The following is a 115343-nucleotide window of genomic DNA, read 5'->3' as shown; positions in this document are numbered from 1 at the left end:
AATTTCAACCACGGCACTACAGATTCTTTTTTCTTGATAAATTTCTTCTATTCATCACTTATGTAATGCCCCCCATAAGTGTATTGAATAAGCTCCTCTATTTCATTCAACTTTCTTCTATACTGAGTTAGAGAAAAAGAAAATTGACAATAAACAGAGAAAACACTGTATTTTAATATGGATGAATGAATGTACCTTTTATTACCATTTTTGATGGAAATATTTTTACAATTTAAATAACGAGTTAAAGTTTTTAACGCATTGATTTATCGTTATAAGTAATCGTTTTTCATATTAAGTAATAATTCTGAATAACGTGAAGTTTCTCAACACCTTCTTATATTGAATAAATCAAGATTATTTTCTTGTACATCATAAGCAGGGTTAGTATGCAAATAGAATAAAAGCTATTTAAGAAAAAAATAAAAATGCTTCTTATGAACGCCATAAATAATAAGAACTGCATAACATTGAGAGCTGGTAAATGGTATGATGAATCCAGCTTATCTGCCATACGGATAAGCATTATCATGACATAAGATTATAGTATAGCAAATTTTATAAAATGGATTATCACGAAAAACTGTCCTGTTAAAATCAGCCCTTCATATATCAATCTACTCCATAATTTTGCTCATATTTTTAAGCTTAAATGTTTTATTCATCGTATTATTTTGTCCATTCAAAACTTCTTTTCAAGCCACATGATAACCCCTTTACTGAACAGCTCTTTGTTCATAATATGCATACATGTACTTTTACTTCGAGAAACAAACTCAGAAAAGAGATGCAATACTTTAGCCCTAATTTCCTGTACAAAAAATGCTATGCTCCCAGTATACTTTACTGTTTTATCACGCGTACAGCTACATAAAAGTCCAGTGTTTATTTATATTTATCCCCTCATAAACAAGATAAGCACTAAAAAATACAAACTTTTGTTTTCCTTATTTTGCTATTCTCGTAACAATTTTTTCATTGTTTAGATCTCTTTAACGAGCGATATGTCATAATTTTTATCAGTTTCTAGTCTTATCTTTCAGATTTTAAATTTCCAATATATGACGAAATAAAGGAGTTCAGTGTGCAAAATTCTCGTTGGTTTCGCGTTTCAATACTCGCATCATGTATCTTAATAGCAACAGTCATTGTATTGGGTTCACCTCATTTGTTGCACGCACAAACATTTAATCAAAATTTAGGGCCCAGCGGTTTACCACTTCCGCGATTTGCTTCGATTAAACCCACCAGCGTTAATGTACGCGTCGGACCAGGAAGCAACTATTCTATCATTTTTACCTACAAAAAGAAGGGCTTGCCTATTGAAATCATTCAAGAATATGATCAATGGCGCAAAATTCGTGATGCAGAAGGCGATGAGGGGTGGGTGTATCAATCGCTTTTATCGGGAAAGCGAACTGCTATAACTATTCCATGGCAAAAAGATAAAACAAAAAGGCTGATGCTACGAAAAAAACCCACCGACAACGCAGAACTTGTGGCGGAAGTAGAACCTAATGTCATTGGTAATATCCGCCAATGTGATGGACAATGGTGCGAACTAAACATTAATAATACGCGCGGATGGCTTCAGCAACCCCAGTTATGGGGAATCTATCCTGATGAAAAAGTAAAAGGTTGGTGAATACTCAAACTTATCAAGTTTAACTTTTATTCCTCATTGAATATCCTCACTGCCTATCACAAGATTGATTTTTGGGTTTCAATCGTACGATCAAATCAACATGTGAAACTTCCATACCTTCTGGTGGCTTAGGCAAATTTCTAATAATGGGAGCTTCTTCCAAATTGTAAGGAATATCAAGAATACGATTTTCGCCTTCTATATAAAAATGGTAGTGATCAGAGGTATTGGTATCAAACCAAGTTTTTGAGCCTTCTACGGCAATAATCCGTAACAATCCCGCTTCCGTAAATTGATGAAGCGTATTATAAACCGTTGCTAAAGATACAGGTACACCTGCCCTCCCCGCTTCCTCATAGAGCTCTTCAGCAGTAATATGACGATTTCCTTGAGAAAAAATCATATGTGCAAGCTCCAACCGCTGACGTGTTGGACGCAGACCATTTTGACGCAAACGTTTTTCTAACATAGAAATGGAATAATATTGCACAATTTTTCCACACTCTTTTGTGAACTGTTGTTCTTCATTCATATCTAAGTCGTCTGCACTTACTGACATATTACAAACCCAAATATATTCCTGCTAAATAAGATCAAAATACAAAAAAATGGGAATAGTATGGTGTAATCTTGTATTCCATTTTTAAATAATTACCTGTGTAGAATACATAAAAAAGGGCTTTTGTCATTAAAAATGATATAAAATCATTTCCCTCTCTTTGAAATTTGCTCTAAAAGTAGGTTGGGAAAAGCGCAGAAATAAAGATATATGCAAATAAATGGAGTAACAATGGCTGAACAAAAGTCTCGCTACACTTATGAAGAGCTTCTAAGCTGCGCTCGCGGCGAAATGTTTGGTAGAGGTAATGCGCAATTGCCAGCACCGCCAATGTTGATGATTCATCGAATCACTCAAATTAGTGAAACTGATGGTAAATACGATAAAGGAATGGTTCGCGCCGAATTTGACATTACACCAGACCTGTGGTTCTTTAATTGTCACTTTATAGGCGATCCCGTCATGCCGGGATGTCTCGGACTAGACGGTATGTGGCAATTAACAGGCTTTTTTCTTGGTTGGCTAGGCGAACCAGGAAAAGGAAGAGCGATATCAACAGGTGAAGTAAAGTTATCAGGGATGGTAACTCCACAAACCAAAATTCTTGAATATGAAATAGATTTTAAGCGTATTCGACGTGGAAATTTAGTCTTAGGAATAGCTGATGGGTGGCTAAAAGCAGATGGAGAGACTATTTATAAGGCGAATGATTTACGCGTTGCTTTATTCAAAGAAGATTGAACGTTATTTCCGTCAGAAAGAACTTTTCACTATTCTGTATGGAACGAGGAGGTATGAATGCGTCGAGTTGTTGTAACCGGAATGGGAATTGTCTCCGCGATTGGAAATGGACCTGAAGCTGTTTTAACCAGTTTACGTGAAGCAAAATCCGGAATTTCTTACGCGCCTCAATATGCCGAATTAGGCTTTCGTAGCAGAGTTTACGGCAAACCCGATATTAATATAGAAGAACTCGTAGATCGACGTGCTCTACGTTTTCATGGGCGTGGAACAGCATGGAATCACATCGCTATGGATCAGGCAATTGCTGATGCGGGTCTAGAACCGCATGAAGTATCGAATGAACACACGGGTATTATTATGGGTTCTGGAGGTGCTTCAACTCAGTCAATCGTTGAGGCTGCTGATATTACACGCCAAAAAGGTCCAAAACGCATCGGTCCTTTTGTTGTGCCTAAAGTGATGAGTTCTACGGCATCCGCAACACTTGCAACTTTTTTTAAAATTAAAGGCGTAAACTATTCAATCTCTTCCGCGTGTGCTACATCCAATCATTGTATCGGCAATGCTTATGAAACAATACAATATGGAAAACAAGATCGCATTTTTGCTGGTGGTTGTGAAGATCTGGATTGGACATTATCTGTTTTATTCGATGCTATGGGTGCTATGTCCAGCAAATATAATGATGTACCAGAAAAAGCTTCGCGTGCTTATGACACTAATCGTGATGGATTTGTTATTGCTGGTGGCGCTGGCGTTTTGGTTCTTGAAGAACTAGAAGTCGCTAAAGCACGTGGTGCAAAAATCTATGGAGAAATTGTTGGTTATGGCGCTACATCCGATGGACACGATATGGTCTCTCCATCAGGTGAGGGAGCAGAGCGGTGCATGCGCATGGCACTTGCGACCGTCAAAAATAAGATTGATTATATCAATCCCCATGCAACAGCAACACCTGTTGGTGATCCCCCTGAAATAGAAGCGATCCGCCGTATCTTCGGAGCAGGTGATCAATGCCCACCAATTTCCGCCACAAAATCTCTGACTGGTCATTCCTTGGGTGCAGCTGGTGTTCAGGAAGCAATCTACACACTGTTAATGATGAAGCATAATTTTATTTGTGAAAGTGCTCATATTGAAGAACTTGATCCAGCTTTTGCCGATATGCCAATTGTTCGTAAACGACGCGATCATCAACAACTTAATACCGTATTGTCAAATACTTTTGGCTTTGGCGGTACCAATGCAACGCTTGTTTTCCAACGCTATGAATAAACAAAAGTTCTTAGTAATTGAAAAAAGTACGGTCTTACGGAGAATAATATGAAAGGTTTGATGGAGGGCAAACGTGGCCTTATTATGGGAATTGCAAATGACCATTCAATTGCTTGGGGCATTGCCTGTCAGCTCGCACAAGCAGGAGCTGAATTAGCATTGACTTATCAAGGAAATGCTTTTGGAAAACGTGTTCAACCTCTAGCAGATAAACTTGGCTGCAAATTAGTGCTAGAGTGTGATGTTGAAAATATTGAAAATATTGACTACGTCTTTGGGCAACTTGAAAAAGAATGGAAAACAATTGATTTTATTGTCCATGCCATTGGTTTTTCAGATAAAACTCAGCTAAAAGGGCGTTACGTTGATGTTACAACACGTGAAAACTTTCAACGCACGATGGTTATTTCAGCGTATTCCTTTACTGAAATTGCCCAACGCGCGGGTAAGCTTATGCCCAATGGAGGAACACTTTTAACTCTTACCTATGGTGCTTCACAGCAAGTTGTGCCTAATTATAACATCATGGGTGTTGCTAAAGCAGCTTTAGAAGCTATGGTACGTTATTTAGCAGCAGACTTTGGTCCTCAAAATATCCGTGTCAATGCGATTTCCGCTGGTCCTGTTAGAACTTTAGCAGGTAATGGCATTGCAGCTGCACGTGCAATATTTTCACATCAACGCCGTAATGCCCCATTACGTCGTACCGTAAATATTCATGAAATTGGAAAATCTGCTCTTTATCTACTCTCTGACTTATCATCAGGTGTTACAGGTGAAATCCATTATGTTGATTCAGGCTATAACATCATGTCTATGCCAATACTTGAAGAACTGAAAAAAAGTGACGATACTCAAGAAGAATAAAAATTATCGCACTTAGAAAATATGACGTAAGGCACGTGTGCAGGTCTTTATAAGAATAAGTATAATACAAAACAAGATGCCTTGTTTTGCGAAGTATTTTATAAAAATCCGAATATTTTTTCAATCCATGGTTGAAAAATTTTGTATTTTATGACGTTATTTACCTTACTAAAGCATACCCTTTTGCTGTTGCTTACAAATCAATCCTCAGCCCTCATGCCATCGCAGTTTGAAACAGAGATTAGAGGATTATTAAAATCCTTAGCTTCAGCTTTTGTATACCAGATTGAAAAAAATATTGCCTACCTTTTTATTTATTCTTGAAACGCAAAGACAATCTAATTTAGGAAGAATATGAAGGCGTAAAGAAATCAATCATTAATCTTACTATTATTCTTTAATGAGGCTTTACAGTTTTAAAAGCATCCACATCAATATTTTTTTAATAATGGAGATTACGCTTTACCTCACACCTTTATTTTTCTCGTTCTTTAATGAAAGCATTTCTCTGATATATCAGGTAAAACAGAACGCTCAAAAACACTACGGCTGTTGCTCCTTCATGCATTTTTTTAAAAGATATCCCTCAATACACGCAATTCCATTTCACAATGGTATCTGTAGAACAGATAAAATCCCCGTGAAGTACATAAATCCTTTTTTCTCCACCATTTTAATGTTTATACAAATGACAAATCGACACTATCATTTTACTTGCCATGTTCTAATGTTGAAACACCCCTTGATACTTGAGATGATTCATTAGAAGTATTTTTAATAATTTTTATCCACATACTAACCCGCTTGTGACAAGCAAACACATGTTTTTAATTAATTCAATACAAAAATAAAATGAATTATTCATATAAATAAATTTTTTATCTTTATAATCACATTATTTTTTCAGTTTAAATGACAGCCACAAACAAGTACAATAACATTTTTTCAATTTTAGATTTTCAAATTTATAATTCCAAAAGTCATTTCTTGCATATAAAAAAAGAATTGTCATGTGAGAAAATAAAGGCGTAAACATCTCTACTGAACAGCCTCAAGTGCCAAGAGCTGTCTCAACATTGGGGGCTGGTAGGATGTGTGATGATGCTCGGCTTCCTCCTTCATAAACGTAAAGATGAGGATGTGCACAATGGCTTTATCGTTACACTATTCACGGTCACCGTCGCGAATTGAGCTTGGGAGTTTTAAGAGAGGTCTCTTTAAAACAAGCGCGTGAATATACAACAGCAATAGTGTTTTGTTTTGGGCGTTCTATTTTACCTGACACATCAAGGTATGAGGTAATCTCCATTATTTAAAAGATATGCTTTAGATAGCGTAAAACTGAATTTAAAAATGATGGTAGAGATGGGAACTGGTTTTTATCTTTAAAATTTCATCTTCTTCCCAAATTAGATTGTCTTCTTGTTTTAACGAATTACACAAACAGAAACACACAATATCCCTGCCTCTATCGAGATATAAACGCTGTTACACGCAGCAAATAATATTGAAAATTGGATAATAGCAATGATATTTTTAGCTTATACGTTACATAAAAAAAAATGCTTCCACCTAATGAGTCTTGTATTATTCTGTTTGCAAATATCATTGTGAGATGAATTTAAGAGAAAATCAAAATATCTTGTTCATTACATTACATAAACATGTGTAAGTGGAAACGATAATTTATTTTCAAAGAGATAGCTCTTAGACAAAAGCCAAAACTTTTATATTTCAGCCATGTTTCATAAATAATCGAATGATATGAATCTATAATTTGCTAGAATATGACTGTCTTATACAACCATCAATACAATCTATTTTATATGTCTTCATAGCATGTTTCTATTTTTTTACGATTGGAATTATTAAAAAACAGGATATCATTGTATTTCATCCTTGAGAGTACGGCTTAGTAATGTGTGCGCCGCTTCAGTTATGTTTTTACCACAATAGAGAATTTGATAAATTTGTTCTACAATGGGCATTTCTACCCCAATACGTTGCGCCAACGTATGTACTTCCTTGGTATTTAAGTACCCTTCCACAACCTGACCAATTTGTTTTTCCGCTTCTTTTATATCTATTCCTTTACCAAGAAGTATTCCAAAACGACGATTACGCGACTGATTATCAGTACATGTCAAAACCAGATCACCTAAGCCTGTCATTCCCATAAATGTGGAAAGCTCAGCACCCATAGCCCCCCCTAAACGACTGATTTCAGCTAGTCCTCGTGTGATGAGAGCTATTCGTGCATTTGCCCCAAACCCCATACCGTCTGATATTCCTGCACCAATAGCAATAACATTTTTGACTGCTCCCCCTAATTGAACACCAATCATGTCTGAACTTTTATAAACTCTAAAACTTTTGTCACAATGAAAAAATTGCTGTAATTCTTTACCAAACTCAACATCAGAAGCTGCTATCGTCATTGCAGTAGGCCAACCAATAGCTAGTTCTTGAGCAAAAGTTGGTCCAGAAAAAACTGCTAAAGGAATTTTTTCACCTAAAATCTCACGAGCAACCTCTTGTAAGAAACGTCCGGTACCATGTTCTAAACCTTTTGTTGCCCAAATAACGCGTGAATGCTGATCTAAATAAGGCTGAATATTATACAAAACTTGATGAAATACATGGCTTGGAACAGCGATTAATATATTGTGACTTGCTGCTATTGCAGTTTCAAGCGAAGCTTCAAGTAATAAATTTTCAGGAAATTGAATATCGGGTAAATATACTTGATTACAACGTTGTTCCTGTAATTCTTTGATATGTTGAGGATTATATCCCCAAAGTAAAACATTATGACCATTACGGGCAAGAGCAATCGCTAATGCAGTACCAAAAGAACCAGCACCAATAATTGTCATTGCAGCGGTTTTCATTAAGTTTTCTGATTATTCTCTAAACTTTTGATTTCAAGTGCATATTATTATCACAAATAACTTTAATGCTATCTTTAATATAAATTCTGTAAATTATAAAAACGTTACCGCTTCGTAGCTCTTATCTCACACAGCATAAAAACTTGTTTCTCACATTCTCTTTCTTTGTAGTAAATTGCATAGACATCACTTTTTGTATATTCTACAAATAGCTATTTGTCTCAAAAATTAAAGCTTGACTCAATACTCCATGGACTTTCTCTTTTAAAATAAAAGTACATTCAAAATCATGATACTCATTCCACTGATATCTTGTACTTAACCCCTCTTTAATATCCTACGAATTTTTTGTAAGAGCTGATACACGCCGCATCAGCTCCACAGGTATTTCTAACAATTACTCCACAGGAGACTGCGTACTTAACCCCTGCTCCATAGGCATTTCTGAACTAGGAACTTGATCTACAGGAGTTTGCGTACTTAGCCCCTGCCCCATGGGCATTTCTGAACTAGGAACTTGATCTACAGGAGTTTGCGTACTTAGCCCCTGCCCCATGGGCATTTCTGAACCAGGAACTTGATCTACAGGAGTTTGCGTACTTAGCCCCTGCTCCATGGGCATTTCTGAACCAGGAACTTGATCTACAGGAGTTTGCGTACTTAGCCCCTGCCCCATGGGCATTTCTGAACCAGGAACTTGATCTACAGGAGTTTGCGTACTTAGCCCCTGCTCCATGGGCATTTCTGAACCAAGAACTTGATCTACAGGAGTTTGCGTACTTAACCCCTGCTCCATGGGCATTTCTGAGCCCTGTATCTTTTCTGGCTGTTTTCTTACGGATATATCTTTGTTTGATAACTGCTCAGATACTGAAGAATCATCTCTACTTGATATTTCCGGTTCAATAACACGTCCTGAGCCACCCATCATATTATAATTCAAATGAGAAATAGCCCACCAAGTTCCCCCAATAATAACAAAAACGCAAATAGCAGCAAACCACAACGCGCTTAAATTCCACTTGGCATCTGGACCAGAATTCAAGTGCAAAAAGAAAACAATTTGTACTATAATCTGAATAATCGCCATCCCAATAAGATACGCAACCTTTGTACTAACTGCCCAACTTTCCATCATTCCATACATCACAGGAACAAAAGAACCCAAAGTGAAAAATACAGCCAGAATAAAACCGACTAAATATGAACCAGTACTGGGACCATGTGTTTCATTTTGCATGCTCATCACAACGCTCCTAATAGATAAACCATGGTGAAAACACCAACCCATACAATATCAAGTAAATGCCAAAAAATGGAAAGGCATGCTAAACGTGTCTTATTGTTCTGATCCAAGCCATTACGACGAAGATGAAAAAACATCACAACCATCCAAAGAAGACCAACACTTACGTGAAGTCCATGGGTGCCAACCAAAGCAAAAAATGCTGACCAATAAGCAGAGAGAATCTCCCGACCAAAAAGCTGTAAACCTGTTGCAGAATCAATACCAGCATAAGCATTTGGATCGTAATAAAAGACCTCACCCAAAAGTTCATGAAATTCGTAAAGTTCCATACCAATGAAGCAACAGCCAAATACAAAGGTAATAGCCATCCATAAACGCACACCACTGATGTTATTTTTATGTGCTTGTACCATTGTAAAACCATAAGTGACGGATGAAAACAACAAGAAAGCAGTCTCAACCAAAACAAATTTTAAATCAATAAACTCATTGCCCGCCTTACCACCACCATAAGAAGCAGAAAAAACAGCAAAACTTGAAAAAAGTGTCGAAAACAGGATCAAATCTGAAAGAATATAGACCCAAAAACCAAACGTCATTACCGAACTATTATCGTGGTGATGTTCATCCACAGCACTCACATTATTTATTGTTACTGCACTCATACTGTCACTCCTTGTTCTTTAAGAACAGCTGTAAAGGCATCTTCAGTTTTTTGTACTTCTTCAGCCGGAATATAATAACCATGATGGTCACCTGTTAATGAATGACACACAAGCGTTGCAATAAAACCAATCAAGCCGACCGCAACAAGCCACCAAATATGCCAGACAAGCGCAAAACCAACAACTAACGAGAAGAATCCCGCAATAATTCCAGCCGATGTATTGGACGGCATATGAATTTTTGTAAATCCACTGGTAGGACGTTGATAACCACTTTTCTTCATATTCCAATAAGCGTCATCAGACTGTATTTTCGGAACTATTGCAAAATTGTAAGAAGGAGGCGGTGAAGAGATAGACCATTCAAGAGTCCGTGCATCACCCCAAGAATCATTTAATGTTACAGGTAAACGTCCCTTATGTTTGATACCGTACCAAATCGCCAAAACAACTTGCAGCACAAAACAAAGGATACCAAGCAAAATAATAAAAGCGCCCAATGCAGCAATCATAAACATCGGTTGCCAACTAGGTTCCATATAATGCTGGAGACGACGTGTCCCACCCATTAAACCAAGTGCATAGACTGGGAAAAAGGCAAGGTAAAAACCAATGAACCAACACCAGAAAGATGCAATACCCAATGCCCGATTTGGTTTATAACCAAAAACTTTTGGAAACCAAAATGCAATCCCCGCTAAGTACGCAAAAACGACACCCCCAATAATTGTATGATGGAAATGCGCTACCAAAAACAACGAATTATGAAACTGCCAATCAGCTGGCACAATAGATAACAAAACACCAGTTAATCCACCACCAACAAATGTAAAGATCATTCCCATGCACCAAAGCATTGGAGGCTCAAAGCGAATCCGCCCCTTATACATAGTTAGCAGCCAATTAAAGACTTTTACACCTGTTGGAACGGCAATAATCATTGTCGCAATACCAAAGAAAGTATTCACAGCTTCACCGCCACCCATTGTGAAGAAATGATGTCCCCAAACAAGAAGCGAAAGAATCAAAATAACCAACATGGCCCATATCATCGAAGTATAACCAAAGAGGCGTTTTGAAGAAAAAGTTGATACAACCTCAGAAACAATTCCAAAAGCAGGAACAACCAAAACATAAACCTCAGGATGACCAAAAACCCAAACATAGTTAATCCATACCATCGGATTTCCGCCACCAACATTGGAAAAGAAATTCATGCCCAAATAACGATCGCATGCCAAGAGTGCAAATGCTACAGTTAAGACAGGGTAAATAACTAAAATAAGGACATTGCTAACAAAAGCGCTCCAACAAAAAACAGGCATTCTCATCATCGTCATCCCAGGAGCACGCATCTTAATCAAAGTCGCAACAAAATTGACCGCCCCCATTGTTGTCGCTATACCAGAAAGTTGAAGTGACCATAAATAATAGTCTACCCCTGTATCTGGACTCGTTTGCAATTCTGTAAAAGGTGGATACATCAACCAGCCACCACGACCAAAATTCCCAACACCTAGGGATATGTTAATCAATATTGCCCCTGCAGCCGTAATCCAAAAACCTAGATTATTTGCAAAGGGAAAAGCAACATCACGCGCACCAATTTGAAGCGGTATAAGATAATTAAAAAGGCCAAATAAAATAGGCGTAGCCATGAAAAAAATCATGATAGTGCCATGCGCCGAAAAAATTTGATCAAAATGGTCAGGGGGCAAATAACCTGCACTTTCACTCCCAAGAGCTAAAGCTTGATGTGTTCGCATCATGAGTGCGTCCGCAAAACCGCGAACAAGCATAATAATTCCAAGAACTATGTACATAATGCCTATGCGTTTATGGTCAACAGTTGTAATCCAATTTCGCCATAGAATCCCCCACCACCCAAGTGCTGTTAGAGCAACAACAGCAATTAAACCAACCACAACAATCGCAATACACGTGTATAAAACGATCGGCTCATGTGCAAGTGCATGAAAAGCACCTGCCGTAGGATCTGTAAGTCTTCCAAACATTTCTCAACCCATTTCAAATGAAATTCAAGTTTAAAAGAAACCTTATGTTAAAAGGGCTCTTTCTTTACTGACCCTTTAAATAACATCAGGATCAAATACTGAACATAGTGCACCCCATAGAGTCTGAGCAGCAGCACGTTTCATTAAATCCTCATTACATACCGTATTTTCATCGACACATCGATTAACAACACGATAGTAAAGGCGCTTCTCAACAGGTGCAAAATAACGAACTTCAGCATCTTTTTTCTTCGCAGCAATATCACCCATACGAGGCGCAATAGAAAGTTGACGATAAGATGCACGATCAAGTACTCGACCATTAGCCCGAGCTTTTACAATCCAATCCTCAAAGTCCTGCAAAGACACAGAATGCCACTTAAACCGCATACTCGAAAAACCATCACCACTGTAATTTGCTGAGGTTCCTTTGAATACTCCTTGCTCTTCAGCGACCAAATGCAACTTAGCATTCATCTGCGGCATAGCGTAAAGAACTGTACCCAGTTTGGGGACCCAAAAAGCATTGACAGAATTCTCTGACGTCAATTGCAATAAAACCTGACGTCCTTCAGGCGCATAAATCTCATTAATCGATGCAACACCATATTCAGGATAAATAAAAAGCCATTTCCAATCAAGAGAAACGGCATCAATCTGTAATGGCTTTCCTTCACCTACAACTTCCACTGGGAGAGGATTTGTAGGTTCCAGCTTATAAGTATAATAAGCTGTTAATGAACCTAAAACCATTACAATTACAATTGGAATACCCCACATCAACGCTTCAATTTTATTTGAATGCGCCCAATCAGGAGAATAGTCCGCTTTCATATTCGATGCGCGATATTTTATAGCTAAAAACACCACACTCACCATAACTGGGATGACAACACAAAGCATCACCACCACACAAACAACTATCAAAATGAGCTGTTGACGTGCAACATAACCTGATGGCTGTATAACATCAATTTTACAACCAGATAAAAGCAGTGCTCCCCCTAAAATCACAAGCATTTCTAATTGTCGAACAAAGCTTTTCATCTCTATTTACCCCCGTCATATGCACCAAAAATTGTCATAAAATATATATACCTCATATTGTACAGATTTGAAAATAATTATCAAGTGAATTCAATGCCTATATTACTCTTATCAAACGCTTATTCTTTACCTATCACAATTTAATTGTTTTGCTTAATTGTTTTGCAATATATTCAAGTGCAAACCAATATCCATCACCTCCACACCCAGTTATGATAGCGTCTACACCTGCAGATGTATAAGAGTGGTGACGAAAAGCTTCACGCTGGTAAATATGAGATAAATGAACTTCTACTTTCGGCCCTGAAAACATTTTTAGGGCATCAAGAAGTGCAACAGATGTATGACTGTAAGCCGCTGGGTTAATGATCAATCCAGAACTTGCCTCTATTGCTTCTTGTATCCATGCTACCAACTGCCCTTCACAGTTACTTTGATAAAAATTTATTACGATATCATTTTTTTTTGCCCATTCTCTGCATCTTTTTTCAATATCTTCCAGAGTCTCAGTTCCATAAATTTCTGGCTCACGTTGACCTAGAAAATTTAAATTAGGACCATTTAAAATCGTTATCACCTCAGACATAGCATGCCTTTTCCTTTAGACCTATCACTTATTAAAAAAATATTTAGCATGTTTTTACGACAATAAAGCCCCATCCTTAATCTCAAAGAATTCTGCGCGTCCTTTTAAGTCATCAAATAAAAGACGATCTGTTCCTGTCATAAATGTTTGTACAGCTAAATCATCAAGAATATCAAATAAAGCAGCACGTCGATGCGAATCAAGATGAGCAGCCATTTCATCAAGAAGAAGAATAGGAGCTTTTTCCGACATCATACCTGTTAGACGTGCATGACACAAAACTAAACCTGTCAGCAGCGCTTTTTGTTCACCTGTTGAACACGATGCGGCTCCCATATTTTTATCAGCATAAAAAACCTGCAAATCTGCGCGATGTGGTCCTTCTAACGTCCGCCCAGCAGCACGGTCCATTGCGCGATTATGCCGCAATCGATCACAAAATTGCTCTTCAACTTCAATTGCTGATATTTCACTAAGAGCTGTTTCCAAAAAACCATCAATTTGCAAAAAAGCTCGTGGAAAAGGTATCTGTGATGGCATTTGTGTAAACATATCATTTAAAAGACGAATAACATCAACACGCGCCGCAGAAATAGCTGTCGCCAGTTCTGCCATCTGCTTTTCTAAAGCATCAAACCAAGCATAATCTTCATTTCCATCTAAAAACAAACGATTACGTGCGCGCATAGCTCTATCATAATCGGCTATGCGGCGCCTATGCAAGGGATCAATCGCCAAAACCATACGATCCAAAAAACTACGGCGCTCAAGCGAAGGACCTGTAAAAAGACCATCCATGGATGGTGTTAGGACACTAATATGACAATAATCTGTTAGGCAATCACCCGACTCATTTACACCATTAATATGGACTTTTCGACTGTTATCGCTAACCTCCAAAGCTGTACCAATCTTTACTTCACCATAAAGAGCGCATTCAAGACGCGCAAATACAACAAATCCTCCACCGTCACCATCTACAAAGCTAACGTCAGAATAAGCAGCACGCCGCAAACCACGACCAGGAGAAAGAAAAGATAACGCCTCCAAAAGATTCGTCTTACCAGCACCGTTATGGCCGGTAAAAACCACATGCTGACCAGAAAAATGAATATTGAAAAAAGGATAATTGCGATAACGTAAAAGCTTCAGCTGCCTCACTGCCACTTTGTGCACATGACTGGCCATGCATTGCAAAACAATTGCCCCTAAACGCGAATAGGCATCAGTACATAGAGCACATCCACATCATCATTATCACGAATCAGAGCTGGTGCTCCAGCCTCAGCCAACATAAAAACCATCTCGTCACTTGAAAGCTGCCCAGCAATATCCAAAAGATAACGTGAATTAAATCCTATCTCAAGCGGTTCAGATGCATAAGTTACTGATAATTGATCTTCTGCACTGCCCGAATCTGGGCTATTAACAACAAGCCTTAACTGTCCGTGCTCAATCGTTAATTTAACTGCACGCCCCCGATCACTTGAAATCGTTGAAACACGATCAACTGCAGAAGAAAAGTCCTGCCTATTAACAATTAATTCTTTATCATTTCCAAGAGGGATAACACGTTGATAATCCGGAAATGTTCCATCAATTAATTTTGATGTAAAAATCACAGAACCTACAGAAAAACGAATCTTTGTCTCTGAAAGCTCTATACATACATCGCTATCATTTTCTTCTGAAAGAAGTTTTTGCAATTCTCCTACAGCTTTACGGGGGACAATAACACCGGGCATTCCCTCAACTCCTGAAGGAGCTTCCATCTCAACTTGTGCCAAACGATGACCATCAGTTGCAACCAAACGCAATTTCAAAACACCGTCATTAATAACATGTAAATAAATACCATTAAGATAATAACGGGTTTCTTCAGTAGAAATAGCAAACTGCGTACAATCAAGTAAATGTTTTAAGCTTGATGCCGATAGAGAAAAACGATAACCAAACTGCCCAGGAAGCGACTCTGGAAAATCTGCCTTCGGAAGACATTGAAGCTGAAAATGTGCACAACCCGAAACAACGGACATTGTAGCTGCCTGATTCTCATCGACGGATAATACAACTTCATTGCTATCAGGAAGTTTTCGAATGATATCATAGAGCAAATGTGCTGGAACAGTTGTTGCTCCAGCTTGTTTAACATTAACTGCAAAAGATTCCGTAACCTCTAAATCAAGATCTGTTGCTTTTAACTGCACAGAACCATTTTCTGCATCAATCAGTACATTCGATAAAATAGGAACAGTATTACGGCGCTCTACCACACGGTGAACCCGACCAAGAGACTTGAGAAATTGACTGCGATCAACTGTAATACGCATAAAAGCCCCGTATGATTTACTAAAAACTATAAGAATTCCTTAGCATTAAAAATAGATCCTCTTCAAAGAATCGCCTGCTAGACTTTATTAAACCTCTCTTAAAATGGCAAGCCACTCCTGCATAAGAAAAAATAAATCTTTTCATTAAATTCTTTAAAGTTTCTCCAAAGAAAGAAACAATAAACACTATACAGCCTGTTCTCCAATCAACCGCTTAAGCAATTCAAGTTCCTTAGCCAAGGTCTGATCACCACAAACCAAATCTTCAATTTTACGCACAGCGTGTAAAACTGTTGTATGATCACGCCCACCAAAACGACGCCCAATTTCTGGCAACGAGCGAGGAGTTAATACTTTTGCTAAATACATTGCAACTTGCCGTGGCTTCACAACCGTACGTGTTCGACGATTAGATAACAAGTCCTGTTTAGAAACATTATAATGACGTGCTACCGTACGCTGAATTTCTTCAATCCGAATGCGCTTAGGTTCACCAGGACGTGTCAAGTGACCTAATAACTCATCAATCCGCTCTAAAGATAAATCAGACTCAAAAGATTGACGAAACAAGAGCTGATTAAATGCACCTTCAATATCACGCCCCGACCCTAAAACCGTTTTCGCAATATATTCCAAGATATCATCAGAAATTGATACCATGCCATCATCTTGTTGTGCCACCTTCAACCGCTGGCGCAACATTTGCAAACGCATTTCATAATCTGGTGCTTCAATTTCAAGAGCTACCCCTCCCTGAAGACGAGAACGAACGCGAAGATCAAGCGATTCTAATTCTGCTGGCGGACGATCTGCAGCGACAACAACTTGTTTTGCACTATCAAGCAACATATTAAGCAAATGGCAAAACTCATGTTGTATCGACTTACCCTGCAAAAACTGCATATCATCAATAATCAAAAGGTCGATATCACGAAGCTGTTCTTTAAAAGAAAGAGCATCATTATCACGAATAGCTGTTGCAAAACGCCACATAAAATATTCAGCAGTTAAATAAATAACGCGCGCAGACGTTAAACGCTTCAATGCAGAAGCAGCAATCGCCTGAAGCAAATGTGTTTTTCCTAAACCAACAGATGCGTGAATAAAAAGAGGATTAAAACGCAAAGCACTTTTATGCCCCTCCGCAATTGAACGCGCAGCTGCTAAAGCAACACGATTAGAAGCCCCCTCAACAAAACTTTCAAAAGTATAGCGCGAATCAAGCGGAGATCCAAAAACTCCCGTTTGAGAACTCTTAACTGAATGCTCTGCACAACTTTCAACAAAAGATGAAGTCGCCTGCTCCTCTAGCACAACAGAAGGAACACTTCTTTTACAAACGACGTCTCTTGAAACGCGTTCCATACCACGAACAATAACTTCAACACGAAGAATTGCTGAATTCTCTTGTTTCCATAAATGAGTCAAAAGAGAACCATAGTGATTATTAATCCATGAACGTAAAAAAGCAGTAGGAACAGAAAGCTTTACAAGAGTATGGCTATATTCAGCAAGCTTCACACGTCCAAACCAACTGGTATAAGCCTCAACACCAACCTGCACCTTTAATTGCGCCATAACACGTATAAAAGCCGCCGCACTTTCCTCCTCTGAAACAATAGAATGCCCTATAGAAGCATTTCTACGAACATCCTCATCACTCTCCGTCATCCTATTCTTTATTATGTTCTCTGCTGACAGGATATTCACCGAAACCCTTTTAAAGGAACTAGCTTTAGAGTTCAATTTATCCACCATCTTCCATCCTGATAAAAATAAAATTTTGTCCTGCCAAACAGCTAAAATAAATCTAGCGAAGGCAAAACGCCCTACCCCAAATAAGATTACTCACCCTCCCCTAGGATAGCCTCATCACAACCCCACTAACAAAGATGACCAATAAGATTTACTTGCACTCATGATATGACCCACCCTTCTAAAATGGTAAACATATCTATTCAGAAAACTAAAAAATCGTCAGAAAACCTTTCCAGTACAAAAGCTTCGAAAAGCCTAAGTCAAAACATCTTGTACTCAACAAAATATAGAACAATGTGCTGGTGTGACCCCTTCATGCTTTTTAGTCTTCATAAGAACCATACAAAACAGCAGAGGTAAAATGCAAGAGGTCAAAATAAAATCAAAAAACCCGAAAAAAATGCTTGTATCAATGAGGAATGAAAAAAATATTGATTCAATTCATTTTTTTTCTCTAAATTTACCAATAATTAAAGAATCTCCTCAGATTTAAAAAAAAAAATAAAATGCTTGACAAAAAAGACTCTGTAAAAATCCACAAAGCTTGTGGATAACCATACTCCCCCTATAAACTTTCTCTCCTTTTTCAAGAGGAGAATCATTATCGATTCTTATTTTCAATAGAAACTTTTTGAAATAATAAACAAAAAGCCAGCATCCTCATGGATACTGGCTTGATTCTCAATAAAGGAGAAAAAGCTTAAACGCTGAGAGCCTTCAAACGTTTAGCTAAACGCGATACCTTCCTCGCAGCAGCATTTTTATGAAAAACCCCTTTAGAAACCGCACGCATAATTTCAGGCTCAAAATTCTTAAATGCAATCTCTGCAGATGCCTTATCGCCACCCGCTAAAGCATCATCAAACTTACGTATAAAGGTACGAACGCGCGAACGGCGGGCCTTATTAACCTGTGTGCGCGTTGCAACCTTGCGCACCGCTTTTCGAGCAGAAGGTGTATTCGCCATAAATATAATCTCTCTTTCAACACCTTGGTAAAATGAGTCTAAATGACAACTCTACCAATATAAATAAATTCAACCCAAGCAAAACTATAAAGCTGCCTATAACTGTGTGGCTTATAGCGCAATCCCAAAGCTAACGTCAATTAGATTTTCAAAGATAGTCATAAAAAAACGAAGCCAAACTCTTTGATCCGCAACTTTATAGCTTAATAATAGATATTCCTTAACAAACAAAAGAATTTAAACAGCTAACTTACGCAAGACATATTGCAAAATTCCCCCATGATGCAAATAATCTAGCTCATCTTCAGTATCGATACGGCATAATAACGGAGCGGTTTTTATCGTACCATCAGAAAAAGTAATTTTCGCTACTGTCTTTTGACGAGGTTTCAAGTTATGAATTCCTTCAATTGTCACCTTTTCATCTCCCTTTAAGCCTAAAGATTTCCAACTTACACCCTCCTCAAAGACAAAGGGAACAATGCCCATACCAACAAGATTAGAGCGATGAATCCTTTCAAAAGACTGTACAATCACTGCTTTTATACCAAGAAGATTGGTACCTTTGGCTGCCCAATCGCGCGATGATCCATTGCCATATTCAATACCAGCAAAAACAACAAGTGGAGTACCTTCTTGTTTATACGCCATTGCTGCATCGTAAATGGCCTGTTCTACCGCTGACGGATAATGAACCGTATAACCTCCTTCCCGACCATTTTCCCCCAACATGAAATTACGAATGCGAATATTGGCAAAGGTCCCACGCACCATAACTTCATGATTCCCACGACGCGTTCCATACTGATTAAAATCAGCCACTTTAACACCATGATCCATTAAATATTTTCCGGCAGGAGAAGCTGCTTTAATAGAACCAGCAGGAGAAATATGATCCGTCGTGATTTTATCACCAAATAAACCTAAAATCCGTGCATCTTTAATATCTGGTAAGATATCAGGTATTTTCTGCATATCATCGAAATAAGGTGGATTGCGTACATAAGTGGATTGCTCATCCCAAGAATAGGTAGAACCCGTAGGAATCTGAACTTTTTGCCAATTTTCATCTCCCTTAAAAACATCTGCATACTTTTCAGCAAAAACCTTACGCGTGACATTTTTTTCGATGAATTCCTGTATTTCTTGAGAGGTTGGCCAAATATCTCTCAAATAAATGGGTTGGCCATTTGAATCTTCACCAAGAGGTTCCTTGGTTAAATCTTTACACACCGTCCCGATGAGCGCATGTGCAACAACTAACGGTGGTGAAGCTAAATAATTCGCTTGCACATCAGGGGAAACACGCCCTTCAAAATTACGATTTCCCGAAAGAACCGCAGATGCAATTATACCATTGTCATTAATCGTTTTGGAAATAGCTGGATGCAAAGGACCAGAATTCCCAATACATGTTGTGCACCCAAATCCTACTAAGTTAAATCCTAATGCATCTAAATCTTTTTGCAGACCCGAGTTTTGCAGGTAAGCTTCAACGACTTGTGAACCTGGTGCAAGAGAAGTTTTTACCCATGGTTTGCTCTTGAGACCTTTTGCCACTGCATTTCTTGCCAAAAGACCCGCTGCAATAAGAACACTTGGATTCGATGTATTCGTACACGACGTAATCGCAGCGATCACCACATCACCGTGACCAAGCGTATATTCTTCACCCTCGACCCGATAACGCTTATTTTGTTCAGAAGTCTTCTTATAGTCTTCGACCAATGCCTTCTCAAAACCCTGCCCAACGTTTTCCAATGCAATACGTCCTTCAGGACGTTTAGGACCAGCCATAGAAGGAACAACAGTTCCCATATCCAATTCAATTGTATCACTAAAAATGGGATGAGCCACCATTTCGTCATGCCACATCCCTTGTGCTTTGGTGTAAGCTTCTACTAAGGCAATCCGATTTTCATCACGCCCTGTCATATTGAGATAACGCACTGTCTCCTTATCAATTGGGAAAAAACCACACGTTGCTCCATATTCAGGTGCCATATTTCCAATCGTTGCCCGATCAGCAAGCGTCATCTGCTCCAAACCAGGACCAAAAAACTCAACAAATTTACCGACAACACCCTTCCGGCGTAGCATTTGAGTCACAGTCAATACGAGATCGGTGGCTGTTACACCTTCTTTAAGTTTACCTGTTAGACGAAAACCAATCACTTCAGGTAACAACATAGAAACAGGTTGGCCTAACATTGCTGCTTCTGCTTCAATACCACCAACACCCCAACCTAAAACCCCTAAACCATTAACCATAGTTGTATGCGAATCAGTTCCCACACAGGTGTCAGGATAAATCGTCTCACACCCCTCTTCATTCTTCATCCATACACATTGTGCTAAATATTCTAGGTTAACCTGATGACAAATCCCTGTTCCTGGAGGAACAACGCGAAAATTTTGAAAGGCTTGCTGCCCCCATTTAAGGAAACGATAGCGTTCACCATTGCGTTCATATTCATGCTCAACGTTTTCCTTAAAAGCCATGGAATTGCCAAAAGCATCAACAATAACTGAGTGATCAATGATGAGATCAACGGGAATGAGAGGATTGATTTTTTCAGCGTTACCGCCAAGTTTAACCATAGCATCACGCATTGCAGAAAGATCAACAACTGCTGGAACACCTGTAAAATCCTGCATAAGAACACGTGCAGGACGGTAAGCAATTTCTGCCCCAGCGCTCCCTTTGTCGTTTAACCACTTAGCAACATTGAGGATATCCTCTTTTTTAACTGTGCGACCATCTTCAAATCGCAATAAATTTTCGAGAATAACTTTCATCGAAAACGGTAAACGAGAAACACCTTCAAGACCATTCTTCTCCGCTTCGATCAAGCTATAATAAGTATATTCTTTGCCACCAACATTTAATACTTTGCGACAATTAAAGCTATCAATTTGAGTCATGACTGTCCACCCTCATACTATAACCACCCAATTTCCAGGAATGAACAACACAAACTACGAGTCAAGGTCGCAGCTTGAGCGCAGACGCAATCACCTCCGCCATCCATTTCCCCCTCCACCCTCTCGTAGGCAAATGCGGAAATCAGCGCCAGAAACCATTTTACACCAGATATTGATGTAAGGTATCTCTTATAGAACTATTTCTAGAACTATTCTAGGTACAATTGCACAAAAAATGTGTTTTTTATTCTATAATGCAATAAAGAATATGAAAATAAAAACAAAATAGGCAATCACATGGTGTTATCAGGCAAAGATTTAGCCGCTTACAGAAACGAGGAAATTCTGTTTAAAGGTCTTTCTTTTTGTTTATTTTCACAGCAACTGATGACAATCACCGGTCCTAATGGTATCGGAAAATCTACATTACTCCGAATCATTGTCGGTCTTCTTGAAGCTGCTGAAGGTCATATAATACTTAAAGACCATAATCAAATATACCCTGTTGCAACTGCGTGTCATTATCTTGGTCCTCAAAATGCTATGAAACCTCTCTTATCTGTCATTGACAATTTGCAATTTTGGGCAGATTTTTACGGTCAACATTTACGCTTTGTGCATGAGGTTCTTGCCGATATTGGTCTTTCTAACCTTGAACATTTACCCTTTAAAGCTCTGTCAACTGGACAACAAAGGCGCGTAGCTATTGCTCGCCTTTTGCTCTCCTATCGTCCTCTTTGGATTTTAGATGAACCAATATCTGGACTTGATAACCATGCTCAAAAACTCCTTGCTCGTATTTTCCAGCGTCATCTCAATCAAGGTGGTATGATTATCGCTGCAACTCATAATTCCCTAGGTATTCCAGAAAACCATAAAATCGCTCTGGAAAAATTTTTACCTCTCTAGGAGAGAATAAAATGAAAGCACTGTTCTGGCGTGACCTTAAACTATTATTAGCGCCACAAGCCTCTTCACTAACAGGACTATTATTTTTTATCGCTGTTGTTGTCATAACCCCCTTTGCCATTGGACCAGATCCCAAAATTCTTGCACAAATAGGGCCAGGTATATTGTGGTTTGGAGCCCTTCTTGCAGGACTCCTCAATCTAAACAAACTTTTCCAAATCGATCGCGATGATGGTAATCTCGACCAATTTATCCTTTCAGGAAAAAGACAAAGTTTTACACTAATTGTTTTTACCAAATGTCTTGCCCATTGGGTAGGAACAATGCTTCCTCTTATTTTTGCTACACCTATTTTAGCCCTCATGCTCCATTTAGATGTAACAATAACTTTTACAACAATACTTACCCTTTTATGCGGAACACCAGCCATTATTTTTATTGGCGCCATAGGCGCGGCACTGGCAACCTCATTGTTGCACAGTACTCTGCTTATTTTTATCATTATCTTGCCGTGGATCATTCCAATTATGATTTTTGGTGTCTCGGCTGCTACAGCCCCAATAAATCCAAATATTTCTTTTCTCACGTCCTTGGCTCTTCTCAGCGCTTTTTCACTTCTTTTGAGTCTCTTTGGCTCTTTTGTTGCTGCGATAACGCTTAAACTTTTATCAGAATAATAAAAGATGATTGCCGCATAGCAAAACTCTGCCTATTATGAATTTCATGAATGAACTATCTCGTCCATATAAAATCAGGTCACTCCCTGCAAGTTTCATCCTTTTCATGAAAATAAGCAGTATCGTCTTACCTTGGTTGGCCGGCATAACATTGTGTTTCCTTATTTTAGGACTTATTCTGGTGATGTATTCCCCTGATGACTATCAACAAGGCATTACTGTTAAGATTATGTACCTTCATGTACCCTTTGCGTGGTTGTCTACATTCTGTTATGTAACGATGAGTGCAGCAGCATTAGGAAATCTGATTTGGAAATATCATCTTGCTGATGTGGCACTTAAATGTGGAGCGCCTATTGGAGCGATTTTTACCGCATTGGCTCTCATGACAGGAGCACTTTGGGGGCGACCTACATGGGGAACATGGTGGGTCTGGGATGCACGGTTAACATCAGTTTTAATTCTGCTTTTTATCTATCTTTCCATTATCCTGCTTGGACGTGCTTTTGACAACCAAGTAAAAGCCGCTCGCGCTACTGCAATTCTTACACTTGTTGGATTTGTTAATATTCCTGTTATTAAATTTTCCGTTAATTGGTGGAATACATTGCATCAACCAGCATCATTGTTACGTGCTGGAGGATCAACAATCGACAATGCTATGTTATGGCCCCTTATAACAATGCTATTTTGTTTTATCTTTATGTTTATTGCACTCTATTTGATGGCTATGCGAAATGAAATCAATAGTCATTATATTCGAATACTTCAGATTAAAAAATCCCGTCGTGCACAACAACAGGACTCTTCATCATGCTCGACCTAAATGGCATCCAGGGCGGACTTTTAGGAAATCTATCTCAGAAAATTGATTTTTTCCTTAGCACCCTTAAACACGAGCAAATTGTTGTTTTAAGCTATGTGCTTTCTGCAATATCCCTCTTATGTCTTATTGGATATATTCTTTGCAAAGCGCTATACCAAAAAAAAATTCTCCAACAGCTAAACAAAAAAGAGTTGTCACAAAAAGAAAAGTATAATGAAAAACATCCCTCCAAAACTTAAAAAAAATATATCTTTGCCTGTTCTGCTTGTTTTTTTTGGACCATTTGTGCTTTTTCTTCTTCTCGTGGTGCTTTTTTTCAACTTTATGGATAAAAAAAACCTTCAAGATTCTTCTCTTCTCCCAAACGCATTAGCTGAAAAACCTGCTCCCAATATTCATCTTCCTCTTCTTGATAAAGAAAGTTATCTCAATTCAAAACAGTTTAAGGGACGTGTCACGTTGGTCAATTTTTGGGGCTCTTGGTGTTTGCCCTGTCGCGAAGAGCATCCTATTCTTATGAAAATTGCACAAGATAGACGTTTTGATCTGATTGGTATTAATTATAAAGATAACAAAACAAACGCCCTGCGCTTTTTAAACAGTTTTGGTAATCCTTTTAAATTTATTGGCTTTGATGTTTCAGGATATACAGCTATTGATTGGGGAATATATGGACCCCCAGAAACCTTTCTCTTGAATAAAGAGAGCATCATCATTGCCAAACATGTTGGTCCCTTAACATGGCAAATTTATCAAAAAAAAATTCTACCAAAAATTAAACAAGCGATCATGACAGAAGAAAAATAAAATATCAAAATATTGATTTATAAATAGTAATTTACCATTTCTATCTATTAACTGAAAATACCGTATACTATGAGTGTTTTTTAAAATTTCTATATGTTGAATCAAAAAAACATTTAAGATAAAGACTAAAAATACCCCTTATGAATTGTCTAAACGTGAAAATAATTGGCAATATTTTAAGTTGAAAAATACAATAATGCAGGTTTGTAAAAACATAACGTTTTATCATGCTATGTATGCTACTTTATTTATACGGATCCTCATTCTTCTTAGGAAAATTTGACAAGAGCATTACCATTGTTGATTCAAAAACATGTGCAAAGAAATATCTGTAGAGCAAACCTCCCAAATATAACAAAAATTTAAGTAGTTTTCATTTTTTTAGCGATTAAATATCTGTTTTGGAACTTTATTTTTGATTATTTGGACAAAACAATATTGCTATAGAAACATCGTTAGATTAGTGAAAGCAACCAACTATTATTTTCAAAATCATATAGTATTCTGTCTCCGCTTTTTTATCTGAAATGCACATTGTTATGAGGGGACTTCACCACTATTTTCATCTTTATAAAATAACAAATCCATTCCTTCGCAGCGTTATTGGTATATTTATTCCCATTACACTATCTGTTCGTAATAGACTCCATAAAGCCCATATTGAGTCTATACATTCTTATTCTTTCGATAATTTATCTTATGATTACAACTAATAAGCTTTTTTGACTTTTAATAAGATAAATTCGAGTAAGAAAATATGACTACAATCAAAAAATCTCATTTAACAGAGAAGATAAGTTATAAGTACATGATCAATCTATCAATGAATATTATAAAAGAATTCATTGTAAGAAATAAGCTTTTTCGAGAGGAGAAAATATATTTTACAGAGAACTCTTTTTTAAGCACTCGGTGACGTGATTACTGATTTCAACAGAAAGATCACTCGTATACATTAAAAAACTCTAAGACAAGAAATATTCTAGAAGTTCATATGAGCTTATAGGTAAACTTTTATGACGCAAATAAAATAGGCTTTTGTTGCAATCATCATTTTTTTATGAAAAATATTTGATTATGTTTTTTCTTCTAAAATTCTTGTGGTGTAAAACAATACGTTTTTGAGCAAAATTCACATGTGACTGAAATATATTTATTTTTAACCATTTTATTGCGTTCATCAATCGAAAATCCTTCTAGGATTCCTTTAATTTTTTCGTGTGAACAAGAACATTGATCGACAAGAGAAAAAGGATTAAAAACTCTAACACCTTGTTCATGAAAAAGACGGAACAAGAGCTGTTTACTACCAACTTGGGGATCTGTTAATTCTGAACTTTCAATCGTTGCCATGAGTATTTTAGCTTCCTGCCATTGGTTATCCAATTGGCTATGGGTTTTCGTTTTTTCTCGCGTTTGATGAGGGGTATCTATTTTATGATGAGACAATTCTTGGGGTAAAAGTTGGATCAAAATACCTCCAGCTCGCCAGCTTTTCTGCGTTTTTCCTTGTTGGTCACGATTAATTAATATAGCAACAGCCAAACGGATATCGGTAGGAATTTGTTCTGATTGATCAAAATAAATACGAGAAGTTTCTTGTAAATTTGATCCATCTAATGCAACTATCCCTTGATAGGGCTGCATATGGGGACCTTGATCAATTGTGAAGGCTAAAGTGCCTTTCCCTAAAAGGGTTTCTGAAGAGATTTGATTATTGTCCATGGCTTGTTTAAGCTGTTCTTTATCAAAACGAGCATATCCACGTAAACTGGAAGGAGGCGAAAAATCGCATACCAACATATTAACCGGTCCATCTGAATGAGTTTGTAAAATAAATTTTCCCGTAAGCTTTAGAGAAGTTCCAAGCAAAACAGTTAAAAGTAAAGCTTCTGCTAGAAGATAAGAAACCGGTTCAGGGTATTGATGTCTGTTAAGAATAGAATTTAAAGTTTCTCCAAGTTGTACGGCACGTCCACGGATATCAAGTTCTTCGACTTGAAAGGGAATAACAGTATCATCTTCATGCAAGAAGTTGTTATTGAGAGAGGCTTCATCTTTAGCTTGTTTACTCATAGCTTTGCCTTTTTTATATAATTTGTTGTAGAGGAGCTATTGTGGAGAGAAAAACGCATCTTGTAAACACCAAGAAAGAATTGCCTTTTGAGCATGAAGACGATTTTCAGCCTCATCGAAAACAACGGAGTGCGGTCCATCAATAATAGAATCAACCACTTCTTCACCACGATGAGCAGGAAGACAATGCATAAAAAGAGCATCAGATTTTGCTAATTTCATGAGAGCTTCATTGACTTGATAAGGCTGAAAAATAGAATGACTGCGAGCACGAAATTCTTGTCCCATGGAGACCCATGTATCGGTCATAATACAATCAGCATCTTGAGCTGCTTTTTGGGGACTATGAGTTAGTGTAAGGTGCGCTCCTCGTTCACGTGCCCAATGTATAAATTTTTCTTGTGGTTCACTGCCCTTTGGAGTAGCAATACGCAAATGAAAATCAAAAAGAGCTGCGGCCTCAATTAAGGAATGGAGCACATTATTACCATCCCCCATCCACGCGAATATTTTGCCAGCAATTGGCCCCCGATGCTCTTCATAGGTTAATATATCTGCTAAAATTTGGCAAGGATGTGTATCATCTGTAAGGGCATTAATGACAGGAATTTGTGCATATTGTGCCAATTCGAGCATACGTTGATGTTTTGTTGTTCGTAATATCACGATATCCACAAAACGGGATAAAACACGAGCCGTGTCAGCTATAGTTTCACTATGACCAAGCTGCATCTCTGACCCCGTGAGCATGATTGTATCTCCCCCAAGCTGGCGCATACTGATATCGAATGAAATACGGGTTCGTGTGGATGGTTTTTCAAAAATCATCGCAAGTGTTTTACCTATAAAAGGTTTTGAACCTTTCCCTGCTTTAAAAGATGCTTTAAGGATTTTTGCATAATCGATCAGTGCGCGTGCTATTGCTGGCGTTAAAATGGATAAGTCCGTGAAATGACGAAGAGCATTTGTCATGTGTGTAATATTTGTCTTTCTTTGTTTACTTGCGAAAGATACGCTATTGCTTTTTCAATACGATGCAAACTTTCATCTATTTCTTCTTTCCTAATGATAAGAGGAGGCAATAAGCGCACAACATTGTTGTTGGCAGCAACACTTAAGAGATATTCATTTTCTAAAGCATTAACGACAAGATTAGAAGACACAACACACTGAATACCCACCATTAGGCCCATCCCCTGAACTGCGCAGATAATATCAGGATAGATATTGAGAATGTGCAAAAGTCCACTTCTTAGTTTATTTCCCATACGCTGAACATGGTTGAGAAAATTTGGCTCTAACAAAATATCAAGAACACTATTTCCTACAGCCATTCCAAGAAGATTTCCTCCAAAGGTTGAACCATGGGTCCCAAGTGTCATGCTTTTTGCAACTTTATCCGTTGCAAGGCAAGCACCTAATGGAAATCCTCCTCCTAATCCTTTTGCGAGGGTAAGAATATCAGGCGAGACATCACTCCATTCATAAGCAAAAAGCTTCCCTGTTCGTCCTATACCCGTTTGGACTTCATCCAAAATCAATAACAGACCATTATCATCGCATATTTTGCGCAAAAATCTTAAATATTCATGAGAAACCGTTCGTATTCCTCCTTCTCCTTGAATAGGTTCAATAAGAATAGCGGCGGTATTTTTATTAATAGCGTTACGCAAAGCGATTTCATCACAAAAAGGTACTTGAATAAATCCACCAGCTTTAGGTCCAAAGCCTTCAAGATATTTTTCATGCCCAGTCGCAGCAAGTGCTGCAAGTGTACGTCCATGAAATGCCCCTTCAAAAGTAATTATTTCAATGCGTTCTGAATGACCAGCAGCATAGTAATAATGACGTGCCGTTTTGAATGCGCACTCCAATGCTTCAGTGCCTGAATTGCAGAAAAAAACCTTATCCGCAAAACTATTTGCACAAAGCCGCGTGGCAAGAGCTGCTTGTTCAGGGGATTGAAAAATATTAGAAACATGCCAAAGTTTTTCAGCTTGCATTTTGAGCGTATCAACCAATTTTGGATGTGAATACCCTAATGCATTAACAGCAATGCCAGATGTGAAATCAAGATAATGTTCTCCCTTATCGGAAATAAGCCATACACCATGCCCCTGTTCAAAATGCAAATCTCGTCGTGCGAAGCATTCATAAAGTGGTTGTATAGAGACGGCATCCATCATAATTTCCTTTATATTTTAACCTTTTCAATATATATACAAAGCAACACTACAAATAAAACAACATGGTACATTTTGTTACGGTGCTTTCAACATTTCATTACGATTAATGATTACACCTATGGAATAGATCATTACACCAATTGAAAAAAAGTCAATGAAGGTTCTATAAATAAGCATTTTGGGAAAAAGCCTTAAACAAAAGTGAAAGTTTAACCTATGATTGATTTGCAAGTTGGGGAAAACATTCTAAATAAACTCTTCAAGAGGTAAAGACTCTTGTCATAGAGTGAGTGCATATTGTAATTTATAATATAATAAGCAAGATGATGTGTTTTAGTTTGTAAGTCCACAGGTTGGATGATTTTCTTATGCTCGCTTAGAGTGTAAAATTCTTTCATTCAGCGTAGTGAAAATATTATTAAAACATTTGAAGATGCAAAGGGGAGAGCATCTTAGTGACGTAATCGGAATGGAGTGCTGGTATGGGTTGGACATGTGAACGCGTTGAGCTTCTTAAAAAGCTTTGGAGTGAAGGGTTAAGTGCAAGTCAAATTGCTGCTCAATTAGGTGGGGTCAGCAGAAACGCAGTCATCGGCAAAGTACACCGATTAAAGTTACCAGGACGCGGTAAGACAGCACAAGGAAGCGCGCGTACGCAAAAACCCCCCGTGGGAAGCAGCCCATCATCTCCACGTGTGCGTCGCAACACATCCACGGTATCGCCAATGAACACATCATCTGTAAGTATTGAAGAAACAGCTTTAAAGACAGAATTTGTAGCGGAAGATATAAAAGAAGTTGATATATCCACAAAATCCAATGTAGTTGTGCCTATATCACGTCAACTTAATCTTTTACAATTGAGTGAAAATACATGTAGATGGCCGGTTGGCGATCCATTATCAGCAGATTTTCATTTTTGTGGTGCAGATTCTGATGAAAATAGCCCCTATTGTGCCTTTCATGCTAAGTTAGCATTTCAACCAATATCTGAAAGACGTCGGATAAGAGTGTAATATCCTCGATTGAATCTCATATTCTACACCTTCTGCGCTTCGTTATGAAATTTTAATTATCGAATTATTATGAGAAAGAAATTTAATAGAGCTTTTAATGAGTGAAAAAATTTCTTCATGAAACTATTCAACGAAATTGTATCTTTTGTGCTATTGCACAATTATGTGTTGTAAAGTTATATTCCTGTTTATTTCCAAGATCCTCTTTAATTTAGTTGTACTACTTTTAACACTATCCATAGCAATATCTTTTGAATAAGACAATTTCTCATGTTTTTATTCTTCGTGTATTTAATAGAGTAATGCTGTGGTTTATAAAAACAATTTATCGCGTTGCAACCTAAATGAGATCCATCAATATCTCTTTCATTTCAAGCCCTCTTATATTGAATCAATCAAAATCTTTCGTTTGGGCGTCACGAATGAGATGAGAACTGGGGAGAGTAAAAACACTTAAAAAAAAGCATGCCTTCTACAAATGCTTTCAAGTGCCAAGGGCTTCAAGAGTTGTTGCAACATTGGGAGCTAGCAAAGTGTGTGATGATGCCAGCTTGCTCTTTTATTAAGCATAAAGATAAGAGTCTTAATGGATTTATCGTTATACCCTTCACGGATGCCGTCGCAAAATAGGCTTGGATGCGTTGAGAAATGTTTCTTTAAAACAAGCCTGTGCATATATGCAATCCAATGTCATTCTGTTTTGCGTGAGGGATGTGCCCCATCAAAGAATGCGATAAATAAAAGCGTGAAGCAATACGTAGAATGTAAAATGATATATTTATAATTTTTTATAAAAAATTATAAATAAGGGGATATTGTATTCAAGGCTCTTACGAAATATACGAAAACTATAAATTATTACGTATAAATAAATATTAAACCTAGAACGACCACAATAACATCACTTTCCTTTTCCCGACACGAAACGGCGCAACCAAACATAAAGTGCACCTTCTCCGCCATGCTGACGCGCTGCTTGCTCAAACGCATGGACATAATATCGAAAAGCTGGTGTTGATAACCAATACGGAACAAATCTATACAAAGCTCCATCGCTCCCAACAGATCGTCCTTTTCCTGTAATCACAAGGACATAACGCAATCCTCTCTGCTGAGAGGATTGTAGAAAATTTTTTAAGAAAAAATAAGCTTCTTCCTGCATATAACCGTGGAGATCAAGGCGCGCCTCAAGAGGATAACGACCTTGGGAAATTTTACGATGTGCAACATGATCAAAGAAATGAATCTTTTGTACTTGTGTAACTGCCCTCTTTTCTTTTTTAATAAATGTCGAGGATTGTTGATTTTCCTGAGACAATGAAGAGATTTGAGTTACAGGCTGTTTTTTATCATTAATATTTGCAATAGTTTCTGAAGCAGAAGAGAGCATCTTACCGTGAAGCGGTGTTATCGTACGACAAACCATCTCCCATAAAAGGCGATCCTGTGAAGCCAATAAATCTCTTTTTTGTCTCCATTTACTTGAGGACATTTTAATTTCTCATAAATCATTGAATACTTATGGAAGAAAAACAAAAAGTATTTTAATTTTCATTTTCTGTAGCAAAAAGCTTCCAGTTTGGATCTGACGATAAACTATTGCGAACGAAAGTCCAAATATCCCTGATTTCTACAATAGCATCAGGATCACCGTCTATACGCTCACCCTGTTCATTATAAGTAACAGAAATCATCTCACTGACAATACGTATCGTTAAAAGTTCATCCTTTTCTTGTATTGCCGCCGCAACAAATTCGATCTTATTAATTCCAACAAAAGTGAACTCTATTCTCTCTTTATTTTTTTCTCGTTGCTCAATAGCCGTACAAAAGCTCTCAAAAACATCCTGACAAAGCAAGCTTTTAAGTTGATTGCGATCACCTTTGGCAAAAGCTGTTACAATCATTTCATAAGCAATTTGTGCACCTTTTATAAAAAATTGAGGAGAAAATTGAGGATCAATTTTATGCAATTCCCGCAAATTTTTATTCAAAATACTCCCCTCCGGTGAAATTTTATCAATTTCACTAAAGTCGTCTTTTTGTGAATTTTTCTGATGAGGGAACGAAACAATATTATCAGCCGTTTCTGCTTCAACCTGTTTTTTAGAACGACGCGAATAAGGATCAAAGGGGGGCTTTTCAAACCCAATTCGTTTCCCTAATACATTACGGAGTTGCACAAAAATAACAACCATAACAACAAGAGCTATGACAAGTATAACGTCAAATTCCATGGGCGCTGTCAATCTCCAAAGCTTAAATCTCTAATAAACATTGCAGTCAATACCATTTATCAATAAATATGTAAAATAAGGAATCCTACCATTCAAATATTTTTATAGATTTTATATTAAATGGAGTGCTCTTAAGAATTTCTCCCCACCTCATCCAGAAGGAAATTTGCATGTGATAAAACTTTATTCTATAAGTCCTCGTTTTTTTGTTGTTATCTTTCTTTGCATTCTTTTAATCGAGATCGCTGGTTTTATCTTTGTTGGTCAAGAAATTGGTATTTTGGCAACTTTGAGTTTGGTTATTCTCACAACCATAGTTGGGGTTGTTTTATTGCGAGTTCAAGGGTTTAGCCTTTTAAGAAACATACAAACTGAACTTATCCAAGGACGCACATTAGAGAATAATATTATTAATGATGCTTTCATCATGTTTAGTGCAATTTTACTTATTCTTCCCGGCTTTGTAAGTGATCTCTTGGGAATATTACTTCTTATTAAACCAATTCGCTCTGTTGTTTGGCATTTCTTTACATCATTAAAAAACAAAATAAATCCCAATACTAAAAGAAAAAATGACTCTGAAAAAATAATTGATCTTAACGCAGAAGATTACACAATTCATGATACGACAGAATCTCCATGGCGCAAAAATGATGATAACCATTGAAATGCCTAAAAAATCTGTAACAAACTAAAAAAATATTCAAGATAAAGAGCGCATTTCTTGCAACCTTTTGCAAGGCGTGATAACCAATTTTGTCTTTAGATCTAAAATAAATATACATATTATAATGAGAGAGGTTCGTCGTATGGCCGAAGATGAAATGAATAACAGTGGTGGAGAGCCGGTTTTTGCTGTATTAACTCAGTATTTAAAAGATTTATCATTCGAAAACCCAGGTGCTCCTCGTTCATTGCGTACACGTGAAAAATCACCACAAATTGATATCAATATTAACGTCAATGCTAACCCAATTGGTGATGACAATTATGATGTCGTTTTGTCTCTCTCCGTCAAAGCCAATGATAATACTGAAATCTTATTTCATGTAGAACTGATTTACGGTGGTGTTTTCCACCTTGAAAACATTCCACAAGAACATGTTATGCCATTGGTCTTTATTGAATGTCCCCGTCTTTTATTTCCATTTGCTCGCCAAATTATATCTGATGCTACTCAAAATGGTGGTTTTCCACCTTTATGGATTGATCCTATTGATTTTGCAGCCCTCTTCCAAAAGCGTCTCGCCGAAGAACAAAAAGACAATCAAATACAGCCCTCTTAAAAAATTTATTCTTTTGCTATCATAAAGCCCCTTGATATATTATTGGTATATTAGGGGCTTTTTTCCTTTAGACGGCTTTTGCGGCATGATAAGCCGCGAGCATTGCAATATTGACCACATCTGTATCGTTTCCACTAAACGGTACAATTTGGACAGATTTTTCCAATCCAATTAAAATAGGACCAATGATGGTTGCTCCACCAAGTTCTTGTAACATTTTGCTTGCAATGGAAGACGCGTGATATCCAGGCATAACCAAAATGTTAGCGGGCTCTGTTAATCCCATAAATGGATATTGCTGCATCAATTTGGAATTGAGTGCTACATCAGCACTTATTTCTCCATCAAACTCAAAATCAACCTTGCGTTCATGCAAAATATTAATCGCATCCTGAATTTGCTGTGTGATTTGCCCTTTCATATAACCAAACGTAGAAAATGCTAAAAATGCTACCCGTGGTTGATATCCAAATCCACGTACAAACGAAGCGGTTTGTTCCGCTATATCCGCAAGTTCTTCAGCATTAGGATTTTCATAAACAGCTGTATCCGTAATAAACACAGTTCGTCCTCGGCAAATGGCCATTGAGATACCAATCAATCGTTCTTTTGGTTTTTCATCAATTGCACGACGTATATCGATCAGCGCTGTTTCATAATTGCGTGTCACCCCTGTAACCATTGCATCAGCATCTCCTAGTGCCACCATACACGCAGCAAAATAATTGCGATCATTATTGATACGACGATGACAATCACGCAACAGCCAGCCTTGACGCTGCATCTTTTTATAAAGATAATTCGCATAATCATCTGTACGGCAAGAAAGCTTAGCATTCATAATAGAAATACCTTCACGCTCCAGATCAATTCCAGCGATAACAGCTGTTTCTCTTACTTGCTCTTCACGACCGACCAAAATCGCTTGTCCTAATTTTTGATGAACATAGGAAACGGCTGCCCGCATAACTTGCTCTTCTTCACCTTCTGCAAAGACAATTTGTTTTGGCGCTTGACGAACATGGTTATAAACCCCACGCATCATCGAAGAAGTAGGATCACGTCTCGCATTCAAATCGCGCTCATAGGCCTCTAAATCATCTATGTTCTTTTGCGCAACACCGCTTTCCATTGCTGCTTTTGCTACCGCTATTGAAACAACCGTCAATAAACGTGGATCAAAAGGAACAGGGATGATATAATTAGGACCAAATTTTAATCGCTTTCCACGATAAGCTTCTGCAACGCTGTCAGGCACTTCTTCATGCGCTAAATTGGCAAGAGCCTTTGCCGCAGCAATCTTCATTTCTTCATTAATAACTCTTGCACGCACATCAAGTGCACCACGAAATATATAAGGAAAGCAGAGAACATTATTAATCTGATTTGGATAATCGGAACGCCCTGTTGCGACAATGGCATCATGACGCACTTGCATAACCTCTTCCGGCGTAATTTCTGGATCAGGATTAGCCATAGCAAAAATAATCGGCTGTGGTGCCATAGATCTTACCATTTCAGGAGTAAGAGCACCTTTAGCAGAAACCCCAAAAAATATATCTGCACCTTCCATTGCTTCTATAAGCGTACGTTTATCTGTTGGAATAGCATGCGCAGATTTCCACTGATTCATTCCCTCTTTTCGGCCTTCATAGACCACACCCTTTGTATCACATAATATGATATTTTCAGAACGAAAGCCCATCGCTTTAATCAGTTCAATACAAGCAATTCCTGCAGAACCAGCACCATTACAGACTAACCGCGTATTTTGCATATCACGCCCTGTTAAAGTCAAAGCATTGAGAACACCAGCAGCAACAATAATTGCTGTACCATGTTGATCGTCGTGAAAAACAGGTATATTCATCACCTCGCGTAGGCGGCTTTCAATCATAAAGCACTCTGGCGCCTTAATGTCTTCAAGATTAATTCCACCAAAAGAAGGTTCTAAATGACGCACCAAATTGATAAAACTTTCTGTATCGTTTATATCAATTTCTAAATCAATGGAATCAATATCCGCAAAACGCTTAAACAGCACTGCTTTGCCTTCCATAACCGGCTTAGAGGCAAGGGCTCCTAAATTACCTAACCCTAAAATAGCGGTTCCATTTGAAATAACAGCAACAAGATTTCCTTTTGCTGTATAATCATAAGCTAACGCTGGATTTTGAGCAATTGCCTTAACTGGAACTGCAACACCTGGTGAATAAGCAAGTGCTAAATCATGCTGTGTTGCCATAGACTTTGTTGCAACAATCTCAAGCTTTCCTGGTCGACCACGACTATGAAAATCTAGAGCTTCTCTTTCGCTCGCACTGTAAACAGTTTGAGACATTTTCTGATCCTGCTTGCTCTCTTTCATTTCACTTTATTTTCTCCAAAAACAGTGTAAATTTTGCTTGATAATGCGTATAGTCATTAAATTTGATTCATGTATTAGAACTCGCTATTCTTGCCTTAGCAAATCTGATGATGCGTTGCAATTTAGAGATAAATAGATATTGAAGTAAACAAAAAAGAGTAAAAACTTCACTTAAAGGAAACAGGCCTCGTACAAATGGATAAAAAAGACAACCATAAAAATAATTTAATTCCACAGCCTGCCTCCTCATCTGCTTCCTCTCAAGAACGTCTGACACCTATGATGGAGCAGTACATAGAAATCAAAGCCGTACATCATGATTCTCTTCTCTTTTACCGAATGGGGGATTTTTATGAATTATTTTTTAATGATGCGATTGAAGCTGCTCAGGCTTTAGGAATCACACTCACAGCACGCGGAAAACATTTAGGACAAGATATTCCTATGTGCGGTGTTCCCGTTCATGCTGCTGATGATTATTTACAAAAACTGATTGCTTGTGGTTACCGAGTTGCTGTTTGTGAACAAATAGAAGATCCTGCTGAAGCAAAAAAACGTGGCTCAAAATCTGTTGTTCGGCGTGATGTTGTTCGCCTTGTAACACCTGGAACGATAACAGAAGAAAAACTCCTTGATCCAACACGCGCAAATTATTTGATGACACTTTCCCGTATAAAAACAAGCGATGGAGAGGAATTTGCTCTTTCTTGGATTGATATCTCAACAGGCATATTTCGTGTAACAGAAAGCCGCCAAGAAAAACTTTTGGCAGATATTATGCGTGTGGATCCACAAGAAATCATTGTTGCTGATTCATTCTTTCATGATAAATCTCACAAATCACTTTTTAATGTTCTTGATCGTATCGTTTCACCTCAACCTGCTTGTCTCTTTGATGCACTGACCGCTGAACGCGATATTTGCAATTATTTTAAACTCTCAACTCTTGAAGGCGTTGCCGATTATTCACGTTCCGAACTCTCTGCAATTGTAGCTGCTATTCGTTATATCGAAAAAACACAAATCACGCATCGTCCTCCCCTCATGCAGCCTGAGCGCCAAAATGAAAGTGCGACTCTTTTTATTGATGCCGCAACCAGATTAAGCCTTGAACTTATTCGTACGACATCAGGTCAACGGGATGGAAGTTTATTAAAAGCTATTGATCGCACTGTAACAGGAGGAGGATCACGCCTTCTCATCGATCGCCTTATTGCTCCCCTCACCACTCCTTCGGCTATTGATACACGTTTGGATTCTATCGATTTTTTTCTACGTAATCCTTCTCTTGCAGAAGCGATAAAGCTTATTTTAAAAGGGGGACCAGATATGCCCCGCGCCGTTTCACGTTTGGCTCTTGGACGAGGAGGTCCCCGTGATATGGCGACAATCCAGCGCGGCTTTGAAATCATTCGTGAATTGCATCAACTTCTTAATAATGAGCTTCTGCCTCAAGAAATAAGTGATGTACAACAGGTGTTCTCAAACTTACCCACAGCGTTATACTTTCATTTAGAACAAGCATTAGCTGATGATCTCCCACTCCTTAAACGTGATGGTGGTTTTATTCGTTCAAATTATCATAAAGAGCTCGATGAAATGCGTGCTTTACGTGATGAATCGCGCCGTGTCATTGCTGAACTTCAAGCGCAATATGCCCAAGAAACAGATATTAAAACGCTTAAAATAAAGCATAATAATATTCTAGGTTATTTCATTGAAGTAACCAGTACACAAGCATCTGCTCTTACAAATAATCCACAAGCTAAAGCACGTTTTATTCATCGGCAAACAATGGCAAACGCTATGCGTTTTACAACAACAGAGCTTGCTGACCTTGAAAGCCGTATTGCCCATGCTGCCAATCACGCATTGACACTTGAACTAGAGATTTTTGATATTCTCGTTCAGGAAATTACCGAACAAGTTGATTTTATTCGTAAAGCCTCTGAAGCACTTGCTATTTTAGATGTCTCTGTCGCCTTAGCATATCTTGCTGAAGAACAAGGCTATTGCCGACCTAAAATTGATCTTTCACTTACCTTCCATATCACAGCAGGACGCCATCCTGTCGTCGAGCAAGCACTCCGCAAACAAGCAGCAGAACCTTTTATTGCCAATAATTGTGATCTCTCTGTGCAAGAAAATCAGCAATATGCAGCAATCTGGCTGTTGACAGGGCCTAATATGGGAGGAAAATCAACTTTTTTGCGGCAAAATGCTCTTATTGCTATTATGGCGCAAATGGGGTCCTTCGTTCCAGCGACTTCAGCACATATTGGTGTTGTTGACCGCCTATTTAGTCGTGTTGGGGCTTCCGATGATCTTGCACGGGGGCGCTCAACCTTTATGATGGAAATGGTTGAAACAGCAACAATTCTCAATCATGCTAGCCACCATTCCCTTGTTATTCTTGATGAAATAGGACGTGGGACATCAACCTTTGATGGACTTTCTATTGCTTGGGCTGCTGTTGAATATCTCCATGAAGTTAACCATTGTCGTGCTATTCTCGCTACCCATTTTCATGAAATGACTGCACTTACCGAAAAACTTGACAGACTGCATAATGTAACCATGAAAGTCAAAAATTGGGATGGTGATGTAGTTTTTCTTCATGAGGTCACACCAGGAGCTGCTGACCGTTCCTATGGTGTACAAGTCGCAAAGCTTGCTGGACTTCCCCCAGCCGTTATTACACGAGCAACAGATGTACTCCATCAATTAGAACAAGGTGAAATGGCTGGAAAAGGGCATAAACTCATTGATGATTTACCACTCTTTTCTCTTAAAGCAACATCTCCCGTCAATGAAGCAAGAAACAAACATTGTGTACTTCACGAAGCTTTAAAAAATATCCATCCCGATGAACTCTCTCCTAAACAAGCTTTAGAAGCAATTTACCACCTCAAACAGCTTGAAAAGAATAACCTCTTATAGAAAACGGATGTTATTTTTTATTAAAAAGCTTTCTTAAGAGGAGATAAAGTATCACTTTTTGATATGCCACAGCACAAACTGTTGTTTACCGTATTCCCATCGCTTTTCTACACAATATATTTTGATAAGTGTAATGCATATAGAGGCAAAATCCTATGCATTATATTCCATATTTCCTTAGATCAATATTGGCCCGTAGACAAAAAATTAGTCAATATCGACTATTTTTACAAGATAGTCGTTTTTTGTGAAGATTGTCATGAAATCTCCTCCACCTTGCAAATACGCAATATTTAATGAATTATGCTTTTTCACAATCAATATTATTGTTATCATAGCAACAGTTTTAGTTTAAAGCTGTCGGTGTTGGGATGCCACCCCATTTTGCATAATAAATTCATGGATGATGGGTCTCGTATTTTCTTCACATTTTAAGTTATAAAAAGCTCTTTTACTGTTTTCATATGAACCATATAATCAGATATATCACAGCAGCATTTTATTTTCCTAAACATCCTTTGAACTCCTTCCCACACCTCAAAGGATAAAGATTTTCATTCACATCAAGTCTGCAAACAGTCTAGATTCTAAGGGATTTACCTTGACTTCCTTCATGTGATTCACTTAAACCCAAAGCTTGATAAACAAGTCTAAGAATATTCACCACACACTTAAAAAACACTTAATATATTAAGGAAGATGCCGTATATCACAGCCCTAAATGACAGTGTTTTTACGGTACAAAAAGATAATGCCACCAGTACAATAAATATCTTTCATAAATATAAGAACAGGAAATCGTAATTTCGTATAAAATTGAAATATGATATGAAGCGTAATCATACCATATCTATCTTTATCTGTCTTACATAGCTGCTGAAATAAGCAATCCGCAGCAGCTTTTAGTTGTATTGATAGCTTTTTAATCATACTTATCATGGCTCGAAATATTCTGATAAGTTCATAAACTCATAAAATAATTAGCTTAGAATATCGTGTAAACGATGCAAAAAATCAGAATACTATCTCTCTTTTATAAGACGCGTCATTCATCTCATCAAATATTACGTACTGCACCCTTTGCAGCAGATGTGGTCATCGCTGCATAGGCTTTGAGAGCCTTTGAAACTTTACGCTGACGCTTCTCAATCGGTTGCCAAGCACCTTTTCCTTTTGCTTCCATCTTAGCACGGCGCTGCTTCATCTCAACGTCATCCACCAACATATGAATTCTACGATTTGGAATATCAATTTCTATGATATCCCCCTCCTCCACCAACGCAATTTCTCCTCCTTCAGCAGCTTCTGGTGAAATATGTCCTATCGAGAGCCCTGAACTTCCCCCTGAAAAACGTCCATCCGTAACAAGTGCACAAACCTTGCCCAATCCTTTAGATTTGAGATAACTTGTTGGATAAAGCATTTCTTGCATTCCAGGTCCACCACGTGGACCTTCATAACGGATTAAAACAATTTCACCTATTTTAATCTTATCAGTTAATATAGCTGAAACAGCTGAATCTTGGCTTTCAAAAATTCTTGCCGGACCTTTAAAAGTTAAAATTGATTGATCAACGCCTGCTGTTTTTACAATACAGCCATCTTTTGCAAGATTTCCATAAAGAACTGCCAATCCTCCATCTTGTGAATATGCATGTTCCCTATCGCGAATCACACCTTTTTCACGATCAAGATCAAGGGTCTCATAGCGACAAGATTGGCTAAAAGCTGTCTGTGTTGGAATACCACCAGGAGCAGCACGATAAAATGTACGGACTGTTGGTTCATTAGTTTGTTTCACATCCCAACGGTAAAGAGCTTCTTTCATTGTTTTTGCATGAACCGTATAAGTTGACGTATCAATGAGTCCCGCCGCATCCAGTTCGCCTAAAAGCCCCATAATACCACCAGCGCGATGAACATCTTCCATATGTACATTCGCAACAGCAGGAGCAACCTTACATAAAACAGGAACACGACGTGAAAGATGATCAATATCCGTCATGGTAAAATCCACCTCACCTTCTTGCGCCGCGGCTAAAAGATGCAGTACTGTATTGGTTGATCCCCCCATAGCAATATCAACGGTCATTGCATTTTCAAAAGCCTTGCGTGAAGCAATAGAGCGCGGCAAGACTGTTTCATCATCTTTTTCATAATAACGTTTAACCAATGCAACAATCTGTTTTCCAGCTTCTTCAAAAAGCATCCGTCGATCTGCATGTGTTGCTAACATTGATCCATTTCCGGGAAGCGAAAGCCCCAATGCTTCCGTTAAGCAATTCATGGAGTTGGCTGTAAACATTCCTGAACAAGAACCACATGTAGGACAAGCAGCACGCTCCATTTCAGCAACTTCTTCTTCTGAATTCTGTTCTGAAGCTGCTGCAACCATGGCATCGACCAAATCAACCCTTAGATCTTGATCCTTCCATTTAATCTTACCTGCTTCCATAGGACCGCCTGAAACAAAGATTGTCGGAATATTCAACCGTAAAGCAGCCATTAACATACCAGGCGTAATTTTGTCACAATTAGAAATACAGACAAGTGCATCCGCACAATGTGCATTAACCATGTACTCTACAGAATCAGCAATGATTTCACGTGAGGGCAAAGAATAGAGCATTCCATCGTGCCCCATCGCAATTCCATCATCTACAGCAATGGTATTAAATTCTTTCGCAACACCACCGGCAACCGCTATCTGTTGTGCGACTAATTGCCCAAGATCTTTTAAATGGACATGCCCTGGTACAAATTGTGTAAAAGAATTCGCAATCGCAATAATGGGTTTACCAAAATCAGTATCTTTCATCCCTGTTGCACGCCAAAGTCCGCGGGCTCCTGCCATATTACGCCCGTGGGTCGATATTCTTGAACGGTAAGAAGGCATTATTTTTTTCCCCTCAAATAATTCCATTTTGCTTGTTGTGCTGTAACTTCATTATAAAAACAAGAGCTTTAATATTCAAAAGAGAAAAATACCTTGTACTGAGGCATTTGAAGCACAAAATTAAAAGCTCTGCATAAACTTTTTCATAAGGCCTTTTTCATAAAGCCTTTGTTTTTTTATTACCTGTTAATCAACATCTAATCCCTGTGCAATTCCACGTTTGAGACAAATATCAAAACACTTCAGTGTGGCACGAACTGTACCAGATTTTTGTATGCCAGATTTGGTAAGTATATTGCATCTATCTGTTTGCGTAATTTCTGGAACAAGAAGACAGCCTAATTTGGAAAGAATATAAAGGCATCATGGTAAAAATCTATCATCTCCTTACAATTCAGCTTTACATCTTTCAAAAGCATTCATAGCAATATCTTTTAAATAACGATGACGCATTATATCATGCTTTTGTTTTTATACTCTTCAATGGAGTTACTCTCCTCACGAAGAACAGAAAACCCCAAACAAAATACACTTGTATAGCCTTCATGTACTCATTTTAAAGAAACATCTTTCAATGCACACTCGAGCCTATTTCACGATAGCGCCTATGAATGGTATAAAAGTTCCCGTGAATAATATAAATCTATAGGGGACATCTTCACACTTATGAAGAAGCAAACTGACACCATCATACATTTTTCTCATCCCCAATATTGCCAACATCCTTGCTAATTAAGACAATTCACAAGAGATATTTTTATTCCTTTCTTAGATATTTTTATTCCTTTCTTCAAGTGTTTTTATCCACACGGCTCTCCCTGCGTGTGACATACAAGCAAGTGACTTTAATTGTTTTAATACAAGAGGATTTCAAATGAGAGAACCTTATGATATTCGGGACTCTCATTCCAGTTGTAAAAATTAATTATGAATATAAACCTATACTTATCTCATTATAACTCACATTACACCCTTTACGAAAAAACAGATAGAATTTATAAAGAGTACAGCGTTTTCTCGTAAGGTAATCTAGTGCAGAGTTACAATTTGTAGTTCATGCTCATTGGCTCCAGCAAGGGCGATAGAACGCTCATCGGATAAAATGATAGGATAACCTGTTTCACCAAAGAGAGCCCATATCGTAATTCCTGGGGTCATTGGTGGAAGATCTGGAAAGTTTTTAGCCAGATCATCTGTACAAACTTTTTTTAAATAGGCAATCTGTCCCGCATCAGAGTAGGATGTGTTCTGAAACGACAAGTTTTGTTTATGTTCTCCCATTTCACTGTTCCTTTACGCCTTAACTTTTATGACTCACCACTACTGACTTTAATTGGAATCTGTTTTATTTCTTTTTTTAATTTTGGTTGATACAGATTAATTGATAAAAGACCATTTTTCAACTCTGCATTTGTAACATGCATCCCTTCCGCGAGAACAAAGGTTCGCTGGAATTGTCGCGCAGCTATACCGCGATATAAATATTGATGATTTTGGTTGTCCGTTTGTTTACCATGAATAACCAATTGATTATCATCGAGCAAAACATTAAGATGGTTAATCTTAAATCCAGCAACAGCCAAAGTTATCCGGATATGATTTGCATCATCATTTTTATGCAAACGTTCAATGTTATAGGCTGGGTAAGCCTCATCAGCTTTACCGATACGTTGCAATATTTTTTCTACGGTTTCAAACCCTAAAAGAAAGGGATTGGAGAAAGGCGTCACATGTGTCATTCATGAGTATCCTCTTTAAAACGGCTTTACTTGACCAAACTCTATAAAAGTGTTCGCTGCATTCCTCTCATATGGCGAGCGTGAATGATAACTTCAAGAGAGAAGATTTAAGAGAGTTCAATGCCTCAAGGTACCATAAAATTGTCAAAAGTGCGAAATTTATCTGGTATATTATATAATGAAAATGAAATTGCAGAAATATTTCGCCGTTTTTCTGTGCAACGCCCAGCGCCTAAGAGTGATCTTATCTATACAAATATTTTTACGCTTTTGGTTGCCGTTGTGCTTTCGGCTCAAGCGACAGATGTAAGCGTTAATAAAGCGACAAAAGAATTATTTCGCCTTGCTGATCAACCGGAAAAAATGGTTGCATTAGGAGAAGAAGAAATAGCACATCATATCCGTTCAATTGGTCTTTGGCGAGCAAAAGCACGCAATGTTTATGCACTTTGTAACTGTTTAATTGATTGTTATGGCGGTCAAGTACCTGATACGCGTGAAGCACTTATGTCCCTTCCTGGAGTGGGGCGCAAAACGGCTAATGTTGTTTTGAATGTTGCTTTTGGTCAGCCTACATTGGCAGTAGATACACATATTTTTCGCTTAAGCAATCGTCTTGGTTTAGCGCCTGGCAAAACACCAGAGATTGTTGAGAAAAAATTATTAAAGATTATACCAATCCATTATCTTCGTCATGCGCATCATTGGCTGATTTTACATGGACGCTATGTTTGCCAAGCACGTAAAGCACAATGTAGGCAATGCATTATTGCTGATCTATGTAAAGCAGCTATCAAAACAAATGCTATTCCGGCACCTTTAGTTGAGCTTCAAGGCAATGGAGCTCCGATTTTTTTGTAATACGGTCTTGCTATTTTGTGTATAGTGGCTTATGGAAACACTATTAGAACTGCCCGGCAGGGCATGCCGTGGCTGTTTAAATGCTTGTTCAAGCGTTGGTCCGCTTGAGTGAATAAAATGTTTGATTGAATAAATTAATGTACGGAGTAGCAAAATGCCCAAGATGAAGACCAAATCATCCGCTAAAAAGCGGTTTAAAATCACTGCGTCAGGCAAAATTAAAGTAGCAGCTGCCGGTAAGCGCCACGGTATGATTAAGCGTTCGAATAAATTTATTCGCGATGCACGTGGAACAATGGTTTTGTGTGAACAAGATGCTAAAAAAGTCATTCAGCATTATTTGCCGAATGGTGTTTAAACCTTACGCTTTTGATTTTGAGGAGATTATAATATGGCACGTGTGAAAAGAGGTGTGATAGCACACGCTAAGCACAAAAAAGTTCTTAAACAGGCTGAAGGTTTTTACGGTCGTCGTAAAAATACCATTCGTGCAGCTAAAGCAGCAGTTGATCGTTCAAAGCAATACGCTTATCGTGATCGCAAAAATAGGAAACGTACTTTCCGTTCTTTGTGGATTCAGAGAATTAATGCAGCTGTTCGCGCAGAAGGTTTAACTTATGGACGTTTTATTGATGGCTTATCAAAAGCCGGTATTGAGGTTGATCGTAAGGTTCTTTCAGACATAGCAATCCACGAAGCAGAAGCATTTTCTGCTTTAGTAGCTTCGGCAAAAAAGGCTTTGGAATATTTAAAAGATACGACACCTAATGCTTTTGAAGGCGCTGTCAAGTAAGCCAGTCGTGTTCTCTTAAAGCATTTATTTATTCGAGGTCCCGTGCTGGCTGTTGCGAGTGCGGGTTTTTTTTTATTAAAAAATAGGCAAAAATATGAACGATATTGAGCGTCTGGAACAAGAAATTTGTTTAGCCTTAGAGGCAGCGGGTGATGAACAGGCACTTGAAGCAGTGCGTATTGCAGCATTGGGTAAAAAAGGTAGCATCTCTGAAAAATTAAAAGCATTAGGGAAGATGGATGCTAGCGAGCGCCATAAAGTTGGACCAGTTCTTAATGGATTAAAAAATCGTATTTTAGAATTATGGGCGCAAAAGCGTGATATTCTGAAAAGACAGGCAATGGATACCCGTCTTTCTCGTGAAACGGTTGATGTTACCTTGCCTGTTCGCTCTTCACCTATAGAACGGGGACGCATTCATCCTATTTCACAGGTTATTGAGGAAATTATTGCCATTTATACGAAGTTGGGTTTTTCTCTTGCAGAGGGACCTGATATTGAAACAGATTATTACAATTTTACGGCATTGAATTTTCCTGAAGGGCATCCCGCACGCGAAATGCATGATACCTTCTTTTTTGATGTCAATAAAATGGGAGAACGAAAGTTGTTGCGGACCCATACATCACCCGTACAAATTCGCACACTAGAAAAACAAAAAGCACCGATACGGATCATTATTCCTGGAAAAACTTACCGCATGGATTCGGATGCGACGCATTCGCCCATGTTCCATCAGGTAGAAGGTCTTGTCATTGATAAAACCTCCACCATTGCCCATATGATGTGGCTACATGAAACCTTTTGTAAAGCATTTTTTGAAGTTCCCTCTGTAAAAATGCGTTTTCGTCCTTCTTTTTTCCCTTTTACCGAACCATCTATGGAAGTGGATATTCAATGTGATCGCTCTGGTTCAGAAGTAAAATTCGGAGAAGGACAGGATTGGTTGGAAATTTTAGGATGCGGAATGGTGCATCCTCATGTGTTGAAAAATGTTGGTTTAGATCCCGATGAATATCAAGGCTTTGCATGGGGAATGGGCATTGACCGTATTGCCATGTTGAAATACGGTATGCCTGATTTACGAGCTTTTTTTGATGCTGATCTGCGTTGGTTAGACCATTATGGCTTTCGTTGCTTTGATATGCCTGCTTTTTTTCCTAATAGAAATATGTGATCTTAGTCATCGCTTTCATGTGAGGTTTTAAAATGAAATTTACATTGTCGTGGTTAAAAGATCACTTAGAGACAAGTGCATCTTTGGATGAAATTTGTGAGAAACTAACAGCTATAGGTCTTGAGGTTGATTACGTTGATGATCGGTCTTCTTTAAAAGGTTTTGTGATTGCAAAAGTTTTAACAGCAATAAAGCATCCTGATGCAGATAAACTCCAGATTCTGTCCGTCGATACAGGGACTTCTACACCTGTTCAAGTTGTCTGTGGAGCACCAAATGCGCGTGCAGGTCTTGTTGGTGTTCTGGCACTACCAAGCACTTATATTTCAGGACTCGATGCGACATTATCTGTAGGAAAAATCCGCGGTGTTGAAAGTTTTGGGATGATGTGTTCGCAAGCGGAGCTTGAATTATCAAATGAACATGACGGGATTATCGAACTTCCAGAAGATGCACCTATTGGAGATTCATTTGCAACTTATGCTGGTTTAGATGATCCGATCATTGATATTGGTTTGACCCCCAATCGCTCTGATTGTACAGGTGTTCGTGGTATTGCCCGTGATCTTGCTGCCGCTGGAATGGGAAAATTAAAAGAATTATCCTTGTCAAAATTTGAGCCTTCCTTTGAAACACCTCTCGATGTTTCATTAGATTTTTCGCAAGATTCATCATTATGTTTAGGTTTTGCTTGGCGTGAAGTGCGCAATGTTCAAAATGGTGCATCACCTCAGTGGATGCAACAGCGTTTGAATGCAATTGGTTTGAGACCGATTAATGCGCTTGTTGATATGACCAATTACATAAGTTTTGACCTTGGTCGTCCACTCCATGTTTTTGATGCGGATAAAATTAAAGGTAATTTGTGTGTACGTTGTGCTCGTGAGGGAGAACAGCTTCAAGCACTGAACGGAAAAATCTATCATTTGGGCGCTAAGAATTGTGCCATTGCAGATGAAGAGGGGATTGTTTCGATTGCCGGTATCATGGGCGGTGAAAGAACGAGTTGTGATGAGACAACACGTCGCGTTATTATTGAATCAGCGCTTTGGGATGCGCAAAGCATTGCACAAACAGGAAGAGCATTAGGTCTTATCAGTGATGCACGTTATCGATTTGAACGAGGTGTTGATCCGGCTTTTATAGAAACAGGGCTTGAGATTGCAACAGAATTGGTCTTACGTCTTTGTGGTGGTGAAGTATCTAAGAAGAGGATCGTTGGCTATCAGCAACAAGAAATCAAACAGATCGCTTTTCCTTTTTCTGAAATTAAACGTTTAACAAATTTGGAAATAGAACCTGAAAAAGTCATCTCTATTTTAACAAAACTTGGATTTTTCGTTGAAGGAAAAGGAGATGTCGTTACAGTAAAAGTACCATCATGGCGCCCTGATATTATGGGGAAAGCCGATTTGGTGGAAGAAGTCATGAGGATTTATGGGCTAGATAAAATTAAACCTATTCCTTTGGAAAACTTCGCAGAAGGAAAAGATCAAATTTTAACATGCGCACAAATTCGTTCACGTGCTACACGTTTGGCTTTAGTGCAACGTGGTATGAAAGAAGCGGTAACATGGTCTTTTATTTCTGAAAATCAAGCTCTTGCTTTTGGAGGAGGTCAAGAAGAGCTTAAATTGGTTAATCCTATTGCTGCTGATATGTCAATGATGCGTCCTTCCCTTTTACCTGGTTTGATTATGGCGGCACAGAGAAATGCTGATCGTGGTTTTTCCGATCTTGCTTTGTTTGAAGTTTCCAATATTTATGAAGGCGATACCCCTGATAAACAACACCGTGTTGTTAGTGGGATTCGTCGCGGAACAGAGCAATTTAAAGGGGCTGGTCGTTTTTGGAATGGAAATGCAACCGTCGTTGATGTTTTTGATGCCAAAGCAGATGCTTTAGCTATTTTAGAAGCATGCGATATGGATGTTGGAAAAGTGCAGATTGAAGTAGGAGCACCCGATTGGTATCATCCTGGTCGTTCAGGTGTCATAAAACTTGGATCAAAGATTATTCTTGGTTTTTTTGGTGTTTTTCATCCTGCTACATTAGAAAAGTTAGATGTCAGTGGCCCTTTATGCGGCTTTGAAATTTTTCTAGACAGAATTCCAGAATCAAAGAAAAAAACGACCAAAAGCCGTCCTCCTTTGAAACTCTCACCTTTTCAAATGGTGCGGCGTGATTTTGCCTTTATAGCGGATAAAACTGTTGCCTCTTCTCTTATTATTCGTGCGGCAAGTGGAGCCGATAAAAAACTTATTCATTCAGTGCAGATTTTTGATATTTTTGAAGATTTAAGCTTTGGCGAAGATAAAAAATCTGTTGCAATTGAAGTAACTATTCAGCCCATAGAACGGACTCTAACAGATGAAGATTTAGAAAAGCTTGCCTTAAAGATCGTGGATAATGTTACCAAAATGACAGGTGCATATTTGCGCTACTGAGTATTTTCATTTTTTATGAGATATTTTACATGAAGTGGGAGCATTTTTAAGTGCTCCCTTTTTGTTTGGCATTCAAGAGCTATAGAGCTTCTTGAAAGCGGATCTCCTTACCAAAACAAGCTGCTTAAATCATCAATTTTTTCAATATGAAAAAAGCTGTTTTTAAACATCTTGAAAAGTTATTTTTTCTCTTAATCCTTCATTGCAAATGTAAAAGATAACTGCTATTGCTAAATGATAATGCAAATTATTTGCAATAAAAAGAAGGCATATAAAGGAAAGAGAGAATCAATGAACGTAAGAACGTTTTTCAGCATAGTTTTTGGAAGTGTTATTTTTTTTACACCCAATTTTGCTTTGTGTGCTGGTAAATTTAAAGCTGTTACGACATTCACTATCATTGCTGATATGGCACGCAATGTAGCAGGTGATGCCGCTGAGGTTGAATCCATTACAAAACCAGGTGCGGAAATTCATGAATATCAACCCACCCCGCGCGATCTTATGCGTGCTCAAGGAGCTAACCTTGTATTGTGGAATGGATTAGAGTTAGAGCTTTGGTTTGAAAAGTTTTTTCAAAATATCAAGGATGTTCCAAGTGTTGTTGTTTCAAAAGGTATTGTACCCATTAAAATTGGTGAGGGCCCCTTTAGCGGTAAACCCAATCCTCATGCGTGGATGTCACCAACCTCTGCTTTGATTTACGTTGATAATATTCGCGATGCTTTTGTAAAATATGATCCTGAACATGCTGCTATTTATAAAGAGAATGCTGAAATTTATAAACAGAAAATTCGTGCAACGATTGATCCAATTAAGGCTGAATTAGAAGCCGTACCGCAAGATAAGCGTTGGCTTGTGACCAGTGAGGGGGCATTTAGCTATTTGGCGCGTGATTTTAATCTAAAAGAGCTTTATTTATGGCCCATCAATGCTGACCAGCAAGGAACACCACAGCAGGTCAAGCATGTTATTGATATGGTTCGCAAATACAATATTCATGCAGTTTTTTCTGAAAGCACTATTTCCCCTGCGCCTGCTAAGCAGGTTGCTAAAGAAACAGGGGCTAAATACGGTGGCGTTCTTTATGTTGATTCTTTAAGTGAGAAAAATGGTGAGGTACCCACTTATATTGATTTATTACGTGTCACGAGTGGGCGTATTAGCAATGCTTTATTAGAGGGAGTAAAAAGCCAATGACGGAATCTGGAATATTTGCCCAAGGAGTAACGGTAACTTATCGTAATGGACATACGGCTTTACGCGAAGTGAATTTTGAAAGTCCAAAGGGTTCTATTACGGCATTAGTTGGTGTTAATGGATCCGGTAAGTCAACGTTATTTAAAGCGATTATGGGGTTTGTACGCCCCTCAAAGGGAAAAATTCGCATGTTTGATTTGCCCGTTGATATAGCTTTGAAAAAAAACCTTATTGCTTATGTTCCTCAAAGTGAAGATGTTGATTGGAATTTTCCTGTCTTGGTCGAAGATGTTGTATTGATGGGGCGGTACGGTCATATGAATTTCTTTCGCTATGCCCGTACACAAGATTATGAAGCCGTTCGTATTGCCTTAGAGCGCGTTGATATGTTGGCTTTTGCCAAGCGCCAGATTGGAGAACTTTCTGGTGGACAGAAAAAGCGTGTTTTCCTAGCGCGCGCTCTTGCACAGAAAGCAAAAGCTATTTTATTAGATGAGCCGTTTACAGGGGTTGACGTTACAACAGAAGATAAAATCATTGCTTTGTTACAAGATCTTCGTAAAGAAGGAGCAGTGATCTTGGTTTCAACTCACAATTTGGGTTCTGTTCGCGAATTTTGTGATCATACAGTTTTAATAAAAGGAACCGTTTTAGCTTCTGGGTTAACAGAAAAAATCTTTACAAAAGAAAATCTAGAAAAAACTTTTGGAGGATCTTTGCACCACCATATTTTTGATCTTCCTAGCACAAAAAAAAATGATGGTTTCATGGGAAGAAAGCAGTCTGCAGTTTGTGAAGATATTGAAAGAGTGGAGCACGTTGCATGATTTCTTGGTTGCTTGAGCCACTGAGCTATCAATATATGGTGAATGCAATGTGGGTTTCTGGGTTAGTTGGGTGTGTTTGTGCCTTTCTTTCGGCTTTTTTGATGTTAAAAGGTTGGTCATTGATTGGTGATGCTCTTTCCCATTCGATTGTTCCTGGTGTAGCAGGAGCTTACCTTTTAGGGTTACCTTTTTCACTCGGCGCTTTTTTTTCTGGTGGTCTTGCAGCAGCAGCAATGCTCTTTTTTAACCACCGGACAAAGCTTAAAGAAGATACCATTATTGGGCTCATTTTTTCCTCCTTTTTTGCCTTTGGGTTGTTTCTCAAATCGTTAAAACCAATGGCTGTTAATATTGATACGATTGTTTTGGGAAATATTTTAGCCGTTAGTTCATCAGATATTCTACAATTGGCTTTTATCGGCTTTTTTTCGTTGCTTATATTGCTTTTGAAATGGAAGGATCTTCTTGTTTCGTTATTTGATGAAACACATGCGCATGCCATTGGATTAAATGTAAAGTTTTTAAAGATTCTCTTTTTCACATTACTTGCCGCTTGTACTGTTGCTGCTATGCAAACCGTTGGAGCGTTCTTAGTCATTTGTCTTGTTGTGACACCTGGGGCAACAGCCTATCTTTTAAGTGATCGTTTCGTGAATATCTTGGTTATTGCAGTTGTAATTGGAACATTCACAAGTGTCTTGGGTGTTTATGTGAGTTATTTTTTAAATGCACAAACGGGGGGGGTTGTTGTGCTTTTTCAAGCATCTTTATTTGTTTTGGCTTTTATTTTTGCTCCTAAACATGGGTATATTGCTGCACGCTTACGCATAAATGCGGCCAAAAAGGGTGTAATATTATCATGATTGATCAATTACTACTTCCGTTTCAGTTTTCTTTTATGCTTAAGGGTATGCTTATTGTCATGATTCTTTCTATTCCCATGGCGATGCTTTCCTGTTTTCTTATTTTGAAAGGATGGGCGCTGTTAGGCGATGCCATTTCTCATGCAGTTTTTCCAGGTGTTGTTGTTGGTTATATGACAACACCATGGGTAATCGCATTTTTGACTTCTTTGCCATTTGCTTGGTTTCAGCATATGCGTCCAGAGAATATTACAATGACTCTGATTACTTGCGGTGCTTTTGTTGCAGGAATGGTGTGTGCACTATTAACGGGTTTTTTAGGGAGCAATAGCCGTATCAAACAGGACACGGTGATGGGTGTGGTCTTTTCTTCGATGTTTGGTTTGGGGCTTGTTTTAGCCACGTCTATTTATAGTAGCTTAGATTTGAATCATATTCTATTTGGTAATCTTTTAGGTGTTAACTGGCTTGATATAACACAAACGGCGATCATTTCTGCTGTTGTCACTTTCATTTTAGCAGCAAAATGGCGCGACTTTATGTTGTATATTTTTGATACAGTTCAAGGACATGCAATGGGGTTACCAATATCTCTACTTCACTATACCCTTCTAACGATGATTTCTCTTACAATTGTTGCGGCTTTGAAAGCTGTAGGTATCGTGCTCGTTATTTCTTTACTGATAGCACCAGGAGCAATTGCCTATCTTGTTACAAAGCGGTTTTCTTTTATGTTAATGATCGCGATACTTGTTGCAGCTTTTTCTGGCTTTTTAGGGATTTATCTCAGCTTATTTATCGGCTCTGATTCTGCTTCCACAATTGTGTTGATCTTGACGTTGATTTTTATGGCTATTTTCATGATGATTTTTTTTCGTCAAAACACAGTTCAAGAAACTTAAAAGTGTTAAAATTCATGCATATCAGCCATGCATTTTTATATATTGTTTCTCATTTCTATTTTAATTAGAGTTCGGGGTGCTAGGTTATTTTTCCTCCTAATGTCTAGCAAGTGAATGCGGTACATTTTCTCCCCCCAACGCTGCATTCTTAATTAAGAGGCTGTATTGATTTATTCTGCAGCCTTTTTATTTTTTTGATTTTCTAAAATCTCTTCTCTTTTCTTGAAATCATTTAAAATGATTATCATATTGCGTAAGCTATTTGGTATTTTCAAGGAACTTATAACAGCAAAGACGCTTACGCATGAAGGGGTAGAAAGTAATTGTGCACTCAGACATGTAAACAGAAAAAAACAGATATAATGTTTTTGTAGAGGGTTTTGCGTAGAGGAAAAAAATACAAGAAAATGAAAAAAGATTTGAAGATATCTCACCCTTTGCGTATCTGCTATTATATAGCAGGGTGGACAATGGTTATATTAGGTATTATCGGTGTAGTATTACCTATTATGCCAACTGTGCCTTTTTTGTTAGTTGCCTCATGGTGTTTTACGCGTTCTTCTCCACGTTTTCATCAATGGTTGAATAATCATCGTATTTTTGGTCCCCCTATTAAGCGATGGGAAGAAAAAAAAGCAATCTCTCCGTTCATTAAAGTTTTTGCAATAATGAGTATGACAGGAGGATTTTTATCCTTTTTCGTAATGGTACACCCTCCTTCATGGATTTCCTTACTTGTTGCGGTTATATTATTGCTGATTGCCCTTTATATTTTAACACGTCCATCTTCATAATGATAGAAAAGGCTTTATGAGATACTCTTTTTAGCTTCGACTTATTTGTAAAAACTATGAGGACTTTTAAGTTTTGAATATAAGCTCTCCATATCCAAAATGCATATGAAATAGCAAGCTTTTTGAAAGAAATTAATTAATAATATGTTTGTGAAATGATTTTTATGAACAAAGAAGACTGTTTACGCACACTCAAAATGTTCTCACTTGGATAAACCACATTCATGGAAGAGAGTCATTATTTTTATAAGACATGTTTGTATGAATCTATCTATATATATATACGTCATTGATATGATAGCCATTTCTTTCTAAAAAGACGTTTCGTTTGTTTTCATATCTCTTAATGAGGATATAATACAAAGCTTACTAAACATCATCATTTTATACTTATACAATTAAGAAGCCGGTCTATTATATCAATCTTTAATGTTACATCTGTTCTTAGCTTAAGGATAATTCATAAGAAACAACAAAATTTTTCAGATGATTTTCTGCATACACGCATTCTTATTATAATATGCGAATAAATAAATTCTCTATCTTTGTATAAAGCTTATTCGAAATAAAAATATTATTGCATTCTCTGTTTTTTTAATGAGGACATGCCCCTCACGTAAAACAAAAGGGCTCCCAAATCATGTTATTTACACATTTATTTTAATGAACATTTCTCAACGCTTTACGCATTTCATGATGGCAGACCATACATGGATAAAGTAAAATCTCCTGTAAAGTGTATAAAATTCATTTGAGCACCATCATCCTTGCCTTATAAAATGCACACCGATAGTCACCGTGCTATTTGTCATCCTCCAATGTTGCCTTAGCAATTCCTAATGTTACAACTGTAGCTTTTCATTGGGTTTTGTATATTTTTACACTAGATTTTGTACCAATTTATTTTTTTTCAAAGAGTTTTAAAGATGTTCTCAAAGGGGGGCAAAGCCTTTTCTCATTTTTACTATGGAAAAGCGCATTTAATGGTCAAAATTGTACATAAAAACAACAAATTACCACGTATTCCTACTTAATCCTATCTCTTCCCACTTAGTACAAACCTACTGTCGAGCTACAACAATAACCCTTAAAACTTGAAAACCTTCATACATGTAAGGAGATGAGTGTGCTTGATTTAAAAGGGTTGAAATGAAAAAAATTTATGATATTCACGCACGCTCTTTCAACATGCAAAACAACAGTATCTTGTTGTGCCGTATAACACCGTTATTTATGACAATGATATAAGGAAGCCTCCTTGGCTAAACTTCCCTAGCAAGTTAAGTATTTTTTTAATGCGTAGTGAATATTTTTAAGTCTGATCTGTCGAATCCTTATGTAAGTGAAGCGTATGCGTGGTAGGCCAAGTAGAATCTGCTCAAAAAACAACCGAACTATTTACAGACCAGCAAAGGTTAAGAACCCTCATCCTTAGGGCAGGCAAAAATCAATCTTATAAACAATATGATGAGTCAATATACTCGTTTAAAGAACCGGAAACTACGTCTTTATAGGTCTAGCAATTCGCTTTTTATTACCAAAAAAATTGAGATAACGTTGTACTTCTTTTGAATCACCGATCGTTTTTTCAGGATTATCTGAAAGCTTTACGGCTGGTCGACCATTGGCATAGGTCACCTTACAAACAAGGGAAAGAGCATCAAGAGTTTCGATTTCCTGAGGTGCACAGCCTGTAAAGTCATTGGTAAGATCCGTGCCCCATCCAAAACTCATGCGCACTCTGCCATGGAAATGATGATAGGTTTTTTCAATTGTATTGACATCAAGAGCATCAGAAAAAATTAAAAGTTTTTCGCGTGGATCTTTTCCTTTTTCTTTCCACCATTGAATAATACGTTCGCCACCTTCAATAGGGGGCGCACTATCGGGTCTGAAACCTGTCCAATCAGCGACCCAATCTGGTGCATTGCGTAAAAATGCTTCTGTACCAAAGGTATCAGGTAAAACAATGAGAAGATTTCCACCATAATAACGGTTCCAATCTTGCAAGACTTGATATGGAGCTCTGCGTAATTCATCATCGTTGTTGCTGAGAGCCGCAATAACCATGGGCAATTCGTGTGCATTGGTTCCAAGAGCTTCTAAATCCGTATCCATGGCAAGAAGAACATTAGAAGTTCCAGTAAAAGAATTACCAATGCCTTCTTTTAATGCTTCCACACACCAGCGCTGCCATAAAAAAGAATGGCGACGCCTTGTCCCAAAGTCAGATATTTTAATATCAGGCAATTTTTTGAGACGTTCAACTTTACTCCACATTTTTGCTTTAGCACGCGCATAAAGTACATCAAGAGCAAAACGATCTAGTTTTTTGAGAGCTGCACGTGAACGTAATTCACTGATAATAGCAAGGGCTGGAATTTCCCACATAGAGCTATGAGCCCACGAACCATAAAAATGAAGCATATATTGGCCATCTTTGCGGGTTAGTTCATATTCTGGGAGTTGAAAATTCTCAAGCCACTGAAGAAAATCCGGTTCAAAAATTTGTTTGCGTCCATAAAATGTATTACCAGCAAGCCAGATCATTTCTTTTTTTGTAAAGCGCAAACTAAGAGCATGATCAAGTTGAGCACGTAATTCACTCTCATCAATATCATCGGCAAGACGTATTGTTTTAGAGCGATTTATGAGGGAAAAAGTAACATTAACATTAGGATACAACCCCCAAATCATCTGTACCATAAGAAGCTTATAAAAATCCGTATCGAGAAGTGAACGAATAATGGGATCAAGTTTCCAAGTATGATTGTAAACACGTCTAGCAATATCCGGATGATTCATAACCTTTTTCTTTCAGTTTCATAAAATCTAAAATATTATGCACCAACACGGACAATATAGGCGGTGCAATATAACAACTCTACAGTTTTGGGCGAGAATAAAAAAGTCTGCTCTCTTTTTCATCTTTCATCTCTAAGATTTAACAATACGTATAATTTCATGCTGACCTGTTTTGTGTAACTTTATCCCCGCATGAACTTCGGTATATTTTTTGCCATTAACATGGAGCATATTTTTAGGTCCCCATTTTACTTTAATGGTATAAACGGCATCATAAAACTTCATTGTTGCTTCATATTTTGGCCAAATAGAGGGTAAATGTGGCTGTAAAAACAACAGATCTCCCTGACGCTGTATTCCAAGAATAGCTTGTGTTGCAGCACGATAAAACCAACCGGCTGAGCCTGTATACCATGTCCAACCGCCTTGACCACATCGTGGTTCAACAGAATAAATATCTGCGGCCATCACATAAGGTTCAACACGATAAGTTTCAGGATCTTGTCCATGGGTAATCGGGTTAATCATAGAAAATAAAGCGTAAGCTTTATCGTTTTGTTCCATTTCAGCCAATGCTAAAATACTCCAAATGGCACCATGCGTGTATTGACCACCATTTTCTCGGATTCCCGGAGGATAACCTTTTATATAACCGGGCTCAAGTGTGCTTTTATCAAAAGGTGGCCAAAAAAGGCGAATGAGTCCGCCTTTTTTATCATAGAGATGTTCCAACATTGATGTCATTGCTTGCTTTTGATGTTCAGGCGACGCCATTTGAGAAATGACAGCCCAAGATTGAGCAATGGTATCAATTTGGCATTCATCATTAATTTTAGAACCAAGAGGTGTTCCATCATCAAAATAACCACGTCGATACCAAGCACCATCCCAACCGTTTTCCTCTAGGGATTTTGTTAAGCGTTCAAGGTATGTACTCCATATTTGCATATGGCTGTTATCACCACGTTTTTTGGCCAAAGGAATAAATGCTTGTAATGTGTACCCAAGAAACCATCCTAACCAAATGCTTTCGCCTTTTCCTTCCACACCTACCAAATTCATGCCATCATTCCAATCCCCACCTAAAATAAGAGGGAGACCATGGGGCCCGCAGCGTTTAATGGCAAGGTCTAAAGCTAAAGCACAATGTTCATAAACTGTTGCAACCTTTGAGGATTGGATAGGTTGAAAATAAGCATCCTGTTGCCCACTTTTGAGAACATCACCTTCAATAAAAGGAATGAGCGTATCAAGAAAAGCGTCATCACCAGTGGTAGTGACATAAAGAGCTGTTGCATATGCAAGCCAAACGATATCATCAGAAATGTATGTACGAACACCAGCATTTGTGTCAGGCAACCACCAATGTTGCACATCCCCTTCAAGAAATTGGTGCGCTGCTGCATTTAATAATTGTTCACGTGCTAATTGTGGTTCCAGCAATAACAAAGACAGGCTATCTTGTAACTGGTCACGAAAACCAAATGCACCACTCGCTTGGTAAAAGCCTGCACGTGCCATGATGCGGCATGCGTAGATTTGATAAGGAAGCCAATGGTTGACCATAAGATTAAAAGAAGCGTCAGGTGTTTTGACTTGGAAAGGAGAAACAAAATCACTCCATTGCTGTTTTTGTTTTGTGAGCAGAATTTCAAAATCACTTGCATGTACTTGATTGAGTAATTTTTCAGCTTCTTGCCTATTTTCAGCACTGCCAAGATAGAAGATGATTTCTTTTGTTTGCCCTGGTTGAAGATCAATATCATAGGCGAATGCTGAACAAGGATCACATCCTGCTTCAATGATATTCGAAAGAGCACCAGCTTTACGGATCGCAGTTGGATGCGTTACGGTTCCCGTTGCACCAATAAATTCAGCACGATTGGTTGTGGTGCTGGTTGGCATTTCAGATGCCGATAAGAATGTGACTTGTTGAGATTTTTCAATGTGATAAGGATTTTGAATAAAATGTACACCCCTTTTGTCCTCATAAGAGGAAATAATGAAGGGGGCATATTTTGTACGGGTATTTCCCAAAACCCATTCAACATAATTATAAAGGCGTAAACTGCGTGGTTTTGTCCCTTCATTCGTGAGGGTAAGACGTGAAAAGCGAATTGGTTTTTCCGGATCGAGTGTATGAGTCAGTTCTAATGCAATTTCTGAATGTGTCGATTTAAAAGTTGAAAATCCAAAACCATGACAAGCCTCATAGACAATATTTTCATCACATTCTACAGCAGAAACGGGTGAAAAACGTTTTAAAGACTGGCGATCAACTAGATAAAGTGCTTCTCCTGGCCGGTTAGATGTTGGATCATTTGCCCAAGGAGTTAATTTATAATCGCGGCTATTATTAACCCAAGTAAAAATTGCACCTTCAGCAGAGACATGAAAACCAAATTTGTGGTTAGCGATGACGTTAATCCACGGGTGCGGTGTAGTTGTACGTCCATGAAGACGTATTACATAATGGTTATACTGGTTAAAACCACCGTAACCATTCCAATATTTTAGATCTTCTCCATTTATGGGAAAGGAGGAGGGTTTTTGTTGGCTAATAAGACCAATGGAAGCAAAAAAATTTTGTTCAGTTTGTATTGTAACTTGCCTTCCTTCGCTATACTTTGGGGAATCTAATTGATCATGCAATTCATGATAATTTTTATGAACTGTAAGATCAAAATCACTCTCATCAAGTCGTTTAAGCTGTTCAGATAAAGAGCCATTTTGGGCATCAAGAATGATGCGCGCTGATGCAAGAAGCGTTTTAAAACTCTGTTCACTCATTTGATCGCGTCGAAGCATGAAAATATGTTGGCGTTCATCTGCTTTTTGCGTGTGGTGATAATAAGATTCACAGACCCACTCAAGAGCGCGTTGTGTATTTTGTATGTAGGAAAATGTTTGTTCATTAAGAATGACCAAATCAACAATGAGTCCGCGCATACGCCAATATTCATGTGCTTTAAGGAGCTCGCGCAGTACAGAGATATTTCCCTCGTTATTTAACCTAAGAAGACAGAGTGGATTGTCTCCTGAGATAGACATGGGCCAAAGATCCGACTGTTTTCCTAGCGTTTTTGCTAATATTTCAGAAGGAAGACGCCATGTTCGATCAAGGTAGATAAGCGGTGTTGCATATTTTTGATAGACAATAGCCTCTTTAAGCTGGGTTCCGCTCTGATACAGTGCGACTTGTGAGCGCGTCCATGCCATTGAAAGTTCTTTTTGAAACATATCAGGTTGTCGATAATGTTTAATATGATTATTTAGCGCTTCTTTTGTATGAGCAGCAAAAGTCCAAAAAATAAGTTCTGCTTTTTCATGGGCTGAAATTTTTATACGGCATCGCAATGACATAACAGGATCAAGAACACAACCTTGACTGTTACTGAAACGAGCATTTCGGTCAAATGCAGCGGGCCGATGAATGGATCGCCCCCGACCAATAAACAGAGAGCGATCTGTTTCAGCTTCTGTCTCTTGGAGAATATCTGTTGTACTAGAGACAAAATGGGCAACATAGATTTCAGGATCACTAGGCGAGCGTTTGCGCCTTTTGGCAAAAATTGTTTTACCTTCCTCAGCAATTTCGGTCTCTATAAACATACGGGAAAAAACAGGATGAGCTTGGTCTGTATCCATTGTGGCAAGCGCCAATTCACCATAAGAAGTCACTTCAATGAGGCGCTCTTTATTTGTCGTATTCGTCAGTTGAATACGTCTACCTTCGCCACATCCTTCAGATGTAATAAGACATTCAAGCGTTGATTTTATACCATCAACCATTTTTGTATATTCAGCCTTTTCATCTGTAAAAATGCTGACAGCTTCTTCTTCAATAACACGTGTTGGCTCACTAGTAACAGACCACCACCGTCCACTATGCGTATCGCGTAAGAAGAATAAAGTACCTTGTTGATCTTCTGTTGCATCAGGAATAAAACGCGTAATCGCATAATCGTGCCACCGACTGTAACCAGAACCATTCGCTGTTAGCATGGTAAAATAAAAGCCATTAGACAAAAGTAACGTTTCTCGTGGTTTGAGCAACGGGTTTGTAATAATGCGCAAAGGGGCGGCGTCAAATGCTTGAGACTTATTGCGCATACGATTAACAGCTTTGGTATGAATAATAGGAATGAGATGAGGCGCTCTTTCCTGTAATAGCAATTGCGTTGCTTCAATAATGGGATCACGGTGAAAACGGTCACGCATTCGCCCTTGAAAAATAACATTGTTAAGAGCAAGGATAGACATGCCATGATGGTGCGCATAATAATTGCGTACAACAGCGTATTTTTCCCCTGTTTTCACGCGTGAAGGGGTAAAATCGACAGAGTCATAATAACCATATGTTCCTAAAGCTCCAAGATCACGGAGTCGTTTTAAATTAGCGACAGCGCAAGCAGGAGCATATTGTGCCGCTAGAAGGCTGGCATAGGGAGCAATGACAGCATTGCGTGAAAGACCACGTTGGAGTCCGAGGTTTGGAACACCAAAATGAGCGTATTGGTAATTCATTAAATGATCGCGAGCGTTAAATGCGGCCTCTGAAATACCCCATGGCAATTCCCGTTTATGAGCATATTGTATTTGACAATGAATAATCAATCGATTTGTTTGATCTAGGAGAGATCCTAAAGGTTCATGCATTACGAGAGATGGCATAAGATATTCGAACATCGATCCAGACCATGATAGGAGCGCACCTTTCCAACCTATGGGTACGAGGAGTCGACCAAGACGAAACCAATGTTTAAGTTTTATGTCTCCTTTTGCGATAGCAAAAAAACTTGCAAGACGTGCTTCTGAAGCAAGTAGATCATAACAATTTTCATCGAGTTTGTTTTCTTGAACACGATATCCAATGGATAAGAGATGCCGTTTAGGCTGTTCTAAAAAGTCAAATTTCATATCAAAGGCTATTTGCCGTGCTACTATAGCCAACCTGTTTAGTTTTTTACGTAATTTTTCAGTATCACAATGAGCAGTCGCATCATGATGATAAGCGTTACAGGTATCGATAAGGCATTTAGCCCAAGAAAGCGCACGAGCAGATTCTATCGTTTGAATTTTGTGGTCAAGTTCACTGACTAAGTGCACAATATCGTGGGCTGCATGTGAAAGGTCTATGATGTGAGAAGGAATCGTATTTTCTTGTTTTACAAAAGTGAAGACAGAGTCATGAAAACGAATGATGTTTTCTTCGATTTTTTGACGTAACGAGCGTAAATTGGGTTGATGATCTGGAATTTCTTTGACAGTTTCTTCAAGAATAGCAAGAACATCCGATAAGCCTTCTCGATCACTTTGAAAAAAAAGAGGCAGTTTTTCAGCCCATTCACTTAAGGCAGAAGAGAGTGTTATCAAATGACCGGCAAGATTTCCTGAATCAACGGTTGATACATAAGTAGGTAAAAGAGGCCTGAGTGTATCCGTTTCATACCAATTATAGAGATGACCACGGAACTTTTCCATTTTTGTAAGAGAGCGTAATGTACATTCAATACGGGTAATGGTCTCTTCAAAACCAATCCAGCCAAAATCACGTGCAGCAATAATAGAAAGGAGATAAACGCCAATATTCGTAGGAGATGTACGTTGAGCAACAAGAGGTTCAGGATCTTCTTGAAAATTATCGGGAGGCAAATAGTTGTTTTGTGCATTGACAAAGGTTGTATAATAAAGCCATGTACGCCGTGCAATAGAGCGAAGTTTTTTTTCATCTTTTGAAGAAAGATCAAGACTATCTTGAAAGGTTGAAGGTTGACTCACAATCCAAGCAATGAAGGGTGAAAAAAACCATGCTATCCCAAAAGGAAAAGCAATCAAGCTTGCAAAACTATCAGAAAAAAGAGAAAGTGCTACAGTAAGGACACCAATAAGCGATGCTGGTGCCATTATAAAAACATAGAAGCGCAAACTATTGGGCATTGATTTTGTTGCGGCAGAAGTTTTCCATTCAAGAAGATGCTGTTTTGAAATCGTCATACGATAGAGTGTACGAATAATCGCATCGGTCATAAAATACGCCGAATGAGCAAGAAACGTTGTTTTAAGAAATATATCAGCGCTTGTAAGAGCAGTTTTGTTCCAAATTAATTGAAAATGTCCACGCAAAGAATGATCTATATTGGACGAGACAAGCGTTTTTAATACACATAGAATGGAAGAAATGAAGGAGCTAAACAACAAGAATATTTGCCAGACGATTGCACTCTTGAAAGACAAAAAAGTCCATCCTGCAAATGCTGCGATTAACCACATAAGTGGAGTAAGAGAACGACGTAAATTATCCTGCATTTTCCAACGCGTCACGGAACTTATTTGACGGTGGAAAAAAAGATAAGGCAAAAGCTGCCAATCACCGCGAATCCAGCGATGATAACGCATAACATCAATATTATAAGCGGTTGGATAGTCTTCAATGACTTCTATGCTACTTACCAGAGCAGTACGAGCATAACCTCCTTCTAAGAGATCATGACTAAGAATAGTATTTTCTTTAATTTTGCCATCAAGCGCTTGTTCAAATGCATCAATATTATAAAGACCTTTACCGATAAAGGTACCTTCTCCTAAAAGATCTTGATAAGTATCAGAAACGGCAAAAACATAAGGATCAATGCCACGGTTGATAGAAAAAACCCGTTGGAGAATTGATGTTTTTTTTCCTGTTGTAAGAGAAGGAATAATGCGTGGTTGTAAAACGCTATAGCCTTTTACAACCTTTCCACTTTGCGGATCAAAAATGGGATGATTGAGTGGATGGTTAAGCTTTCCAACAAGTTTCGCGACGCTCTCTGGAGTAAGACGTGTATCACAATCCAGCGTCATAACAAAACGGCAATCCATAGGAAGGTGTGGCTTGGGAGGATAAAAGCTTGTGTTTTTATCGCCTCTTAAGAGCCGATTGAGTTCATGAAGTTTTCCTCGCTTTCGTTCCCATCCCATCCAACATTTTTCGCTTGTATTATAAAGGCGTCGGCGATGTAAAAGGAAAAAAAGAGGAAGTTCATCACGATGATAACGACTATTGAGTTTATCAATACTCTTTTGCGCATAGTGCAATAAATCAAGATCATCTTGCGTTTCTCTCAATGGAGCATCCACCCAATCTGTAATGAGCGCAAAATGAATGGCACCTTTAGGATTGGAAAGATAGTGCACTTCAAGATTGCGCACTTGTTCATCAATATCATCGCGTGATGTCATCAAAGTAGGTACAACAACCATTGTCCGTGCATGTTTTGGAATACCTTCTTTATATTCATAGCCAATGAGTTGTCTTGATGGGACAAACCATGAAACAACAGTGTTAAATAAAGCAAAAGCAGCATCAATAGCAGGAAAAAGCGCTAATACAGTAAAGCAAAAAGACATCCATGATGTCATGCCAGATATTTGTAAAAGGGCGTAAATTACAAGCAAAAGAGCGAGCGTCAGAAAATAGACAGGAATAGCGATGACTCTCAATTTTGAGCAACAGGAAGCTCGTGTCCATTTTATGAGAAAGGGCGGGATATATCCACAAGCCTTTTCAAATATGCCACGACCATCATCAACAAGGTACCACCCCACACAAGAATGATGAGGCATATCTTTAGAAGTGGAATTTGCCATTTCTACAACTTTATGTGCAATTTCCAGCTCACTAAGAGGCGAAAAGCGTGCAACTTTTTCAATGACTTGTCGATAAATATTGCGTGAGTGAGAATCAATTTCAGAAAAATCACTATTTTTACGCAAAATAGAATCGACACAACTCACTGTTTCAAACCATGCTGTCCAATCAACATCATCTATAGCTTTAAGAGCACGGATAATATTTCCCATGGTCACACCATCTGCTGCTTGTCGGGTATGTTCATCAGCTGTTGCAATTTCTAAGCTACTGCCTTGGCTTTTCAATTGCTTTTCAAGCCAAGTTAATGCTACGGTTGAATCGACAGATGCACTGCGTAGGCGATAGAATAAATGTGCTGAAAACGTTGGATCAACAGTAAATGGTTTATACTGCGTAAAGAGAGAGTGTAGATTTGTTTTATTTTTTACAAGAGAAATTTTATCAGCCACTTGACTAGCAAGATGGCGCATATGTCGCGCTTTTTCGATACGTACTGAAAGACGACGGACATTTTCAATGAGCAGCATTTGCATAACAGAAGGAAGAGCCCACAATTCACCAATTGTGAGCGCACAAACTTCTTGAAATCCATTGGTCATAGCAGTGAGTGTTTCTTGTGAAAAGCTGCTATCAGTATGCGCAATATAAAGCCAAGTTAAAGCAAAAATTCGTGGTATTCCCGCTTTGTGTGTAGAAAGAGGAAGTTGCTTTATGAAGGACTTAGGTAGATTACGACGTAGCTTTTGTATAGTTTTATCAATGGTGTAATGATTATCAATGAGCCATTGAGCAGACGGTGCGATAGTCTCATCATTTCGGGCTGCAAAATCACTGGTATGAAAGGCATTAAGAATAAGTTTCGCATTTTCATTCAATCTCTTGCGAAAATCTTCTACTCCTTCATATTCAGGGAGTAAAATTTCTTTACCAGAAGCTATATCATGCCCTAATTTATAAAGATCTTCCCGTACCTTATAAATTGCACGAAGAGGAAAATCCGTATTAATAAAATGTTTTTTTTCTCTTTTTGAGAAAAAAAGCACTTTATGAAAGGTATTATGCACGTCATAATGTCCCATTGTTATTCAATTACATCGTTTTTTATTTAAATTGTAAGCATTTTATCTGAATAGTGAACCGTTGATAGACAAAAAAACAAACTTTTTGTTTTTAGTTGCAAGCAGTTATAATTTTTTACGCAATAATTAGAAAATAAGCAGACAATTTTTTTAGAAAATAAAAAGGTCACCCTAAAATGAGTGACCTTAATAACACCGTCAACTTTAATGATTGATGATTAATCTTGTTCTTGTTTTTTCAAAGCAGCACCAAGAATATCACCAAGAGAAGCACCTGAGTCTGTAGAACCATATTGTGCAACAGCTTCTTTTTCCTCTGCAATTTCTAAAGCTTTAATCGATACTGAAATTTTACGTGTTTTTTTATCAAATGCTGTGATGCGAGCATCAACCTTTTGCCCAATTGCGAAACGCTCAGGACGTTGCTCATCACGATCACGCGCGAGATCAGCACGCCGAATGGTTGTCTCAAGGTTGTGGTCAATCAATTTCACACCAATGTCATTGTCGTTAACAGCAATCACTTCGCATGTTACAACAGCACCTTTTCGCAATTCGCCAGAAGCAGCTGCTTCTCCAACTTTATCGCTGGAAAGCTGCTTAATTCCAAGAGAAATGCGCTCTTTTTCAATGTCAACATCAAGGACCACAGCTTTAACGATATCGCCTTTATTGTAAGTATCAATGACTTGTTCACCAGGACGGTTCCAATCAAGATCAGACAAATGAACCATACCGTCAACATCGCCTTCAAGCCCAATAAACAGACCAAATTCTGTTTTATTTTTAACCTCTCCTTCAATTTGCGAATTGACAGGAAATTTATTGGCAAAAGCTTCCCATGGATTTTCAAATGTTTGCTTTAAGCCAAGAGAAATACGCCGTTTAGAAGGATCAATCTCAAGAACAACCACTTCTACTTCTTGTGATGTAGACAGAATTTTCCCAGGATGAACATTTTTCTTCGTCCAGCTCATTTCAGAAACATGGATCAGCCCTTCGATTCCTGGCTCAATTTCAACAAAACCACCGTAATCAGTAATGTTGGTGACAGCACCCGTAATTTTTTTACCAATCGGATACCGAACACTAATGCTTTCCCAAGGATCACTTTCAAGCTGTTTCATTCCAAGAGAAATACGGTGTGTATCCTGATTGATGCGAATAATCTGGACTTTAATCGTTTGACCAATTGTGAGGACTTCAGATGGGTGGTTAACACGCCGCCATGCCATATCTGTAACGTGCAAGAGACCATCAATCCCACCAAGATCAACAAAGGCACCATAATCTGTGATATTTTTCACCACACCTTCAACGATTTGGTTTTCTTCAAGATTTTGTACAATTTCTGAACGTTGCTCGGCGCGACTTTCTTCTAAAACAGTACGACGTGAGACCACAATATTGCCACGACGACGGTCCATCTTCAAGATTTCAAAGGACTGAGAATTATGCATGAGAGGTGAAACATCACGAATGGGACGAATATCAACTTGGCTGCGCGGCAAGAAAGCAACAGCACCATCAAGATCGACTGTAAAACCACCTTTTACTTGGCTAAAGATCACTCCATCAACGCGTGCACCAGCATTGAATTTTTCCTCCAAACGGACCCAACTTTCTTCGCGCCGTGCTTTTTCACGGGATAAAACAGCTTCGCCCATCGCATTTTCAATGCGTTCAATGTAAACCTCAACTTCATCGCCAACTTGCAAAGAACCGTCTTTTGCTTTAGCTCCAAATTCTTTGAGAGGAATACGTCCTTCAACTTTAAGACCAGCATCAATAATGGCCATGTCTTTTTCGATTGCAATAACACGACCTTTAACAACAGATCCTTCATTAAGATCATTGGTTTGAAAAGATTCTGTTAAAAGGGCTTCAAAATCCGCTGTTGTGGGATTGTATTGTGACATAAGAACTCCTAATATATACCTTGTGTTATAAGGTATGAGCGCTAGGTTAGTGTTAACATAAGCAACTCCCTGCCTTTTTCCTTGAATAAAGGAAAAAAAGTTAGCGCGAGGCTGGAAGTCACCTTAACGAATTTATCCAATTATATGCATTTTTATGATTGGATCAATAAAACTACATGCAATTTCAAATGTTGCTTCTATACTCAATTCTGACGTATCAAGCAAGTGGGCGTTTTTTGCTGGTTTTAGTGGACTTTGTTTACGGGTTATATCGCGACTGTCGCGCTGTTCAAGTTGAGCTAGGATTTCATGATAATTTGCTTGAACCCCCTTTTTTAAAATCTCCTGGTAGCGACGTTTGGCGCGCGTTTGAACATTGGCTAAAACATAAAACTTGATATCGGCATCAGGACAAACAATAGTTCCGATATCACGTCCATCAAGCACACAGCCAGGCAAAACTTTAGCAAAGTTGCGTTGTTTTTCGACAAGAATTTTGCGTACAGCAGGGTTAATCGCTATTTTTGAAGCCGCTTCACCAAGTTCATGAGAAGAAAGAAGGGCAGGATTTAAGGTATTAAAATCAAGTTCTTTAGCATAAATAATAGCATTTTTTTCATCATTAAGAGCTAAATTTTGTTGTAAAAGCGTATGAGCAACACTACGATAAGTAAGACCCGTATCGAGATGGCGAAGACGATAATGTGCAGCAATTTTGCGTGCTAAGGTTCCTTTGCCTGAGGCTGCAGGTCCATCAATGGCAATAACAAAAGGCTTCAAGCAATTTTCCCCCCAAGTTGTTTTATAAAAGGAATAAATTCTGGAAAGCTCGTAGCGATCATTCGTTTATCATCAATGGTAACAGGTTTTTCTGATATAAGCCCAAAAATGAGAAAACACATAGCAATTCGATGATCAAGATGTGTGGAGACATGTCCACCACCCAAACCTTTGGCAGAACCTTTCCCATAAACAATAAGAAAATCTTGACCTTCTTCACAGTCTACGCAATTAATTTCGAGTCCTTGAGCAACAGCAGACAGTCGATCTGATTCTTTTACACGCAATTCTTCAATTCCTAACATCACTGTTTTGCCTTCTGCAAAGGCTGCTGCTACTGCCAAAGCAGGATATTCATCAATCATTGATGGAGCACGTTCTTTGGGCACCGTAACACCTCTAAGAACCGATGATTTTATCCGTAGATCAGCAACATCCTCTCCACCTGTTTGACGTCGGTTCAAAAATTCAATTTGAGCACCCATTTCCCTCAATGTTTCGATAAGTCCTATTCGAGAGTTATTTATCAAAACATTTTCAATGGTGATATCAGAGTCTTCTACAAGAAGGGCTGCGATAATTAGAAAAGCAGCAGAAGAAGGATCACCCGGAATATGAATCGTTTGTCCAGTAAGATGGGGTTGACCGTTAAGATGAATCAAACGCGCACCTTCATTATCTTTTTCTATTTCAAGTTGTGCACCGAATGCTTTTAACATTTTTTCCGTATGGTCTCGTGTCAGAACTGGTTCAATAACAGTTGTAATGCCGGCGGTATTGAGTCCAGCAAGCAGGACTGCTGATTTAATTTGGGAGGAAGCTATTGGAACACGGTAACGAATCGGATTAGCCATTTTCGGACCATAAAGCGTTAAAGGAAGGTGATCGTCGTGCGTTGCTTCAATTTCAACCCCCATGAGACGCAGTGGATCAAGGATACGTCCCATTGGACGTTTAGAGAGAGAAGCATCACCAATAAAGGTTGTTTTCATATGATATGGACCAACCATTCCCATAACCAAACGAGCACCTGTTCCAGCGTTTCCAAAGTCTAAAGGTTTTTGTGCAGCTAAAAGGCAACCATTCCCTGTTCCTCGTATGGTCCATAAGCCATCTTTTTTAATAATACAGGCACCCATAGCTTGCATAGCAGCAGCTGTATTGAGTACATCAGCGCTTTCAAGTAATCCATGAATATGTGTCTCACCACTTGCTAATCCTCCCAATATAAGAGAGCGATGAGAGATTGATTTATCTCCTGGTATTTTAATTTTTCCAGAGAGACTACTCGATTTATAGGTGGTTATAGGGATTGCTTTTTGCATGGAAATTCTATTTAATTCTATCTAACTTTTATGAAATTGTGCATCCTTTAGCACATGCTTTAAAAGACGTCATGAAAAAATCACTGTGAAACGGTGTATTTATCTTTGACAAAGGCATTATTTTTCGATTAAGCACCATAGAATTTATCTTTTAATGGAATAATAGTTAATCAAAGAGGCACGGTTTATGGCAAAAAAAGAACTTGGAACTAAACGTGTTGATCCAGAAACGGGAAAAAAATTTTACGATCTAAATCGCGATCCTATTGTGTCGCCCTATACAGGAATTTCTTATCCGCGTTCTTACTTTGAAGTTGCAGCAGCTGAGGCAAACAATGAAGAAGACGTTGATACTGAAGAGCTTGATACAGCACTTGAAAAATCTGCTTTTATGCTTCTTGAAGAGGATGATGAGGATTCTAAAGATGACGATCTTCCTGATTTAGAAGATAGTGATGTAGATCTTGGTGATGACGATGATACATTTTTATCTCATGATGATGACGATGAAGATGATGACGTTACTGATATTCTCGGAGGCGGTGTTTCTAATGATGACGATGCTTAAGAGAAGTAAAAGAGGACATCTTTTCCATTGAATGTAAATTCTTCTTGATCTTCAATTTTGATCGTTCTAGAAAAGCTGAAACTGTATACTTTCCTTTTGGGAAAAATTGTTTTTATAGGGGCTATAGCTCAGCTGGGAGAGCGCTTGCATGGCATGCAAGAGGTCAGCGGTTCGATCCCGCTTAGCTCCACCAAAAGGACCAGCTATTCTATCAAGGGAAATCAATTATAATAGAGAATGTGTGCATCAATTTAAAAGGTTTATGCGCTATTTAATCATCATTCCAATAGCGCCTGTTGCTTGCATTTTAGCGGTATTATAACACGTTTTTAATCATTTGTTGGATTATAAAATTTTACTGTCGTAACCGTGAAAGTAGATAATTTTTTATGCTTTGCACAGAAACAGAAAAAGAGCTGTTTAACTTACGCCTTGTTTTAAAGGACAAAATTTGAATTACCTTTATCACAATATTTCCACAAAATCATAATATGTTGGTTATCGATATCTTTTTAAAAGGTACGAAGTACCTAAACAAAGATGAGGGAATAAAATATTAAAATATTCTTCTCAATTATTGCGAATCAGAACTTTTTTCGAGTATTTTTAGCTTGATCAAATGTCCTGCCAATTAAAAAATTGCCTACTTTGAGTAGCATCTACCTACTCAATACTAAGGTGTATTAACGCTCAAATAACATATTGAATCAATTAATTTTGTTTCCTTGCACGTCACAAAAAAGGTTGAGGTGTGAAAGCGACGTGCGCCATCATTATATGTGCTAATTCCCAATGTTGCCAATAATTCTTACATTTGAGAATGTTCATAAGAAACATTTTTAGTCTTTTCTTTCACAGTTTTTATCCACATGCCAATTGCGCTTGTTATGTGCAAGCCAATGGTTTTTATTGATTCAACCTCAAGAGATCTGAAATGATAAAACCCTACGCCATTCGAGATTCTTACTTTAATATGATGCTCGAATTGCATTTCTTTTGATTGCTCTTTTATACGCTAACAAAGAAAATATTCATGTAATAATCAGTCAGCAATACGCATAATGAAAATAAAAAATAATATTAAATTTTAAAATTTTTATTCAATAATCTCTGGTACTTAGCCCTGTGAGAAATGTCAGAACCAAATAGAAGATAGTTTTCATTGTAAATTTTTTAAACAACAGAGGTAAAAATATTGAGAGTGCTCTCAAAATATTGTGCATTGCAAAAGCTTTCTGTCTCTTTGGTTTATTCTAAAAAATAACAATTTATTTCATTTAACAATCAGAAAAACGATACAGCCTTATCACGCCATAAGAAATTTGGCTCTCAAATAATTTTACCAAAACAATTCTCTAATTGAGATTTTCAAAAATCTTCCCTAACGCCATCCACATCTCTTTAATTGCTGTTCATAGAGCCTCGATATCCTTGCCATGCGCTGTGCTGCCTGTGAAAGTGCCGCAGAGACATGCCCGCCACTACGCGCATAAGCACCATGTCCCATATGATAATTTAAATAAAGGCTATATGCATCATCAAATCTCACCCCATTGCGTTGAACACTTTGGCGATGGTACCAAGCAATAAAATCAGCAGAATCTGCAAAATTCGTACGCCATGCAAAAGATCTGCCCGTAGAGCGAAGATACATTGCCCATGTACTGTCAAGCGCTTGAGAATAACCATAGGCTGTCGATTGACGCTTCCATGGAATAAAACCAAGTAGTTTTTTACGTGGAGGACGTGCATTGTGACGAAAGCTCGATTCCATATTAATGGTTGCAAGAATAATAGACATAGGAATCCCATAGCGCATTTCTGCACGTTTAGAAGCCTTACCCCAATTGTCAAAAAAACCATTTTTTTGTGCTAAAATAGCACACGCATTGTTCGTGTGTATGGGAGTGGTTGTTGCACACCCATCTAGCAGAAACACCAGTGCCCCTAAAAACAAAAGGTGTCGCATATTCCTATTCCTCTCGTTTAAGAAATAAAACAAGATAGAGATACTAAAAAAGTATTACCAATCAATAAAGAACATGATCTGACTTGTGATATTTAAGAAGCTTGCTTTGCTTTATTCCTCGTCAGCAAAACGCAATGTTTGCGACTGAGCCAATGTTGTCATTTTTGTTGGTTCAGAATGATTCTCTTTTAATTCGACAGTTTCAATGCGATTTGCCCGTTTCATAATTTTGGAAGACGATATCAAAATTCCCTCTATATCTTCACCTGCTTTGTGAAAGTGCTTCTGTAACGCACGAACACGTATATCCATTCGTCCAAAATCTTCCATCAATTTTGCTACTTCTGATTGAATTAAGTGCGCTTGTTCACGCATCCGTGCATCTTTCATAATGGTTTGTACCACTTGGACAGAGAGCATCAACAAAGATGGTGAAACAATAATCACATGAGCTCTATTGGATTTTTGTACCAATGCCTCAAAGTCCTCATAAATTGTTGCAAAAATCGATTCAGATGGCACAAAAAGGAAAGCAGTGTCATGGGTTTCTCCAGGAATCAAATATTTTTGTGCAATATCACGAATATGGACTTCCATATCGGTACGAAATTGGCGTTCTGCCTCTTGACGCTCTTGCGCTGATTCTGCCTTACGCATAGCATTCCAAGCCTCCAGAGGGAATTTAGCATCAACAACAAGAGAAGGGGCTTTATTGGGCATATGAATGAGACAATCTGGGCGTTTTCCATTGGAAAGAACAGCCTGAAAAACATAAGCATTTGTTGGTAAGGCATCGGCAATAATTGCTTCCATCCGCCCCTGACCGAAAGTACCACGTGTCTGCTTATTGCTTAAAATGGACTGCAACTGAACAACTTGTCCCGTAAGCGATTGAATATTATTTTGTGCCGCGTCAATCACTGCTAAACGCTCTTGCAAACGATTCAAATTTTCATAAGTGGATTTGGTCTGTACCTGAAGTGTTTGGCCTAAGCTTGTTGTCATCCCATTGAGTTGCTCACTGAGTGATTTATTCAATTCAGCCTGCCGTTGACCAAAAATTTCCGCCATCGTTTGCATTCTCCCTTGCATTTCAGCTTGTGTTTTCAGCAAGGTAGCCATCTGCATTTGTGCCTCACGTGCGCGTTCAGCAATTTCATTTTCCAAAAATGCTTTTTTTCGATGAGAATGTATCAACATAAAAAATGCCCAACAAACAAGTATAAATAAAAGCAAAAGCATTAGTTTAGAAAAAAACTCTCCAGCGAGTATGGAAAAAAACGAATCAAACATAAATTGTAATATAACGCTCTTATTGTAAAAAAACGCAAGAATCCGTTATTCAATATTGACCAATAACAAACCATTGATTAATCTCTACTTATGCCAATGAGATCTTTAGTTACTTTACCTGATCCGATTTTACGGGAAGTGTCCAAGCCCGTTGATCAGGTCGATTCAGCTCTTCAAAAACTTGCGGATGATATGTTGGAAACCATGTATAGTGCTAAGGGCGTTGGTCTTGCTGCTATTCAAATTGGTATACCGCTACGTATGTTGGTTATAGATGTCTCTGGAAATTCTGAAGATGAGCAGAAAAAACCATTTGTTATTATCAACCCTGAAATTTTATGGCTTTCAGATGAGCGTAATATTTATAAAGAAGGTTGTCTTTCTATTCCTGACTATTTTGCAGAGGTTGAACGTCCTAAACGCCTTTGTGTTCGCTACCAGAACCGTGAAGGAAAACAAACAGAAATTGAAGCAGACGATCTCTTGGCAACTTGCTTGCAGCATGAAATTGATCATTTAAATGGGCGCCTTTTTATTGATTACATTTCAAAGATCAAACGCGATATGGTGATACGAAAATTTAAAAAACGCGCAAAAGAAAAAAACATGCAGGAAGCAGTTTTGTAATGGCTTTACGATTAAGTTTTATGGGGACACCAGATTTTTCTGTTCCTATTTTACGTGCTTTATTGGATGCAGGTCATGATGTTGTTGCTGTTTATAGTCAACCCCCTCGCCCAGCAGGACGTCGAGGACTTAAATTAATCCCCTCACCTGTTCACAATGTAGCAAAAGAGAAATCTATTCCCATCTTTACGCCACAAACACTCAAAACAATCGAACAACAGGAGCAATTTGCAGCACTTTCTGTTGATGTTGCTGTTGTTGTTGCCTATGGACTCCTTTTACCCAAAGCTATTCTTGAAACACCCCGTTTTGGTTGTTTTAATGCCCACGCTTCACTCTTACCACGCTGGCGTGGTGCTGCACCTATTCAGCGTGCAATTATGGCTGGCGATAAAGAAACAGGTATCATGATCATGAAAATGGATGAAGGACTTGATACGGGACCTATCGCTCTTTCTCGCTCCATCCCCATTACTGATAACACCACCACTGCTGAGCTTTCAAACAAACTTTCACATATTGGCGCAGAACTTATGATAGAAACCCTATCAACTCTTGAAAAAGACCAACTTAAACTAACCCCACAATCAGAGGAAGGCATCACCTATGCTGCCAAAATCAAAAAGGAAGAGACCCGCATTGATTGGACAAAACCTGCAGAATTTATTCAGAGGCATATTCGCGCGCTCTCTCCTTCTCCTGGTTGCTGGTGCAATATGAATATTGGGGGACGAGAAGAACGTGTAAAAATTCTTGATAGTCGCTTAACAACAGGTCCTTCTCTTGAAATTGGACGGATCGAACCAGATTCTTTGATTGTCCATTGTGGACAAGGGCGGATAGAAATAACCTCTCTCCAAAGATCGGGTGGTAAAGTCCTTGATAGCGCAACCTTTTTACGAGGTGCTTATATTTCTGCTGTTTTTTAAGATGCCACGTTTTAAACTCACTCTTGAATATGATGGTTCAAATTATGCTGGTTGGCAGCGTCAAGTAAAACTTCACACTGTACAAGGAGCTCTTGAAAAGGTACTCTTTTCCTTTAGTGGACAACAATTGACCATAACAACAGCAGGAAGAACCGATGCGGGCGTACACGCTACGGGACAAGTTGCGCATGTTGATTTCATAAAAAACTGGCATCCCCATACTGTACGTGATGCGCTCAATGCTCTTTTACGTAAACAGGGAGAAGCGATTTCAATCTTAAACGTACAAAATGTCCCTGATGACTTTGATGCACGATTTTCCGCTGTAAAACGCCATTATCTTTTTAAAATTCTTAATCGTCGCTCTCCACCAGCCTTAAATGCCAAACGCGTGTGGTGGTTGCCAAAGCCTCTTAATGCTGAAGCCATGCATGAAGCTGCTCAAAAGCTTGTAGGAAAACATGATTTTACCACTTTCCGTTCCGCACATTGCCAAGCAAAAAGCCCTATTCGCACCCTTGACCGCCTCGATATTCAAAGAGAAGGTGAAGAAATTTTCCTTTATGCGCAAGCCCGTTCTTTTCTTCATCATCAAATCCGTTCATTCGCAGGAAGCCTCATGGAAGTGGGTATTGGACATTGGACAGCTCAAGATCTCGAAGCAGCTCTTCATGCTAAAGATCGTAAACATTGTGGTGTTGTTGCTCCTCCTTCAGGACTTTATTTAACCAAAGTAGAGTATTAATTATCCTTCAAGAGTGAACGTCTTAAAAGTCATTAAGGCAGTTTATAAAAAGAACGAATTTCTTCAAAAGCTTCTGCTGCTGTATTGACAAATTTCACAAAATTAACATCAGTAGGAGAAATTGTACCTTGTTCAGATAGATACTCAAAATTGATAGTATTGCTCCAAAATTCTTTGCCAAACAATAAAATTGGTACCTGTTTCATACGCCCCGTCTGTACTAAAGTTAACGTCTCAAACAATTCATCCAGAGTCCCAAATCCTCCAGGGAAGATAGCTAATGCTTTCGCTCGTACTAAAAAATGCATTTTGCGCATCCCCAAATAATGAAAATTGAAACACAAATGCGGCGACACATACGAATTAGGTTCCTGCTCATGTGGTAAAATAATATTCAAACCAATCGTTGGGGCACCAACATCACAAGCACCACGATTTCCCGCCTCCATAATTCCTGGTCCGCCCCCCGTAACAACCACAAATTCACGATATTCTGTCGTAGCAGAATAAAATGAGCACAAACGCGCAAATTCTCTCGCTTCATCGTAATAATGTGACATAGCACGCAAATTTTTCTTTTGTATTTCATTTTTTGCAGCCCATGCCGCTTGCCCAGATTCAGGAATACGCGCACCACCAAACAAAACAACTGTTGATTGAATATCATATTCTTTAAGGGTTATTTCCGGCTTTAAAAATTCAAGACCAATACGTTGTGAGCGCAACTCTGGACGCATCATAAAATCTTGATCGATATAGGCTAAACGATAAGTAGACGAACGCATTTGTGCTGAATTAGAGATTTTATGTATTTGTTGTAGAGCATCCTTCGTATGGAGAAGTGGTGTCCAATTTTCTTGTTCTCCTTTTCTTTTTTCTTTACAGCCTTTTTTCATGCACCTGTCCTACTTCCTCATCGTTTTATTGACTGAACACATTTCTTCGCGTAGTTCATAGAGAATAAACCTTGAAGCTTTCAACTTGTTTAACGGAACTCTCGTCATGCCCCATCTCACACAACTTGAAATGATTATTCAACAAGCTTTTGACGATCGCGATTCTATCGATACTACCACAAAAGGCGAAATCCGTGAGAGTGTCGAACATACATTGAACCTTCTTGATAACGGTGAAATCCGTGTTGCAGAACGACAAAAAAATGGACAATGGCATGTTCATCAATGGTTGAAAAAAGCGGTTTTGCTCTCTTTTCGGCTTAATCCTATGCAAATTATTACTGGTGGAATCAATGGAACACATTGGTGGGATAAAGTTCCTTCAAAATTCTCTGGTTGGCAAGAGACCGATTTTAAAAGTGCTGCTTTCCGTTCCGTTCCTGGAGCCATTGTACGTCATTCTGCTTACATTGCACCCAACGTTATATTGATGCCATCCTTTGTTAATCTTGGTGCTTTTGTCGATGAGGGTACAATGGTTGATACATGGACCACCGTTGGTTCTTGTGCACAAATTGGTAAACATGTCCATCTTTCTGGCGGTGTTGGTATTGGAGGTGTTTTGGAACCACTGCAAGCAAACCCAACAATCATTGAAGATCACTGCTTTATCGGTGCTCGCTCTGAAATTGTTGAAGGCTGTATTATCCGTGAAGGTGCTGTTTTGGGAATGGGAGTCTTTATTGGAAAATCTACAAAGATTATTGATCGTACAACAGGTGAAATTTTTATCGGTGAAGTACCAGCCTATTCAGTGGTTGTGCCAGGTTGTTTCCCTGGAAAACCTTTACCAAATGGTGAAGCAGGACCAAGCCTTTATTGTGCTGTTATTGTAAAACGCGTTGATCAAAAAACACGAGAAAAAACATCCATTAATGATCTTTTACGTTCTTAGACACAAGATTAATTCACAATAATATTTCATCGTTTTTTTACTTGAATAATAACCTCGAATACAAAAATTCTCTCATTTCAAATCCTTTCATAGTGAATCTAATCACTATCATTTCCTTGCGTGTTACAAACGCAGTTGGTGTGTGGGCAAGAGACACTTTAAGAAAAGAGTAAAAATATTTTTAATGAAAATTCTCTCAAATGATAAGGACTGTCATAATATTTTGAGCTAAAAAAGAGTATGATAGATGCGCTTTGCACCTTTATGACGCGTAAAGACGGTGATGCCAAATGGATTTTATATCATTCACAGTGTATGTTACTTTATATTTTTCACAGCCTCCATTGTGAAATGGAATTTGATGCATTGAGTGATGATTCACTAAAACAAGCACACCAATATGCAACATAAATGTATTTCGTTTAAAGCATTCTGTTTTACGTGAGAAGCATGACATCATTACGCAATACACAAAAACATGAAGCACAGCGCAATTCTATTTAAAAGTGTTCTTTAAGCACCTGAATCAATTAATAAAAGCAAAAGCGCAATCAATAAGAGAAATACTCCTTTTTTCATTATTTGTTCATTTTGAGTGCTTGAATAAATGCCGATTGTGGAATTTCTACTTTTCCAAATTGACGCATCCGCTTTTTGCCTTCTTTTTGCTTTTCCAAAAGTTTGCGCTTACGCGTGACATCACCCCCGTAACATTTCGCTGTTACATCTTTACGCAAAGCACGAATTGTTTCGCGCGCTATAACTTTACCACCAATAGCCGCTTGAACTGGAATCTGAAACATATGCTGGGGAATAAGATCTTTCAGCTTTTCACACATGGAACGCCCGCGCTTTTCTGCAATCGTGCGGTGCACAAGCATAGACAATGCATCTATAGACTCTCCATTTACCAAAATAGACATTTTAACTAAATCCCCTTCTGCATAATCTGCCATCTGATAATCAAAAGAAGCATAACCCTTTGAGATTGATTTTAGCCGATCATAAAAATCAAAAACAACTTCATTCAGTGGTAAATCGTACGTTACCATAGCACGGGTTCCAACATAGGACAAACCAGCTTGTATCCCCCGCCGCTCTTGGCATAGCTCTAAAATTGACCCAAGATAATTATCAGGAGTCATGATTGTCGCCCGAATCCATGGTTCTTCGATTGAAGAAATTTTAACCACATCAGGCATATCCGCTGGATTGTGCAACTCTTTAACAGAACCATCATTCATATTCATGCGATAAACAACCGAAGGTGCAGTCGCGATTAAATCCAAATTAAACTCACGCTCTAATCGCTCTTGAATAATTTCAAGATGAAGAAGTCCCAAAAAGCCACAGCGAAAACCAAATCCCAAAGCCGCGGATGTTTCCATTTCAAAAGAAAAACTCGCATCATTTAAGCGTAATTTGCCCATGGCTGCACGTAAATCATCAAAATCGGCAGCATCAATTGGAAAAAGACCACAAAATACAACTGGTTGCGCCGGCTTAAAACCAGGCAAAGCATTTTCACAAGGACGGCGCTCTTCAGTAATCGTATCCCCAACCCGTGTATCTGCTACTTCTTTGATAGAGGCAGTGATAAAACCAATCTCGCCTGGTCCTAACTCATCAACTTGTACCATTTTAGGTGTAAACACCCCAACGCGCTCAACTGGATATTTTGCTCCCGTACCCATCATACGAATGGTTTGGCCTTTTTTTAAAATACCATCTATCACTCGTACCAAAACAATGACACCAAGATATGCATCATACCAGCTATCAACCAACATTGCTTTCAAGGGATTTGCAACATCGCCTGTATGTGGAGGTGGTAATTGTGTAACAATTGCCTCCAAAACATCAGGAACACCCAAACCTGTTTTTGCTGATATTTCTACTGCTTGAGATGTATCAATGCCTATCACATCTTCAATTTGTTCTTTAACACGCTCAGGTTCTGCTGCTGGAAGATCAACTTTATTGAGTACAACAACCAACTCATGGGAATTATCAATGGCTTGATAAACATTTGCTAACGTCTGCGCCTCTACACCTTGGCTTGCATCCACCACCAACAGAGAACCTTCACAAGCTGCCAATGAACGCGAAACCTCATAAGCAAAATCCACATGACCAGGTGTATCCATAAGATTTAAAATATAGGTTTCACCATTCTTTGCCTTATAGTGTAAACGTACCGTTTGTGCTTTAATAGTAATTCCACGTTCACGCTCAATATCCATGGAATCGAGTACTTGTTCTTTCATCTCACGTGTATCAAGTCCACCTGTTATTTGAATCAAACGATCAGCTAAAGTGGATTTGCCGTGATCAATATGCGCCACGATGGAAAAATTACGAATATAATTACGATCTATTGTCATATAAGGCGATTTAGCAAAGAATAATACAAAACGCAAAGACCAATTATGCTCCGGCTTCTATCAAAAGAATATAAACCTAAAAAGCTTCTCAAAACACAACTTTTCATAACCTAAAAAATGAGGCTTTTATTTGCTAAATTAAATCCAACGGTACTAAAATGATATTTTCACATCTTATTTTATGACTCATATGCTGGATAAACCGGCACCATCACACATTTTGCCAACCTCCAATGTTGCAACAATCCTTTACACTTGAAAGAGTTTATAAGAGATATGCCTTTCTTGTACAGTTTTTACCCACATGGACCACCTTCTTGTAACGTGTAAGCAAGTAGATTTGGATTGATTTAATATGAAAACGATTTGAAGTGAGAAAGTTTTACGGTATTCAGGATTCTAATTCAATGTGAATAATTCTATATTAATTATAAATCAATATGTTATAATATTTATATGATGGGCGTGTATATCACTTAAGCTTGCAATAAAATTCGCAGGAAGTGCTTTTTTATTTATACGCAATAACCTGCTTTTTTAGCAATCTTATATAAAATAACATGAATATCGAGGGAGTTTCTTCTCAATTTTTAAAACTTTAGAAATATGCTCTATTGAGTGATCTTTTTATGTACTTTTTATACAACTCCTTCCTCCGTCCATTAAAGATAAAAAACACCAATCCTCTTCGATTCATTGGATAATGCATTAATTTATAATGATCGTTTATTGTTTTTCAATTTAAATTAAAACTCTGAATATCGCGAGCCTTTCTCATTTTAAATCTTTTCATAATGAATCAATCAAATTTTTTGCTTCCCCATTATAAAACAGGGCTAGTATATGGATAAAAACGTTTAAGAAATGAGTAAACATGCCTCTCTCTTTTAAATGCCAAAGGCTGTCGTAATATTGAGAACTGACAAAGAAAATGCTAGTGCCTTTTATTTAAGTAAAACGATGATGCTCTGTGGTTTTTCTATACTTCACGCGGACCGTCAATGAATATGATGTATATTAAGAAAATTGTCTTTTTAAAAAACGCGTTAATATACAACATTATGGGAAGCTGCTTTAGGCGTTCTATTTTACGTGAAAAGCGTGATCCCATGAAATAACAAAAGGAATAACGTGCAACGGTGCGTAATTTTTATTATTCAAAAAAATTACCATGGATGTTTTTGAAAATTGTAAAGCTAAATTTAACAATAACAGTAAAGATGAGTGTTGTTTTTTGTCTTTACCACTTCATGCTTTGACTCAATGAAGGTTGGCTTCCCGTTTCAGAGGTTAAGCAAACAGATAAATATTATTACTCCAATTTGCTATACAAAAGCTGGAATAGCTTATAAAGCCTCCTTATCTTCATATTTTAAAAAAGCCTCAAAAATGAAAACTTTGCAAGCAAAAATCTCATGTAATAAAATCATAATAGCAAAGGTGCATAGCTAATCAATTTTTTCAATTGCTTTATTTTTTTTACGCCATTGTGAAGGTTGTAATTCAGCCACAATGATCCCAATCAGAATAAGCAAGCCACCTAATAATGCTAACGGGGATAAATGCTCTCCAGCCAAACGCCCAACAATACCAGCCCATACCGGTTCACCTGCGTAAATGAGTGTTGCACGTGTAGGAGAAATAGACTTTTGTGCCCAATTCATAGCCAATTGAATGATGGCACTCATTAATGCCAATCCGATGCCAATACTAAACCATACCCACGAAAATTCAGGAATGCTTTCACCCATCAAAGGCATACAAGAAAATGAAAAAAAACCACTAAAAAATAACTGAATAATGGTCACACGCCGACTATCAACCTTATTGGCAAAAATTCCGATGAGTATGACTTCTCCAGCAATCGCTAAAGCGCCTAACAAAGTCAAAATTTCGCCTTTTGAAAAATCAAAATTCCCCGGCTTTTGTCCTGAAACAAGAACAAGCCCAATAAAAGCGAAAACAATACCAACCCAACAAGCAAAACGGGGAGGTTTTTTAAAAACAATCCATTGCAAGATTGGAACCATCGGTACATAAAGCGCTGTAATAAAAGCCGACTGACTACTAATAATCGTTTGAAGTCCAGCTGCTTGAAAAGCATAACCTAAAAACATGGCTAAACCAATCGCCATCCCAGCGAAAACTTCATAAACCGTTATACCTTTTATAGAGCGCCAAAAAATTGCTCCACATATAAGAGATGCAATAATAAAACGAAATCCAACAAAAAACAGGGGACCACTATAGCGTACCGCAATATGAATGACTAAAAATGTAATACCCCACAATATTGTTGCAGCAAATATTGCCAATTCTGGCTTACTTAATAAAGGATATTTAAGCTGTTTTATATTTGTCATGAAAGGCTTTCTCCTCCAATTTTCCGCACAATTTATGAAACAATAAGCGTTCCAACTCCCTGTTCGGTAAACAGTTCTAGTAAAACAGAATGAGGAGTTTTACCATTTAAAATGACAACACCTTCCACACCATTTTGAAGGGCTTTTATACAAGTCTCTACTTTTGGAATCATGCCTCCTGAAATTGTCCCATTTTTGATAAGTTTCTCTGCTTCAGAAACTGTCAATTCTTTTAAAAGTTGGCCCTGTTTATCCAAAACACCAGGAACATCAGTGAGAAATAAAAGGCGTTTAGCCTCTAATGCACCAGCAATAGCCCCAGCAAAAATATCAGCATTAATATTATAGGTTTTTCCATCGCGTCCTGGAGCCACAGGAGCAAGAACTGGTATCATTTCAGAACATGCTAAAAGATCCAGCAATGTGCGATCAACTTCAATAGGCTCACCAACAAATCCCAAATCTAAAACACGTTCAATATTCGAATCAGGATCAATGACAGTTTTATAAGCCTTTTCGGCAAAAACCATATTGCCGTCCTTACCACATAATCCTATTGCCCATTCACCCTCTGCATTGATGAGAGCGACAATTTCTTTGTTTATGGAACCGGCCAAAACCATTTCAACGACTTCAACGATCCGCTCGTCGGTTACGCGTAAACCGTTTTCAAATCGTGATTCAATCCCCATTTTCATCAAAATTTCAGCAATTTGAGGTCCTCCACCATGAACAACAACAGGGTTAATCCCCGATTGCTTTAATAGAGCAATATCACGCGCAAATGCTCGCCCCAAGGCAGGATCACCCATAGCATGACCGCCATATTTTACCACAACCGTTTCATTTTCGTATTTTTGCATATATGGTAAAGCAGACGATAGAAATGCTGCTTGTTTTTCTAAAACATCTACAGCACCGTTTTTAGCATCATCCATTAATAGAGCCTCCTCATCACTTTTTACCATCTCTTAGTGGAATTTAGGAAAAGTAATAACGAAATGAAACAAGAAAACAACTTCCTCAAAAAACTGACAGCGAAAAATTAAACAAAACAGGCGTACAAAACGTTATTATTTTATGATTTTATGTATAAAATTGAAAAGCAAAGTTCTGAAAAAATTTTAAAGCTATGCCGTACATTCGACTCGTTAGTTTATGCTTATGGATACTTAACAATGAATAAGAATATATACAACCATTGATTTTGTAAGATAAAAACAAAATTTTCTTATAATAATAAAATAATAATAAAATTAACAGATCACCAAGATAAGAAGTAGATTGACTTAGCTCTGTAACCTTATCCAAGCAATTTTTAAGACTATCAAAAATGCCAAAAATAAAATTGGTTATGAGGAATTGATATTTTATTTGAAAAAGATGGATTGTCTAACAGCTTATTTAGCTACTTCTTGATAGGCTACTACCTATTTGACAGTTTTAGTATAGGGCTTTTAAAAAGACATTTTGAGTAAAACAATAAATACAAAAAATGCTGAATGCATAAAGGCAGTTATCATGACACTGGAAATTAGTCACTCAATTGCGTTCTTCTTGTATGGATAAGCCCTTTTTAAAATATCATAGATACTCAAAAATAAGACTTATCCATAAAACTCGTGAAATGTAAAAAACTATCAGCGGCAGGCACTTACTTACCCTAAATTAATCGTTTCTCTCTTTTCTTTTCAAGAAAAAAATGCTTTTCACAGATAAATAAGACTATAGAAAGCTTAATTAAAATAACCTTCCAAAAGTTTTTTCTAATCTATTCTGAGAACATTCACATATTTAACCAGAAATATTTTCAAAAAATTCCTTCATACGTGAAAAAAAGCCATGTGATTGCGGTGAATTCTCATGATTTGAAAGTTTTTCAAATTTTTGCAATAGTTCACGTTGTTCTTGCGTTAATTTTTGTGGTGTCTCAATCGTGATATGGATGTAAAGGTCACCCCTTGCTTGCTGCCGACGCAACATGGGCATACCCTTACCCTTAAGGCGGAATTGACGTCCATTTTGTGTCCCTTCTGGGATCTTAACACGTGCTTTAACACCATCAAGATCGGAAACTTCAAACTCTCCTCCTAAAGCAGCTGTTACCATTGAAATAGGAACGCGACAGTGAAGATCTGCTCCTTCTCGCTGAAAAAACTCATGCGGTTTAACGGAAAGGAAAATATAAAGATCACCATTGGGGCCACCACGAATACCAGCATCACCCTCACCAGAAAGGCGAATACGCGTTCCATCTTCAATACCAGCTGGAACATTCACGCTCAATGAACGTTTTTTCTCTATGCGTCGTGTCCCCTGACATTTTGGGCATGGATCCGTAATAGTTTCACCACGTCCATGACATGAAGGACATGTTCGCTCAATAGAAAAGAAACCTTGTGCAGCACGCACACGACCAGATCCATGACATGTTCCACAAACTTGCGGCTTAGAACCCTTTCTCGCTCCTGATCCTTCACAAACATCGCACGTAACGGAACTGGGAATAGTAATTTCTGCAGTTTTTCCTGAAAATACCTCTTCTAAGGTTATTTCCATATTATAACTCAGATCTGCACCACGTTCGCGACCATCACCACGCTTACGGTGCGCACCTCCCATAATTTCGCCAAAAAAATCTTCAAAAATATCAGCAAATCCACCACCAGCAGCAAAACCTCCAAAGGGATTTGCTCCTCCTTGACTACCGCTATTTTCAAAAGCCGCATGACCAAATCGATCATAAGCAGCACGCTTTTGGGGATCTTTGAGGACTTCGTAGGCTTCGCCAATTTCTTTGAATTTTCGCTCTGCCTCTTTATCCCCGGCGTTGCGATCAGGATGATATTGCATTGCCAACTTACGAAAAGCAGATTTCAACTTTTTATCATCACATTCACGAGTCACGCCAAGAATTTCATAATAGTCAACCTTCATCATGTATTCCTGATAATTTCTCTGTCATCCATCTTATGGATAAGATTGCTTTTAATTTATATTTTTAGCAACAAAGTTGCAACTCACTCAAATAATAAAGCCCAGCCTTATATTTCAAAGGCCGGGTTTATAAATTAATCAACACACATGCTGACACTATTTCTTCTTATCATTAACTTCTTCAAAATCAGCATCAACAACATCATCATTCTTTGCATCTGTTTCAGTGTCAGCGCCCGCTGCTTGTGAAGCTTCATACATAGCCTGTCCAAGCTTCATACTGACTTCAGCTAATTTTTGCATCTTTGTTGTTACTTCTTCAGTATCACTGCCTTCAAGCGCAGATTTCAAATCAGATATTGCTGTTTCAATCTGTCCTTTTTCTTCAGCTGATACTTTATCGCCATATTCACTGAGTGACTTTTCAGTTGAATGAATAAGAGCTTCCGCTTGATTTCTGGCTTCAACACCTTCACGGCGTTTTTTATCCTCAGCTGCATGCTCTTCCGCATCCTGTACCATTTTTTCAATATCAGCATCACTTAAACCACCTGATGCCTGAATACGAATTTGATGCTCTTTACCAGTTCCCTTATCTTTGGCCGAAACATTAACAATACCATTCGCATCAATATCAAAAGTAACTTCAATTTGAGGTATACCACGTGGTGCTGGAGGAATACCAACAAGATCAAATTGAGCCAATAACTTATTATCGCTCGCCATTTCCCGTTCACCTTGGAAAACACGAATGGTCACAGCACTCTGGTTATCATCAGCTGTTGAAAAAACTTGAGATTTTTTTGTTGGGATAGTGGTATTACGCTCAATGAGACGTGTGAAAACACCACCCAAGGTTTCGATCCCCAAGGATAAAGGTGTTACATCTAGAAGCAAAACGTCTTTGACATCGCCTTGCAATACACCCCCTTGAATGGCAGCACCCATTGCAACAACTTCATCAGGATTAACGCCTTTGTGTGGATCCTTACCAAAGAAGCTTTGCACGACTTGCTGAATCTTGGGCATACGTGTCATACCACCCACTAAAACAACTTCGTCAATCTCACCGGCCTTTAATCCAGCATCTTTTAACGCAGCTTTACAAGGCTCGATGGTGCGCTGCACTAAATCGTCAACCAGAGATTCAAATTTTGCCCGAGTCAATTTCATTGTTAAGTGCTTGGGACCTGATTGATCTGCCGTGATAAATGGTAAATTGATTTCTGTTTGCTGTGACGAAGAAAGCTCAATTTTTGCTTTTTCTGCCGCTTCTTTTAAGCGCTGTAAAGCTAATTTATCATTTTTCAGATCAATTCCTTGCTCTTTCTTAAACTCATCGGCAAAATAACCGACCAAGCGCATATCAAAGTCTTCACCCCCTAAAAACGTATCTCCATTGGTTGATTTAACTTCAAAAACGCCATCTCCAATTTCAAGTACTGAAATATCAAATGTACCACCACCAAGGTCGTAAACAGCAATTGTCTTTCCGTCTTTTTTGTCCAAACCATAAGCTAAAGCAGCAGCAGTGGGCTCATTAATAATCCGTAAAACTTCAAGTCCAGCAATTTTACCCGCATCTTTAGTCGCTTGACGTTGCGCATCATTAAAATAAGCAGGAACAGTAATAACCGCTTGTTCAACTTTTTCACCCAGATAAGATTCTGCTGTTTCCTTCATCTTTTGCAAAATCATAGCTGAAATTTGCGATGGAGAATATTTCTTACCCGCTTCTTCAACCCATGCATCACCATTGTCACCTTTAACAATTTTATAAGGCACAAGTGCTTTATCTTTTTCAACCATAGGATCATCAAAACGACGCCCTATCAAACGTTTAACTGCAAAAACTGTCCCTTCGGGATTTGTTACCGCCTGCCGTTTAGCAGGCTGTCCAACAAGCCGCTCTCCCCCATCAGTAAAGGCAACAACGGAAGGTGTTGTTCGTGCTCCTTCTGAGTTCTCGATAACCTTTGCGTTTTTGCCATCCATAACAGCCACACAAGAGTTCGTTGTCCCCAAATCAATACCAATTACTTTTGCCATATTATAATCTCCATTCAGCAAGCTACCTCAACCTTCATAAAGCATCTTTTTAAGACAGCTCCTCATAACACTCAAAGCCCATACATTGCTTCAAGCAACATAAAATAATAAAAAATTGCAAGTCGCAATAAGCCTTGCTGCCTCGTATATAAGAACAGGCTTTTATTGCTACAAGAGAATAATGAGAGAAACATCTCCAAAATAAAAAATTTATTTTAAAATAGGCGCTTTAATGCCCCATAAATACCATATTTATGAGAAACTTGAGATCATAATATATTTTTCTTGCAATTCTCAATAAATATATCTTTCTATAAAAATTAAAAAAACAAAAGAGTGATTGCACTCTCGCTCTTGATCTTCTCATCATTAATAAAATGATACTCACGTAAAAGCTTTTTAAAAGGCGAATAATTTATATCACGAATATTATAAATTTTCCTTGGACTAAAATAGTCATCATATCTAATGCTCATATCAGTAGAGGTATTATCTATCGATCTCCTTTCAAAAATTCTCCTTTTAACGGTCTCATTGTTTACTGCTATTTGAAAGATGTGTTTTAAACTCACCTAAAGCGTTTTTTCTTAACTGTATAATTTTGAACTTGAAAATATATAAAAATGCCTCTGTATAAATGCTTTAAAATACCAAGAGCTGTCGTAATATTAAAAATTGGTAAAGTAGTTGATGATTGCTCTGTGTTATATATTTATTAAGTAAAATAGCAGTGCATCATAGATTTTATACCATTTACAAACACTATTATGAGATGAACACGGAAGCGTTAAGAGGTGTGTTGTCATTGTAAACCTTATTGTCTTCCTTTAAAATCAAAGAATTCTATGATTTTTATTCTCATATTCAAATCAATTTCATTTTAGCATTTCTTTCTTTTATTTTAAATAAAAGCTCTGCTAAAATGAAAAGTTATTCAAAGTGTGAATCTTATGAAGGAGGGTAAATCAATGATGACATCTATTATTAAGAAAATAACAAATCTTATCTTTAAGAATATAATAAATACACAATATCCATACAAAAAGGTTATCATAAATATCGTGTGTGCTCTTCTCTTTGTTGGTATAACCCTGCCTGCAGGTGCTCAGCAATATCAACTTGGCGACATAGAAATTCTCAATCCTTGGACACGCGAAACACTTAGAGGTATAAGAGTTGGTAGCGGTTATCTCTACATTATTAATCACAGTAATACCCCAGACCGTTTGGTTTCTATTTCCACAAACGGAGTAAAAAAAACAGAGATACACTCTATGGCTGTCGTTAATGATATTATGAAAATGGAAAAAATGCACAATGGCATTGAAATTCCAGGAAATGGCGAAATCACGCTTAAGCCTGGCGGTGATCATATTATGTTTATGGGGCTTTCACAACCATTCAAGTTAGGTGATAAAATTAGCGCAAAATTGACATTTGAGAAAGCAGGAACGATTGATGTTGATTTCTCTGTAAACGCTATGAAAGCACCATCACCTTCTAAATCCTCTCCTAGCCACTAAGCTCCTTTTTTATAATACACACTCTTAAAATGAAGAAGCGTGAAATTTTTGTACGCTTCTTTATTTTTTGTTTAATGCCATCAGTAAAAAATTCTCCCCTTTGATGAATTAACTATGGTCAATTTCAGGAATACGTAAAACTTGTCCAGGATAAATTTTATCGGGAGATTTTAGCATTGGCTTATTGGCTTCAAAAATAAACGTGTTTTTATTACCTTGCCCTTTTCCATAAACCTCTTCAGCAATTTTCCAAAGATTATCACCAGATTTAACCTCATAAAAGCGAGAAGGTTTTCTGGGCGTTGTATCTATAACCTTTAATTGATCAACATCTACAGAAGAGATACCTTGTGAATTGCCAACAACCAGCAATGCTTTTTCAAGTGTTTCCCTGTCTGGAACTTCACCACTTAAAATAGCTTTACCGTCTTCAACTTGAATATTTACTTTTTCTGTACCGAGTTGAAAATGATCAAATGCTGTCTTAAAATCTTTTTCTTTTGGTTCATGGTCCCCAATACCTAACTTTTCCCCTACAGTTTTAATAAAATTAAAAAATCCCATTACAACCTCCTTTCGTGTAGCAGAAACAAATTTTTGTGCATATATTGCCACATTCTTTTCTTTGCTCTTAAAACACATAGGCATATTTTCTAAACTTCAACAATCAAAACTATACCTGTTCAATTATGGGACAAATACAATAATCAACTTGGTAATAAACCTTGATAAAAAAAGCCTTTATGAAAATTTTCTCTCAAACGAAGGGATCTTAATAGACGTAGAAACATTATAAATTATGAAAGCAAAACAAGATTTTACAGTAATGACAAAAGGTTTTTTACTTTGCTACAATTTGTATCATATTTGTTTTGCAAAAAAAATATGAACTCCCATATAAATAAGTGTGGGTAATTTGCTACCACAGCAATAGAAAGGTCTAAGAAACCATGAAAGATACACCAACAATCACACAAACGATTGTACTTGTTGATGATGATCGCAATATTTTGACGTCTTTATCTTTTGCGCTTGAGACAGAAGGCTATCGAGTTGAAAGCTATACAGATGGAGCATCCGCACTCAAGGGTCTCACACTTCACCCTCCACACTTAGCTATTTTTGATATTAAAATGCCCCGAATGGATGGGATGGAACTCTTGCGTCGTTTACGTCAAAAATCTGATCTTCCAGTTATTTTTCTTACCTCTAAAGATGATGAAATTGATGAATTATTTGGTCTCAAAATGGGAGCTGATGATTTTATTACTAAACCTTTCTCCCAACGTCTTCTCATTGAACGCGTGAAAGCCATTTTGCGCCGTTCTAATGCACGTAACCAACCACTTTCTACAGGAACTTCTTCCACCTCTTCTCTCAAACGTGGAGATCTTGTGATGGATCAAGAACGCCACACCTGTACATGGAAAGATAAACCTGTTATTTTAACCGTTACGGAGTTTTTGATTCTGCAAACCTTAGCACAAAGACCAGGAGTTGTAAAAAGTCGTGATGCTTTAATGGATGCTGCCTATAGTGATCAAGTCTACGTAGATGATCGCACCATTGATAGTCACATTAAACGTCTGCGTAAAAAGTTTAAACAAGTGGATGATGATTTTGCAATGATTGAAACACTTTATGGTGTAGGTTATCGTTTCCACGAGGTATAAAACTACTTTGTCGCAAAAATTTGAACGGCAATCAAATCGATGACAGACAATTCTCAACTGGAAACTTTACAAAAAACAACCGTTAATGGTACATCCTCAACGCCATTTCTTATGTTTGCCCGTTTGCATCTCCGAACACAACGTCTCTTTAGACAATTGCTTTTTTCCAGCCTCACACGTCGCATTGTTATATTAAACATTGCTGCCCTTGCCATTTTAGTTACAGGCATTTTATACCTTAACCAATTTCGCGATGGTTTAATTGAAGCAAAAATTAAAAGTTTATGTACCCAAGGAAAAATTATTGCTGGGGCTATTGCTGCTTCTGCAACAGTAGATACAAATTCTATCCTCATTGATCCCCAAAAACTCTTAGAGTTACAAACTGGTGAAAGCGTTACACCCGCCCCTCAATCAACCGATTCTTGGGATTTCCCTATTAACCCTGAGCAAGTTGCCCCTCTTTTACGGCGTCTCATCACACCTAAAACGACAAGAGCACGTATCTATGATCGTGATGCTACTCTCCTTCTTGATTCGCGCGTTCTTTATTCTAGTGGAGAAGTTTTTAGTTATGATTTACCCCCACTTAAAACAGAACAAAGCATGTGGGATCGCCTTACTTCATGGTATTCAAGCACATTTTATGGTAAAGGTATTGCTCTTGACAGAGAACAAACAAAAACCAGTGGTATTGCTGCTTATCCAGAAGTGTACCGCGCATTAAACGGATCTCTTGCTACGGCTAAAAGACGCAACAGACAAGGTCAATTAATTGTTTCTGTTGCCGTTCCTGTGCAACGCTATCGCGCAGTGGTTGGAGCTCTTCTTCTTTCAACCACTGGTTCTGATATTGATAACATTGTAAAAGGTGAAAGACTGGTTATCTTTAAAGTTTTTGCCGTTGTAGGCAGCGTACTTTTGGTTCTTTCTCTCTTTTTGGCCCATACGATTGCCCATCCATTAAGTAAATTATCTGCCTCGGCTAATCGAGTGCGTAATGGCAATAATCAGCGTGTAGAAATTCCTGATTTTTCAATGCGTGAAGATGAGATTGGTCACCTTTCAACCTCTATTCGTGATATGACTAATGCCCTGTATATGCGTATTGAAGCCATTGAACGCTTTGCTGCTGATGTAAGCCACGAATTAAAAAATCCTCTCACCTCTCTACGCAGTGCTGTTGAAACGCTCCCTCTGGCTAAAAATGAAGAAGCACAAGAGAAATTGCTTGAAATTATTCAACATGATGTGCGCCGTCTTGATCGGTTGATTACAGATATTTCTGATGCATCGCGGCTCGATGCAGAGCTTGCACGAGAAACCGCAGAGATTGTTGATATGACACCGCTTTTGGAAAGTCTTGTTCATGCTGTTCAGGAAGTGTATCGTAATACGCAAACCATTGATATAAGCCTTAATATTGTCCCACGTCCTCATGGAAAAGCCTATCTTGTATTGGGACATGAACTCCGTTTAGGGCAAGTGATTTCAAATCTTCTTGAAAATGCACGTTCTTTTATTCCTCGTAATCGTGGCAAAATTTGCATTACTATGAAAAGTCATGCTTCAACCCTTATTTTAACCATTGAAGATAATGGCCCAGGTATTCGTTCAGAAAATATTGAACGCATTTTTGAGCGTTTTTATACAGATCGACCAAACGAAGATGCTTTTGGACAAAACTCTGGACTTGGCCTTTCTATTAGTCGGCAAATCATCGAAGCTCATAATGGGACAATTACAGCCGAAAATATTATTGATCCTACACTTGGAAAGTGTAAAACTGGTGCACGTTTTATTATTATGCTTCCCCTCGCTAAATAAATCTTTTATCCAAAGTAAAAGGCATGAAAACAAAATGTGAAATACTCCACGCAAATTGCCTTCAATTGGGCGGCAAGGGGCTGTTAATTATGGGTCCATCGGGATCAGGAAAATCAACCATTACCCTTTCTTTGCTCGACCGTGCTGAGTGGTCAAAACGTGAAGCGAAGCTTATCAGTGATGATTATACAATGTTGCGTGCGGAAAATGGAAAGCTTCACGGATACACTCCTGATAATTTAGAGGGCGGTATCGAGATTCGTGGCGTTGGTCTTTATATGGTGGAATTTGAAAAGCACACAACTATCGATTGTGTTATTTTTCTCGGTCCGGAATATGAACGTTTTTCCACAAATAAAACTTTTCAATTTGAAAATTTGCACATTCCTCTTTTAAAACTTCCCTCTCTTCGTGAAGCCGATTGTACAGCCATTTGTCAAGCTATTGAAGCATTTTTATTTAGAAAAATATGGCAAAAATCTGTCTAATTTTTTTCTAAAGATAAAAAAATCACTATTTTTGCCTTTTTTTTGCAAATTTTTCTTGGCAGCAAGACAAAGCCTTGTAAAATGTGTTTCCCACCAATATGGTCGGATCTTATTAGTTAACAGGAGTTTGCGTAAATGATTGGACTCGTGCTTGTAACGCACGGTGAGCTGGCTGTCGAATTTTTACATGCCGTGGAACATGTTGTTGGAGTACAAGAAAAGTTCGCAACAATATGCGTTTATCCCGATGACGATATAGATCAGCGCCGAGGTGATGTTATAGCCGCAGTAACCGATACAGATACGGATCATGGCGTAATCATATTAACAGATGTGTTCGGTGGAACACCATCGAATATAGCTGTTCCTGCTATTGAAAAAGGACGCGTTGAAATGATTGCGGGTGTTAATTTGCCCATGCTTATTAAACTGATTTCTATTCGCAAATGTCCTGATATTTCATTATCAGACGCGTTAAGAATAGCACAAGAAGCAGGGCGTAAATATATTAATGTACCAAGTATGATTTTATAGCGGATAATAAAATACCAATGTTTTCCAAAGATACCCTCCCATGTATAAGTCGTCATTTCAATATCTGTAATAAACGTGGCTTGCATGCACGTGCTTCTGCAAAATTTGTACAAACTGTTGACAATTTTAATGTTACTGTTGAAGTTGAAAAGGATGGAAAAATCGTTGGTGGATCATCAATTATGGGACTTATGATGCTAGCGGCTTCATCCGGTTGTAACCTCACCATTCGTGTTTCAGGACCAGAAGCAACAGATGCTCTTAATGCTCTTGAAAAGCTTATCAATAACAACTTTGGAGAGGAAAACTAACGCTTTCTCACCATAAAATAAGGATGATGATTCTTAGAAAATAGGAATTGTCCATCATTATTTTGAATTTTAATTTCTCTTCCCGCTTTTATACCAATATTCATATCCATTATAGATTAGCATAATTATCATAAATGTAAAAGTTTATAGTAATTTTATTATACTGGAGTTTTTCCTTCCTTTCCTAACATTATTTGATCAATTTGAATAGTTTTGCGTATTACGGCTATTACCCGACTTAATCGTATAATTAAATCTTTACAGAAAAAGAGAACTCTTCACCTTGTATTAGAATATGCTTTATTTTAAGCTAAAGATAGATGTCAAAATAATTTAGCACATCAAAAATCTATCAACTTTTCTTATTTTCTGCTAAATTTGTAGTCTTTATAATACACAAGGAATCTTCCATTGCACATCATTGTGATACAGCTCATGAAAACGCAATTCTTATCGATATCATAACCATTTTTTAAAACGAATAAGCTTTGTACGCTCATAATTATAGTAAGCATTTTTTAGACATTCTTTTTCAATACTATTGCCTTATTTTCTATGGTACATGCCTCGCCCTTATTATCTATATTGCGCTTTGGATAGCCTCTTTCATTATAAGGAGATAATATTATGGGTCGTCTATTTAGTGCCCTTCAGATTCCTCAACAAACAACACAACAACTTGTATCGTTGCAAAATGGCTTACCAAAAGCGCAATGGATCAACCCGCAAAATTTTCACGTCACCTTATCTTTTTTCGGTGAAGTTGAAAGTGCTACCGCAGATGCACTTATGCACGCCTTTGATACAATAAAGCTCTCTCCTTTTATGCTACAAATAGATGGTTTTGATATTTTTGGTTCAGAAAATACTCCCCATTCTCTTGTAGTTCGCATTGAACCTTGTGAAAAGCTTAATCTTTTACATGAAAAGATGCAATATATCCGGAATAAATTAGAGTTAAAGCCTGATGAAAGAGAATTTACTCCACATATTACTCTTGCACGAATATTTGATATCAATCTTGAAGATCTTTCTTCTTATCTATCTTTTCAAGATGATTTTTTTATCCCTCCTTTTGAGGTCGATCACTTTGTTTTATTTTCATCGTCATCTCCCTCAAGCGAGGCCGTGTATCTTATAAAAGGAAGTTGGGCACTTCAAAGATAAAAGGGTGTTTATAACACCCTTTAAAAACTCTTTGAGAAAAGACCTCATATATGTGTAATTGCAGGGAATACTGCATTTTATGTTGGAGATTTATTATTGATGTGTTTTAAGCAGAATCAGTTTCAACAGAAGCTTCTTTTGCTCCTCCTTTGGCTACACCCACTATAGCTGGACGTAACACCCTTTCCCCGATAATATAGCCTGCCTGAACAACTTGTTGAACAGTATTATCTGGAACATCGGCATTAGGAATTTCAAACATCGCTTGATGAAAATGAGGATCAAATTTTTGCCCCTCTGGATGGATTTTTTGCACCCCATGACGTTCTAATGCTGCCATCATGGCACGTTCAGTCATTTCAACGCCTTCTGCCAATGATTTCAAACCAGCATCACTTTCCCGCGCCCCTTCTGGAATAGCTTCCAAAGCACGATTGAGATTGTCAGAAACCGATAACATATCCCGTGCAAAATTAGCAATGGAGTAAGCCTTTGCATCCGCCACATCTCGCATAGTACGGCGTCGAAGATTTTCCATATCTGCAACAAGACGTAAAAGCTGATCTTTCAGTTCTTTATTTTCATCCTGCAAAGACGCTAAAAGATCACTAACCTCATTGCTTTCTTTTTCAACGTCTTCGTGTTCCTCTGTTTTATGTGTTTTTAAAAATTCATCGGCTGCCTGTTTAAGTGTATTACGATCAGCTGGATTTTTTAAATCACAATTTTCAAATGAAGCGTCAGTAAATTTGTTTTTTTCATCAGACATAAAAATTTTATTCCTTCATAAGATTCGTTATTCTCGATATCGAAATTCTACAGACAAAAATCAAGGGGTATCGATGTATATAATACAATGAGCTTTTATAGTACAAATACTTACCTGCATCGTTTTAACGCAATAACTGTGACACAAGTTGAGCTGTATAATCAACCATGGGCACAATCCTTGCATAATTAAGCCGTGTAGGACCAATAACGCCTAAAGCACCAATGACTCTTTGTTGTGAATCACGATAAGGCGCTACAACTAAAGAAGAACCAGAAAGTGAAAATAACTTATTTTCTGAACCAATAAAAATTCGAACTCCAGAACCTTCATCCGTTAAATCGAGAAGCTGTGCCATACTCTCACGCGTTTCAAGATCATCAAACAAATGGCGTAATCGTTCTAAATCTTCTTCTGCTTTCACATCTTCAAGTAAATTGCTACGCCCGCGAACAATGAGGTGTATTTTATGATCAGCACCTTCTCCTCCCCAAAGAGCTAATCCCGTTTCAACAAGATGATGCGATAAATCATCAAGTGCAGCCCGTGTTTCTGAGCATAAACGTGCAATTTCCTCTTTAGCTTCACTCAATGTTCGCCCCTGAATATGAGCATTGAGAAAATTCGTTGCCTCCGTCAGTTGTGCATGAGTAACCCCTTCTGGCAAATGAACAATACGATTTTCAACTTCACCTTGTTGAGTCACCAAAACGGCAAGAGCGTGCTCCCTATCAAGGCGCACAAATTCAATATGTTTCAATGTTCCTTCTTGTTTTGTTGCTAAAACAAGCCCTGCCCCACGTGAAAGATCTGAAAGAACTCGGCTTGCTTGAACAAGAAAATGTTCAACCGATTGTGCATGACCAGCCTCTTTGACTTGCATTTCAATATTTTCTCGCTCTTCGTTTGGCAAATCACCCGCTTCCATAAATGCATCTACAAAAAAGCGTAAACCTGATTGTGTCGGCATTCGACCCGCAGAAACATGTGGTGCATAAATCAAACCGAGATGTTCAAGATCACTCATCACATTGCGAATCGTCGCAGGTGATAATGTCTGTCGTAAAAGCCGTGAAAGATTGCGTGACCCTACAGGTTCACCATCATTAAGATAAGCTTCAACAATATGGCGAAAAATATCACGTGAACGTTCATCAAGATATTTTAGTTCATTATCAATAGTTTTGTGCTTCATCACAATTGTTTCACTACTTTTAAAATCCTCATCTCTTATATAAGTTTTGCCAAGGTTTGGTCAAATAGTCTAAAGTAGTATAAAAGCATATTATCCTATTGAGCCGTAAAATGCTACCTTTCAGAATGATGATTGATAAATTACGCAGGAGGTATTTTTTGTTAGAGTGTGTGAAAAATATTTAAGATAAGAGTTGATCTATAAAGTGGTCTGCTGTAGGGACTTGCCAAGAGAATTTGACTAAGAGAATCTGGATTGTTTAAAAACCGCTATAAGTAGAAAATTTCACCTTTTAGAGCAAGCCGGAAATTGGAAATTTACCATAAAAGTGCTATCATCAAAAAGACATGCCTTTCATATTTTTGCAAGGTTATCTTTGTACAAGATAAAAAATTTTGTTGGAATAAAATATCATAAAACGTGTAAAATAATCATATCATGTAAAATCAAGCAGAATGTGTGTATATGAGTATTTAAGCTGGTTTTTAGCACAAAAATAGTTCCCCTTTCATTTTTGGAGAAATCTATATGAGAAGCATAGCAGATAAAAAACTTGTCATTGCTACACATAACACCGGCAAACTGCATGAAATCACTACTTTAATTACGCCTTTCGATTTAATAATACAATCGGCAAAAGAACTGGGCTTGCCAGAACCAAAAGAAACGGGAAAAACATTTGAAGAAAATGCTTATATTAAGGCTTTTTCAGCAGCAAAAAAGACAGGACTTCCTGCCCTTTCTGATGATTCAGGCTTAGAGGTAGATGCATTGGAGGGTGCGCCAGGCGTTTATACCGCTGATTGGGCAATTCAAGCCGATGGCACACGTAATTTTCCAAAAGCTATGAAAAAAATAGAAAATGAACTCCAAAAAGTCGGAGCGCGAGAAAAAAGCCAACGAAAATGCCGTTTTATATCCGTCATTTGCATTGCATGGCCTGATGCTCATGCAGATTACTTCCGCGGATGCGTTGAAGGAACATTCTTTTGGCCTCCACGGGGCGACAAAGGCTTTGGTTTTGATCCTATTTTTTTACCAGATGGATATGAAAATACCTTTGGAGAAATGTCAACAGAGCAAAAACACAACTGGAAATGTAATGATATTCCCCCTCTTTCACATCGCGCACGTGCTTTCAAACTTTTGGCAGAAAACCTTTTAGCATTCTCATGAATGAACCTTTTGGCATTTACATTCATTGGCCCTTTTGTGCAGCTAAATGTCCTTATTGTGACTTTAATTCGCATGTTCGCATCCATGGTGTTGATCAACCACGTTTTGTCACCGCCTTTAAGCGCGAAATAGAAACGCAATACCACAAAATAGGCCCACGCCATATTACAAGTATTTTTATTGGTGGGGGAACTCCTTCTCTTATGGAGCCGCAAACTGTCGATGCCCTATTGCAAGCACTTGCAAAAAAATGGGTAGTTGATGATAAAGTTGAAATTACATTAGAAGCTAATCCATCCAGTGTGGAGGCAGAGCGCTTTCGTGGATACCGTGCAGCAGGTGTTAACCGCTTATCTCTAGGGATACAAGCGCTCAATGATAAAGCATTGCGCAAACTTGGTCGACTCCATAATGTGGAACAAGCTCTTTGTGCCATTGATTTAGCACGGCAAATTTTTCCACGTTTATCCTTTGATCTCATTTATGCCCGCCCCGAACAAACCCTTGAACAATGGAAATCTGAACTCGTACAAGCAATTGATTTGGCAGCGGACCATCTTTCTCTTTATCAATTGACGATCGAAGAAGGAACTGCCTTTAAACGGCTTCATGATGCAGGAAGACTTATCCTTCCCCCATCAGAGCTAGCAGCAGATCTGTATAATCTTACCCAAGAAATAACAGCACTGCATGGACTTCCTGCCTATGAAATCTCAAATCATGCAATTCCCGGTGCCGAATCAGCGCATAATCTTCTTTACTGGCGTTATCACCAATATGCAGGCTTTGGTCCAGGAGCACATGGACGTTTCATTGAGCACGCACCGAATCATTCCTCTGCCTGTTCAAAAACATTGTCATCACACCTTGAAAACCGCGAACGTTATGTCACAATAAATGAAAAGCATCCCGAACAGTGGCTTAATTTGGTAGAAACAACAGGACATGGCTGTATTGAAACGGAACATTTAACCACTGAACAACAGGCAAATGAAATGCTCCTTATGGGATTACGCCTTTGCGAAGGCTTAGAGCTTATACGCTATGAAACCTTAAGCCCTAAACGCATCCCAATGGAAAAACTGATCGATTTACAACACCAAGAATTGATAGAAATGGTGGATAACCAACGCTTAAAAGCGACAACCAAAGGACGTATTGTTCTTGATCACATCATCAGCCAACTCGCAAACTAAAGTTTTTATAACAACATACTTATTTTAATCATAATCATCATTTTTCATAGAAAAGGCGAGATTAGAGTATCGTGAGATACTCTAATCTCAAAACTATTTATAGTAAATTAGTTACCACCATTTGCTTACACCTTAAAAGTAGAGAAGTGTATGGATAAAAGCTATAAAAAAGAAGTAAAAAGAACTCTTATGAACACTCTTAAGTGCTAAAAGCTATCGCAATATTTTGAGCTAGAAAGTGTGTGGTGGTCTAACTTTTTTTTCATAAACGTAAAGATGGTGAGGCACTGTAGACTTTATACACTTCACGGAAAATTTTATATTACACTATTCATAAGCACCGTAGTGGCACGAATGTGACAAACATTGAGAAAATTTCTTTAAAACAAGTATGCGAATACATAATATGATAATATATTGTTCTTTATGAAATCGTGGCACCATTTAAAGAACCAGAGAAATGAGCATGAAACCATGTATCAATCTCTAATTATTTAAAAAGATATTACTCTAGATAAGTTTGAAAACCGTAAAACCGAATAAAAAAGGAGAGTAAAAAAGCACACTGATTTTCACCTTTATACCTTTATATTTTCCCTCAATCAGGTTGTGGTTGTATGTCTGTTTCAGAGATTACAAAAAATAGATATACACCATACTTTTATCCTATTCTGGCATATAAAAGCTGTTGTCGTAAAAAATACTGAACCAATATTTATTTGAGATACGCGGCTGTATGATCGGTATTGATTTATAGATCACAGCAAAATCATGAGCTTTATTAAACAAATAATGCACTCAAATGGCAAATATACCAGATATGAATCGGAATTGCTTTGTTAGCGAGCGAAACGATATTAATCCCATATGATCTTACTTGCATACATACTTATGAGTGTCTGTACGCGTCCTTTAAGGTTATTTTATTAAAAAATTGAGAATAATACTAGGACAATCCTTGGCTGAAGAAGTCAACGTGCTGCTACAAAAGAATTTCTGTGTATCTTTATCATAACCAATATTAAAGCTGATTAAATAAGCTCACTTTCTATCTCGTAATGATTTTTCAATGGAAGTTTTTAGGGAAAAAAAGAAGGGGAAAATATATGAAATAAAACAAACTTAAAGCGCATTTCTATGGGCTTTACTCTAAGAGAGGCTAATTGAAACAAGAAGTATCTTTTATGAGAGTGCAGAAACCATATTAAGGCATGAGCTGTGAATGAGCATATTTATGTTGTGCGAATTTTGTACAATAGCAGCATGTTTTTGTGTGTCTTTATGGCTTCAACCTATCATCACACAATGATGATATAATATTCATTATTTTCCATATATGATTGCGTATTGACTTCCTTTCTACACTTAAAGAACGAATATTTTTAACCTAATATGGTCTGTAAACAGTTCTGCTTCTTAAAGCAGGTCCCGCTTGGCTTTCCAGTTATGTAATTCACTTAACGAAAGACTCTACAGGCAAAAATCACAACTTAAGAATATTCATCACTTATTCTAAACCCACTTAATATATTAAGTCTTACGTGCCTCATATTACCACACCTCAAATGGCAATATCTTATGGCACAACAAGATAAAGGTATTTTTGAACCAGCAATCATTTCTTCATGCAAAAAAATCAACAATAAAACGCTCATAAATAGTAGTAAGCGTTTCCACTGCATCAAGGGCTACACACTCATCTACCATATGCATCGTTTGCCCTGGTAAGCCAAATTCAACCACTGGGCAATAATCCTTAATAAATCGCGCATCTGAAGTACCACCAGAAGTGGAACATTCTGGTATATTCCCTGTTACATTTTTAATAGCATTGGATAAAGTCTGAATGAGTTTATCATTTTTGGTCAAAAAAACATCCCCTAAACTTGGAATCCATTCAAACTGATAAGAGGGATATTGATCATCATTGTTTTTTGATTGCACCAAAGCAAGACGCTTTTTAATTTCCTCCATCAGTGTTTCTTTTGTCCAAAGATCATTGTAGCGTATATTAAAATGAACTGTTGTCTGCGCTGGGATAACATTGACCGCTAAATTACCGGTATCGATGCTTGTTAGCTCTAAATTACTGGGTTGAAAATCCTCTGTCCCTTTATCTAAAGCAGTTTGTGTCAATGCTTGAATAAGCTTACTTGCTAAAGGCAAGGGATTAGCAGCCCGCTCTGGAAAAGCAACATGACCTTGGCGACCTCTCACGGTAATGATACCAGAAATCGATCCGCGGCGACCAATTTTGATGACATCCCCAACAGTTTTTACACTTGTTGGTTCCCCTACAAGAGCCGCAGTCCATTTTTCGCCTTTTTTTTCTGCCCATTTGAGAAGTTTGACGGTACCATTAACAGCAGGTCCCTCTTCATCACCGGTAATCAAAAGGCTTATTGTTCCTTTAATAGACTGTTTTTCTAGAACTCGAGCCAACGCCGCAATAAAACAAGCGATTCCGCCCTTCATATCAACAGCACCCCGCCCATATAATTTTCCCTGATCTATGACAGCTTCAAAAGGTGAATAGGTCCATTCATCCAATGCGCCTGGTGGTACGACATCTGTATGACCTGCAAACATAAGATGGGGTCCTTCATTTCCCATTTTTGCATAAAGATTTTCAACATTATCTGTATTTTTATCCGTAAAAATAGGGCGCTCAACATGAAATCCCATTTTTTTCAAAAATTGTTCCAAAGTTGATAAAGCCCCTGCTTCATGAGGTGTAACAGAAGGACAACGGATAAGTCTTTGTAATAGCTGAAGTGGATCTGTAAGAACAGGCATAAGCTCCCCTTCCCATTTTTTTATAAGTTATCGGAACTTAAGGTTATTACGCTGAATTACAAAAAAGATAAAGCAAAAACATTGAAGACACTCAGCAAACCAAGCAGGGGAGAACAATCGTGCTGAGAGCTTCAATGGCTTCCTCATTATGCATGAGCAAGTACACACACAACAAAACACTCGACAAAAAGTTCCGTTAAATATTGCCTTCATTGGAAAGCTTTTTACGCCTTTAAATTATATGAATCAAAATTAATTGCGTGCAATCTATGAGCATTTTCCTTCAACCAAGCACGATACGTTTTACTATCAGGACATAGTTCTTCACAAAGAGCCCAAAATCTTGGACCGTGATTCATTTCAACAAGATGAGCAACCTCATGAGCAACAACATATTCCACAACTTCTTTTGGTGCCATAACAAGGCGCCAAGAAAAAGAAAGACGCTTATCTATTGAACAAGACCCCCAACGACTTCTCGTATCTTTATAACAAATTGATTTGACTTTACGCTCTACTTTATGGGCATAATGTGCCACCAAAGGTGTTATAATACGTGCTGCTTGTTTTTTCAAAACGTCAGCAACACGCCTTGGCAAATATTCTAATTGACCATAAACGATAATTTGAGGGTCTTGTTCTGCATCTCCTGCAATAATTTCCGTCACCCCACGTCCTTCTCTATGCTTTATGGAATGGCAAACACCCAATAAAGGAATCGTTGCCCCCTCTTTGAGATAAGCATTTTCATGAGAGATTTGTACACGAGCAAGACGTGCCTCAATCCAAGACCGATGCTTTTCAATAAAACTTTGAATCGTACAGAGACTTATCGCTGGTGGTGTTGTTACACAAATCCTCCGTCCGCTCGCATCAATACGTAAGGTAAGACGGCGCGCGCACTTATTTTCCCGCACCCGTACAGGTACAGAGCGATCAGAAAAAATAAAATGCTGTTTAGAAATGCTCATATATTTTTATCTTCATCAATAAATGTACCCCTTATTTTGCATTAATCTGATTAATAAAAGATCTCAATACCGTTTCGAGGCAATCTAAATCTTGCGGACGAGAAAAGCGATGACCTGCATCACGAACAAGTGTCAATGTTACATCATGGAGAGGTAAATGATCAAGTAAAGTCAATGTATGCTGATAGGGAATATCTTCATCTTCCATCCCTTGTAAAATATGGACTGGACACCCAACATCAATGCATCCTTTCATAACACAATTTTCGCGTCCATCTTCAATCAATGTTTTTGTAAAGGGCATTGGCTCTGTATCATCAACTGCAGGTCGTTCAATATAGCCTTTTTCCTCCAAAATCTTCCATTCTTCTGGGCCTAATTTTGGTTCCACCAATGTTTGTGTAAAATCAGGTGCTGGAGCAATCAATATCATGCCAGCAAGCTTCTTATTTTTCTGTGCTAGCATCATAGCAAGCTTTAGCGCAATCCACCCGCCCATAGAGGTGCCAATCAAAATTTGTGGCCCCTCACAATAATTTTCAAAAACCGCTAAACTTTCTTTAACCCAGCGTGAAATCGTTCCTTGAAAAAAATCACCTTCAGATTCTCCATGTCCAGAGTAATCAAAACGTAAGCAGGACAAATCATTCTTCTGAGCAAAACTATCAACCAACATCGCCTTATCCCCTGACATATCGGACAGATAGCCATGAAGCCAAACTAAACCTAGAGAATGGCTGCCTTTGCGATAACGTACTGCAAGTGCGGTGTTCTCAAACGAAAAAAACTGACAAGGAATATTTTGATCCATGATTCTTTATCCTCCATAAAACAATTCCTTTAAATTAAGAGAAAAACTTTTATAATCTAAATCATTCCAAAAAGTAATAAATCAAATAATGAAAAAGACACGAATTATAGTTGTTTTTAGGTACATAATTGTATATTAAATTAACTGTAGTTGAATCAAAATTAAGGAGCATAAACCATTCGTAAACCGTTTAAAATGACACCTACCCAAAAAGACGGACCACGTTCAAATCAGGATATCCGAGTACCTCATGTTCAGCTTATTAATGATGAGGGACAACATCAGGGGGTTGTTGCGATACAAGAAGCTCTTGCTATGGCTGCAGATGCGGGGCTTGATTTGGTTGAGATTGTACCAAATGCGGAGCCACCCGTATGTAAAATCATCGATTTGGGCAAATTAAAATATCAAACCCAAAAAAAAGCTGCTGAAACACGTAAGAAGCAAAAAGTCATCGAAATCAAAGAGATTAAGATGCGCCCAAATGTTGATGTCCATGATTATGGAGTCAAACTCAAGGCTGTTCATCGCTTTATTGATCATGGTGATAAAGTAAAGATTACTTTGCGTTTTCGTGGTCGTGAGATGGCTCACCAAGATCTTGGATTAAAGCTTCTTCAGCGTGTGAAAGAAGATACAAGTGAAATTGCCAAAATTGAATTGGAGCCAAAGCTTGAAGGCCGGCAAATGATGATGGTGATAGCACCTAAATAGTTTTGCATTAGAATAATATTTGCATGCAACTCATCAAAATAGGCGTATGGCATTATTTAGAAGCACCACATAGAGTTTTTGTGGTGCTTTTAAGGTTTTATAAATGTGTATAAATCCTTTTAAGAGTTTAATAATGCTTTATCGATTTATAAGAAGAATTCGTTATTTTGCATATTAAATGAGAAAGCTCAAACATCGTAAGGTCTTCTTATTTCAAGCTCTCTTATCATGCAATGCGGCAAAATTGTTTGCTTACACATCACAAACGGAGATGATACATAAAAATTATTAAAAAAGCAGAAATGTTTTTTGTGAGCTATTTCAAGTGCCAAAGGCTATCACAATATGGAAATTGGTAAATACAATGGTGAAACTCGCCGTTACCTTTTATTGAAAATTAAAAATAATGATGAACAACGAATTTTCATTATACCTTTTACAGAAACTTTGCACTACATTTTTCACTCTCGCCGTCGTGAAATTGATGTGATGAACCTTGAAAGAAAAGGCTATTTTTGTAAAAAAGATTAAGGGGCTTTTTAATTAAGAATGTTTCAATCTTGCATAAAATAATGAGAGAATATGGAAGCACTTCATGGCTAAAAAACAAATTTCCTCTTTTGATAAACATCTTATTATCCGCCTTTTGCGAGAAAATTTTCGTAAACATATGCGTTGGTACAGTGCGGCTATTTTCTCAATGATCATCATTTCTTGTACCACAGCAACCAGTGCATGGATTATGCGTGATGTTGTTAATCAGATTATTGATGCACAAAATTTTCCTATAATTGTTTTGATTTCTAGCTTCATTGCTTTTATCTTTATTCTCAAAGGAGTTGCAACTTTTTCCCAAACTTACTTTCTAAACAAAGCAGGCAATAGTATCATTGCTGAACAACAGCGTAAAATTTTTGCACGACTTATGGAACAAGGAGTCTCTTTTTATCATAATAACACTTCATCTGATCTTCTTGTTCGTGTAACTCATAATGCGACAGCTGTACGTAATATAATTGATACTATTATCACAACTTTTGTACGTGATTTGCTTTCCGTTAGTGGTCTGTTGCTTGTCATGTTCATTCAAAACTTTGTGTTAATCTCCATTACTTTAATCGTAGGACCACTAGCTTTTTTAGGCGTTCGAATGGCTTTAAAACGCGTTCGCCGCCTGATGGAAAAAGAGCTCCTTTCACTTGGTGAAATTATCAAAATCGTACAGGAAACGGCTGTTGGTATTCGAATCATAAAGGCCTTTTCACTAGAAGAAGTCATGAAAAAACGAATGGACAAAGCCATTTGTGATGTTGAAAAACAAACAAACAATATTGCAACACTCGAAGCTATTACCAGTCCGATTATGGAAACACTCACGGGTGTTGCCATTGCAGGTATTATTTGTTTTTCCGGTTATCTTGCAACCCAACGCGCAGGTGTTCAAGGTGAATTTATGTCCTTTATTGTTGCTTTACTTTTAGCGTATGAACCCGCAAAAAGGCTAGCAAATGTACGTGTCAAAATTGAATCTGGCTTGGTCAATATCCGTACGATGTTTGAAATACTCGATTGTCCCCTTACAGTTATAGAACATAAAGAAGCTAAAGATCTGAGTAAAACGCAGGGAACTATTCGTTTCGAACATGTTTCTTTTGCATACACTAATAACAAAATGATATTGAAAGATATCAACCTAGAAATAGAAGCCGGAAAAATGACAGCATTGGTGGGACCATCCGGTTCGGGAAAGTCAACCCTTATCAACCTTATTATGCGCCTCTATGACCCCACAAAAGGACGCATATTGATTAATGATCAAGATATTCGCTACACAACATTTCGCTCTCTGAGAAACCTGATGGCCTATGTAGGACAGGATACTTTTCTCTTTCAAGGAACTGTTAAATATAATATCGGGCTTGGAAAAGAAGGGGCTAGTGATGACGAAATTATCGAAGCAGCAAAAGCAGCAAATGCTCATGACTTTATTATGAGTTTGCCAAATGGTTATGATACACAGATAGGTGATAATGGCTGTAACCTTTCAGGGGGGCAAAAACAACGACTCGCTATCGCTAGAGCAATGATTCACGATAGCGAAATTCTGATTCTTGATGAAGCAACGAGTGCGCTTGATTCACACACCGAAGCACAAATTAATGAAGCCATTCAACACCTTACCAAAGGACGCACAACGATCATTATTGCTCATCGCCTTTCAACGATTGCTCGTGCTCATAAAATTGTGGTCATACAAAATGGACAACTGATTGAACAAGGTACTCAGAAAGAATTGCTAGCAAAAGAACATGGGTTTTATAAAAAACTTCATAATATCCAGTTCAAAAACATACCTCCTAATTTCTAGATTCTTAAATAAGATTTGAAATAAAAATGGATAGAAGGTAATGCTCCATTTATAAAAAAGTCTTGTTACCAAGCAAAAGTATTACTTCAATCAAGAATTGGCAAAGAATTTATGGTTTATTGAAAATAAACTTCTTGGATTTAGATGAAAACTTTACTCGTCATTTTGTTGAATGCAATTGACTTTAACAATGAAACTTCAAAAACCCCTTCCCTTCCTCAAATAAGTGTTGAAACATTCATAAATGTTGCGAATCCTAAAAGATAGAGCATCAAGGTTTGAAAAAATTGCCGCGGATTATGATGATGAATCTGGATTAATACAATCTTTATCCGTGTTTATCCCTGCACTGACAATTTTTTTCTCCACACATCTTAAAGAACAAAGATTCTACCCAATCGGATCTGTAAACAATCCAGATTTTTATTGAGTTCGTTCCACTTGATAACAACTTATGTGATTCACTTATACAAGGCTTACCCTAAATATTCACCACGTGCTTTCAAAATACTTTGTCAAAAAGACTTACATGCCTTACATTACCGCACCTCAAATGTCGGTCTTTTATGGTACAACAGGATAGGCTGACAATTATAATTATGCTGCAAATTATAGATACACTCAGCATAAAAGAAAAACATTGAAAAAATAAGAGAAGATTTATTATAAAACTTTTTTACTGTTGTAGCTTGCTTTAAAGCAAGCTTTGCTGTTTTTTCTATATCTAGAAACTAAAGTGATATTCCTCCAATACCTTAACTTCTTGAAGAGTTTATAAATGCACAACGTTAGTGCTTATATAAGGCTATGATTTCAACATGCAAAAAAACAGATGAAAAGTAAAATGACATTCCTCTTTCTTTTAACCGCCTAAATAGAAAAATATGACATATAACTCTGATAAACATTTTTACAAAAAATATCTTTTGACCTGCATTTTAATACTTTGATTTATAATCATAATTTATTACTTTACATCTTAAATAAAAGATAAGATGTAATTTACTTATTGCAAATTTTCTTTATATTTATGATGAATTAATCAAAAGCACTTGTTGTACGTCATAAGAGATATTGGTGTATGCATAAAAACTCTTAAGATAAGCAATAAAAATACCTCTACATTTTCAAGTGAAAAGATTGTTAGCAACATGAGAAGCTGGAAACTAGAATGATAATGCCGGCTTATATCTTTAATAAATACTTATACCTTTATTGACAATGGTAGTATGGATTTTATACCATTCATAAGGGGTACTTTATATCATTTCACAAGCAATCTTATGAAATAGACTCAAGCGCACACTGAGAAATGTTTCTTTAAAACAAGCACATGAACTTGCAACACAATAGTGTTATATTTTGGAGTGTTCTGTTTGGGGGCTATTCATTATAAGAAAAGTGATCTCATTCAAAAACACAATAAACAAAAATCGAATATTTCAGATATATTTCTTCACGCCTCAAAAAATCTTCTTCTTTTATAGGACTTTTAGCCTATGTCTTCTTCCTAAGATTTAGAAATGAGAGACAAAAAACGAAGAATTTGTTTTTTAAATTCAATCTTTAATAATCTCTTTCATAAAAGAGACCAATACTAGAATTTTGTTCATTTCCTATGGCACCTTTAGCTTTGAGATGACGCGAAATATCTAAATTAATTGTCCCTTTCGTCGTTCCATCGGACCCTGCTTCAAAGCCCAAATAAATATTATTGTGTATGTAGCGTCCAATACGTAAGCCTGTATTACCCTTCTCATTAACGATAACATCAAGATCATCAAGCCCAATTTTAGTTCGTAAAGTATTCAACAAAGATGTATTAGAAGCACCTGCAAGATCAGCCGCTGCTGCTGCAAGTTGAGCAATCTGAAATGGTGATAATTCATTAAGAGAGCGATTAAAAATCAAACGCGCCAAAATCTCATCCTGAGGCAAATTCGGTTGTGAAGAAAAATTAATATCAAGATTATCAATCGTCCCACTTACAGTTACAGTGACTTGAATATCACCACTGTTATTGTTGGTTACAAAATAAACCGTAGGATTAAGATTACCGCTAAAACTCGCTTGTCCTTGATCAAAATTAAGACGTTGCGAAAGAATATCAAAACGTCCACGAATCATTCTAAATTCACCAACTGGATGCACATCATTCAATGGACCTGCTAGATTAATGAGTCCTCCCAGTTCAGCATCTAACCCTTTTCCGCGTACAAAAAATTGATTGCGTGCTGTAATGCGCATATTTGATAGCACAACAGATGAAGATTCTTGTGTAACAATCCGGCTTTTGCTTTTGTTCGTGTTCTTAACATCAGCACGTTCAAGTGTTGTTTGAATCGATTTAGTTAAATTCTTATTTCTGATATCAAGAAACTTGGCACTTTTAAAATGATCAGGAATAAAAACTTCAGCTTTTTCAACGATGATATCACCACCAAGAACAAGATCATTTAAAAAATGACCTGTCATTGTCATCTCACCTGATAATGTTGCTAGAATCATAGAACCATCATTATAATTGGCATTATCAAGATGAAATATCAAATCTGTCTCTAGACCATTAGAGATACGACCTGAAGCAGAAATTCTCCCCCCCTCAAACGAAGAAGCTGAAGCTTTCTCTATAAGGATATGATCACCGTTCAATTTGCCTTCAAGCGTTATATTATTCAACCCTACATTTGTTTGTGAATCAAAAAAGCTACCGTCGCCTATAGAAATATTTCCTATCAATTGTGGTTTTGATAACGCCCCATTAAGAGCTGTATCAATTCTTGCTGTACCCGTTATATGTGCACCACGCTTAGCTAATAAGAGATTAACAAAATCAAGAGGCATTATCCCTTTAACGTTTAATTTTGCCTCTGAACCGTTAAGAGATACAGGCCCATGGACGGAAAGATCTAATCCTTTATCTCCAGTAGCTATCATATTTTCAATATGAAAAGTCGATTTTTTATAAGAACCACGAGCATTTATATTGATTGACATCGGTCCTTTATACGTCATAGCGGTTAAACTTTGACTAGAAAGCTCAAAATGAGCAGATGGATCCTTCATTGTTCCACTAATATCAACTTTGCCTATCACTGTCCCATCAAGCGCTTGTCCTGCAATAAAACCATTTGCCAAACGTGCAGATAAATTTTGCAAATTAATATGAAGATCAAGCTTATTTTTCTCTAGAGATACACGCCCCTGAGCTTGTGCTTGTACTCCTTCTCCTGTTAAATTTGCATTCAAAGTAAGATTTTGATCTAAGGTTTTCCCCGTAGCAGAAAAAGAAAAAGGCATAATTTTTTTATCTTGAAAAGCAACGGTTGTCAGTCCCTCACCTTTTATATCGTAAGTTATATCAGGTTTTGTTAAATGACCACGAATCATAACCTGCCCTGTTACACTCCCTGCTGCTCCAAGATCAGCTTTCCACAGATTAACTAAAGTAGCAGGAAGCGCATTCATTGTAAGTTGCAAATTCAGGGTATCTTGAATATTCCCTGCTAAGATGATGTTGCCTCCATTTATTGCAATTCCTAATTCATTGATTGCCATTCCATCTTTATCAAAAGCAATTATGGATGGTTTCAGCAATTTTGCATGAAAAGTGTGTTGTTTTAGATCCACAGTTTCAATTTGCACTTCTCGTTTTATACTTTCTGGAAGTTCCTCAACCATTAAACGACCAGAAAGCTGTGCATTGAGAGTATCATGCAACATCGCTTGGACAGTAAAAACCGTTTGTCCATTATTTCTATCAGCGTGAGCATTTAAACGATTGACCATTATCAAAGGTGTTTGAATATGTTCTGCATTGATAACTCCTTCAAACTGTGTCATGCCAAAAGGATCGAATATATCAGCATCTATTGCCAATTTTTTTATTTTATTCTTGGAAAAATTCAAATGGTTAATATGCGCCTTCACATTGGTTTTTTGTCTGCCGTTTTGTTCATCAAAAATAAAATCTCCTTTTACTTCTCCACTACCATCCTGCAAAAATAACGCTGACAGTACGGAAATATCATCGGCATCAATATGCAGCGCTCCTTTCAAAAAACCGCCAAGTTGTTGAGAAAGAGCACCCGTTATTTTTGCACTTCCCCCTCTAATATCGATATTTTCAAGTTTTCGAATTTTATGAGAATCTTTAAAAGAGGCCGATAAATGCAAAGGTTTCTTAGCAAAAATCCCTTCACCTTTTATCACCCCCGTTAAAGCAGTAACTGGTGCTGTATTATCTACAAGTGCATCTATGTTAAATGTTGTATTTTGAAGTTTCTTCCCTACGATTAATGCTTCAGCAATATGGGCACGTGTATTTAGTTTTATATGGCTATTGCGCCCTCTCGCCGTACTTTCAATTGTAAGCGCACCGCTTATCTTTGGATCTAATTTGGACAAATCAGATATTTCAGCAGATAGATCCATTTTAGCGCTTTCATCTGAAAAATAACCATTAGCCTTTATGTTTGTATATTGATTTTTCAAATTAAAATGACGAAAAATGAAACCTTTCGTATTTCGCGTAGCACCACCTGAAAGAGTGATGTTTCCTTTGAATAAACGATCAAAAGACTGCACGCCTATTTTCATATCGTCAGCCATTCCTGATAATTGGAGATCAAAAATGCCACTCAATAAATTGATCGTTCCTTTGGCTTTAATATCGGCACTACCAGAAAGTGATTGTTTACTGAACACTTCCAAAGGAGTTAATGTTTGAGCTTTTAAACCGAGGTCGCCTTTAAAAACAAAACCCTCCATTGTCCCTTTTAACCAAGAAGAAAAACCCTGAGCCGTAACACTCAAATCATGAATCAAAATTGGTTTATTCGAAACAATATCCGTATCTAAATGCACATGAACCGCTTGGCTTAAATTTTCTACTAACGCTCCCTTAATCTTTTTAACCCCTTGAAGCGTCCCTTTAACCTGAACACCAACATGACGAGAAGCTGAATTATCAAGATTTTCGCTTACTCCTCCCATATCAAAAATTGCATCGCGAATATAAATATTTTTATTGCTTAAATGACCTACAACCAACCGCCCATTCCAAGATTGTTGCCCTTCGCGACCATAGTCAATGTTCAGAGCAAGAGTATTGGCAGGTTTTGGCACTTCTGATACAGGTAAATGAACAGACTCCTGTTCGTTATCAAGAGCCATTTTACCATCAACAAAAAGCCGCCGCAAAAATCCATCGGCAGTTATTTCAGCATTGGCTATAACATTCATTGCTTTGCTCTGAATAACCATCTGATCAAGGTGTGTCACACCTTCTTTTGTTCTTCTTGCCTTTGCTTTTAATGTTATATCAGATTCGAAGAGACTATGATATTGAGAAGGCATTAAAGGGCTCAGTGTTCCCTCTAATTTCGTAGAAAAACTGTGTCCTTCTGGAACACTTGCAAGAATAACATTACCATCTAAAATAGAATGATGATCAGACTCTAAAGAAAGTTTGATAACCAAATCATCAAAAGTACCATCACCTTTCACGACGAGATTTAGTGCTGGACGTTGTTCAATGTTAAAAATATTCGCCAAAATACCATTTTGTGGTTCGTTAGCAGAAATATCAATTTGAGCTGTACGATTACTATCAGATATCTTGGTGAGAACAGAAAAAGAACCCGGTGCATCTAAACGATGCGCCGCTATATCGACATCAAAATTACCACTAGCTAAAGTGAATTTGCCTTTTAGGGACATATCAGCAGAAAAACCAAAAAGATTCTGTTCAAATATCACATGTTGAGCTGTAAGCGTATTGATAGAAAGAGCAAGCGGCAATTTTGGTAAAGAGAACTTACCCGTCTCAAGGGAAGAAACAAAAGAAGAATTGCCTTGCGGTTTGCGTAAAAATGTAACCTGTTCTGCCGAAAGCTGGTTAATATCCATCCGCCCTCTCAGCAACGCTAGACGATTCCAATTCATTTTAGCATTGGTAATTTTAAGCCAAACCCCTTTTTTATCACTGACCGTAATAGCATCAATTGATGTTTGAGAAGACAGTGTCCCTTGCATATTGTGTAAACGAACTTGACGATTGGGCGCTGAAAGCTTTCGTTCAATTAAAGAAACAAACCATGAGCGATCATCTGTTTTCATTTCGCTAGAGGGAAGAGTATCTCCTCTTTGCGCAAAAACAAAACCACCCACCCCAAAAAACAAAAATACAAAGAAGAAAGCTGATAAATGTACACCTTTTTTCATTAAAATGCTTGCCCTATACCCACATAAAAACCAATGCGAGGATCACCCTTCTCTCTCTTTAAAGGAAAGGCTAAATCAACGCGTAAAGGACCAAGACCCGTCATATAACGACCTCCTATACCGGCTCCCCATTTAATTTTTTGAGAAAAATCAAAATTCGCCTTTTCCCCTACTAAACCTCCATCAAGAAAACCGACAAACCCTATTTTGTCATTTAAAGAAACACGCAATTCTGCCGATCCCTCAACAACTGCCCGTCCACCAACAACCGCATCATTTTCTGTTTTGATACCAATATTACGGTAAGCATAACCACGAACAGAGCCCCCACCACCAGCAAAAAAAAGCGTATTCGCGGGGATTTGTGCTGTATCATTCCCAAGAATTGTACCAAGCTTTGCCCGCGTAGCAAAAACAAAACGATTCCCTTCATCCAACGCCCAGTAAGAACGACCTTCTGCTGTTACTTTTGCAACAAAGTTGCTAAAACGCATCTCATAAAAAGGCTCAATGAAAACTTCACCATATAAACCTTTTGTTGCATTAAGCTTATTATTACGACTATCGTAAATCAAACCACTAGGGAAACCTATTGTTGTAAAATTACGGCTCCCAAAATAAATATCACGTGAATAACCATTTGAAACTTCTACAGCAGCCTGTCCCGATAGATTACCATTGAAAATATGCGTAATCCCTAATCTTCCTTTGATGGCTTTTGTCGTATAATTTTCTAGAACATCTTGTTGTATTTTTAATTCTGACCTGAGATCTGTATCTGGCGTGAGTACACCAGGCTTTATAAACGTGCCACCGAAAAGATAATCAAAATTTTTAAAATTATACGATTGCTTTTTATTGCCACCAACACCATTTATTTTTGTTTCAATTTTAAGAACCTCTGCATGACCAAAAAGATTGTTATGCATCCAATAAGCTTCAAAACCAGCACCATCTAATGTTGAATAGCTACCGCCTACACCAAAACGACGCGGTTTACGTTCTTGTACAACAAGTGCAAGCGGTAAACTGCCATCTAGATTAGTGGTATCAGCCTCACGTATATTGATAGCACGAAAAACACCAAGGCGCGCAAGACGTTCATTTGCCTTAGCTAACGCATCGGAATCGTATTTCTGACCTGGCTTCAATCCGGTCATCCATGCGATATAAGCTGAATCTACACGTGGTTTCTTACTTATATTACGCACACTTAAAGGACCATAATAAGCCTTTTGTCCAAGATCAACAACAATCCGTCCTTCAACACACAACGTAGCATGATCAGCCACGACCTCACTCTTCATAACTTTAGCTTTGGCATAACCTTGTTGACGCCATCCTTCTACCACCCATTTTTCTGCTTTCAAAATGGTTTCAGATTTAGCAATAGCCCCAACTTTATAGCCTAATTCTTCAATTGTGGGCATTTTATGCGCTTTACGTTTTTCAAACGGAGCTACTTTATCAATATCTGCAATACTAAAAACATATTGTGGACCGGCATTAATTGTAATAACAATATTGGATTGTGCTGGAAGTTGAGTTACCGGACTTAAATCAGCGACTTCTAAGCCATTAATTTTAATACTAATAACACCACCGTAGCGTCCATCAGCATAAAGAGCAGAAAGAATTGCTCGATAATCTGAACGCGCCTTGGCTAGCAAACCAGAAGAACTGGCGGATGCTTTCTCTTTATCAGCAACAAGAGAAGAAACAGATTTAACTATTTTTATACCTTCTAATGGCGCGCCTGGCGGTGCAACAACATCAACTTTATAAAATCTCTCTGTACTTTTGGCATAATTTGAAGGAGAATTTGTTTTCTTTTGACCAAAAAAAGGTATGCCGAAAAAATCAAATGCAGCAAGTGGCTGTGGAAAAGCAAAAGCGAAACACAAGCCTATAAATACACAGCGCACAGTCCCTGATTTTAACAAAATTCTTGCCTGGTATACCATAAAATCAGATACCTTATAATACACTTTGCATCTACTATACTTTAAATAATATAAAAATAAGAAAGGTAAATGTAATTACTTTGCACATTTTACACGTTTTATCACATCAAATAACACTCTGCGATACATAACGTCACCCTCCCCTTATATTTTCATAAAATTTTGCACTGTTGTATAACACGAACAGCCTCATTCTTTTTCCTTAACATATTTATTTAGCTTATTATAAATGTTTTATTGCGTCCCATACTATCATGGTTAAATTTGTACAAATGACTTTCCATGAGGACGCTAAAAAACTGCCTATGTATATAGATCTCTCTATAAAAAAAACCATAGAGATGCTTCTTGATTTTTATGCATAGATATGATTGTCTCTACAAAGTCTAAAGGGGAAAATAAATAAATGATCGCACGTGTTACAACTGTTGCTTTTCGCGGTCTAGAAGCAGTCCCTGTCGATGTACAGGTTATGATTTCGTCTGGTAAAATAGGAATGGCTATTGTTGGATTAGCTGATAAGGCAGTTGCAGAAAGCCGTGAACGTGTGCAAGCAGCCCTCCACGCTTGTGGACTTTCTATGCCTACTAAACGGATTACGATTAATCTTGCACCAGCTGATTTGCCTAAAGAGGGCTCGCATTATGATTTGCCAATCGCTGTAGGCTTAATGCTTGCTATGGGAATCCTCCCTCCTGAAGTAGCACAAGACTATATCATTTTGGGAGAATTATCACTGGATGGTTCACTTACCGCTGTTAATGGTGTTTTACCAGCTGCCATGACAGCTTTATCACTCGATAAAGGACTGATTTGTCCCTTCCAATGTGGACCTGAAGCTGCTTGGGCAAATGCAGAAATAAATATTCTTGCCCCAGAGACTCTGCTCACTATAGTCAACCATTTCAAAGGAACCCAAATTCAAAAACGTCCACAACCACGCCAATATACTATCGAAACTGAACTCCCAGATCTTTGCGAAATCAAAGGACAGAAAACAGCCAAACGTGCCTTAGAAGTTTGTGCTGC

Annotated in this window: 84 protein-coding genes, 1 tRNA gene and 1 pseudogene (1 of these 86 cut by a window edge); 44 read left to right on the top strand and 42 right to left on the bottom strand. The window is 37.9% G+C overall.

Annotation, left to right across the window (positions count from 1 at the left end; translation table 11 throughout):
• Positions 1–1084: 1084 nt before the first annotated feature.
• Positions 1085–1645, top strand: a complete 561-nt coding sequence (locus ACFIKB_RS01120) for an SH3 domain-containing protein (protein ID WP_375652596.1) — start codon at positions 1085–1087, stop codon at positions 1643–1645.
• 46 nt (positions 1646–1691) lie between these two features.
• Here ACFIKB_RS01120 and irrA read toward each other — a convergent pair whose 3' ends face one another.
• Positions 1692–2204 carry an iron response transcriptional regulator IrrA gene (gene irrA, locus ACFIKB_RS01115; protein WP_375644400.1) on the bottom strand — a complete coding sequence of 171 codons (513 nt, stop codon included), beginning with the start codon at positions 2202–2204 and terminating at the stop codon, positions 1692–1694.
• Between the two features lie 231 nt (positions 2205–2435).
• Here irrA and fabA point away from each other — a divergent pair, with 231 nt between their 5' ends.
• The 4 genes from fabA to ACFIKB_RS01095 all read left to right on the top strand — a co-directional run bounded on the left by fabA (position 2436) and on the right by ACFIKB_RS01095 (position 6406).
• Positions 2436–2945 (top strand): 3-hydroxyacyl-[acyl-carrier-protein] dehydratase FabA, encoded by a 510-nt coding sequence (gene fabA / locus ACFIKB_RS01110; RefSeq protein WP_012754549.1) that lies wholly within the window; start codon positions 2436–2438, stop codon positions 2943–2945.
• Between the two features lie 57 nt (positions 2946–3002).
• Positions 3003–4223, top strand: a complete 1221-nt coding sequence (gene fabB / locus ACFIKB_RS01105) for a beta-ketoacyl-ACP synthase I (RefSeq protein WP_375644398.1) — start codon at positions 3003–3005, stop codon at positions 4221–4223.
• Positions 4224–4271: 48 nt separating this feature from the next.
• A complete protein-coding gene (gene fabI, locus ACFIKB_RS01100) occupies positions 4272–5090 on the top strand; it encodes an enoyl-ACP reductase FabI (RefSeq protein WP_375635442.1) in 819 nt (272 codons plus the stop codon).
• A gap of 1166 nt (positions 5091–6256) precedes the next feature.
• Complete coding sequence (locus ACFIKB_RS01095) at positions 6257–6406, top strand: hypothetical protein (protein ID WP_375647008.1); 150 nt, start codon at positions 6257–6259, stop codon at positions 6404–6406.
• A gap of 567 nt (positions 6407–6973) precedes the next feature.
• Here the strand turns inward: ACFIKB_RS01095 and gpsA are convergent.
• The 11 genes from gpsA to acnA form a co-directional block, all read right to left on the bottom strand.
• Entirely contained in the window at positions 6974–7981 is a 1008-nt protein-coding gene (gpsA, locus tag ACFIKB_RS01090; RefSeq protein ID WP_375635441.1) for an NAD(P)H-dependent glycerol-3-phosphate dehydrogenase, read from the bottom strand.
• A gap of 397 nt (positions 7982–8378) precedes the next feature.
• Complete coding sequence (cyoD, locus tag ACFIKB_RS01085) at positions 8379–9227, bottom strand: cytochrome o ubiquinol oxidase subunit IV (RefSeq protein ID WP_375652595.1); 849 nt, start codon at positions 9225–9227, stop codon at positions 8379–8381.
• Complete coding sequence (locus tag ACFIKB_RS01080; protein WP_375635439.1) at positions 9227–9895, bottom strand: cytochrome (ubi)quinol oxidase subunit III; 669 nt, start codon at positions 9893–9895, stop codon at positions 9227–9229. Before ACFIKB_RS01080 ends, cyoD begins: the two co-directional genes overlap by 1 nt.
• Complete coding sequence (gene cyoB, locus ACFIKB_RS01075) at positions 9892–11910, bottom strand: cytochrome o ubiquinol oxidase subunit I (RefSeq protein ID WP_375619283.1); 2019 nt, start codon at positions 11908–11910, stop codon at positions 9892–9894. Before cyoB ends, ACFIKB_RS01080 begins: the two co-directional genes overlap by 4 nt.
• Positions 11911–11985: 75 nt before the next feature.
• Entirely contained in the window at positions 11986–12957 is a 972-nt protein-coding gene (gene cyoA / locus ACFIKB_RS01070) for a ubiquinol oxidase subunit II (RefSeq protein ID WP_273787465.1), read from the bottom strand.
• Between the two features lie 133 nt (positions 12958–13090).
• On the bottom strand, positions 13091–13543 hold the full coding sequence (gene aroQ / locus ACFIKB_RS01065; protein ID WP_375635438.1) for a type II 3-dehydroquinate dehydratase: 453 nt from the start codon (positions 13541–13543) through the stop codon (positions 13091–13093).
• 54 nt (positions 13544–13597) lie between these two features.
• A complete protein-coding gene (gene recF, locus ACFIKB_RS01060; RefSeq protein WP_375635437.1) occupies positions 13598–14731 on the bottom strand; it encodes a DNA replication/repair protein RecF in 1134 nt (377 codons plus the stop codon).
• A 20-nt stretch (positions 14732–14751) separates the two neighbouring features.
• Entirely contained in the window at positions 14752–15873 is a 1122-nt protein-coding gene (gene dnaN / locus ACFIKB_RS01055) for a DNA polymerase III subunit beta (protein WP_375635436.1), read from the bottom strand.
• A 186-nt stretch (positions 15874–16059) separates the two neighbouring features.
• On the bottom strand, positions 16060–17631 hold the full coding sequence (gene dnaA / locus ACFIKB_RS01050; protein ID WP_375635435.1) for a chromosomal replication initiator protein DnaA: 1572 nt from the start codon (positions 17629–17631) through the stop codon (positions 16060–16062).
• A gap of 700 nt (positions 17632–18331) precedes the next feature.
• The gene (gene rpsT, locus ACFIKB_RS01045; protein ID WP_375644393.1) at positions 18332–18598 is read right to left on the bottom strand and encodes a 30S ribosomal protein S20; all 267 of its coding nucleotides are present in this window, start codon (positions 18596–18598) and stop codon (positions 18332–18334) included.
• A gap of 237 nt (positions 18599–18835) precedes the next feature.
• A complete protein-coding gene (acnA, locus tag ACFIKB_RS01040; protein ID WP_375652593.1) occupies positions 18836–21523 on the bottom strand; it encodes an aconitate hydratase AcnA in 2688 nt (895 codons plus the stop codon).
• Between the two features lie 297 nt (positions 21524–21820).
• Between acnA and ccmA the strand changes: the two genes are divergently transcribed.
• Genes ccmA through ACFIKB_RS01015 form a run of 5 tightly spaced genes read left to right on the top strand, consistent with a single transcriptional unit; the run spans position 21821 to position 24742 of the window.
• Entirely contained in the window at positions 21821–22432 is a 612-nt protein-coding gene (ccmA, locus tag ACFIKB_RS01035) for a heme ABC exporter ATP-binding protein CcmA (RefSeq protein WP_375635432.1), read from the top strand.
• A gap of 11 nt (positions 22433–22443) precedes the next feature.
• A complete protein-coding gene (gene ccmB, locus ACFIKB_RS01030; protein ID WP_375652592.1) occupies positions 22444–23109 on the top strand; it encodes a heme exporter protein CcmB in 666 nt (221 codons plus the stop codon).
• 46 nt (positions 23110–23155) lie between these two features.
• Positions 23156–23935, top strand: a complete 780-nt coding sequence (locus ACFIKB_RS01025) for a heme ABC transporter permease (RefSeq protein ID WP_375652591.1) — start codon at positions 23156–23158, stop codon at positions 23933–23935.
• Positions 23923–24174, top strand: coding sequence for a hypothetical protein (locus ACFIKB_RS01020; protein ID WP_375635429.1), 252 nt, complete (start codon positions 23923–23925; stop codon positions 24172–24174). Before ACFIKB_RS01025 ends, ACFIKB_RS01020 begins: the two co-directional genes overlap by 13 nt.
• A complete protein-coding gene (locus tag ACFIKB_RS01015) occupies positions 24149–24742 on the top strand; it encodes a DsbE family thiol:disulfide interchange protein (RefSeq protein ID WP_375652589.1) in 594 nt (197 codons plus the stop codon). Before ACFIKB_RS01020 ends, ACFIKB_RS01015 begins: the two co-directional genes overlap by 26 nt.
• 1089 nt (positions 24743–25831) lie before the next feature.
• Here ACFIKB_RS01015 and ACFIKB_RS01010 read toward each other — a convergent pair.
• The 3 genes from ACFIKB_RS01010 to ACFIKB_RS01000 are packed head-to-tail and all read right to left on the bottom strand — an operon-like array spanning position 25832 to position 29001.
• Positions 25832–26818: an Hsp33 family molecular chaperone gene (locus ACFIKB_RS01010; RefSeq protein WP_375646977.1), complete on the bottom strand. Its 987-nt coding sequence runs from the start codon at positions 26816–26818 to the stop codon at positions 25832–25834.
• A gap of 36 nt (positions 26819–26854) precedes the next feature.
• The gene (argF, locus tag ACFIKB_RS01005) at positions 26855–27790 is read right to left on the bottom strand and encodes an ornithine carbamoyltransferase (RefSeq protein ID WP_375635426.1); all 936 of its coding nucleotides are present in this window, start codon (positions 27788–27790) and stop codon (positions 26855–26857) included.
• Positions 27787–29001, bottom strand: a complete 1215-nt coding sequence (locus ACFIKB_RS01000) for an aspartate aminotransferase family protein (RefSeq protein ID WP_375652670.1) — start codon at positions 28999–29001, stop codon at positions 27787–27789. Before ACFIKB_RS01000 ends, argF begins: the two co-directional genes overlap by 4 nt.
• 485 nt (positions 29002–29486) lie before the next feature.
• Between ACFIKB_RS01000 and ACFIKB_RS00995 the strand changes: the two genes are divergently transcribed.
• Positions 29487–30020, top strand: a complete 534-nt coding sequence (locus ACFIKB_RS00995) for a GcrA family cell cycle regulator (RefSeq protein ID WP_375646976.1) — start codon at positions 29487–29489, stop codon at positions 30018–30020.
• Between the two features lie 901 nt (positions 30021–30921).
• Here the strand turns inward: ACFIKB_RS00995 and ACFIKB_RS00990 are convergent.
• Positions 30922–31512, bottom strand: coding sequence for a Smr/MutS family protein (locus ACFIKB_RS00990; RefSeq protein WP_012754526.1), 591 nt, complete (start codon positions 31510–31512; stop codon positions 30922–30924).
• A gap of 52 nt (positions 31513–31564) precedes the next feature.
• Positions 31565–32257, bottom strand: a complete 693-nt coding sequence (locus ACFIKB_RS00985) for a Tim44/TimA family putative adaptor protein (protein WP_012754525.1) — start codon at positions 32255–32257, stop codon at positions 31565–31567.
• Between the two features lie 172 nt (positions 32258–32429).
• On the opposite strand from ACFIKB_RS00985, the gene ACFIKB_RS00980 reads away from it, so the two are divergent.
• Positions 32430–32924: an FxsA family protein gene (locus tag ACFIKB_RS00980; protein WP_012754524.1), complete on the top strand. Its 495-nt coding sequence runs from the start codon at positions 32430–32432 to the stop codon at positions 32922–32924.
• A 142-nt stretch (positions 32925–33066) separates the two neighbouring features.
• A complete protein-coding gene (gene secB / locus ACFIKB_RS00975) occupies positions 33067–33543 on the top strand; it encodes a protein-export chaperone SecB (RefSeq protein ID WP_012754523.1) in 477 nt (158 codons plus the stop codon).
• Positions 33544–33610: 67 nt separating this feature from the next.
• On the opposite strand, the gene ACFIKB_RS00970 is transcribed toward secB, so the two are convergent.
• On the bottom strand, positions 33611–35911 hold the full coding sequence (locus ACFIKB_RS00970; protein WP_375652588.1) for an NADP-dependent malic enzyme: 2301 nt from the start codon (positions 35909–35911) through the stop codon (positions 33611–33613).
• 195 nt (positions 35912–36106) lie between these two features.
• On the opposite strand from ACFIKB_RS00970, the gene mutS reads away from it, so the two are divergent.
• Positions 36107–38851, top strand: a complete 2745-nt coding sequence (gene mutS, locus ACFIKB_RS00965) for a DNA mismatch repair protein MutS (protein WP_375652586.1) — start codon at positions 36107–36109, stop codon at positions 38849–38851.
• A gap of 1057 nt (positions 38852–39908) precedes the next feature.
• Here mutS and ilvD read toward each other — a convergent pair.
• The 3 genes from ilvD to ACFIKB_RS00950 all read right to left on the bottom strand — a co-directional run bounded on the left by ilvD (position 39909) and on the right by ACFIKB_RS00950 (position 43486).
• A complete protein-coding gene (gene ilvD, locus ACFIKB_RS00960; protein ID WP_375627959.1) occupies positions 39909–41747 on the bottom strand; it encodes a dihydroxy-acid dehydratase in 1839 nt (612 codons plus the stop codon).
• 1029 nt (positions 41748–42776) lie between these two features.
• Positions 42777–43028 carry a DUF1150 domain-containing protein gene (locus tag ACFIKB_RS00955; RefSeq protein WP_012754519.1) on the bottom strand — a complete coding sequence of 84 codons (252 nt, stop codon included), beginning with the start codon at positions 43026–43028 and terminating at the stop codon, positions 42777–42779.
• Positions 43029–43054: 26 nt separating this feature from the next.
• A complete protein-coding gene (locus tag ACFIKB_RS00950) occupies positions 43055–43486 on the bottom strand; it encodes an Hsp20 family protein (protein ID WP_375646969.1) in 432 nt (143 codons plus the stop codon).
• Between the two features lie 120 nt (positions 43487–43606).
• Between ACFIKB_RS00950 and nth the strand changes: the two genes are divergently transcribed.
• The 10 genes from nth (at position 43607) to ACFIKB_RS00900 (ending at position 53350) form a co-directional block, all read left to right on the top strand.
• On the top strand, positions 43607–44347 hold the full coding sequence (gene nth, locus ACFIKB_RS00945) for an endonuclease III (protein WP_375635420.1): 741 nt from the start codon (positions 43607–43609) through the stop codon (positions 44345–44347).
• A gap of 154 nt (positions 44348–44501) precedes the next feature.
• Entirely contained in the window at positions 44502–44705 is a 204-nt protein-coding gene (gene rpmI, locus ACFIKB_RS00940) for a 50S ribosomal protein L35 (protein WP_273722445.1), read from the top strand.
• Between the two features lie 33 nt (positions 44706–44738).
• A complete protein-coding gene (gene rplT, locus ACFIKB_RS00935; RefSeq protein ID WP_375652584.1) occupies positions 44739–45140 on the top strand; it encodes a 50S ribosomal protein L20 in 402 nt (133 codons plus the stop codon).
• A gap of 94 nt (positions 45141–45234) precedes the next feature.
• The gene (pheS, locus tag ACFIKB_RS00930; protein WP_375652583.1) at positions 45235–46317 is read left to right on the top strand and encodes a phenylalanine--tRNA ligase subunit alpha; all 1083 of its coding nucleotides are present in this window, start codon (positions 45235–45237) and stop codon (positions 46315–46317) included.
• A 32-nt stretch (positions 46318–46349) separates the two neighbouring features.
• Positions 46350–48764 (top strand): phenylalanine--tRNA ligase subunit beta, encoded by a 2415-nt coding sequence (gene pheT, locus ACFIKB_RS00925; protein WP_375652581.1) that lies wholly within the window; start codon positions 46350–46352, stop codon positions 48762–48764.
• A 291-nt stretch (positions 48765–49055) separates the two neighbouring features.
• Positions 49056–49964, top strand: a complete 909-nt coding sequence (locus ACFIKB_RS00920; protein WP_012754512.1) for a metal ABC transporter substrate-binding protein — start codon at positions 49056–49058, stop codon at positions 49962–49964.
• A complete protein-coding gene (locus tag ACFIKB_RS00915) occupies positions 49961–50791 on the top strand; it encodes a manganese/iron ABC transporter ATP-binding protein (protein WP_375635416.1) in 831 nt (276 codons plus the stop codon). The genes ACFIKB_RS00920 and ACFIKB_RS00915 overlap by 4 nt, the downstream gene beginning before the upstream one ends.
• Positions 50788–51654 (top strand): metal ABC transporter permease, encoded by an 867-nt coding sequence (locus tag ACFIKB_RS00910; RefSeq protein ID WP_012754510.1) that lies wholly within the window; start codon positions 50788–50790, stop codon positions 51652–51654. Before ACFIKB_RS00915 ends, ACFIKB_RS00910 begins: the two co-directional genes overlap by 4 nt.
• Positions 51651–52556: a metal ABC transporter permease gene (locus tag ACFIKB_RS00905; RefSeq protein WP_012754509.1), complete on the top strand. Its 906-nt coding sequence runs from the start codon at positions 51651–51653 to the stop codon at positions 52554–52556. Before ACFIKB_RS00910 ends, ACFIKB_RS00905 begins: the two co-directional genes overlap by 4 nt.
• Positions 52557–52963: 407 nt before the next feature.
• Positions 52964–53350 carry a YbaN family protein gene (locus tag ACFIKB_RS00900; protein WP_375652580.1) on the top strand — a complete coding sequence of 129 codons (387 nt, stop codon included), beginning with the start codon at positions 52964–52966 and terminating at the stop codon, positions 53348–53350.
• Between the two features lie 1500 nt (positions 53351–54850).
• Here the strand turns inward: ACFIKB_RS00900 and pncB are convergent.
• The 5 genes and pseudogenes from pncB to aroA form a co-directional block, all read right to left on the bottom strand.
• Positions 54851–56155, bottom strand: coding sequence for a nicotinate phosphoribosyltransferase (gene pncB / locus ACFIKB_RS00895; RefSeq protein ID WP_375632143.1), 1305 nt, complete (start codon positions 56153–56155; stop codon positions 54851–54853).
• A gap of 132 nt (positions 56156–56287) precedes the next feature.
• Positions 56288–64857 (bottom strand): annotated as a pseudogene (locus tag ACFIKB_RS00890) (GH36-type glycosyl hydrolase domain-containing protein).
• Positions 64858–65085: 228 nt separating this feature from the next.
• Positions 65086–66786 (bottom strand): 30S ribosomal protein S1, encoded by a 1701-nt coding sequence (gene rpsA, locus ACFIKB_RS00885; RefSeq protein ID WP_026500132.1) that lies wholly within the window; start codon positions 66784–66786, stop codon positions 65086–65088.
• A 132-nt stretch (positions 66787–66918) separates the two neighbouring features.
• Positions 66919–67566 (bottom strand): (d)CMP kinase, encoded by a 648-nt coding sequence (gene cmk / locus ACFIKB_RS00880; protein ID WP_375635413.1) that lies wholly within the window; start codon positions 67564–67566, stop codon positions 66919–66921.
• The gene (gene aroA, locus ACFIKB_RS00875) at positions 67563–68891 is read right to left on the bottom strand and encodes a 3-phosphoshikimate 1-carboxyvinyltransferase (RefSeq protein ID WP_375635412.1); all 1329 of its coding nucleotides are present in this window, start codon (positions 68889–68891) and stop codon (positions 67563–67565) included. Before aroA ends, cmk begins: the two co-directional genes overlap by 4 nt.
• A 187-nt stretch (positions 68892–69078) precedes the next feature.
• Between aroA and ACFIKB_RS00870 the strand changes: the two genes are divergently transcribed.
• Together ACFIKB_RS00870 and ACFIKB_RS00865 are read left to right on the top strand one after the other, a co-directional pair.
• Positions 69079–69459 (top strand): TIGR02300 family protein, encoded by a 381-nt coding sequence (locus tag ACFIKB_RS00870; RefSeq protein ID WP_375635411.1) that lies wholly within the window; start codon positions 69079–69081, stop codon positions 69457–69459.
• 117 nt (positions 69460–69576) lie between these two features.
• Positions 69577–69652, top strand: a tRNA-Ala gene (locus tag ACFIKB_RS00865).
• A 1188-nt stretch (positions 69653–70840) separates the two neighbouring features.
• Here ACFIKB_RS00865 and ACFIKB_RS00860 read toward each other — a convergent pair.
• Positions 70841–71428, bottom strand: coding sequence for a hypothetical protein (locus ACFIKB_RS00860; protein ID WP_375635410.1), 588 nt, complete (start codon positions 71426–71428; stop codon positions 70841–70843).
• A 111-nt stretch (positions 71429–71539) separates the two neighbouring features.
• The gene (locus ACFIKB_RS00855) at positions 71540–72721 is read right to left on the bottom strand and encodes a DNA recombination protein RmuC (RefSeq protein WP_375635409.1); all 1182 of its coding nucleotides are present in this window, start codon (positions 72719–72721) and stop codon (positions 71540–71542) included.
• A 90-nt stretch (positions 72722–72811) separates the two neighbouring features.
• On the opposite strand from ACFIKB_RS00855, the gene def reads away from it, so the two are divergent.
• The 3 genes from def to truA are packed head-to-tail and all read left to right on the top strand — an operon-like array spanning position 72812 to position 75022.
• On the top strand, positions 72812–73348 hold the full coding sequence (gene def, locus ACFIKB_RS00850) for a peptide deformylase (protein ID WP_375635408.1): 537 nt from the start codon (positions 72812–72814) through the stop codon (positions 73346–73348).
• The gene (gene fmt / locus ACFIKB_RS00845) at positions 73348–74277 is read left to right on the top strand and encodes a methionyl-tRNA formyltransferase (protein WP_375635407.1); all 930 of its coding nucleotides are present in this window, start codon (positions 73348–73350) and stop codon (positions 74275–74277) included. Before def ends, fmt begins: the two co-directional genes overlap by 1 nt.
• A 1-nt stretch (position 74278) precedes the next feature.
• Positions 74279–75022 carry a tRNA pseudouridine(38-40) synthase TruA gene (truA, locus tag ACFIKB_RS00840; RefSeq protein WP_375652578.1) on the top strand — a complete coding sequence of 248 codons (744 nt, stop codon included), beginning with the start codon at positions 74279–74281 and terminating at the stop codon, positions 75020–75022.
• Positions 75023–75054: 32 nt separating this feature from the next.
• On the opposite strand, the gene ACFIKB_RS00835 is transcribed toward truA, so the two are convergent.
• Positions 75055–75918, bottom strand: a complete 864-nt coding sequence (locus ACFIKB_RS00835) for an LOG family protein (protein WP_375635405.1) — start codon at positions 75916–75918, stop codon at positions 75055–75057.
• A 106-nt stretch (positions 75919–76024) separates the two neighbouring features.
• Between ACFIKB_RS00835 and dapD the strand changes: the two genes are divergently transcribed.
• Both dapD and ACFIKB_RS00825 read left to right on the top strand, forming a co-directional pair.
• Positions 76025–76873: a 2,3,4,5-tetrahydropyridine-2,6-dicarboxylate N-succinyltransferase gene (gene dapD / locus ACFIKB_RS00830; RefSeq protein WP_375635404.1), complete on the top strand. Its 849-nt coding sequence runs from the start codon at positions 76025–76027 to the stop codon at positions 76871–76873.
• 240 nt (positions 76874–77113) lie between these two features.
• Positions 77114–77284 (top strand): hypothetical protein, encoded by a 171-nt coding sequence (locus ACFIKB_RS00825; RefSeq protein WP_375635403.1) that lies wholly within the window; start codon positions 77114–77116, stop codon positions 77282–77284.
• A gap of 167 nt (positions 77285–77451) precedes the next feature.
• On the opposite strand, the gene lepA is transcribed toward ACFIKB_RS00825, so the two are convergent.
• The 5 genes from lepA to dnaK all read right to left on the bottom strand — a co-directional run bounded on the left by lepA (position 77452) and on the right by dnaK (position 86606).
• Complete coding sequence (gene lepA, locus ACFIKB_RS00820; RefSeq protein WP_012754493.1) at positions 77452–79257, bottom strand: translation elongation factor 4; 1806 nt, start codon at positions 79255–79257, stop codon at positions 77452–77454.
• Positions 79258–80705: 1448 nt separating this feature from the next.
• Positions 80706–81620 (bottom strand): DMT family transporter, encoded by a 915-nt coding sequence (locus tag ACFIKB_RS00815; RefSeq protein WP_012754492.1) that lies wholly within the window; start codon positions 81618–81620, stop codon positions 80706–80708.
• Between the two features lie 32 nt (positions 81621–81652).
• A complete protein-coding gene (gene argB, locus ACFIKB_RS00810) occupies positions 81653–82558 on the bottom strand; it encodes an acetylglutamate kinase (protein ID WP_012754491.1) in 906 nt (301 codons plus the stop codon).
• Positions 82559–83414: 856 nt separating this feature from the next.
• Positions 83415–84557, bottom strand: a complete 1143-nt coding sequence (gene dnaJ, locus ACFIKB_RS00805) for a molecular chaperone DnaJ (RefSeq protein WP_012754490.1) — start codon at positions 84555–84557, stop codon at positions 83415–83417.
• A 156-nt stretch (positions 84558–84713) separates the two neighbouring features.
• Positions 84714–86606: a molecular chaperone DnaK gene (gene dnaK, locus ACFIKB_RS00800; RefSeq protein WP_375635402.1), complete on the bottom strand. Its 1893-nt coding sequence runs from the start codon at positions 86604–86606 to the stop codon at positions 84714–84716.
• Positions 86607–87574: 968 nt separating this feature from the next.
• Between dnaK and ACFIKB_RS00795 the strand changes: the two genes are divergently transcribed.
• The gene (locus ACFIKB_RS00795; protein ID WP_375652577.1) at positions 87575–88129 is read left to right on the top strand and encodes a copper chaperone PCu(A)C; all 555 of its coding nucleotides are present in this window, start codon (positions 87575–87577) and stop codon (positions 88127–88129) included.
• A 108-nt stretch (positions 88130–88237) separates the two neighbouring features.
• Here ACFIKB_RS00795 and lysM read toward each other — a convergent pair whose 3' ends face one another.
• Positions 88238–88693, bottom strand: a complete 456-nt coding sequence (lysM, locus tag ACFIKB_RS00790; RefSeq protein ID WP_012754487.1) for a peptidoglycan-binding protein LysM — start codon at positions 88691–88693, stop codon at positions 88238–88240.
• A 386-nt stretch (positions 88694–89079) separates the two neighbouring features.
• Here lysM and ACFIKB_RS00785 point away from each other — a divergent pair, with 386 nt between their 5' ends.
• The 6 genes from ACFIKB_RS00785 (at position 89080) to thpR (ending at position 94129) form a co-directional block, all read left to right on the top strand.
• The gene (locus ACFIKB_RS00785; RefSeq protein ID WP_005774392.1) at positions 89080–89802 is read left to right on the top strand and encodes a response regulator transcription factor; all 723 of its coding nucleotides are present in this window, start codon (positions 89080–89082) and stop codon (positions 89800–89802) included.
• Positions 89803–89841: 39 nt separating this feature from the next.
• Positions 89842–91629 (top strand): stimulus-sensing domain-containing protein, encoded by a 1788-nt coding sequence (locus ACFIKB_RS00780; protein WP_375635400.1) that lies wholly within the window; start codon positions 89842–89844, stop codon positions 91627–91629.
• 23 nt (positions 91630–91652) lie between these two features.
• A complete protein-coding gene (locus ACFIKB_RS00775) occupies positions 91653–92117 on the top strand; it encodes an HPr kinase/phosphatase C-terminal domain-containing protein (RefSeq protein ID WP_375652576.1) in 465 nt (154 codons plus the stop codon).
• Positions 92118–92252: 135 nt separating this feature from the next.
• Positions 92253–92651 carry a PTS sugar transporter subunit IIA gene (locus ACFIKB_RS00770; protein WP_375635398.1) on the top strand — a complete coding sequence of 133 codons (399 nt, stop codon included), beginning with the start codon at positions 92253–92255 and terminating at the stop codon, positions 92649–92651.
• Between the two features lie 17 nt (positions 92652–92668).
• Positions 92669–92962: an HPr family phosphocarrier protein gene (locus ACFIKB_RS00765; RefSeq protein WP_012754483.1), complete on the top strand. Its 294-nt coding sequence runs from the start codon at positions 92669–92671 to the stop codon at positions 92960–92962.
• Between the two features lie 627 nt (positions 92963–93589).
• A complete protein-coding gene (gene thpR, locus ACFIKB_RS00760) occupies positions 93590–94129 on the top strand; it encodes an RNA 2',3'-cyclic phosphodiesterase (protein WP_375652574.1) in 540 nt (179 codons plus the stop codon).
• Positions 94130–94235: 106 nt separating this feature from the next.
• Here thpR and grpE read toward each other — a convergent pair whose 3' ends face one another.
• Together grpE and hrcA are read right to left on the bottom strand one after the other, a co-directional pair.
• Positions 94236–94898, bottom strand: coding sequence for a nucleotide exchange factor GrpE (gene grpE, locus ACFIKB_RS00755; RefSeq protein WP_375635396.1), 663 nt, complete (start codon positions 94896–94898; stop codon positions 94236–94238).
• Between the two features lie 124 nt (positions 94899–95022).
• Complete coding sequence (gene hrcA, locus ACFIKB_RS00750) at positions 95023–96093, bottom strand: heat-inducible transcriptional repressor HrcA (protein ID WP_375635395.1); 1071 nt, start codon at positions 96091–96093, stop codon at positions 95023–95025.
• 528 nt (positions 96094–96621) lie between these two features.
• Here hrcA and rdgB point away from each other — a divergent pair.
• Both rdgB and hemW read left to right on the top strand, forming a co-directional pair.
• Entirely contained in the window at positions 96622–97269 is a 648-nt protein-coding gene (gene rdgB, locus ACFIKB_RS00745; RefSeq protein WP_375652573.1) for an RdgB/HAM1 family non-canonical purine NTP pyrophosphatase, read from the top strand.
• Positions 97266–98465, top strand: a complete 1200-nt coding sequence (hemW, locus tag ACFIKB_RS00740) for a radical SAM family heme chaperone HemW (RefSeq protein WP_375652572.1) — start codon at positions 97266–97268, stop codon at positions 98463–98465. Before rdgB ends, hemW begins: the two co-directional genes overlap by 4 nt.
• A 1623-nt stretch (positions 98466–100088) precedes the next feature.
• On the opposite strand, the gene dapE is transcribed toward hemW, so the two are convergent.
• From dapE to ACFIKB_RS00725, 3 genes are all read right to left on the bottom strand, one after another.
• Positions 100089–101261, bottom strand: a complete 1173-nt coding sequence (gene dapE / locus ACFIKB_RS00735) for a succinyl-diaminopimelate desuccinylase (RefSeq protein WP_375652570.1) — start codon at positions 101259–101261, stop codon at positions 100089–100091.
• A 224-nt stretch (positions 101262–101485) separates the two neighbouring features.
• The gene (locus ACFIKB_RS00730; protein ID WP_375635391.1) at positions 101486–102232 is read right to left on the bottom strand and encodes a M48 family metallopeptidase; all 747 of its coding nucleotides are present in this window, start codon (positions 102230–102232) and stop codon (positions 101486–101488) included.
• A gap of 31 nt (positions 102233–102263) precedes the next feature.
• On the bottom strand, positions 102264–103043 hold the full coding sequence (locus ACFIKB_RS00725) for an alpha/beta hydrolase (protein ID WP_375635390.1): 780 nt from the start codon (positions 103041–103043) through the stop codon (positions 102264–102266).
• A 195-nt stretch (positions 103044–103238) separates the two neighbouring features.
• Between ACFIKB_RS00725 and infC the strand changes: the two genes are divergently transcribed.
• The 3 genes from infC (at position 103239) to ACFIKB_RS00710 (ending at position 106125) form a co-directional block, all read left to right on the top strand.
• Positions 103239–103757, top strand: coding sequence for a translation initiation factor IF-3 (gene infC, locus ACFIKB_RS00720; protein WP_026500140.1), 519 nt, complete (start codon positions 103239–103241; stop codon positions 103755–103757).
• Between the two features lie 345 nt (positions 103758–104102).
• A complete protein-coding gene (locus tag ACFIKB_RS00715) occupies positions 104103–104288 on the top strand; it encodes a hypothetical protein (protein WP_375646954.1) in 186 nt (61 codons plus the stop codon).
• A 64-nt stretch (positions 104289–104352) separates the two neighbouring features.
• Positions 104353–106125 (top strand): ABC transporter ATP-binding protein, encoded by a 1773-nt coding sequence (locus ACFIKB_RS00710; RefSeq protein ID WP_375652569.1) that lies wholly within the window; start codon positions 104353–104355, stop codon positions 106123–106125.
• A gap of 1566 nt (positions 106126–107691) precedes the next feature.
• On the opposite strand, the gene ACFIKB_RS00705 is transcribed toward ACFIKB_RS00710, so the two are convergent.
• Positions 107692–112350 carry a translocation/assembly module TamB domain-containing protein gene (locus tag ACFIKB_RS00705; RefSeq protein ID WP_375644370.1) on the bottom strand — a complete coding sequence of 1553 codons (4659 nt, stop codon included), beginning with the start codon at positions 112348–112350 and terminating at the stop codon, positions 107692–107694.
• Positions 112350–114314: an autotransporter assembly complex family protein gene (locus ACFIKB_RS00700; protein WP_375652567.1), complete on the bottom strand. Its 1965-nt coding sequence runs from the start codon at positions 114312–114314 to the stop codon at positions 112350–112352. Before ACFIKB_RS00700 ends, ACFIKB_RS00705 begins: the two co-directional genes overlap by 1 nt.
• A gap of 406 nt (positions 114315–114720) precedes the next feature.
• On the opposite strand from ACFIKB_RS00700, the gene ACFIKB_RS00695 reads away from it, so the two are divergent.
• Positions 114721–115343 carry the beginning of a YifB family Mg chelatase-like AAA ATPase gene (locus tag ACFIKB_RS00695; RefSeq protein ID WP_375635385.1) on the top strand. It continues 910 nt past the right edge of the window, so the window shows 623 of its 1533 coding nt (coding positions 1–623); its start codon is at positions 114721–114723; its stop codon lies off the right edge, out of view.

Origin of the sequence: Bartonella sp. MR110HLJHH (genome assembly GCF_042194225.1) — a bacterium.
Taxonomy (GTDB): Bacteria; Pseudomonadota; Alphaproteobacteria; order Rhizobiales; family Rhizobiaceae; genus Bartonella; species Bartonella grahamii.
Note: the sequence above shows the minus strand (reverse complement) of the source record. Positions and strands in the feature narration are given on the sequence as shown.

Coding starts and splice junctions, on each gene's coding strand:
- irrA (WP_375644400.1), bottom strand. CDS start 2,204: ATGTCAGTAAGTGCAGACGACTTAGATATGAATGAAGAACAACAGTTC.
- fabA (WP_012754549.1), top strand. CDS start 2,436: ATGGCTGAACAAAAGTCTCGCTACACTTATGAAGAGCTTCTAAGCTGC.
- fabB (WP_375644398.1), top strand. CDS start 3,003: ATGCGTCGAGTTGTTGTAACCGGAATGGGAATTGTCTCCGCGATTGGA.
- fabI (WP_375635442.1), top strand. CDS start 4,272: ATGAAAGGTTTGATGGAGGGCAAACGTGGCCTTATTATGGGAATTGCA.
- gpsA (WP_375635441.1), bottom strand. CDS start 7,981: ATGAAAACCGCTGCAATGACAATTATTGGTGCTGGTTCTTTTGGTACT.
- cyoD (WP_375652595.1), bottom strand. CDS start 9,227: ATGAGCATGCAAAATGAAACACATGGTCCCAGTACTGGTTCATATTTA.
- ACFIKB_RS01080 (WP_375635439.1), bottom strand. CDS start 9,895: ATGAGTGCAGTAACAATAAATAATGTGAGTGCTGTGGATGAACATCAC.
- cyoB (WP_375619283.1), bottom strand. CDS start 11,910: ATGTTTGGAAGACTTACAGATCCTACGGCAGGTGCTTTTCATGCACTT.
- cyoA (WP_273787465.1), bottom strand. CDS start 12,957: ATGAAAAGCTTTGTTCGACAATTAGAAATGCTTGTGATTTTAGGGGGA.
- aroQ (WP_375635438.1), bottom strand. CDS start 13,543: ATGTCTGAGGTGATAACGATTTTAAATGGTCCTAATTTAAATTTTCTA.
- recF (WP_375635437.1), bottom strand. CDS start 14,731: ATGGCCAGTCATGTGCACAAAGTGGCAGTGAGGCAGCTGAAGCTTTTA.
- dnaN (WP_375635436.1), bottom strand. CDS start 15,873: ATGCGTATTACAGTTGATCGCAGTCAATTTCTCAAGTCTCTTGGTCGG.
- dnaA (WP_375635435.1), bottom strand. CDS start 17,631: ATGGTGGATAAATTGAACTCTAAAGCTAGTTCCTTTAAAAGGGTTTCG.
- rpsT (WP_375644393.1), bottom strand. CDS start 18,598: ATGGCGAATACACCTTCTGCTCGAAAAGCGGTGCGCAAGGTTGCAACG.
- acnA (WP_375652593.1), bottom strand. CDS start 21,523: ATGACTCAAATTGATAGCTTTAATTGTCGCAAAGTATTAAATGTTGGT.
- ccmA (WP_375635432.1), top strand. CDS start 21,821: ATGGTGTTATCAGGCAAAGATTTAGCCGCTTACAGAAACGAGGAAATT.
- ccmB (WP_375652592.1), top strand. CDS start 22,444: ATGAAAGCACTGTTCTGGCGTGACCTTAAACTATTATTAGCGCCACAA.
- ACFIKB_RS01025 (WP_375652591.1), top strand. CDS start 23,156: ATGAATGAACTATCTCGTCCATATAAAATCAGGTCACTCCCTGCAAGT.
- ACFIKB_RS01020 (WP_375635429.1), top strand. CDS start 23,923: ATGCTCGACCTAAATGGCATCCAGGGCGGACTTTTAGGAAATCTATCT.
- ACFIKB_RS01015 (WP_375652589.1), top strand. CDS start 24,149: ATGAAAAACATCCCTCCAAAACTTAAAAAAAATATATCTTTGCCTGTT.
- ACFIKB_RS01010 (WP_375646977.1), bottom strand. CDS start 26,818: ATGAGTAAACAAGCTAAAGATGAAGCCTCTCTCAATAACAACTTCTTG.
- argF (WP_375635426.1), bottom strand. CDS start 27,790: ATGACAAATGCTCTTCGTCATTTCACGGACTTATCCATTTTAACGCCA.
- ACFIKB_RS01000 (WP_375652670.1), bottom strand. CDS start 29,001: ATGGATGCCGTCTCTATACAACCACTTTATGAATGCTTCGCACGACGA.
- ACFIKB_RS00995 (WP_375646976.1), top strand. CDS start 29,487: ATGGGTTGGACATGTGAACGCGTTGAGCTTCTTAAAAAGCTTTGGAGT.
- ACFIKB_RS00990 (WP_012754526.1), bottom strand. CDS start 31,512: ATGTCCTCAAGTAAATGGAGACAAAAAAGAGATTTATTGGCTTCACAG.
- ACFIKB_RS00985 (WP_012754525.1), bottom strand. CDS start 32,257: ATGGAATTTGACGTTATACTTGTCATAGCTCTTGTTGTTATGGTTGTT.
- secB (WP_012754523.1), top strand. CDS start 33,067: ATGGCCGAAGATGAAATGAATAACAGTGGTGGAGAGCCGGTTTTTGCT.
- ACFIKB_RS00970 (WP_375652588.1), bottom strand. CDS start 35,911: ATGAAAGAGAGCAAGCAGGATCAGAAAATGTCTCAAACTGTTTACAGT.
- mutS (WP_375652586.1), top strand. CDS start 36,107: ATGGATAAAAAAGACAACCATAAAAATAATTTAATTCCACAGCCTGCC.
- ilvD (WP_375627959.1), bottom strand. CDS start 41,747: ATGCCTTCTTACCGTTCAAGAATATCGACCCACGGGCGTAATATGGCA.
- ACFIKB_RS00955 (WP_012754519.1), bottom strand. CDS start 43,028: ATGGGAGAACATAAACAAAACTTGTCGTTTCAGAACACATCCTACTCT.
- ACFIKB_RS00950 (WP_375646969.1), bottom strand. CDS start 43,486: ATGACACATGTGACGCCTTTCTCCAATCCCTTTCTTTTAGGGTTTGAA.
- nth (WP_375635420.1), top strand. CDS start 43,607: ATGCCTCAAGGTACCATAAAATTGTCAAAAGTGCGAAATTTATCTGGT.
- rpmI (WP_273722445.1), top strand. CDS start 44,502: ATGCCCAAGATGAAGACCAAATCATCCGCTAAAAAGCGGTTTAAAATC.
- rplT (WP_375652584.1), top strand. CDS start 44,739: ATGGCACGTGTGAAAAGAGGTGTGATAGCACACGCTAAGCACAAAAAA.
- pheS (WP_375652583.1), top strand. CDS start 45,235: ATGAACGATATTGAGCGTCTGGAACAAGAAATTTGTTTAGCCTTAGAG.
- pheT (WP_375652581.1), top strand. CDS start 46,350: ATGAAATTTACATTGTCGTGGTTAAAAGATCACTTAGAGACAAGTGCA.
- ACFIKB_RS00920 (WP_012754512.1), top strand. CDS start 49,056: ATGAACGTAAGAACGTTTTTCAGCATAGTTTTTGGAAGTGTTATTTTT.
- ACFIKB_RS00915 (WP_375635416.1), top strand. CDS start 49,961: ATGACGGAATCTGGAATATTTGCCCAAGGAGTAACGGTAACTTATCGT.
- ACFIKB_RS00910 (WP_012754510.1), top strand. CDS start 50,788: ATGATTTCTTGGTTGCTTGAGCCACTGAGCTATCAATATATGGTGAAT.
- ACFIKB_RS00905 (WP_012754509.1), top strand. CDS start 51,651: ATGATTGATCAATTACTACTTCCGTTTCAGTTTTCTTTTATGCTTAAG.
- ACFIKB_RS00900 (WP_375652580.1), top strand. CDS start 52,964: ATGAAAAAAGATTTGAAGATATCTCACCCTTTGCGTATCTGCTATTAT.
- pncB (WP_375632143.1), bottom strand. CDS start 56,155: ATGAATCATCCGGATATTGCTAGACGTGTTTACAATCATACTTGGAAA.
- rpsA (WP_026500132.1), bottom strand. CDS start 66,786: ATGTCACAATACAATCCCACAACAGCGGATTTTGAAGCCCTTTTAACA.
- aroA (WP_375635412.1), bottom strand. CDS start 68,891: ATGCAAAAAGCAATCCCTATAACCACCTATAAATCGAGTAGTCTCTCT.
- ACFIKB_RS00870 (WP_375635411.1), top strand. CDS start 69,079: ATGGCAAAAAAAGAACTTGGAACTAAACGTGTTGATCCAGAAACGGGA.
- ACFIKB_RS00860 (WP_375635410.1), bottom strand. CDS start 71,428: ATGCGACACCTTTTGTTTTTAGGGGCACTGGTGTTTCTGCTAGATGGG.
- ACFIKB_RS00855 (WP_375635409.1), bottom strand. CDS start 72,721: ATGTTTGATTCGTTTTTTTCCATACTCGCTGGAGAGTTTTTTTCTAAA.
- def (WP_375635408.1), top strand. CDS start 72,812: ATGCCAATGAGATCTTTAGTTACTTTACCTGATCCGATTTTACGGGAA.
- fmt (WP_375635407.1), top strand. CDS start 73,348: ATGGCTTTACGATTAAGTTTTATGGGGACACCAGATTTTTCTGTTCCT.
- truA (WP_375652578.1), top strand. CDS start 74,279: ATGCCACGTTTTAAACTCACTCTTGAATATGATGGTTCAAATTATGCT.
- ACFIKB_RS00835 (WP_375635405.1), bottom strand. CDS start 75,918: ATGAAAAAAGGCTGTAAAGAAAAAAGAAAAGGAGAACAAGAAAATTGG.
- dapD (WP_375635404.1), top strand. CDS start 76,025: ATGCCCCATCTCACACAACTTGAAATGATTATTCAACAAGCTTTTGAC.
- ACFIKB_RS00825 (WP_375635403.1), top strand. CDS start 77,114: ATGATAGATGCGCTTTGCACCTTTATGACGCGTAAAGACGGTGATGCC.
- lepA (WP_012754493.1), bottom strand. CDS start 79,257: ATGACAATAGATCGTAATTATATTCGTAATTTTTCCATCGTGGCGCAT.
- ACFIKB_RS00815 (WP_012754492.1), bottom strand. CDS start 81,620: ATGACAAATATAAAACAGCTTAAATATCCTTTATTAAGTAAGCCAGAA.
- argB (WP_012754491.1), bottom strand. CDS start 82,558: ATGGATGATGCTAAAAACGGTGCTGTAGATGTTTTAGAAAAACAAGCA.
- dnaJ (WP_012754490.1), bottom strand. CDS start 84,557: ATGAAGGTTGACTATTATGAAATTCTTGGCGTGACTCGTGAATGTGAT.
- dnaK (WP_375635402.1), bottom strand. CDS start 86,606: ATGGCAAAAGTAATTGGTATTGATTTGGGGACAACGAACTCTTGTGTG.
- ACFIKB_RS00795 (WP_375652577.1), top strand. CDS start 87,575: ATGATGACATCTATTATTAAGAAAATAACAAATCTTATCTTTAAGAAT.
- lysM (WP_012754487.1), bottom strand. CDS start 88,693: ATGGGATTTTTTAATTTTATTAAAACTGTAGGGGAAAAGTTAGGTATT.
- ACFIKB_RS00785 (WP_005774392.1), top strand. CDS start 89,080: ATGAAAGATACACCAACAATCACACAAACGATTGTACTTGTTGATGAT.
- ACFIKB_RS00780 (WP_375635400.1), top strand. CDS start 89,842: ATGACAGACAATTCTCAACTGGAAACTTTACAAAAAACAACCGTTAAT.
- ACFIKB_RS00775 (WP_375652576.1), top strand. CDS start 91,653: ATGAAAACAAAATGTGAAATACTCCACGCAAATTGCCTTCAATTGGGC.
- ACFIKB_RS00770 (WP_375635398.1), top strand. CDS start 92,253: ATGATTGGACTCGTGCTTGTAACGCACGGTGAGCTGGCTGTCGAATTT.
- ACFIKB_RS00765 (WP_012754483.1), top strand. CDS start 92,669: ATGTTTTCCAAAGATACCCTCCCATGTATAAGTCGTCATTTCAATATC.
- thpR (WP_375652574.1), top strand. CDS start 93,590: ATGGGTCGTCTATTTAGTGCCCTTCAGATTCCTCAACAAACAACACAA.
- grpE (WP_375635396.1), bottom strand. CDS start 94,898: ATGTCTGATGAAAAAAACAAATTTACTGACGCTTCATTTGAAAATTGT.
- hrcA (WP_375635395.1), bottom strand. CDS start 96,093: ATGAAGCACAAAACTATTGATAATGAACTAAAATATCTTGATGAACGT.
- rdgB (WP_375652573.1), top strand. CDS start 96,622: ATGAGAAGCATAGCAGATAAAAAACTTGTCATTGCTACACATAACACC.
- hemW (WP_375652572.1), top strand. CDS start 97,266: ATGAATGAACCTTTTGGCATTTACATTCATTGGCCCTTTTGTGCAGCT.
- dapE (WP_375652570.1), bottom strand. CDS start 101,261: ATGCCTGTTCTTACAGATCCACTTCAGCTATTACAAAGACTTATCCGT.
- ACFIKB_RS00730 (WP_375635391.1), bottom strand. CDS start 102,232: ATGAGCATTTCTAAACAGCATTTTATTTTTTCTGATCGCTCTGTACCT.
- ACFIKB_RS00725 (WP_375635390.1), bottom strand. CDS start 103,043: ATGGATCAAAATATTCCTTGTCAGTTTTTTTCGTTTGAGAACACCGCA.
- infC (WP_026500140.1), top strand. CDS start 103,239: ATGACACCTACCCAAAAAGACGGACCACGTTCAAATCAGGATATCCGA.
- ACFIKB_RS00715 (WP_375646954.1), top strand. CDS start 104,103: ATGGAAATTGGTAAATACAATGGTGAAACTCGCCGTTACCTTTTATTG.
- ACFIKB_RS00710 (WP_375652569.1), top strand. CDS start 104,353: ATGGCTAAAAAACAAATTTCCTCTTTTGATAAACATCTTATTATCCGC.
- ACFIKB_RS00705 (WP_375644370.1), bottom strand. CDS start 112,350: ATGAAAAAAGGTGTACATTTATCAGCTTTCTTCTTTGTATTTTTGTTT.
- ACFIKB_RS00700 (WP_375652567.1), bottom strand. CDS start 114,314: ATGGTATACCAGGCAAGAATTTTGTTAAAATCAGGGACTGTGCGCTGT.